The organism is Kosakonia sp. WA-90, from assembly GCF_039871955.1.
GTDB lineage: Bacteria > Pseudomonadota > Gammaproteobacteria > Enterobacterales > Enterobacteriaceae > Kosakonia > Kosakonia oryzendophytica.
In genome coordinates this window covers 403,700-519,042 of the sequence record NZ_JBDPLJ010000002.1, presented here as the reverse complement: position 1 = coordinate 519,042, position 115,343 = coordinate 403,700, and the positions used below count along the sequence as shown (strand labels likewise).

The 115,343-nt window shown below is 54.0% G+C and carries 100 protein-coding genes and 1 riboswitch (1 of these 101 cut by a window edge); of the genes, 29 read left to right on the top strand and 71 right to left on the bottom strand.

Features of this window, described 5'->3' with window-relative positions:
- From ABGA49_RS05610 to ABGA49_RS05480, 27 genes are all read right to left on the bottom strand, one after another.
- Positions 1 to 986: the 5' portion of an ABC transporter ATP-binding protein gene (locus tag ABGA49_RS05610; RefSeq protein WP_347665246.1), read on the bottom strand. Its footprint begins 229 nt before the window's first position; the window shows 986 of its 1,215 coding nt (coding positions 1–986); the start codon lies at positions 984 to 986; the stop codon falls past the left edge of the window.
- Complete coding sequence (locus ABGA49_RS05605; RefSeq protein WP_347665245.1) at positions 976 to 1,725, bottom strand: ABC transporter permease; 750 nt, start codon at positions 1,723 to 1,725, stop codon at positions 976 to 978. Before ABGA49_RS05605 ends, ABGA49_RS05610 begins: the two co-directional genes overlap by 11 nt.
- Before the next feature lie 65 nt (positions 1,726 to 1,790).
- On the bottom strand, positions 1,791 to 2,339 hold the full coding sequence (gene rfbC / locus ABGA49_RS05600) for a dTDP-4-dehydrorhamnose 3,5-epimerase (protein ID WP_347665244.1): 549 nt from the start codon (positions 2,337 to 2,339) through the stop codon (positions 1,791 to 1,793).
- Between the two features lie 3 nt (positions 2,340 to 2,342).
- Positions 2,343 to 3,215 carry a dTDP-4-dehydrorhamnose reductase gene (gene rfbD / locus ABGA49_RS05595; protein ID WP_347665243.1) on the bottom strand — a complete coding sequence of 291 codons (873 nt, stop codon included), beginning with the start codon at positions 3,213 to 3,215 and terminating at the stop codon, positions 2,343 to 2,345.
- Positions 3,216 to 3,226: 11 nt separating this feature from the next.
- A complete protein-coding gene (rfbA, locus tag ABGA49_RS05590) occupies positions 3,227 to 4,096 on the bottom strand; it encodes a glucose-1-phosphate thymidylyltransferase RfbA (RefSeq protein WP_347665327.1) in 870 nt (289 codons plus the stop codon).
- 14 nt (positions 4,097 to 4,110) lie between these two features.
- Positions 4,111 to 5,199, bottom strand: coding sequence for a dTDP-glucose 4,6-dehydratase (gene rfbB / locus ABGA49_RS05585; RefSeq protein WP_088238048.1), 1,089 nt, complete (start codon positions 5,197 to 5,199; stop codon positions 4,111 to 4,113).
- A gap of 410 nt (positions 5,200 to 5,609) precedes the next feature.
- Positions 5,610 to 6,503, bottom strand: coding sequence for a GalU regulator GalF (galF, locus tag ABGA49_RS05580; RefSeq protein ID WP_061494078.1), 894 nt, complete (start codon positions 6,501 to 6,503; stop codon positions 5,610 to 5,612).
- A gap of 181 nt (positions 6,504 to 6,684) precedes the next feature.
- Positions 6,685 to 8,100 (bottom strand): colanic acid biosynthesis protein WcaM, encoded by a 1,416-nt coding sequence (wcaM, locus tag ABGA49_RS05575; RefSeq protein ID WP_347665242.1) that lies wholly within the window; start codon positions 8,098 to 8,100, stop codon positions 6,685 to 6,687.
- A gap of 11 nt (positions 8,101 to 8,111) precedes the next feature.
- Positions 8,112 to 9,332 (bottom strand): colanic acid biosynthesis glycosyltransferase WcaL, encoded by a 1,221-nt coding sequence (wcaL, locus tag ABGA49_RS05570; protein ID WP_088238049.1) that lies wholly within the window; start codon positions 9,330 to 9,332, stop codon positions 8,112 to 8,114.
- On the bottom strand, positions 9,329 to 10,609 hold the full coding sequence (gene wcaK / locus ABGA49_RS05565) for a colanic acid biosynthesis pyruvyl transferase WcaK (protein WP_347665241.1): 1,281 nt from the start codon (positions 10,607 to 10,609) through the stop codon (positions 9,329 to 9,331). The genes wcaL and wcaK overlap by 4 nt, the downstream gene beginning before the upstream one ends.
- Before the next feature lie 32 nt (positions 10,610 to 10,641).
- Positions 10,642 to 12,120: a colanic acid undecaprenyl disphosphate flippase WzxC gene (gene wzxC, locus ABGA49_RS05560; RefSeq protein ID WP_061494074.1), complete on the bottom strand. Its 1,479-nt coding sequence runs from the start codon at positions 12,118 to 12,120 to the stop codon at positions 10,642 to 10,644.
- A gap of 9 nt (positions 12,121 to 12,129) precedes the next feature.
- Positions 12,130 to 13,524, bottom strand: a complete 1,395-nt coding sequence (gene wcaJ / locus ABGA49_RS05555) for an undecaprenyl-phosphate glucose phosphotransferase (RefSeq protein WP_061494073.1) — start codon at positions 13,522 to 13,524, stop codon at positions 12,130 to 12,132.
- 58 nt (positions 13,525 to 13,582) lie between these two features.
- Positions 13,583 to 14,953, bottom strand: a complete 1,371-nt coding sequence (cpsG, locus tag ABGA49_RS05550; RefSeq protein WP_061499857.1) for a colanic acid biosynthesis phosphomannomutase CpsG — start codon at positions 14,951 to 14,953, stop codon at positions 13,583 to 13,585.
- A gap of 110 nt (positions 14,954 to 15,063) precedes the next feature.
- On the bottom strand, positions 15,064 to 16,500 hold the full coding sequence (gene cpsB / locus ABGA49_RS05545; RefSeq protein ID WP_088238052.1) for a mannose-1-phosphate guanyltransferase: 1,437 nt from the start codon (positions 16,498 to 16,500) through the stop codon (positions 15,064 to 15,066).
- The gene (gene wcaI / locus ABGA49_RS05540) at positions 16,497 to 17,795 is read right to left on the bottom strand and encodes a colanic acid biosynthesis fucosyltransferase WcaI (RefSeq protein WP_347665240.1); all 1,299 of its coding nucleotides are present in this window, start codon (positions 17,793 to 17,795) and stop codon (positions 16,497 to 16,499) included. Before wcaI ends, cpsB begins: the two co-directional genes overlap by 4 nt.
- On the bottom strand, positions 17,792 to 18,265 hold the full coding sequence (locus ABGA49_RS05535; RefSeq protein ID WP_061494070.1) for a GDP-mannose mannosyl hydrolase: 474 nt from the start codon (positions 18,263 to 18,265) through the stop codon (positions 17,792 to 17,794). Before ABGA49_RS05535 ends, wcaI begins: the two co-directional genes overlap by 4 nt.
- Positions 18,266 to 18,267: 2 nt before the next feature.
- Positions 18,268 to 19,233: a GDP-L-fucose synthase gene (locus ABGA49_RS05530; RefSeq protein WP_088238053.1), complete on the bottom strand. Its 966-nt coding sequence runs from the start codon at positions 19,231 to 19,233 to the stop codon at positions 18,268 to 18,270.
- Between the two features lie 2 nt (positions 19,234 to 19,235).
- A complete protein-coding gene (gmd, locus tag ABGA49_RS05525) occupies positions 19,236 to 20,357 on the bottom strand; it encodes a GDP-mannose 4,6-dehydratase (protein WP_061494068.1) in 1,122 nt (373 codons plus the stop codon).
- 25 nt (positions 20,358 to 20,382) lie between these two features.
- Positions 20,383 to 20,937: a colanic acid biosynthesis acetyltransferase WcaF gene (wcaF, locus tag ABGA49_RS05520; RefSeq protein ID WP_061494067.1), complete on the bottom strand. Its 555-nt coding sequence runs from the start codon at positions 20,935 to 20,937 to the stop codon at positions 20,383 to 20,385.
- A gap of 22 nt (positions 20,938 to 20,959) precedes the next feature.
- Positions 20,960 to 21,706 carry a colanic acid biosynthesis glycosyltransferase WcaE gene (gene wcaE, locus ABGA49_RS05515; RefSeq protein WP_061494066.1) on the bottom strand — a complete coding sequence of 249 codons (747 nt, stop codon included), beginning with the start codon at positions 21,704 to 21,706 and terminating at the stop codon, positions 20,960 to 20,962.
- A 13-nt stretch (positions 21,707 to 21,719) separates the two neighbouring features.
- Positions 21,720 to 22,940 carry a colanic acid polymerase WcaD gene (gene wcaD, locus ABGA49_RS05510; RefSeq protein ID WP_061494065.1) on the bottom strand — a complete coding sequence of 407 codons (1,221 nt, stop codon included), beginning with the start codon at positions 22,938 to 22,940 and terminating at the stop codon, positions 21,720 to 21,722.
- Entirely contained in the window at positions 22,915 to 24,132 is a 1,218-nt protein-coding gene (gene wcaC, locus ABGA49_RS05505; protein ID WP_347665239.1) for a colanic acid biosynthesis glycosyltransferase WcaC, read from the bottom strand. Before wcaC ends, wcaD begins: the two co-directional genes overlap by 26 nt.
- Complete coding sequence (gene wcaB, locus ABGA49_RS05500) at positions 24,129 to 24,620, bottom strand: colanic acid biosynthesis acetyltransferase WcaB (RefSeq protein ID WP_061494063.1); 492 nt, start codon at positions 24,618 to 24,620, stop codon at positions 24,129 to 24,131. The genes wcaC and wcaB overlap by 4 nt, the downstream gene beginning before the upstream one ends.
- Positions 24,620 to 25,465 carry a colanic acid biosynthesis glycosyltransferase WcaA gene (gene wcaA, locus ABGA49_RS05495; RefSeq protein WP_088238055.1) on the bottom strand — a complete coding sequence of 282 codons (846 nt, stop codon included), beginning with the start codon at positions 25,463 to 25,465 and terminating at the stop codon, positions 24,620 to 24,622. Before wcaA ends, wcaB begins: the two co-directional genes overlap by 1 nt.
- A 108-nt stretch (positions 25,466 to 25,573) precedes the next feature.
- The gene (gene wzc / locus ABGA49_RS05490; protein ID WP_061494061.1) at positions 25,574 to 27,742 is read right to left on the bottom strand and encodes a tyrosine-protein kinase Wzc; all 2,169 of its coding nucleotides are present in this window, start codon (positions 27,740 to 27,742) and stop codon (positions 25,574 to 25,576) included.
- 2 nt (positions 27,743 to 27,744) lie between these two features.
- Complete coding sequence (gene wzb / locus ABGA49_RS05485) at positions 27,745 to 28,188, bottom strand: low molecular weight protein-tyrosine-phosphatase Wzb (RefSeq protein ID WP_061494060.1); 444 nt, start codon at positions 28,186 to 28,188, stop codon at positions 27,745 to 27,747.
- 6 nt (positions 28,189 to 28,194) lie between these two features.
- On the bottom strand, positions 28,195 to 29,334 hold the full coding sequence (locus ABGA49_RS05480) for a polysaccharide export protein (protein ID WP_061494059.1): 1,140 nt from the start codon (positions 29,332 to 29,334) through the stop codon (positions 28,195 to 28,197).
- Positions 29,335 to 30,026: 692 nt separating this feature from the next.
- Between ABGA49_RS05480 and ABGA49_RS05475 the strand changes: the two genes are divergently transcribed.
- Positions 30,027 to 31,610: a TerC family protein gene (locus ABGA49_RS05475; protein ID WP_347665238.1), complete on the top strand. Its 1,584-nt coding sequence runs from the start codon at positions 30,027 to 30,029 to the stop codon at positions 31,608 to 31,610.
- Positions 31,611 to 31,634: 24 nt separating this feature from the next.
- Here ABGA49_RS05475 and ABGA49_RS05470 read toward each other — a convergent pair whose 3' ends face one another.
- On the bottom strand, positions 31,635 to 32,390 hold the full coding sequence (locus ABGA49_RS05470; RefSeq protein ID WP_347665237.1) for a DeoR/GlpR family DNA-binding transcription regulator: 756 nt from the start codon (positions 32,388 to 32,390) through the stop codon (positions 31,635 to 31,637).
- An 83-nt stretch (positions 32,391 to 32,473) separates the two neighbouring features.
- On the opposite strand from ABGA49_RS05470, the gene ABGA49_RS05465 reads away from it, so the two are divergent.
- Positions 32,474 to 33,058 (top strand): NUDIX domain-containing protein, encoded by a 585-nt coding sequence (locus ABGA49_RS05465; protein WP_088238057.1) that lies wholly within the window; start codon positions 32,474 to 32,476, stop codon positions 33,056 to 33,058.
- A gap of 66 nt (positions 33,059 to 33,124) precedes the next feature.
- Here ABGA49_RS05465 and asmA read toward each other — a convergent pair whose 3' ends face one another.
- The 3 genes from asmA to udk all read right to left on the bottom strand — a co-directional run bounded on the left by asmA (position 33,125) and on the right by udk (position 36,312).
- The gene (gene asmA / locus ABGA49_RS05460) at positions 33,125 to 34,978 is read right to left on the bottom strand and encodes an outer membrane assembly protein AsmA (protein WP_134317911.1); all 1,854 of its coding nucleotides are present in this window, start codon (positions 34,976 to 34,978) and stop codon (positions 33,125 to 33,127) included.
- Positions 34,979 to 35,003: 25 nt separating this feature from the next.
- Complete coding sequence (dcd, locus tag ABGA49_RS05455) at positions 35,004 to 35,585, bottom strand: dCTP deaminase (RefSeq protein WP_061494054.1); 582 nt, start codon at positions 35,583 to 35,585, stop codon at positions 35,004 to 35,006.
- Between the two features lie 85 nt (positions 35,586 to 35,670).
- Positions 35,671 to 36,312 (bottom strand): uridine kinase, encoded by a 642-nt coding sequence (gene udk / locus ABGA49_RS05450; protein WP_061494053.1) that lies wholly within the window; start codon positions 36,310 to 36,312, stop codon positions 35,671 to 35,673.
- A gap of 355 nt (positions 36,313 to 36,667) precedes the next feature.
- Here udk and ABGA49_RS05445 point away from each other — a divergent pair, with 355 nt between their 5' ends.
- A complete protein-coding gene (locus ABGA49_RS05445) occupies positions 36,668 to 39,997 on the top strand; it encodes a diguanylate cyclase (RefSeq protein ID WP_061494052.1) in 3,330 nt (1,109 codons plus the stop codon).
- A gap of 76 nt (positions 39,998 to 40,073) precedes the next feature.
- On the opposite strand, the gene alkA is transcribed toward ABGA49_RS05445, so the two are convergent.
- A complete protein-coding gene (alkA, locus tag ABGA49_RS05440) occupies positions 40,074 to 40,922 on the bottom strand; it encodes a DNA-3-methyladenine glycosylase 2 (RefSeq protein ID WP_061494051.1) in 849 nt (282 codons plus the stop codon).
- Between the two features lie 134 nt (positions 40,923 to 41,056).
- On the opposite strand from alkA, the gene yegD reads away from it, so the two are divergent.
- The 10 genes from yegD (at position 41,057) to yegS (ending at position 57,360) form a co-directional block, all read left to right on the top strand.
- Positions 41,057 to 42,409 (top strand): molecular chaperone, encoded by a 1,353-nt coding sequence (gene yegD, locus ABGA49_RS05435; RefSeq protein ID WP_347665236.1) that lies wholly within the window; start codon positions 41,057 to 41,059, stop codon positions 42,407 to 42,409.
- Positions 42,410 to 42,590: 181 nt separating this feature from the next.
- Complete coding sequence (locus ABGA49_RS05430; RefSeq protein ID WP_061494049.1) at positions 42,591 to 43,838, top strand: MdtA/MuxA family multidrug efflux RND transporter periplasmic adaptor subunit; 1,248 nt, start codon at positions 42,591 to 42,593, stop codon at positions 43,836 to 43,838.
- Entirely contained in the window at positions 43,838 to 46,960 is a 3,123-nt protein-coding gene (locus ABGA49_RS05425; RefSeq protein ID WP_347665235.1) for an MdtB/MuxB family multidrug efflux RND transporter permease subunit, read from the top strand. Before ABGA49_RS05430 ends, ABGA49_RS05425 begins: the two co-directional genes overlap by 1 nt.
- The gene (mdtC, locus tag ABGA49_RS05420; protein WP_347665234.1) at positions 46,961 to 50,038 is read left to right on the top strand and encodes a multidrug efflux RND transporter permease subunit MdtC; all 3,078 of its coding nucleotides are present in this window, start codon (positions 46,961 to 46,963) and stop codon (positions 50,036 to 50,038) included. It abuts the gene before it with no gap.
- Positions 50,035 to 51,450 (top strand): MFS transporter, encoded by a 1,416-nt coding sequence (locus ABGA49_RS05415; RefSeq protein ID WP_061494046.1) that lies wholly within the window; start codon positions 50,035 to 50,037, stop codon positions 51,448 to 51,450. Before mdtC ends, ABGA49_RS05415 begins: the two co-directional genes overlap by 4 nt.
- The gene (gene baeS / locus ABGA49_RS05410; protein ID WP_347665233.1) at positions 51,447 to 52,955 is read left to right on the top strand and encodes a two-component system sensor histidine kinase BaeS; all 1,509 of its coding nucleotides are present in this window, start codon (positions 51,447 to 51,449) and stop codon (positions 52,953 to 52,955) included. The genes ABGA49_RS05415 and baeS overlap by 4 nt, the downstream gene beginning before the upstream one ends.
- The gene (gene baeR / locus ABGA49_RS05405; RefSeq protein ID WP_061494044.1) at positions 52,952 to 53,674 is read left to right on the top strand and encodes a two-component system response regulator BaeR; all 723 of its coding nucleotides are present in this window, start codon (positions 52,952 to 52,954) and stop codon (positions 53,672 to 53,674) included. Before baeS ends, baeR begins: the two co-directional genes overlap by 4 nt.
- A gap of 301 nt (positions 53,675 to 53,975) precedes the next feature.
- Positions 53,976 to 54,716, top strand: a complete 741-nt coding sequence (locus tag ABGA49_RS05400; protein ID WP_347665326.1) for a tetratricopeptide repeat protein — start codon at positions 53,976 to 53,978, stop codon at positions 54,714 to 54,716.
- 118 nt (positions 54,717 to 54,834) lie between these two features.
- Positions 54,835 to 56,193, top strand: a complete 1,359-nt coding sequence (yegQ, locus tag ABGA49_RS05395) for a tRNA 5-hydroxyuridine modification protein YegQ (RefSeq protein WP_061494042.1) — start codon at positions 54,835 to 54,837, stop codon at positions 56,191 to 56,193.
- A gap of 267 nt (positions 56,194 to 56,460) precedes the next feature.
- Complete coding sequence (yegS, locus tag ABGA49_RS05390; RefSeq protein ID WP_061494041.1) at positions 56,461 to 57,360, top strand: lipid kinase YegS; 900 nt, start codon at positions 56,461 to 56,463, stop codon at positions 57,358 to 57,360.
- A 52-nt stretch (positions 57,361 to 57,412) separates the two neighbouring features.
- Here the strand turns inward: yegS and ABGA49_RS05385 are convergent, their stop codons facing one another.
- The 4 genes from ABGA49_RS05385 to thiM all read right to left on the bottom strand — a co-directional run bounded on the left by ABGA49_RS05385 (position 57,413) and on the right by thiM (position 61,591).
- Positions 57,413 to 58,567 (bottom strand): mandelate racemase family protein, encoded by a 1,155-nt coding sequence (locus tag ABGA49_RS05385; RefSeq protein ID WP_347665232.1) that lies wholly within the window; start codon positions 58,565 to 58,567, stop codon positions 57,413 to 57,415.
- A gap of 234 nt (positions 58,568 to 58,801) precedes the next feature.
- A complete protein-coding gene (fbaB, locus tag ABGA49_RS05380) occupies positions 58,802 to 59,854 on the bottom strand; it encodes a class I fructose-bisphosphate aldolase (protein ID WP_061494039.1) in 1,053 nt (350 codons plus the stop codon).
- Positions 59,855 to 60,005: 151 nt separating this feature from the next.
- Entirely contained in the window at positions 60,006 to 60,806 is an 801-nt protein-coding gene (gene thiD / locus ABGA49_RS05375) for a bifunctional hydroxymethylpyrimidine kinase/phosphomethylpyrimidine kinase (RefSeq protein ID WP_088238065.1), read from the bottom strand.
- A complete protein-coding gene (thiM, locus tag ABGA49_RS05370; RefSeq protein ID WP_088238066.1) occupies positions 60,803 to 61,591 on the bottom strand; it encodes a hydroxyethylthiazole kinase in 789 nt (262 codons plus the stop codon). The genes thiD and thiM overlap by 4 nt, the downstream gene beginning before the upstream one ends.
- 34 nt (positions 61,592 to 61,625) lie before the next feature.
- A riboswitch (TPP riboswitch) is annotated at positions 61,626 to 61,722 on the bottom strand.
- A 338-nt stretch (positions 61,723 to 62,060) separates the two neighbouring features.
- Here thiM and ABGA49_RS05365 point away from each other — a divergent pair.
- From ABGA49_RS05365 to ABGA49_RS05355, 3 genes are all read left to right on the top strand, one after another.
- A complete protein-coding gene (locus tag ABGA49_RS05365) occupies positions 62,061 to 63,074 on the top strand; it encodes a zinc-binding alcohol dehydrogenase family protein (protein ID WP_347665231.1) in 1,014 nt (337 codons plus the stop codon).
- 199 nt (positions 63,075 to 63,273) lie between these two features.
- Positions 63,274 to 63,603: an RcnB family protein gene (locus ABGA49_RS05360; RefSeq protein ID WP_088238068.1), complete on the top strand. Its 330-nt coding sequence runs from the start codon at positions 63,274 to 63,276 to the stop codon at positions 63,601 to 63,603.
- A gap of 13 nt (positions 63,604 to 63,616) precedes the next feature.
- Positions 63,617 to 64,045, top strand: coding sequence for a GNAT family N-acetyltransferase (locus ABGA49_RS05355; protein ID WP_088238069.1), 429 nt, complete (start codon positions 63,617 to 63,619; stop codon positions 64,043 to 64,045).
- Between the two features lie 80 nt (positions 64,046 to 64,125).
- Here ABGA49_RS05355 and apbC read toward each other — a convergent pair whose 3' ends face one another.
- Entirely contained in the window at positions 64,126 to 65,235 is a 1,110-nt protein-coding gene (gene apbC / locus ABGA49_RS05350; RefSeq protein WP_061494033.1) for an iron-sulfur cluster carrier protein ApbC, read from the bottom strand.
- Between the two features lie 164 nt (positions 65,236 to 65,399).
- Between apbC and metG the strand changes: the two genes are divergently transcribed.
- Positions 65,400 to 67,430, top strand: a complete 2,031-nt coding sequence (metG, locus tag ABGA49_RS05345; protein WP_088238236.1) for a methionine--tRNA ligase — start codon at positions 65,400 to 65,402, stop codon at positions 67,428 to 67,430.
- Between the two features lie 70 nt (positions 67,431 to 67,500).
- Positions 67,501 to 67,956 (top strand): YehR family lipoprotein, encoded by a 456-nt coding sequence (locus tag ABGA49_RS05340; RefSeq protein WP_061494032.1) that lies wholly within the window; start codon positions 67,501 to 67,503, stop codon positions 67,954 to 67,956.
- A gap of 93 nt (positions 67,957 to 68,049) precedes the next feature.
- On the opposite strand, the gene ABGA49_RS05335 is transcribed toward ABGA49_RS05340, so the two are convergent.
- The 3 genes from ABGA49_RS05335 to ABGA49_RS05325 are packed head-to-tail and all read right to left on the bottom strand — an operon-like array spanning position 68,050 to position 70,975.
- The gene (locus ABGA49_RS05335) at positions 68,050 to 68,520 is read right to left on the bottom strand and encodes a DUF1456 family protein (protein ID WP_061494031.1); all 471 of its coding nucleotides are present in this window, start codon (positions 68,518 to 68,520) and stop codon (positions 68,050 to 68,052) included.
- 53 nt (positions 68,521 to 68,573) lie between these two features.
- Complete coding sequence (btsR, locus tag ABGA49_RS05330; RefSeq protein WP_061494030.1) at positions 68,574 to 69,293, bottom strand: two-component system response regulator BtsR; 720 nt, start codon at positions 69,291 to 69,293, stop codon at positions 68,574 to 68,576.
- On the bottom strand, positions 69,287 to 70,975 hold the full coding sequence (locus tag ABGA49_RS05325) for a sensor histidine kinase (RefSeq protein ID WP_061494029.1): 1,689 nt from the start codon (positions 70,973 to 70,975) through the stop codon (positions 69,287 to 69,289). The genes btsR and ABGA49_RS05325 overlap by 7 nt, the downstream gene beginning before the upstream one ends.
- Positions 70,976 to 71,185: 210 nt before the next feature.
- Between ABGA49_RS05325 and mlrA the strand changes: the two genes are divergently transcribed.
- Positions 71,186 to 71,908: an HTH-type transcriptional regulator MlrA gene (gene mlrA / locus ABGA49_RS05320; protein ID WP_061494028.1), complete on the top strand. Its 723-nt coding sequence runs from the start codon at positions 71,186 to 71,188 to the stop codon at positions 71,906 to 71,908.
- 58 nt (positions 71,909 to 71,966) lie between these two features.
- Positions 71,967 to 72,080 (top strand): protein YohO, encoded by a 114-nt coding sequence (locus tag ABGA49_RS05315; protein WP_071889924.1) that lies wholly within the window; start codon positions 71,967 to 71,969, stop codon positions 72,078 to 72,080.
- Here ABGA49_RS05315 and ABGA49_RS05310 read toward each other — a convergent pair.
- From ABGA49_RS05310 to bglX, 5 genes are all read right to left on the bottom strand, one after another.
- Positions 72,055 to 72,792 carry an ABC transporter permease gene (locus tag ABGA49_RS05310; protein WP_061494027.1) on the bottom strand — a complete coding sequence of 246 codons (738 nt, stop codon included), beginning with the start codon at positions 72,790 to 72,792 and terminating at the stop codon, positions 72,055 to 72,057. The genes ABGA49_RS05315 and ABGA49_RS05310 overlap by 26 nt on opposite strands.
- Entirely contained in the window at positions 72,776 to 73,723 is a 948-nt protein-coding gene (locus ABGA49_RS05305; protein ID WP_347665230.1) for an ABC transporter ATP-binding protein, read from the bottom strand. The genes ABGA49_RS05310 and ABGA49_RS05305 overlap by 17 nt, the downstream gene beginning before the upstream one ends.
- Positions 73,720 to 74,871 carry an ABC transporter permease gene (locus ABGA49_RS05300; RefSeq protein WP_088238071.1) on the bottom strand — a complete coding sequence of 384 codons (1,152 nt, stop codon included), beginning with the start codon at positions 74,869 to 74,871 and terminating at the stop codon, positions 73,720 to 73,722. The genes ABGA49_RS05305 and ABGA49_RS05300 overlap by 4 nt, the downstream gene beginning before the upstream one ends.
- A gap of 8 nt (positions 74,872 to 74,879) precedes the next feature.
- Positions 74,880 to 75,797 (bottom strand): ABC transporter substrate-binding protein, encoded by a 918-nt coding sequence (locus ABGA49_RS05295; protein WP_061494024.1) that lies wholly within the window; start codon positions 75,795 to 75,797, stop codon positions 74,880 to 74,882.
- A gap of 148 nt (positions 75,798 to 75,945) precedes the next feature.
- Positions 75,946 to 78,243: a beta-glucosidase BglX gene (bglX, locus tag ABGA49_RS05290; RefSeq protein ID WP_347665229.1), complete on the bottom strand. Its 2,298-nt coding sequence runs from the start codon at positions 78,241 to 78,243 to the stop codon at positions 75,946 to 75,948.
- Positions 78,244 to 78,431: 188 nt separating this feature from the next.
- Between bglX and dld the strand changes: the two genes are divergently transcribed.
- Both dld and ABGA49_RS05280 read left to right on the top strand, forming a co-directional pair.
- Complete coding sequence (gene dld / locus ABGA49_RS05285) at positions 78,432 to 80,159, top strand: D-lactate dehydrogenase (protein WP_088238072.1); 1,728 nt, start codon at positions 78,432 to 78,434, stop codon at positions 80,157 to 80,159.
- A 106-nt stretch (positions 80,160 to 80,265) separates the two neighbouring features.
- The gene (locus ABGA49_RS05280) at positions 80,266 to 80,820 is read left to right on the top strand and encodes a GNAT family N-acetyltransferase (RefSeq protein WP_061494021.1); all 555 of its coding nucleotides are present in this window, start codon (positions 80,266 to 80,268) and stop codon (positions 80,818 to 80,820) included.
- Here the strand turns inward: ABGA49_RS05280 and pbpG are convergent, their stop codons facing one another.
- Positions 80,821 to 81,768 carry a D-alanyl-D-alanine endopeptidase gene (gene pbpG / locus ABGA49_RS05275; RefSeq protein WP_061494020.1) on the bottom strand — a complete coding sequence of 316 codons (948 nt, stop codon included), beginning with the start codon at positions 81,766 to 81,768 and terminating at the stop codon, positions 80,821 to 80,823.
- 182 nt (positions 81,769 to 81,950) lie between these two features.
- Positions 81,951 to 82,538, bottom strand: a complete 588-nt coding sequence (locus tag ABGA49_RS05270) for a Yip1 family protein (RefSeq protein ID WP_061494019.1) — start codon at positions 82,536 to 82,538, stop codon at positions 81,951 to 81,953.
- Between the two features lie 172 nt (positions 82,539 to 82,710).
- On the opposite strand from ABGA49_RS05270, the gene ABGA49_RS05265 reads away from it, so the two are divergent.
- A complete protein-coding gene (locus ABGA49_RS05265) occupies positions 82,711 to 83,298 on the top strand; it encodes a DedA family protein (RefSeq protein WP_061494018.1) in 588 nt (195 codons plus the stop codon).
- On the opposite strand, the gene ABGA49_RS05260 is transcribed toward ABGA49_RS05265, so the two are convergent.
- Together ABGA49_RS05260 and ABGA49_RS05255 are read right to left on the bottom strand one after the other, a co-directional pair.
- Positions 83,295 to 84,068: an SDR family oxidoreductase gene (locus ABGA49_RS05260; protein ID WP_061494017.1), complete on the bottom strand. Its 774-nt coding sequence runs from the start codon at positions 84,066 to 84,068 to the stop codon at positions 83,295 to 83,297. The genes ABGA49_RS05265 and ABGA49_RS05260 overlap by 4 nt on opposite strands.
- 235 nt (positions 84,069 to 84,303) lie before the next feature.
- Positions 84,304 to 85,257, bottom strand: coding sequence for an MBL fold metallo-hydrolase (locus tag ABGA49_RS05255; RefSeq protein WP_061494016.1), 954 nt, complete (start codon positions 85,255 to 85,257; stop codon positions 84,304 to 84,306).
- A gap of 73 nt (positions 85,258 to 85,330) precedes the next feature.
- Between ABGA49_RS05255 and ABGA49_RS05250 the strand changes: the two genes are divergently transcribed.
- Positions 85,331 to 86,245: a LysR family transcriptional regulator gene (locus ABGA49_RS05250; RefSeq protein WP_347665228.1), complete on the top strand. Its 915-nt coding sequence runs from the start codon at positions 85,331 to 85,333 to the stop codon at positions 86,243 to 86,245.
- 38 nt (positions 86,246 to 86,283) lie between these two features.
- Here the strand turns inward: ABGA49_RS05250 and ascB are convergent, their stop codons facing one another.
- The 6 genes from ascB to dusC all read right to left on the bottom strand — a co-directional run bounded on the left by ascB (position 86,284) and on the right by dusC (position 94,114).
- Positions 86,284 to 87,675 (bottom strand): 6-phospho-beta-glucosidase, encoded by a 1,392-nt coding sequence (gene ascB, locus ABGA49_RS05245; RefSeq protein ID WP_347665227.1) that lies wholly within the window; start codon positions 87,673 to 87,675, stop codon positions 86,284 to 86,286.
- Positions 87,676 to 87,690: 15 nt separating this feature from the next.
- Positions 87,691 to 89,550 carry a PTS beta-glucoside transporter subunit IIABC gene (gene bglF, locus ABGA49_RS05240; RefSeq protein ID WP_061494013.1) on the bottom strand — a complete coding sequence of 620 codons (1,860 nt, stop codon included), beginning with the start codon at positions 89,548 to 89,550 and terminating at the stop codon, positions 87,691 to 87,693.
- A gap of 144 nt (positions 89,551 to 89,694) precedes the next feature.
- Positions 89,695 to 90,528 (bottom strand): transcriptional antiterminator BglG, encoded by an 834-nt coding sequence (gene bglG / locus ABGA49_RS05235; RefSeq protein ID WP_061494012.1) that lies wholly within the window; start codon positions 90,526 to 90,528, stop codon positions 89,695 to 89,697.
- A gap of 158 nt (positions 90,529 to 90,686) precedes the next feature.
- A complete protein-coding gene (gene surE / locus ABGA49_RS05230; protein ID WP_061494011.1) occupies positions 90,687 to 91,559 on the bottom strand; it encodes a 5'/3'-nucleotidase SurE in 873 nt (290 codons plus the stop codon).
- 16 nt (positions 91,560 to 91,575) lie between these two features.
- Positions 91,576 to 92,898, bottom strand: coding sequence for an OprD family outer membrane porin (locus ABGA49_RS05225; RefSeq protein WP_088238077.1), 1,323 nt, complete (start codon positions 92,896 to 92,898; stop codon positions 91,576 to 91,578).
- A gap of 259 nt (positions 92,899 to 93,157) precedes the next feature.
- Entirely contained in the window at positions 93,158 to 94,114 is a 957-nt protein-coding gene (dusC, locus tag ABGA49_RS05220) for a tRNA dihydrouridine(16) synthase DusC (RefSeq protein ID WP_061494009.1), read from the bottom strand.
- A 229-nt stretch (positions 94,115 to 94,343) separates the two neighbouring features.
- Here dusC and ABGA49_RS05215 point away from each other — a divergent pair, with 229 nt between their 5' ends.
- The 4 genes from ABGA49_RS05215 to sanA all read left to right on the top strand — a co-directional run bounded on the left by ABGA49_RS05215 (position 94,344) and on the right by sanA (position 97,293).
- Positions 94,344 to 94,742, top strand: a complete 399-nt coding sequence (locus tag ABGA49_RS05215; RefSeq protein ID WP_061494008.1) for a CidA/LrgA family protein — start codon at positions 94,344 to 94,346, stop codon at positions 94,740 to 94,742.
- Positions 94,739 to 95,434: a CidB/LrgB family autolysis modulator gene (locus tag ABGA49_RS05210; RefSeq protein ID WP_061494007.1), complete on the top strand. Its 696-nt coding sequence runs from the start codon at positions 94,739 to 94,741 to the stop codon at positions 95,432 to 95,434. The genes ABGA49_RS05215 and ABGA49_RS05210 overlap by 4 nt, the downstream gene beginning before the upstream one ends.
- 129 nt (positions 95,435 to 95,563) lie before the next feature.
- The gene (gene cdd / locus ABGA49_RS05205; protein WP_088238079.1) at positions 95,564 to 96,448 is read left to right on the top strand and encodes a cytidine deaminase; all 885 of its coding nucleotides are present in this window, start codon (positions 95,564 to 95,566) and stop codon (positions 96,446 to 96,448) included.
- A gap of 125 nt (positions 96,449 to 96,573) precedes the next feature.
- Positions 96,574 to 97,293: an outer membrane permeability protein SanA gene (sanA, locus tag ABGA49_RS05200; protein ID WP_061494005.1), complete on the top strand. Its 720-nt coding sequence runs from the start codon at positions 96,574 to 96,576 to the stop codon at positions 97,291 to 97,293.
- Positions 97,294 to 97,300: 7 nt separating this feature from the next.
- Here sanA and ABGA49_RS05195 read toward each other — a convergent pair whose 3' ends face one another.
- From ABGA49_RS05195 to ABGA49_RS05155, 9 genes are all read right to left on the bottom strand, one after another.
- A complete protein-coding gene (locus tag ABGA49_RS05195; protein WP_088238080.1) occupies positions 97,301 to 97,726 on the bottom strand; it encodes a hypothetical protein in 426 nt (141 codons plus the stop codon).
- Between the two features lie 210 nt (positions 97,727 to 97,936).
- Entirely contained in the window at positions 97,937 to 98,164 is a 228-nt protein-coding gene (locus tag ABGA49_RS05190; RefSeq protein WP_061494003.1) for a hypothetical protein, read from the bottom strand.
- Positions 98,165 to 98,333: 169 nt separating this feature from the next.
- The gene (mglC, locus tag ABGA49_RS05185) at positions 98,334 to 99,344 is read right to left on the bottom strand and encodes a galactose/methyl galactoside ABC transporter permease MglC (RefSeq protein ID WP_088238081.1); all 1,011 of its coding nucleotides are present in this window, start codon (positions 99,342 to 99,344) and stop codon (positions 98,334 to 98,336) included.
- Between the two features lie 15 nt (positions 99,345 to 99,359).
- Positions 99,360 to 100,880 carry a galactose/methyl galactoside ABC transporter ATP-binding protein MglA gene (gene mglA, locus ABGA49_RS05180; protein WP_061494001.1) on the bottom strand — a complete coding sequence of 507 codons (1,521 nt, stop codon included), beginning with the start codon at positions 100,878 to 100,880 and terminating at the stop codon, positions 99,360 to 99,362.
- 86 nt (positions 100,881 to 100,966) lie between these two features.
- Positions 100,967 to 101,965 (bottom strand): galactose/glucose ABC transporter substrate-binding protein MglB, encoded by a 999-nt coding sequence (gene mglB / locus ABGA49_RS05175; RefSeq protein WP_061494000.1) that lies wholly within the window; start codon positions 101,963 to 101,965, stop codon positions 100,967 to 100,969.
- Positions 101,966 to 102,258: 293 nt separating this feature from the next.
- On the bottom strand, positions 102,259 to 103,284 hold the full coding sequence (galS, locus tag ABGA49_RS05170; protein ID WP_061493999.1) for an HTH-type transcriptional regulator GalS: 1,026 nt from the start codon (positions 103,282 to 103,284) through the stop codon (positions 102,259 to 102,261).
- A gap of 155 nt (positions 103,285 to 103,439) precedes the next feature.
- A complete protein-coding gene (gene yeiB / locus ABGA49_RS05165) occupies positions 103,440 to 104,600 on the bottom strand; it encodes a DUF418 domain-containing protein YeiB (protein ID WP_061493998.1) in 1,161 nt (386 codons plus the stop codon).
- A 19-nt stretch (positions 104,601 to 104,619) separates the two neighbouring features.
- Entirely contained in the window at positions 104,620 to 105,288 is a 669-nt protein-coding gene (gene folE / locus ABGA49_RS05160) for a GTP cyclohydrolase I FolE (RefSeq protein ID WP_061493997.1), read from the bottom strand.
- Positions 105,289 to 105,392: 104 nt separating this feature from the next.
- A complete protein-coding gene (locus tag ABGA49_RS05155) occupies positions 105,393 to 106,541 on the bottom strand; it encodes a YbfB/YjiJ family MFS transporter (RefSeq protein WP_347665226.1) in 1,149 nt (382 codons plus the stop codon).
- A gap of 146 nt (positions 106,542 to 106,687) precedes the next feature.
- Between ABGA49_RS05155 and fghA the strand changes: the two genes are divergently transcribed.
- The gene (gene fghA, locus ABGA49_RS05150) at positions 106,688 to 107,524 is read left to right on the top strand and encodes an S-formylglutathione hydrolase (RefSeq protein ID WP_061493995.1); all 837 of its coding nucleotides are present in this window, start codon (positions 106,688 to 106,690) and stop codon (positions 107,522 to 107,524) included.
- A 38-nt stretch (positions 107,525 to 107,562) separates the two neighbouring features.
- Here fghA and cirA read toward each other — a convergent pair whose 3' ends face one another.
- The 7 genes from cirA to yieE form a co-directional block, all read right to left on the bottom strand.
- On the bottom strand, positions 107,563 to 109,545 hold the full coding sequence (cirA, locus tag ABGA49_RS05145; protein WP_347665225.1) for a catecholate siderophore receptor CirA: 1,983 nt from the start codon (positions 109,543 to 109,545) through the stop codon (positions 107,563 to 107,565).
- Between the two features lie 270 nt (positions 109,546 to 109,815).
- Positions 109,816 to 111,285 carry an amino acid permease gene (locus ABGA49_RS05140; RefSeq protein ID WP_347665224.1) on the bottom strand — a complete coding sequence of 490 codons (1,470 nt, stop codon included), beginning with the start codon at positions 111,283 to 111,285 and terminating at the stop codon, positions 109,816 to 109,818.
- Positions 111,286 to 111,466: 181 nt separating this feature from the next.
- On the bottom strand, positions 111,467 to 112,204 hold the full coding sequence (locus ABGA49_RS05135; protein WP_061493992.1) for an amino acid ABC transporter ATP-binding protein: 738 nt from the start codon (positions 112,202 to 112,204) through the stop codon (positions 111,467 to 111,469).
- Complete coding sequence (locus tag ABGA49_RS05130; RefSeq protein ID WP_061493991.1) at positions 112,185 to 112,841, bottom strand: amino acid ABC transporter permease; 657 nt, start codon at positions 112,839 to 112,841, stop codon at positions 112,185 to 112,187. The genes ABGA49_RS05135 and ABGA49_RS05130 overlap by 20 nt, the downstream gene beginning before the upstream one ends.
- Positions 112,841 to 113,506 (bottom strand): amino acid ABC transporter permease, encoded by a 666-nt coding sequence (locus tag ABGA49_RS05125; protein ID WP_134317885.1) that lies wholly within the window; start codon positions 113,504 to 113,506, stop codon positions 112,841 to 112,843. The genes ABGA49_RS05130 and ABGA49_RS05125 overlap by 1 nt, the downstream gene beginning before the upstream one ends.
- A 4-nt stretch (positions 113,507 to 113,510) precedes the next feature.
- Complete coding sequence (locus tag ABGA49_RS05120) at positions 113,511 to 114,296, bottom strand: transporter substrate-binding domain-containing protein (protein ID WP_061499851.1); 786 nt, start codon at positions 114,294 to 114,296, stop codon at positions 113,511 to 113,513.
- A 176-nt stretch (positions 114,297 to 114,472) separates the two neighbouring features.
- Complete coding sequence (yieE, locus tag ABGA49_RS05115) at positions 114,473 to 115,339, bottom strand: DNA-binding transcriptional regulator YeiE (protein ID WP_347665223.1); 867 nt, start codon at positions 115,337 to 115,339, stop codon at positions 114,473 to 114,475.
- Positions 115,340 to 115,343: the final 4 nt, after the last annotated feature.

Here is a 115,343-nt window from a genome sequence, read left to right as displayed (position 1 = left end):
TCCAGGCCTGTATTAATCCCATAAAGATATTTTCTTTCTGAAGAATATAAAGCTGCGCCAACCATCAATCCTTCAACTTCTTCATCATTAACCTGATACTCAATGGTGAGTGACAAGCTCTCACCGGTTTTGAGATAATTTGTGTTAAGTTTTGTTGAGATAATTCTTGCAGGCGTACCTGGATTCTGCTGACGGTTTTCATTGTTACTATTGTCAACATGCTGGATCTGATACATAAAATCATTGTATTGATCACAGACGTCGTTTGCTGAGCCTGAGGCACGAATTCTGCCGCCATCAATCCATAGGGCTTTATTACAAAACCGTTTAACTTGCTCTGGAGAATGCGAGACAAAAAGAATTGTCGTACCATTTTCCTTCAACGCATTCATATGCTTCAGACATTTCAACTGGAACCTGATATCCCCTACGGCCAGGGCTTCATCAACGATGAGAATATCCGGCTGAATATTCGCGGCAACAGCGAAAGCCAGCCTAACGTACATACCTGAGGAATACGTTTTCACTGGCTGACTAATAAAATCACCGATATCTGCAAATTTAACAATGTCATCATAACGGGAGTCGATCTCATCTTTACTTAAACCAAGAATACTGGCATTCATATAGATGTTTTCTTGACCGGTAAACTCAGGATTAAAACCAGCCCCCAGTTCCAACAGCGCCGCAATGCGCCCATTAACGTTGATACTTCCAGATGTTGGTGACAGTGTACCTGTGAGCATTTGCAGCAGCGTTGATTTACCGGCCCCGTTTTTGCCAACGATCCCAACGGAGTCACCACGTTCAATAACGAAATTCAGGTCTTTTAATGCCCAATGTTCTTTATAATATTTCTTTTCCTGCAAGCCTGTTGCTCTACGTAATTTATTGACTAAAGGCCCTATTAATCGATATTTAGGATTGTCATAAATAAAATAGCATTTACTAACGTTATTGACTTCAACGGTTACATTAGATGACATCAGCAAACCCTTTTTTTAGCTTTTCGAAGCAATAATAACCCAAGGCAAGAGCAAGCAACGAGCTGCCATAGGATATCGCAACAGCTAACAAACCAGGCGTTTTACCCCAGATAACAACATCACGGGTAACTTCAATAAAATAAGCAAGCGGATTCAGCATCAATATGGGTTGCAAGGATTCGGGAAGTGCGCTTCGAGGGAAAAAGAGTGGTGACGTAAACATCAGAATCGTTGTCAACACGCCCGTTATCTGTGCCAGATCGCGTAAATAAACACCCACCGATGAAAGAATGAGCATCATTCCGACCAATGCCATGAAATACGGAAGCCAGATGACCGGTAATAGCAGCAAGGTCAAATGTACCTGATTCATAAGCACAATACTGGCGATGATCAGAATAACCAGGCTGACTAACGCATGAAATAAACTACTCAGTAATACTGTCACGGGCAATATGGAAAGCGGAAAAACAATTTTATTCACATAGTTAGCATTGCTCGTAATCAGTGTCACAGAACGGTTAAAACATTCCGCAAAAATATTAAATACGACCATTCCGGCAAAGAGGATTACTGCGAACGAAGCTTTGTTTCCATCGCCACCGACGCCCCATTTTGCCTTAAAAACAACAGAGAACACAAAAGTATAAATTGCCAGCATCAAAAGCGGGGTGAAGAACGACCACCCCATCCCCATTACTGAGCCTTTATATCGGCTCAGAATGTCACGCTTTGTCATCTGGTATATTAATGTTCTGTTGTTAACTAACTCTAATAGATAATTTTTCATGCAGTTATTTTGGCTTACAGTAAGATGCTATCTTTAAGTTTTTTGCCAACCTGATCTTTTGCCGACAAAATAACCAGGTCATCTTTAATAGGCCAGGTAATATTCAGGTCTGTATCTTCCCACAAGATAGAGTGCTCAGCTTGCGGATTGTAATAATCAGTACATTTATATACAAACTCAGCTTCTTCGCTGGTCACGTAAAAGCCATGAGCAAAACCTTCCGGTACCCATAGCTGGCGCTTGTTTTCCGCAGAAAGTAACACCCCAACCCACTTGCCGAACGTCGAAGAACCCTTACGGATATCTACGGCAACATCATAAACTTCACCGCTGACGACACGAACCAGCTTACCTTGTGTATTTTCGGTCTGGTAATGCAAACCTCGCAAAATCCCTTTTTTGGATTTTGAATGGTTATCCTGCACGAAGTTACACTTGCGTTGAGCTACTGACTCTTCAAATTTTTGCTGATTCCATGTTTCCATGAAAAAGCCGCGTTCATCGCCAAACACGGCTGGTTCGATGATTTTTACGTCAGGAATGGCTGTATCGATGACTTTCATAACTCACTTGTACTCTTTGATATTATTAAGCGCCACGCGCCAGTCTGAAGGTTTGATGCCAAATTGGCGTTCAATCTTTTGGCAATTAAGGCGGGAATTAGAAGGACGTTTCGCGCGAGTGGGATATTCACTACCGGCAATACTATGCACCAACGGCGCACGATCCAGACAGCCGTGTTCTACGGCACGGGTAAATATCGCGCGGGCAAAATCAGCCCAATTCGTATGCGGTGCGCCAGAATAATGATAAATTCCCCATTCTGGTGACAAGCCATGATCAATTTGCTCAATCATTGAAATGATTGCACTGGCGATATCACCGGCATACGTCGGCCCTCCCCATTGATCGGCAACCACATTCAATTCGTTGCGCATTCCGGCAAGACGAAGCATTGTTTTTACAAAATTGCTGCCATGTTCACCAAACACCCACGCGGTGCGCAAGATGAGATATTTGCTGGCATTCTGCGCAACGGCGTTTTCTCCGGCAAGCTTACTTTGCCCGTACACACCTTGCGGCCCTGTCTTCATATCTTCCGTGTATTCGCCTTCGCGTTCACCATCAAAGACATAGTCAGTTGAGATATGAACCAGCACAGCACCTATTTTATCTGCCGCAATTGCCAGATATTTCGGGCCATCGGCATTGATGTGATAGGATGCCTCAACGTCATCTTCGGCCTTATCAACCGCAGTATGCGCTGCAGCATTGAGTATATAGTCAGGTTTAAATGCGGTAACCTGAGCATTCACCTGCGCGGCATCGGTAATATCAAGTTGATTACGATCCACGGCTAAAATCTCTGCTTTACCTGTTAGTTGCGCGACGAGGCAGCTACCTACCTGTCCATTACAACCAATAACCAATACGCGCATTTTTTTGCCTCTTACTTTTCACCAACAAGTGTCATCAGATATTGCCCGTAATCATTTTTCATCATTGGCTTAGCCAGTCTGATGACATCCTCGCTGGTGAGCCAATTATTGCGCCAGGCAATCTCTTCCAGACAGGCAACTTTCAGGCCTTGTACATCTTCAATGGTCTGAACAAAAGACGATGCCTGATGCAGGCTTGCGTGAGTACCGGTATCCAGCCACGCAAAACCACGGCCCAGTAGTTCAACATTGAGCAAACCTTCATCAAGGTACATCTGGTTAATGGAGGTGATCTCCAGCTCTCCACGATGCGAAGGTTTCACTTTCCGGGCAAATTCAACGACGCGCTGATCATAGAAGTACAAACCAGTCACCGCATAATTGGATTTGGGATGAGTGGGTTTTTCTTCAATCGATACCACTTTGTGGTTGCTATCAAATTCAACAACACCAAAACGTTCTGGATCTTTCACCTGGTAGCCGAAAACCGTTGCGCCACTCTGGCGTGAAACGATTTTTTTCAATGTATTACTGAATGACTGCCCATAGAAAATATTGTCGCCAAGCACCAAACAGCATGAATCATCACCGATGAATTTCTCACCGATGATAAATGCCTGCGCTAGCCCATCTGGGCTGGGCTGAATAGCATATTCAATATGAATGCCCAAATGACTACCATCACCGAGCATACGTACAAATGAAGCGTTGTCTTCAGGAGTAGTGATCACCAAAATATCGCGGATACCTGCAAGCATCAAAGTCGACAACGGGTAATAAATCATCGGCTTATCATAAATGGGTAACAGTTGCTTTGAGACACCTAAAGTGATCGGATAAAGACGGGTTCCGGAACCACCAGCAAGAACAATACCTTTCATCATCTATTCCTTAATTAATCCGCCAGTCCCAGACGTTCGCCTGCGTAGGAGCCATCCATAACACGCTGCCACCAGCCCTGGTTATGCAAGTACCACTGAACGGTTTTGCGGATGCCGGATTCGAAAGTTTCCTGCGGAACCCAACCCAACTCATCTTTGATTTTGCTGGCGTCAATAGCATAGCGCAGGTCATGTCCCGGACGATCGGCAACATAGGTGATCAAATCGGCAAAGTGACTAATCCCCTCAGGTTTATCAGTGATCACCTCATCAAGGATGGCGCAAATCGTTTTGACCACATCGATGTTTTTACGCTCATTATGACCGCCAATATTGTAGGTCTCGCCGACCACGCCTTCGGTGACGACTTTATACAACGCACGTGCGTGATCCTCTACGAACAGCCAGTCGCGGATCTGCTCACCATTGCCGTACACCGGCAGTGGTTTGCCAGCCAGCGCGCTGAGGATGATCAACGGGATCAATTTCTCAGGGAAATGATAAGGACCGTAATTATTCGAGCAGTTCGTTACCAGCGTAGGCAACCCGTAGGTGCGACGCCATGCACGCACCAGATGATCGCTGGATGCTTTAGAGGACGAATAAGGGCTGCTCGGCGAGTAAGGCGTTTTCTCTGTAAACAGGGGCAACTCAGAGCCAGCCGGAACCTCGTCAGGATGTGGCAAATCGCCATAAACTTCATCGGTAGAGATATGGTGAAAGCGGAACAGGGATTTACGTGGTTCATCCAGTTGCGACCAGTACTTGCGCGCCGTTTCCAGCAACACATAGGTGCCAATGATGTTTGTTTCGATAAAAGCGGCAGGGCCTGTGATAGAGCGATCAACATGACTTTCAGCGGCAAGGTGCATTACCGCATCCGGCTGATGCTCAGCAAAAATGCGCGCCATCGCCTCACCATCACAAATATCAGCGCGTTCGAAAGCGTAGCGCGCATTATTTTCAATTTCCGTCAGTGACTCAAGGTTGCCGGCATAGGTTAATTTATCGACATTAACCACTGCATCCTGAGTGTTATTAATAATGTGGCGAACTACCGCTGAACCAATAAAACCTGCACCACCAGTGACCAGTATTTTCACGAGAATTATCCGCTCTTGCTTTTCAATGTATTGACTTAAAAAAACCAGGAACCCAGGCCTGTTACTCGCAACCAAATTTCAGATACGCTACCGCCCCTGGCTCTACAGCTACCAGTATACTGTGTGTACGACTCGACAATTTAAAGTTGCACCAACGCCTATCGGCGACTTAATTTTGCCCACCGCCCGGCACAAAATGCTAAACGCGTATTCTCCGCTTAAACAGCGCTGGAAACAAGGAAAAATCTCATCGACATCTTAGCGTTGTATATCAATCACTACCTTTTTTAGTGATTGATTTTAATAATGAAAATAAAAGGGCAGTAAGAATATGCTGAAGACGTAATCGTCTTATCGCCACTCTTCACTGCCCTTACGTTCGCTATTCTAAATACACGTTTTACGATTGGTTACTGCACCAGCAATTTCTTAATGCTGTCGCGGAATTTCTGCCCTTCTTTCAGGTTACGCAGCCCGTAGTTAACAAACGCCTGCATATAACCCATTTTTTTACCGCAATCATAGCTCTCGCCGGTCATCAGCATCGCATCAACCGACTGTTTGTTCGCCAGTTCAGCGATAGCATCCGTCAACTGAATACGTCCCCAGGCACCCGGCTCGGTTTTTTCCAGCTCAGGCCAGATGTCTGCGGAAAGCACATAACGCCCGACCGCCATCAGGTCGGAATCCAGCGTCTGCGGCTGATCCGGTTTTTCAATAAACTGCACGATGCGACTCACTTTACCTTCGTTATCCAGCGGCTCTTTGGTCTGAATAACGGAATACTCAGAAAGATCGCCTTTCATACGCTTCGCCAGCACCTGGCTACGGCCAGTTTCAGCAAAACGCGCCACCATGGCGGCAAGGTTGTAGCGCAACGGGTCGGCCGTCGCGGTATCCAGTACGATATCCGGCAGCACAACCACGAACGGATTATCGCCCACGATCGGACGCGCGCACAGAATAGAGTGGCCGAGGCCCAGCGGCTGCGCCTGACGCACGTTCATAATGGTCACGCCCGGCGGACAGATGGACTGTACTTCTGCCAGTAATTGACGCTTAACACGCTGTTCGAGCAGCGCTTCAAGCTCATAAGAGGTGTCGAAGTGGTTCTCAACGGCATTTTTTGACGAGTGAGTCACCAGAACGATTTCTTTGATCCCTGCAGCAACAACTTCGTCGACGATGTATTGAATCATCGGCTTGTCGACGATCGGTAGCATCTCTTTAGGAATCGCTTTTGTGGCGGGAAGCATATGCATTCCCAGACCTGCTACCGGAATAACTGCTTTCAAATTAACCATTGATTTCTTCCACCTATAAATAATGGGATGAATTATAAACCTTTGCCCTGTTTTAGCCAGTGGGTTCGCAGCGTGCGACAGTGAAAGATGTTACGCCGAATGTCACGAGCAAGCAGTAGATGTAATCCTAACCCCTGGGTCAAAGCACCAGGATTTATCGTAAAAGCCTCGCTTGCGGCCATTACGACTTTTTCGCGGGTAAGCGGAAATTCAGATTGTCGGCATTCACCACATGCTGATCGACACGGTCGATGTCCACTGAACTTTGCCCGTTCTCATTAACCGCATGCACGTTCGCCAGTGACAGCAACGTGTCCTGTTTTGCCATAAAACGCCCCCGCACATCTTTGCGTAAATCAAAGTTTAGCTTCAGCGCCGGACCCACCGATGCCTGCTGCATGATATTGATATTACGTAAGAAAAGGTGCTGAGGTTTGTTGTGCAGTTCCAGCGTGGCTTGCTGCATTTTTACGTTAGTGATCGCCACAAACGAAGTGGCATTGCCGGAGGAAATCTGAATACCGCGCAGCTTGTATTTACTGCTGGTATTATCCTGGCGGATATCGTTCAGTTTGAAATTCTGCGGAATGGAAAGATAGTTCCCTTTGATCACGCCGTAGCCAATCAACATACCGGCGCTATTGTCCATGCTGATGTTATCAATCACAAAGTTGTCGCAGCCATAAATCGCCACCGTGGCATTATCAAGACCGGCTTTTTTACTGAAATCCGGCGTGATGTTGCGAGCTTTCACGTTGCGGATAATGAAGTGCTTGCCGTTCTCAACGTGCACCAGTTGGCGGCAATTGCTGCCAGTGATATTGGCGACGACAAAGTTTTTCACCGCCTGATCTTCCGGATAGGTGTTGTCGTAAGTACTTCCTGCCAGACCAATGCCAATACCCCAGTTGATCTTGCCGTTAGTACAATCGATATTGTCGATAACATGGTCGGAGATCAGAATGTTGCGATCGTTGATAGCGACATTCCACTCGATGGCGTCCCCTTGCAAGTCGCTGAAGCGGCCATTGGTGATGCGCACGCCGTCAAACTGGTTATGGTAGCCCTGACGCAGAATGCCATAATTGGCCTTTGTCACCGTAATCTGATCAATCAGCAGATTGCGCATCACCCGGTTGTCTTTGCCACCAATGTAAATCTGCATCACCGGCCCATAGCCGCTCATCGCCACCCCTTTGATTTCACAATCGGAGCCGCGCACATCCAGCGTAATATTGTAAAGGTTGCCGCCATCCTCGCCGATCACACGGCTACCATCCTGCAATACAATGCGCCCACGACCATTGCCTTTCAGCGCACCGCGCACCAGCAATGTTTTGCCTGGCGGAATGAAAATCCCGGTATTGATGTTTTCACACACCAGCCCTGCGGGGATCTCAACCGTTTGTCCGGCGGCAAACGCGTCGTTAAGCGCCGCAGGCCAATCATTATGATTGTATTGACGGATATCGACAGTGCCGTTACCGCCTATCGCGCGCGCAACCGTGGTATGCAGAAGGGGTAATGCCGCCAGTGCTGAACTGGCGGCGAGGAAAGAGCGTCGGGTAAAGGATGTTGATGATTTGCAGGCGGCCATAAAACCTCTGTTTAAAGCGTTTGCAGCAGACTTGCCAGTTGCTGGTTGATGATTTTTTGGTTGAAGTCAGCTTCGACTTTCGCGCGTGCCCGGGTCACCACCGGGGTGAGATCGCTATCCTGCATGGTCCCGAAAGCGGCTAAACGCTGCGCCAGCGCTTCAGCATCTTTTTCCGGCACCAGCCAGCCAGACTCCCCGGCGTCAATCAATTCCGGAATGCCGCTGTGCACCGTCGAAACCACCGGGATCCCCACCGCCATCGCTTCCATCAGCGCAACAGGGATCCCTTCCATATCGCCGTCTGCGCCGGTAATAGACGGCAACAGAAACACATCCGCTTCATCCAGAAGCGCTTTGACTTCATGGCTCGGTTTAAAGCCCGGCATCTCGATCACGTCTTCCAACTGGAACTGTTCAATCAGGGTACGCAAGCGCCGCTCCCAAGGCCCCATACCCAGAATGCGATATTTGAACGCCACGCCGCGCGCTTTCAGCAGACGGCAGGCTTCAATCGCCACATGCAGCCCCTTCTTCTCGGTCAGGCGGGCGACAGAGATAATTTGCAACGGGCTTCCCGGCGTTTTGACGGGCCGCAGACTAAAGCGCGTCATGTCTACGCCCATACGCGAGACGGCGATTTTTTTCTCCGGGCAGCCCATCTTTTTCAACCGCCCCGCCCATAGATCGCTGATCGGCAACATCAGGTCGCCGCGCTGGAATAATCGCTGATACTCTGGCGTGTAGTGGTTCAACACGTCGCGGTGTGAAACATCAATGCCATGGAAAACCGTGGCAATTTTGCCTTTCAGCACCCCAAGCTCGCGCAGTTTCGCCGCCGTAACGCCAGCAGGCCCAAAATGGGCGATAAACACATCCGCAATAAAGGCGCGCGGCGCAAGCGCACAGATAGCCGAGAGGATCAGGTTGCGCGCTTCATCGCCATAACGCGACATATTCAGCGCTTTCCACGTCGACGATTTCCAGCAACCCCGAGCGATTGCCTGCGCGCGGTAACTCAGTTTCGCCAGTTTCCCTTCCGGTTCAGCCAGCAGCCAATGTGTTTTTTCAGCCAGCTTATACTCCGTATATGCGGCATGGGTGTTATTCATATCGCCCTTATGCAGGGCGACAATCTCCACCTCAAAACCCATGTTAATAAAGGCGACAATCTGGTTAAGGACGAATGTTTCCGACGCTAAGGGAAACTTCAGCAAAAAGAAGCTGACTTTCATTTCGCCCCCTGCACACGATCCAGTACCGATTTCACCATCTTCATTCCCTGCTCCCGTTCCGCTGCTACGGCGACTGCCAGTCGCGCGTTAATGGCAGGCAGTTGCCCGAGGGTATCCGCTGCCATCGCCGCCAGAGAACCATCAAGCAGATGACGGATATCCACCGCCATTTCCGGCATGCCCAATTGCTGCATAATTCCGGCAGATTTGTGTTCGTAGTTGATGGCGATCGCCGGTGTACCGAAGTTCATTGAAATAATGGCGGAGTGCAGACGCGTCCCGACGGTTAAATCGCAGGCGCCGAGAATTTTGCCCATTTCCAGGTCGTTCAGTTCGTCCATCACCACGTGGTAGCGCGACGGGTCACTGACATACTGACGTAAATTGAGCGCCACCATGCGGTCATCTTTGTTGTAACTATCAATACCGGTGCAGGTCGACAGCGCAATCACCTGGTAACCTGCATCAATAATACGGTTAACGACGCCGGCAAAAGCCTGCTCATAAGCCTGTTGAGTGGTATTCAGGCGCTTGTCGAACGGTGCCAGTTCACGCAGGGTAATCGCCACCGTCTTCTCTTTCGCCGCCAGATCCAGCCAGTGCTGCACAGCATAGCTGGCCACAAAATCGGCCTGGTGATGCGCCACCAGCCAGGCGGTATCCACGCCCTGCTCCACTTTGTCGGTAGTGATATTGCTTTGCTTCATCAAATTAAGGCTGACGGTTTCGCGCAGGATCAACGCATGGCAATGGCCGAAGACATAATTGGCCAGTTGGTTGAACTGCTCGTTCTGGAACGGCCCAACGCTGTGGCCGATCATATACAGCGGCTTTTTCGCCATAAACGTGCAGAGCGCATGTTCAAACTGCGGAACGCCATACAGATCAACAAAAAAGGAGCCGCCCACCTGAATAATGGCGTCATAGCCGGAAAGCAGGCGCACAAAATCGGTAAACCCCTGTGCAATGGCAATATTGCGCAGTTTGCCGGTATCGGTCACGCGGGAAAGCAGTACCTGATGCTGGTAGCGGCGACGCAGGACTTTCTTGACCCGCCCCATCAATCCGGCAGCATTGTTCTGTTCTTTCATTTGGCTGTACAGCGGGTCGCCCATCACCGGGCGATTTAACAACCAGGATGAACTCACCGGATAGCGGCTCATCACATCCACATCTGCATCAGGTTCAATCAGGGCAATAGCATCCAGCAATCCGCGTAATATTGCGCTGTCACCACGGTTACCGCAGGTATGATTGCCAAGGATCAATAATTTCATAGCGACCTCTTAAAGGGGTTCAATAACGTTTCTTAGCCTGCGCGGAGCAGCGTTTTTAATTTCTCGTTACGGCAAAACTGGCGCTTCATCTCCACCACCAGCGCATTACGCGATACCACCAACATCAGCACGAAAGCCACAACCCCCGCCGCGACCTGAATCGCCAGCGTGGCAGCAAGGGGCAAATGCCCGTTCAGCGCCAGCCCCAACCCGTAGCTCACCACCAGCGTCGGCAATGAGAGGTAGAACGGCAGCCACAGGCTCAAAATGTACTGGCGGTAACTGGAACCGAGCACCGGTTTGATCATCACGAAATAGCTCAGAACGGTATTAATGATTTGTACCAGCAAAAAGCCGAGGGTGACGCCCAGCGCGCCCCCCATGTGCCCGCCGATAATAATGGCGGGAATAAAAAGAAACGTTTTAAAGACGTTGAATTTAAAGCTGATATCCACCCGAGCTTTCGCCATTAACAGCGAACCTATCGGGTTTCCTACTGCGCGTAACAAGCCAACGATGCACAACAGTTGCAGGATGGGAATAATGCTGCTCCATTTGTCACCGAAAACCAGCGGCACGAAGTTGTTTGACACCACCATCAGTCCGAGCAAAACAGGAAAGTTAATGATCCCCACCACCGACAGTAGCTTGTAGAAGTTCACGCGCAGCTTTTCGGTATCGTCCTGAATTTTGGCAAACGCCGGGAACAATACACGGGTAATGATCGGGTTGAGCTTCATCGGCGGGACAACCGCCACGTTGTAAGCCAGGTTGTATCCCCCGGCGACGCTGGCACCGAGGATACGCGCCAGAACCAGCGTTGAGAGGTTGGTGTTGACATAATTGATGATACTGTCTGCGGTCAACCATGCGCCAAAGCGCAGGTTGGAACTCACCGACGCCAGTGAAAAATGCAGCCCAGGACGGTAGATCTTACGACCAAAGTAGCCAAACAGCAGCGTACGCACAGCGCTGTTGACCAGATAACCAAGGATCGCCGTCATGGCGAGCGGCCAGAAAAAGGCGCTAATGACCGTAAAGCTAAAGCCCGCCAGTACGGAGAGCGTTTCGATCGCGCCGATTTTGTTGAACTCCAGCTCTTTTTGCATCAATGCACGGAACTGCTGGCCATGCGGTATCACCACAAAAGCCAGCGACAGCGTACGGATAAGCGGCGCCAGGTCAGGGTTATTCAGCACATGAGCAATCACGCCGCTCAGGGAGAAGACCGCCACACACACCACAATCCCCAACCCGACGTTCAGCCAGTAAAGCGTCGTCAGCTCAAGATGACTTATCTCTTTGCGCTGGATTATGGAGTTCGCAATGCCAAAATCAGACAGCGTATCCGCCAGCGCGATAATCACCAGCGAGATCGTCAACAAGCCAAACTGGTGGTTATCGATGATGCGCGCCAGTACCGTCATCTGCACCAGCCCCAGACCAATGATGGTCAGCGTGGCCATGGCGGACCACTTTGCGCCGCTGATGGTTTTTTCTCTCAGGCTCATGACCTTTCCTTAATACGCCGCTTTGTTGACAAAGCCTTTAAAGATGGTCAGAAAAACGATTTTGATATCGAACCACAAGCTCCATTCGCGAATGTACTCCAGGTCAAATTCGATACGTTTTTCCATTTTTTCCAGCGTGTCCGTCTCACCGCGCCAGCCATTAATCTGCGCCCAGCCGGTGATACCCGGTTTCACTTTATGACGGAGCATGTAGCCTTCGATGAGTGAACGGTATTGTTCGTTATGCGCAACCGCGTGCGGGCGTGGTCCCACAATGGACATTCCCCCCGTCAGCACATTGATAAACTGTGGCAATTCATCCAGCGAAGTACGGCGCAGAAAACTGCCAACGCGGGTCACGCGCGGATCGTTCTGTGTAGCCTGGGTCACGACTTTGTCGTTCTCCATCACCTTCATGGAGCGGAATTTCCACACTTTGATGGGTTTCCCATCCATGCCATAGCGCGTCTGACGAAAGATAATCGGCCCCGGCGAGCTGAGTTTCACCGCCACAGAAATGCCCAACAGCACCGGGGAAATCAGCAGCAGAATCAAAGAAGAGAGCACAATATCTTCGATGCGTTTCAGGATGCGGTTAATGCCGGACAACGGCGTGTCATACAGCGGCACCACCGGAACACCGTTTACCTCTTCAACACGGGAATGCAGGATATTGAAAGTAAAGACATCGGGAATCAGAATGACGGAACAGGTGGTGTCCGCCAGCTGACGCACCAGATTCTTAATGCAAGCAGCATCATTCATCGACATCGCGATGTAGACATTATGGATTTTGCCGGACTTGGCGTCATCGACCAGTTGCTCGAGGTTACCCGCCCAGTCAGTGGTAATGCAACCCGGTTGCGGATCGTGGTAAACACCGACCACATCGAAACCCAGCCACGGTTCATTGCGAAATCCTTCCAGTAACTCCTGCCCCATTGGCATATCACCCGCCACCGCGACACGACGGGTGTTATACCCCAGGTTACGCAGCCAGCCGGCGCCAAAACGGATCACCGCACGACTTATCATTAACCCCATACTGGTTAACAGATACCAGGAGAGATAAATTCTGAAGGTATTATCAAAATCATTGCTGAACGCCAGCAGCCCTGCGCTGAAAATCAGGCTCAGCGTCCAGTTCTGCAACAACAACGTCAGTTCGGTCATGATCTTAACGCCCCGCCACGAGCGATAAAAATCCGTCATTCCGCCAATCATCTGGAAGACGACCAGGGTAATCAGAGCCATCATAAGATGCATGTAGAAAAACGGCAGCGCATTAACTTTGCACACTACCCAAAGTCCGCCGAACATAATGGTGATGTCGGAGAAGCGCTGCACGATAGAGATTAACGATGCATTCGTTTTGGCCCGATCGCGCTTTTTTAGATTCGTCATCGTTGTACCTGCCTGTATGTTCACCCTCCCCGACCAAGGGGAGGGGAACGCCTGATATTTACTGATTCAACAGCGCCAGAATTTCCTGCGTTCGCGCTTCCATCAACGGCACATTCTGGCGGGATTCCACATTGAGACGCACGACCGGTTCCGTATTGGACGAACGCAGGTTGAAGCGCCAGTCCGGGAACGCGATGCTGATGCCATCCGTGCGATCGATTTCCTGTGCCCCCGGTGCGAAATGTTGTTCGACGCGGGCAATCGCCGTTGCCGGATCGGCCAGTTTGCTGTTGATTTCACCACTTGCCGGGAACGCTACCATGCGGTCACGAACCAGTTCGGCCAGCGTTTTGCCTTTCAGGCACAGCAATTCCGTTACCAGCAGCCATGGGATCATGCCGCTGTCGCAATAGGCAAAGTCGCGGAAATAGTGGTGCGCACTCATCTCGCCGCCGTAAATGGCATCTTCTTCACGCATGCGCTCTTTAATAAACGCGTGCCCGGTTTTCGACATCACCGGCGTGCCACCCGCACGGCTGACAACGTCCACGGTGTTCCAGGAGAGGCGCGGGTCATGAATGATCTTCGCCCCCGGATGTTTTTCGAGGAACGCTTCCGCCAGCAGGCCAACAATGTAGTAGCCTTCAATAAACTGGCCGTCACCGTCGAACAGGAAGCAGCGGTCGAAATCGCCATCAAACGCGATGCCCATATCCGCATGGTGTTCAATCACTGCATTGCGGGTATCCGCGCGGCATTCCGGCAGCAGAGGGTTAGGAATACCGTGCGGGAAGGTGCCATCCGGTTCGTTATGCACTTTGACAAAAGTGACCGGCACGTTAAGCGCCTTAAAACGCGCCTCAATGGCGTCGATCACCGGACCGGCCGCGCCATTACCGGAGTTGATCACCAGTTTCAGCGGTTTCAGGTTGCGGGTATCGATATACCCCAGCAGGTGGTCGATGTAGGCATCACGCAGGTTGATTTGTTTATAGCTGCCGCGTTTGCTCGGGTTTACCGGTGGAAAGTCATTGGCTTCCGCCAGGCGCTGCACATCGCGCAGCCCGGTATCGCCGCTGATCGGGCGCGCACCCTTACGCACCAGTTTCATGCCGTTGTAATCCATCGGATTATGACTGGCGGTCACTTCAATGCCGCCATCCACGCCAAGGTGGAAGGTCGCGAAATAGATCTCTTCGGTACCGGAAAGCCCGATATCGAGTACATCCACTCCGGCATCCTGCAGACCTTTTGCCAGCGCCATTTTCAGCGCCTCGCTGGTCTGGCGAACATCGCCACCCAGCACAATGGTCTGCGGCTTCAGGTATTCACCGTAGGCGCGGCCAATACGCCATGCAATCTCTTCATTCAGTTCTTCGCCCAGCTTTCCACGGATATCGTAAGCTTTAAAACAGGTTAATTTTTCCATCATTACCTCTTCTTCAGGCAACAGTCAGCCTTGACCGCAAAATGGCCATATATAATTGATTAATAAATAATTTAATGCCGGAACGCGGTTCCGTTATCCGGCATCGGGCGTTAAATACGCCCGTAGCGATCCTTGAATCGCACGATGTCATCCTCTTCAAGGTACGAACCGGAGCGCACCTCAATCAGGTCGAGCGGAATTTTGCCCGGGTTTTCCAGGCAATGGCGCGCACCGAGCGGGATGTAAATCGACTCGTTCTCGCCTAACAACTTGACATCATCATTAATGGTGACTTTCGCCGTGCCAGCCACAACCACCCAGTGCTCTGCGCGGTGATGGTGCATCTGTACGGACAGGCCTTCGCCAGGTTTGACGGTAATGCGTTTAACCTGGTAGCGATCGCCGGAATCGATAGAGTCGTATTTCCCCCACGGGCGATAGACTTCACGGTGGATATGGTGTTCGTGGCGTCCATCTGCTTTGATTTTTTCCACCACTTTTTTCACATCCTGTACATGGTTACGGTCAGCAATCAGCACCGCATCTTTGGTCTGTACCACCACCAAATCTTTTACACCGACGGTCGTCACCAGTCCGGACTCCGCGTAGACGTAGCTGTTTTCGGTGTCATGACTGATAACGTCACCGTGATGGACGTTTCCCTCCGGCGTATGCTGGCTGATTTCCCACAGTGAAGACCAGGAGCCAACATCACTCCAGCCTGCATCCATCGGCACCACAACCGCATCGGCGGTTCTCTCCATCACCGCGTAGTCAATCGACTCTTCCGGACAGGCCAGAAACGCGTCTTCGTCGACACGGATAAAGTCCATATCCGGGTCGGTGGCCTCCATCGCCTTTTCACATGCAGAAAGAATATCCGGACGGTATTTTTTCAACTCTTCCAGGAACCGACCGGCACGGAACAGAAACATGCCGCTATTCCAGTAGTATTCACCGGTGGCCACATAGCCCTGGGCGGTTTCCAGGTTCGGTTTTTCCACAAACTGCGCTACGTTAAACGCAACCGCATCCACTTTGCCTTCACACACCTCGCCACGGCGGATATAGCCGTAACCGGTTTCCGGCAGATCGGGCACAATCCCGAAGGTCACCAGTTTGCCGCTTTCCGCATAAGGAATAGCGTTACGAACGGATGTCCGGAAAGCCTCTTCGTTCTGAATAACGTGGTCGGCAGCCAGCACCAGCATTAACGGATCGGCATCCGGGTTGTGACGCTTAACCGCCAGCGCCGCGAGGGCGATAGCAGGCGCGGTGTTGCGCCCCGCCGGTTCCAGAATGATGTTTTCGGTCAGCTTATGCAGCTGGCGCAGTTGCTCGGCAACGATAAAACGGTGCTGCTCGTTACAAATCACCACCGGGCTTTCGCACTCCACCCCGTTCAAACGATTGACGGTGGTTTGCAGCATCGTGAGATCGCCCTTCAGGCACAGAAATTGTTTAGGGTAAAGCACGCGGGACAATGGCCACAGACGGCTACCGGAACCTCCGGCCATCACTACCGGATACAGTTGCGTTTGACTCATGATTTATCCCCATTGCCGTCGAAATTCAGGCTGCCGTGCTGCGCATGTGCATGCGCTGGCTGCGCGGAATTTTCCGGGCTGATATCAGCAATAAATTGGCGTAACACGTTCTCTTTTTCGAGCGTGCGTTCGGCATATTCACGTGCCACCGTGTTGTTTTTGGGCAGCGCTAACGCGCGTTCGATGCCCCAGGCCAGCGCATCAACCGATTCCGGCTCTACGCAGACCGCAATACCCGGCTGTGCAAGGCATAGCTGGCCAAGTTCGGTACTCTCTTCTGCGGTGATCACCGCATTGCCGCCGACGGCCAGAATGTTGGTTAACTTAGACGGCAGCACCGCATCCGCCGCGCCGCGTTTCTGGATAACCAGATGGCAATCGCCCAGGCTTAACAATGCGGGCAACGCGTCGTATGGCTGCAACGGGAAAAATTTCACGTTGTCCAGACCGTGTTCGCTGACCATTTTTTCCAGTCGTGCCTTACCGCCGCCCTGCCCGACAATGACAAACAACCACGGATGGTTTTGCAGGCGCGCAGCGGCTTCAACCACGTTTTCCAGCCCCTGCTTCTCACCGATGTTGCCGGAATAAAGAATGATTTTTTTGTCATCCGGCAGACCGAGGTGGCGGCGTAACTGTGCAACGCTTTCTGCATCAACATCGCGAAAGCGCGCCACTTCGGACCAGTTCGGGAAGAAAATGATCTTGTCTGCCGCCACCCCTTTCTCCCGTGCTTTATTCATCATGGAGCGGGAGATGGTAGAGACGTTATCGACGTTATGCAGGCCACTCCGTTCAAAGGCCGCTGCCAGACGCGCTACGCGACCGCTCTTGCCTTTGCCAGCCATGCCTAAGCCCAGCATCGCGTCAACTTCATAATCCTGAATGTGCAACACCGTGCGTGCGCCCGAAAGCTTCGCCAGCAGGCGCATGCCCGGTGTACAAAACAGCGTGGGCACCACGCCAATGATGCGATCCGGTTTCCAGCTACGTTGCGCCATCAGCGGGAAGAAACTGCTCAGGGCAAAGCTGCCCAGATGCAGCAACCGCTTTAACGTCGAGGGTTGACGAGGCACATACAGCGGGCAACGCCACACCGTGGCGGCCCCCTGCTCTTTTCGCCAGCGCCATGCGCTGTAATGCTCGCCTACTTTCCACTCCGGATAGTACGGCGGCGCAGTGATCACGCGCACGTCATGGCCCTGACGGGCCATCCATTCCACCATTTCGCCGGTGTACTTACCGATCCCGGTCAGCTCCGGCGAGTAGTTGATGCCATAGACCAGGATTTTCATAAGCCCGGTACTCCCTGTGCATCGAGGAAATAGGCGCGGCTGTTGTCATGTACCAGCGGATCGGCAATCAGCGACTCCGGCGTTCCCCAGCGATATTCATTGTGCTGATCCGGCGGTAGCACGAGCGTCTCCTCGTCCACACGCAAGCGGAAACCGAGCACAATGTAGTGGGTGGAAAACGCACTACCGGAGAAGTTATCGTCATAGAAGTGCTGCCAGACGCCGTAGAACTCACCTGCCGACATCGGCAGGCGCAGCCCCAGTTCCGCCTGGGTCAGGCGCTCGAAAGCCACCGCCAGCGGTTCATCCTTTTGCACGCGTCCGCCCGGCACAAACCAGTATCCCTGGGCCGGACGGTTAGTGCGTTTACCGAGTAAAAACTCGCCGCGTGAATTCTCCACGATCAAATCGATGGAGATCAGCGGGGTTGAACGCACCACCGTGGCAAAATCTTCATGACTCAAAAACATGCCTACCCCCGGAACCGGTGCTGGTTTTCAAGGAACCACTGGTAGGTGCTGGCAAGGCCGGCTTCCAGTGAAATCTCGTGATACCAGCCGAGCTGGTGCAGACGTGTCACATCCAGCAATTTACGCGGCGTACCATCCGGTTTTGTGGCATCAAACACCACGCGACCCTTGTAACCCACCACGTTGGCCATGGTTTGCGCCAGTTCGCGGATCGTGCAATCCACCCCGGTGCCGACGTTAATGTGCGACAGCATCGGTTCGGTATTTTCCAGCCACACTTCTCTCGCCAGTTCCTGGACGTGAATGCTGGCAGCAGCCATGTCATCCACATGCAGGAATTCACGCATTGGCGTACCGCTGCCCCACACCACCACATCCGGCGCATTCTCCTGCGTCGCTTCATGGAAGCGTCGGAGCAATGCAGGGATCACGTGCGAGTTGCTCGGGTGGAAGTTATCGTTTGGCCCGTACAAATTGGTCGGCATCACTGAGCGATAATCGCGACCGTATTGACGGTTGTAGGATTCACACAGCTTGATGCCGGCAATTTTGGCAATCGCATACGGTTCGTTGGTCGGCTCCAGCGTGCCTTGCAACAGCTCGCTCTCCGCCATCGGCTGATGCGCCAGTTTGGGGTAAATGCAGGACGAACCGAGGAACAACAGTTTATTCACGTCATGCACGTGCGCAGCATGAATGATGTTGCTCTCAATCATCATATTTTCGTAGATGAAGTCCGCCGGGTAGGTATTGTTCGCCACAATACCGCCCACCTTCGCTGCCGCCAGGTAGACCTGATCGATGCGTTCATTTGCGAAAAACGCATGCACGGCGGCGGAATCCAACAGGTTCAGCTCCTCACGGGAACGCAGAACCAGTTCAACATCCGCACGCTGTTCAAGCTGCCGAACGATGGCTGACCCCACCATTCCGCGATGGCCAGCCACAAAAATACGTTGTTTCGTCATGCTCAGGACTCCAGCGCGATGGCAACCTCGTAACCGTGGGCCTTAAGCAGTGAGTGTTTTTTCGCTGCTTCCAGATCTTTTGCAACCATCTCGGAGACCATTTCTTGCAGCGTCGTTTCTGGCTTCCAGCCCAGTTTTTCGTGCGCTTTGGTCGGATCGCCCAGCAGGGTTTCCACTTCAGCAGGACGGAAGTAGCGTGGGTCAACGGCAATGATCACATCGCCCGGTTTCACGCCCGGTGCGTCATGACCGGTCACCGAAACGACAATGCCTTTCTCTTCCACGCCGGTACCTTCAAAGCGCAGTTTGATACCCAGTTGCGCTGCCGCCATTTCAACGAACTGACGCACGGAATACTGCACGCCGGTGGCAATAACGAAATCTTCCGGTTTCTCCTGTTGCAGCATCATCCACTGCATTTTCACGTAGTCTTTCGCATGGCCCCAGTCACGCAGGGAGTCCATGTTGCCGAGATACAGGCAAGATTCGAGACCCTGCGCGATGTTGGCGATAGCGCGGGTGATTTTGCGGGTCACGAAGGTTTCACCACGGCGCGGAGACTCGTGGTTAAACAGAATGCCGTTACAGGCGTACATACCATAAGATTCACGGTAGTTAACGGTGATCCAGTAGGCGTACAGTTTGGCCACCGCGTACGGAGAACGCGGGTAGAATGGCGTGGTTTCTTTCTGCGGAATTTCCTGCACCAGGCCATACAGCTCAGAGGTGGAGGCCTGGTAGAAACGGGTTTTCTTCTCAAGGCCAAGGAAGCGAATGGCTTCCAGCAGACGCAGCGTACCCATCGCATCCACATCGGCGGTGTATTCCGGAGATTCGAAGGAGACCGCTACGTGGCTCATCGCCCCCAGGTTGTACACTTCATCCGGCTGAACCTCTTGCAGGATACGGGTCAGGTTTGACGTATCGGTCAGATCACCGTAATGCAGGTGGAACTTCGGATTGCAGGTGTGCGGATCCTGGTAGATGTGATCCACACGTTCGGTATTGAATGAGGAGGCGCGACGCTTAATGCCGTGGACTTCATAGCCCTTTTCCAGAAGCAGTTCCGCCAGATAAGAACCATCTTGCCCGGTTACGCCGGTGATGAGAGCGACTTTAGACATAATTTATTTTCCTCAATGTTCCCTGTTAGGGAGTTACCTTTTCAACGCGTTCGCGCGTCACCACTGCGGGATTGCCACGGCAAATCACATTTGCCGGTAGCGATTTAAAAACACTGCTGCGTGCACCGACCACCGTTCCGTCGCCGATGGTGACGCCTGGCGCGACAAACACATCCGTCGCCAGCCAGCACTTTTCACCAATCACGATAGGCGTCGCGTTAATGTCGAAATGCGCGCTCATATAATCGTGACTGCCAGTGCACAAATAACATTTCTGTGAAACAACGGAATTTGCACCGATAGAAATATCACCCAGCGTGTATAACACTGCGTCATCTCCTACCCAGCTGTAATCGCCTAACGTTAATTTCCACGGGTAGGTAATTCTGACTGAAGGGCGAATAACCACCCCTTTTCCTACCTTTGCGCCAAACAGACGTAATAAGAAAGCACGCCAGCGATACAGCACTTGCGGGGACCACGCGAATAATGTCGCCTGAACGGCCCACCACAGTTGAACCTTAATAGCATTGCCGCCCCGAAAGCCTTTTGGCACGGAGAATCCTTGTAAATCCTGCATCTGTTTTCCTTATATTTGAGCGCTATGCTTTGTTATATAAGGCCTTTGCTTTACCGGTGGTTCGCAAACGCAACATATAAGACAATTGCGCCCAAAAACCCGGCACACGCAATATTGTGCGCTGAACTTTGCGAGCATCCTGACATAATTCAAGGTTATTCGATGTGGATACGCCGCCCATTGAAAATTCAGACACAAGGCCTTTCAAACGCTTAAACGGAAAACCCGCTTTAAACATTCTGGCTGCTAATGCGTAATCGGAAGAGACTTTAAATTGCAGATCGTAGGGGTATGTTTTCAGACCATTTACTGGGAAAAATATTGCCTGATGGCTGGCCGGCAGACTGTGGTAAATATACCAGCCACGTTTTGCACTACGACGTATTTTGGTGCCATCGCCGAAGTCCAGCATCGCATCACCGATATACATCGCATTTTCTGTTTTTTCATCCAACTGACGAACAACATCCACAATTTCTTCATGGAAAATATCGCCGGAATTAAGGAATAGCGCAAAGCGGCCCGTGGCCATATCGATGCCTTTGTTCATCGCATCGTAAATGCCTTTGTCGCGTTCACTAATATAGCGTAAGTTGTACTGACCGTTGAGATTTTTCAGAAATTCCGCAGTGCCATCCTGCGAGCCGCCATCAACGACAATCCATTCGAACTCGATATCCTGCGCTTTCGCCAGATGGGCCAGAGACTGCCAGGTCTTCACCACACCTTCATGATTGCGAAATGCAACAGTAATAACAGTTAGCAGCATTTGACCCACCTCTTTATGTTTTCACTATATTCAGCGCTTTACGCAGAATAAACGGACAAACAATTAAAAACGCATATTCCGGGCTAAAAATTGACCCCGTAAAAAACAACGATATCGGTGTAAACAGGTAAAGCTGTACACGAAAATTCTGATTATTGCCGAAGGCACTGACCATCATTTTCCCAACTTTAAACAGGTACCACCCGGTTAGTATTACTGCAAACCACGAGAAATAAATGATTAACAGATACAACCCATTGTCTATTGTTTTCCCGACGTCTGCACCGTTAAAGATTCCGAATGATGCGACATATTCATAAAGTGAGCCGAATCTTACTACCCCGTCGATATTGGTCAGCGAATATCCTACCATCACAAGCGGACCGATAATGCGGTAATAAGATGAAGAGCCTTCCGTTCCTAAATCACCGACACGCGTCGCGATATATGGAAATGCAAACACAACCCCGACGATAAAGACTGCCAATGAAATAATTGCCAACGGTAACTTTTTTCGGATCGCTTCTTTGTTCAAATACTGGAAAGCCCATTCCAGCAGGTAAAACAAGATAAATGTCATTACCCCTGAGAACGATCCCGAAAGTACTATCCCTGCCAAAATCATAGCATCGGTCTTCGGAGTTTTGATACCGAACTGTTTGATGCTGAGCCAAATTGAGATTAATGCCAGAGCGAAGAACGCGGGCTCGAAATATAGCGCTGTGGTTCGCTTACCCCCAAATTTGATAAAATTCAGCACGTAACTGTTGCTGTAGATGAGGTATTTCGAAATAACCTCCATCAGGCTGCTGCCGCCAGTCAGGATAATCTGCGCCATTTCCATCGCCGCCAGCATCACCACCAGCGCCACCACGGCATAGAAAAAACGTAAAATCTTGCGATAGTTATGCGGTGAAACGGTTTTGAAGCGGATACTCCACACCATGCCGATAATGATCACGATGTAGACAAACAGCATTGTTGAGGTCACGTATTTGCTGGCATCCAGCGACTTGCCGAAGACATAGTTAAAGAGCGTTAACGCAGCACCAACGCCTAACGCGATCATCAACTTTTTCAGGTTGATGCGCTCAACGTAGAGCAACAGCAGTACCGGCAGGAATGTCACGATGGTCACCGGAAAGCTCTCCCCCAGGGAGACTATCTTGACGTTAACCAGCAGGTAAATCAGCGGGAGCAGAAGGTAACTACAGACCTTGATAGAATGAGACATACTCCTCCAGCATCTGTTGTCCACTGTATGCCTGGCGGCTACGTGCGCGGAAAGTCTCCAGGCTTTCGCCAAATACTGCCTGCGCAATCTCGGCTTTATGGCACTGCACCAACGACAGTACCTCTTCTTCACTGAATGTCTTACCGCCCGATTTCTGCAACACTTCACGCGCAGCATCGCTGTGGGTGGCAATCACCGGCACGCCGATAGAGAGCGCTTCACACAGAATAAGCGGATAGTTATCCACGCGTGATGTGAACAGCAACGCATCCATCTGGTTGAGTTCACTCATCAGTTTACGTTTATCTGTCAGAAAACCGTGGTTAACCACATTTGGCGCCTCAAACGGCGAAAACTTACCAAACGTGTGCAGTTCCACCCGGGAGTCCAGCGCCATGATGTCGCGCACCAGTTGCTGGTTGGTTTTGCCGTCATACCGCAAATCATGGGCCACAACGGCGATTTTTGGTTTCCCTTGCGTGACGGTAACCGGGGACAGTTCAGACAAAATTGCCTCAGTCGCGACATCAATCCCGTTATTGATAATGCGACAACGCCCCGCGCCGTAGAGGCTATTAAACGCATCCGCCACGTGCTGGCTGGGGGAAATAAACTGACACCCCAGTGCCAGCATGTCATTGAAGCGCTGGCGTTTGCCCGACACCAGGTGATGCGCGCGGTCCACTTTGACCGGTGGATAGTTCGACAGTGTCGGGCACTTTTTGCACTGATCTTTCCAGCCTTCGCAACCATCGGTAAAGGCACAGCGCCCGGTAACACTCCAGTGATCGTGCAACGTCCAGACAAAGGTGACGTCCGGCTTGTGCGCTTTCACTTTCTGGCAAAAGGTCACCACCTCTTCCAGATTCAGCCAGTAGCTGTGCATCACATGAAAATGGAGCACCACCGGCTCTTCACTACGGGTAACCGTGCGGTAGAGATTATTCAGGTTGCCGAAAACATCACGATTAAACAGGCGGAACAACGCCAGGTTAGCAATCGACGTCAGACGTGGCGTCTGCTTATAAACCTGCGGATAGTCGTCGTGGCTGACGCTTTTTTTGCCGCCTTTGCCATAACCATAAATAAAGCGTGACTGCATGCCTTTTCGCAGTGCGCGCTGATGCAGATCCAGTGCCACACCGGCCGCGCCGCCTTCAGCGAGACGCACATTAAACTGTAAAATATTCATTTAATTACCTTCACACGCGCCTTCTCACCCACCACCAATGCATTGTCCGGCACACTGTCGAGCACCACGCTACCCGCGCCGATGGTGACATTGTTGCCAATGGTAATGTCGCCGATGATCACCACGTTTGCGCCCAGTTCGACGCCGTTGCCAATCACCGGGCAGGCCAGACTTTCCGCGCCGCGATTACCGATAGTGACACCGTGGCGAATTGTGAAGTCATCCCCGGCGATGGTGTTTTTATTGATCACCACCGCGTAGCCGTGATGAATGGTGAAGCGGCGGCCGATGGTGGCGGCGGCCTGGATCTCGTAACCGAACAGACATTCGGTGACAAAACGGTACAGCAGCAACACCGGGGCGGCCCACAAGTTGTTAATGACATGCTTTTTGCGCCAGACGGAGCAAAAATGGGCGATGCGATAAGCCGCTACCATGCAGCAAGGACGTAAGCTCCAGTGATTAGCACGAAAGTCTTCCAGTCGCATTATTTCCCCCGCAGCCCGTCAGCCAGGCGCTTGCCATTACGCAGGGAAAACAGCGTTAACAACGTACGCCAGTTCATGCGCTTATTGCGGATCTGGTACAGGGTAAACAGCTGGTACTTTTTACTGGCGCGGTCGAATTTAGCTTTATGCTTGCGATAAAAGTGGAAATAACCGGAAAATTTCTTAGGCGATGAAGTGATCTGCATTTCACCGTGGTTAATGTGCAGGATCTGCGTGGCCTCTTCGATTTTCGCCGGTTCGCCGTACTCTTCCACCATGCGCAGAAAAATATCGTAATCCTGAGCTGCCTTCAGTTGCGTATCAAACAGGCTCTCTTTAAAGCGCCATGCCCAGGTAAACACCTGATTCCCGACAATATTGCGCTTGTAAAACAACTTGCGGGAAAACGGCGATTTCGGGTAGAGCGGCAGGCTGGTTGGCTGCGCGTACACTTCGCCCTGGCAGACATAATCATTGGCGTATAAGAAACCGCGCGTGTTGAGCAGATCTTTATGCGCCAGGAACACAGACAGGCGATTTGGCGTCCACTCGTCGTCGTCGTCAATACCGGTGATGTACTGCCCTTTCGCCTGCAAAATCGCCTGGTTACGCACCGCGCACGCGCCGGAGTTAAACGCGTTACGCGTGTAGCTCACTCGCGGGTCTCCCAGTTCTTCCACAAATTGTTGCAGTTGCTCGAAGGTAGCGGAGCAATCATCAACAATGATCATTTCCCAGTGCGGGTAATCCTGACGCAGCACCGATTTAATGGCGCGGATCGCCAGCTGCTGCCGGTTCCAGGTTGGCATATAAATGGAAATTAACGGGTTTGCTGTTGTGCTCATGATGCGATCCCTAATACGTTCAACATGCCGCTTGTGCCCCCACTCCCGCCCTCCCCTTCTTATTCAGGAGGAGGGCGGAGCGCATTGAGGGTAGAGGTGAGGGTCTTGTTATTTCGAATCGGATTTGTATTCGTACTCGTAGTAACCGTAATCCTGGTAGCCGGTAGCACGGCGGAAAATCGAGTTCAGGATCACGCCTTTCACTTCAATACCGTTCTGTTCGAAACGGCTCAAACTGGTCTGGATCTCTTTCAACGTGTTCACCGCATAGCGGGCGACCATCAGCGTGGTACCGGCATGGCGACCTACCACTGCAGCATCCGTCACCGCGAGGATGGGCGGCGTATCGATCAGCACCAGGTCATACTGGCTGCTGGCCCATTTCAGCAGTTGTGAAAAACGCTCGCTCATCAACAGTTCAGATGGGTTCGGTGGGATCTGCCCGCGCGGCACGAGGTCAAAATTGCTGATTGACGTCGGTTTCGCGCAGTTCTCTACCGGACCTTTCCCGGCCAGTACATCAGACAGACCATTAACGTTGTCGGTCCCCAGCAGCTCGTGTGTATACCCTTTACGCATATCGCAGTCGATCAGCAGTACGCGTTTATTGGTTTGGCTTATCACCGCTGCCAGGTTGGCACAGACGAACGTTTTACCGATTGACGGGCTGACCCCGGTCATCATCAGCACGTTGTTTTTCGCCTGCATCATGGCGAAGTGAAGACTGGTCCGCAGACTGCGTATCGCTTCAATGGCCAGATCCGTCGGGTTACCCACCGCCAACAACTGGCTCTGTTTGTAACGCTTACTGCCTTTGACGGTTTTGGCGCTATCACGCGCTTTTTGCCACTCCGACAGCGGAATGCTGGCATACACATTCATGCCATGCTCTTCCAGAATCTGCGGGCTTTCGATACCGCGGTTGAACAGGGAGCGCAGCAGTACCGCGACAATCGACACAATCAGGCCAAGGATGATGCTGCCAAGAATGATCAGCACTTTCTTCGGCTTCAGTACACCCGGTTGCGTAATCGCCGGGTCTACGATGCGCACATCCCCCACGGTGCTCGCCTGGGTGATCCGCAGCTCCTGCTGTTTATTCAGCAGTTGCATGTAGACTTGCTGGCCAGATTCGACATCACGGGTCAGACGCACAATTTCCTGTTGCGTTTGCGGCATTGCAGTAATGCGATCGTTCAGTTTGGCTTTTTCATCTTCCAGTGCGCGACGTTTTTCCAGCAACGTGCGGTAGGCCGGGTGCACTTTCGTGTACAACTTGGAAATCTCGGCCTCACGGAAGGTCAGTTCGTTTAACTGCGCATCAATATTGACCATCGAATCCAGTACGGATTTCGCTTCCAGTGGCAAATCCACAGAATCTTTCGTCTGACGATAGGTGTTCAGTTTGTCTTCAGCGACGTCCAGATTGTGGCGCACTTCCGGGAGTTGCTTGTCGAGGAAAATCAGACTTTTCGCGGCTTCCTCTGATTTGCGCTCAATATTCTGCTCAAGGTAATTGCGGGTAATGCTGTCCAGAATGGCGCGGATTTGATCGCGATCTTCCCCGGTAAAACTCAGGCTCAGTACGCCCGTGTCCTTACCGGTTTCCGTCACCGTCAGGCTGTTTTGCAGATTGTTGATCATCCCCAGCGTGGAGAATTTGGTCACGGTAAATTCGCTGTCGGTGGAGGCCTGGATTGCGCTCACCATCATGGTGACGCCCTCCTTACTCAATAACTGCCCCACTTCACCGCGCGCCTCAAAACCGCTGTCGCTGGTTAACAGGTACTGTTTCGGGCCGAGTACCTTCACCGTCCAGGTATCCTCATTTTTCCCTTTCGGCAAGGTAAAAGAGGTGACTTTTACCGTTTCATTCTGACGTCCCATCAGTCGGTCCCAACCGGCACCAAACAGGGGAAAGGTATTTTTGACCACGGAAATGTCGAGATCGAGATCGTCAACGGTTTTGCCCAGCACCATGCGTGACTGGATCAACTGAATTTCCGCTTCCGACGCGGGCGGTTTGTTCGACAGTGCGCTGTTCAGGTCCTGAACCAGCGAGCTGCCCGTGTTCTGCTCGATTTGCACCAGCGCATCGGCGCTGTAAATGGGCGTCGCAAACAGGCAATACACGACGGCGATAAGCGCAAACACGGCCGTGATGCCCAGTACCCACCAGCGAGCTTCAACGATGGTGCCGAACAAACGGCCAATATCGATTTCGTCATTGCCCACCGCCGGGGCGGCATGGTGCGAATGGTGTGTTTTCTCTGTCATTGTTATCCCTGCTGAGCTTGCAATGCCTGCGCCCAATGGCGGGCAGACTGATCAAGTAAGGTGTAAACGGCTTCAAAGGCCTCACGGCTTTTGCGGAACGGATCGGGAATTTCCCGTTCGTTATCCCAGTGACCGAACAGCATGACTTTTCCACGCATTTCCGGGGCAATCTCGCACAGCGAGGCAATATGGCGTTTTTCCATGACCAGAATCAGGTCGTATTGACGGCACATTTCTCCTGAAACCTGCCGTGCGCGATGCCCCTCCAGAGAAAGTTGATTATCGGCCGCCACACTGACGGCGTTGGCATCAGCGCTACGTCCTACCAGCGCCCCCAGGCCCGCCGACTCCACGGTTAATGCGGGTTGGTATTTTTTCAGCAGCCGCTCTGCCGTTGGGGAACGGCAAATGTTCCCCACGCATACCACCAGAATTTTATTAAACATTGCGCATCACCATTTATGGATGGTGCTGGCCGAATCGGTCATGTAGCGAAGGCCACTGATTGTCGGCAGCAACTGGGAGATAAGACGATTCCAGCGCGCCACCGGAGCTGTTGTGACATACACCACGTCATACGGCTGGAGTCTGAAATTCGTCGCCATCACCAGTGAGGTGGCATCCGACATATCCAGTTGGTAAATGTTGGCAATCTTGCCGCCGCGACCGTTCTCGCCGGTCAGCGGACGGATCACGAACACACCACTGGCGTTGGAGGTCGTCAGATCGATACCTTCGGCCTGGCCCAGCGCTTCGGTCAGCGTCATGCCGCTGAAGTCCATTTTGAGGGTGCTCTGTTTTTTCACTTCACCCATCACGAACACTTTCAGGTCGTCATTACGCGGCACGAAGAGAATATCGCCCGGGTAGAGCAAACGGTTCTGGCTCAAATCACCGTTTTGCATCAGCGCTTGCAGCGAAATACGCTGCTCTTTCCCCTGGTGGGTCAGGATGACGTTACGCCAGTCGGCGTTATCAGTCAGACCACCCGCCGCGTTGATTGCATCAAGCACGGTAAGGGGTACGTTGGTGATCGCCTGTTGGCCGGATTTGCCAACCTGGCCCGAGATATAGGCTTTTTGCGAGCGGAATGCGGCGATATTAACGTCCACCTGCGGGTCAGCAATGTACTGCGCTAAACGGCTGGTAATATCACTACGGATCTCGCTAAGCGTTTTGCCCACCACCTGCACGCGACCCACATAGGGGTAAAACATGGTGCCATCAGGCTGAACCCAGTTACCGGCATCGCTGGAGCTGCGGTACTGACCGGCCGGGGTTGTCAATTCCGGGTGATCCCAAACGGTGACATTCAGGACATCTCCGGGGCCCACACGATACTGGTAGGCAGCAATTTCCTGGTCCAGCGACATATTCGGCTGAGCGACATTCGGACGCGGGCGCAATTGTTCAATCAGACGCGGCGTCAATGGATAAACGTTCACCATGCGGTCTAAATCAAAGTCTGCATCCTGCTGTTTAATCACATCCTTTCCCATCGTAGACATATTGCTACCAGGAAAAATTGTGCAGCCACTCATCAAGCTTATGGACACCAATAATGGCATCAATTTCGTTTTAGATTTCATCATTGATTAATTATCACTTTGGCAGAGTAATTATCCTGTGCGATTTATATAAGCGCTCAAGCTGTACACAGATTCAGAATGCAGTTAATCGCGAAGAAATATAACTGGCATCAGTCCTAAAAAGAGCTTATTCAACCGCATGCGATTACAGAATAATCTGCAAAGGTTGACGGCTGTCGGGCACGCTACCGCCCTTGGCTTTCAGTAACCAAACCACTGATTCAACGCTAACTTATTGCCAGACATCCTTTTTTATCCTCTTCTGACGACGACATGAGACAGGTCAGATAAAATACTGCGGGTGGTGTTTTTAGCACTGATAAACAATGCTGAAAATAACAGCGCTGGTATATTTAATGATGCACGAGGAATTGTTGCAGCTAAGCGAATAGCAGGCAAGGTAGCATCCGGTGATAAACATCTTTTTAAGAATAATATTAAGGGCAAAGTTTTCAGTTTTTAGGATTTTACGTATATTGACAAGCAACCAGCTCCGAACTACCTGTGCGAAATATCTTAATTCTTTTATTTTTCTCTAATGATTAATCACAGTAACAATAAGGAAATAGAATAAAAATATATTCCAATCCGCCGCTAAAATAAGATAAATCGCAGGCTGGCATTGCATTTTGTGCCAGCTTTATCCATGATCGCGCTGTGACAATTGTCATATCACTGAAGGTGTTACGTTAACGATGGAATGGATTGCCGATCCGTCAATATGGGCCGGACTGGTTACGCTGGTCGTAATCGAACTGGTTCTGGGTATTGATAACCTGGTTTTTATTGCAATTCTTGCGGAAAAATTACCCCCGGCGCAGCGCGATCGCGCCCGCGTCACTGGCCTGATACTCGCCATGCTGATGCGCCTGCTGCTGCTGGCCTCTATTTCGTGGCTGGTCACGCTGACCAATCCGCTGTTTACCGTTCGTGGTTTAAGCTTTAGCGCCCGCGACCTGATTATGCTGCTCGGCGGCTTATTCCTGCTGTTTAAAGCTACGGTCGAATTGAACGAACGGCTGGAAGGGAAAGACAGCGACAATCCAACGCAGCGTCGCGGAGCGAAATTCTGGGCTGTCGTAACACAGATAGTGGTGCTGGACGCGGTCTTCTCGCTTGACTCAGTGATCACCGCCGTCGGTATGGTTGATCATCTGGCGGTGATGATGGCGGCGGTGGTGATTGCCATTTCGTTGATGCTGCTTGCCAGTAAATCCCTCACCCGTTTTGTCAACAGTCACCCGACCATTGTCATTCTCTGTTTAAGCTTCCTGCTGATGATTGGTTTTAGCCTGGTGGCGGACGGTTTTGGCTTTCATATTCCCAAAGGGTATCTGTACGCGGCAATTGGCTTCTCGGTAATGATTGAAGCGCTTAACCAACTGGCTATCTTTAACCGTCGTCGTTTCTTGTTTGCTAATCAGACATTGCGTCAACGCACCACCGAAACCGTAATGCGCCTGTTAAGCGGTCGCAAAGAGGATGCGGAACTTGACGCCGACACGGCTTCGATGCTGCGCGACAGCGATGACAGTCAAATTTTTAACCCGCAAGAGCGGCGGATGATTGAGCGGGTGCTGAATCTTAACCAGCGTACCGTCAGCAGCATCATGACCTCGCGCCACGATATTGAGCATATCGATCTGCGTGCGCCGGAGGCGGAGATCCGCGCCCTGCTGGATAAAAACCAGCACACTCGCGTGGTGGTAACCGACAGCGAGGATCAGGATGACCTGCTGGGTGTGGTGCATGTGATTGACCTGTTGCAGCAATCCCTGCGCGGCGAACCGCTGGATCTGAAAGCCCTGATACGCCAGCCCCTGGTGTTCCCGGAGGCGTTGCCGCTATTACAGGCGCTTGAGCAGTTCCGCAATGCGCGTACGCACTTTGCCTTCGTGGTGGATGAGTTTGGCTCAGTCGAAGGCATTGTCACCCTGAGCGATGTAATGGAAACCATCGCCGGTAATCTGCCTAACGAAGTAGAAGAGATCGATGCCCGGCATGATATTCAGAAAAACAGCGACGGAAGCTGGACCGCCAACGGTCATATGCCGCTGGAAGATCTGGTGCAGTATGTTCCCTTGCCCCTCGACGAGAAGCGTGAATATCACACAATTGCCGGCCTGCTGATGGAGTATCTGCAACGTGTGCCGAAGTCCGGTGAAGAAGTTCAGGTCGGCAACTTCCTGCTTAAAACCCTGGAAGTTGAAAGCCACCGCGTACAGAAAGTGCAGCTTATTCCGCTGCAACCCGAAGACGATCTCGACTACGAGGTCTGACGCGCCGGGTTTACCCGGCAAACGTCAGGCTTTCACAATGGCAATACCCCGCTGAGCAAATGGCGCCAGACTGCGATCGTCAGTCTGTGCGTCGACCACCAGCGTATTGACCAGCGAAATATCGCCAATCACCCACGGTGATGCGGTGTGCAGTTTTTCCGGTGAGGCCAGTACGATGGTTTCCGCCGCGCGGTCCGCCATGGCCCGCTTGATGCGTGACTCTTCAAAATCGCCGGTACTCAGACCGGCGTCTACATGCACGCCCGTGACGCCCATAAAAAAGAGATCGGCGCGCACTCTGGCAATCCCTTCAAACGCCGCAGCCCCCACATTCACGATAGAGTGCTTGTACAACTGACCGCCAATCATGATCACCGTAATCAGCGGGTGTTGCGCCAGTCCCACCGCGATACCCGGACTGTGCGTGACGACCGTCAGTTTCAGATCCGGCGGGAAAAAAGCGATCAGCTCCGCGGTTGTCGTGCCGCCGTCAATCATCACCACCTGCCCTGGTGAGACCAGTTGCGCGCCTCTTTGTGCAATCCGCCGTTTGGCGTCAGATTGCAGACACTGACGCTCCGCAAAGGTAACGACAGCGGCAGAGGCGGGCAAAGCCCCGCCGTGTACTCGCTGGAGCAGCCCCTCTGCCGCCAGTTCGCGTAAATCACGCCGGATCGTATCTTCCGACACACCAAACGCGTCGCTGAGATTTCGGGACAATACCTGCCCCTCTTCGGCGAGTCGGGTCAGGATTAATTGCTTACGTTGCGAGGTGAGCATGGTGAACTCCATTTGCACGAAATTCCTTGATGATGCACGAATATGCACGTTATGCTGACAATTCTACATCCTGAGGAGCGACCATGCCATCTGAACATGCACAAATACGCATTATCTCGTCAACGCCGCTTTCCGAAAACTGGGGGAAACTCACCCAATACACCTTCGATTACCGCCGACGCGACGGCGAATGGCAGCGCCAGTCCCGCGAAGTTTATGACCGTGGCAACGGCGCTGTGATCCTGCTGTATAACCGCGCCAAACGCAGCGTGGTGTTGACGCGGCAATTTCGTTTGCCACTGTTTGTCAGCCAGCATCACGGCTTTTTGCTCGAAGCCGCCGCCGGACTGCTGGATGCACTCGATCCTGAGGAACGGATTAAGCACGAGGCTGAAGAAGAAACCGGCTACCGCATCGAACAGGTCGAAAAAGTATTTGAAGCCTGGATGAGCCCAGGCTCGGTGACGGAGAAACTGCATTTTTTCATCGCAGAGTATGACGACAGTCGACGTATCAACGAAGGCGGCGGACTGATTGACGAAGGGGAAGATATTGAAGTGGTGGAAATGGATTTTGCCACAGCGCTGGCGGGGATCCGCAGCGGCGACATTGCCGATGGCAAAACCATTATGCTGTTGCAGCATCTGGCGCTGGAAGGGATCCTGTAAAACGGACGCGATAGCTACCGGTTGGCGCTGCGTTTATCCGGCCAGAGGCGCTGGCCGGATATGCACCTACATTTTGTCGAGCAGCTTTTTCACATCTTTGCCGTTCTGGTGATCTTTATTACGGTCAGCCCAGTCATTCAGCCGGCGTTTTGCTTCATCCTGCAAATGCTTACGCAGCAACTGATCGACCTGCAAACTGTAGTGAAGCGACTGCCACTGGCCGTAAATGGTGAGTGGGATTGGCGTATTTTTCAGGAAATCGATCAACGCCCCGTCGCCCTGCCAGCCTTGCAGAACACGAACGTTAAAGCGCGTATCCGTCTGCTCTTTAACCAGATCCATTTGCCCTTCGCCGGTTAGCGACAATACCGCCGAACTGCCCTGCATATTGCTGAAGGTCATCTGCCCTTCATCCAGGCTAATGTCGGTCGTGAAATCATCCAGCCGCGTAGCAGTGTCATCGTTTTCCTGCGTCTGCACATCGCTACTGCGCGCCACCGCCTGTTGGATTAACTGCTGGAAGTTCAGACCTTCCATGCGGCTGTTTTTCAGATCGATATGCGCCTCGCCCTGCCAGTGACGGCGGAAATTATCCGCATCAATGCGTGGACCAGAAAAATCACCCGCCAGCGTCAGGCTACCGGTCAGCGCGATAGGATAATTAAAGGCTTTGAGGATATTGCCAATTTCCACATCATCCAGCCGCGGCTGGAAAACGGCCCGTGACTGCTCACCACGCACATCCAGCGTCCCCGGCAAGGCGATACGCCCGTTGCCCATCTTCCCTTCCAGAGTCGGAATGGTGAGCAAGCCAAGCTGGTTAGCAAATTGCCCATTGACGTCATTAAACGTCATCCCACGCCAGTGCAGCGTCTTCGCCGTCACGCCGACCTGCGCCACAAAGTCGCGTAAGCCGTTGTACTCCGGCAAATCCTGATTGTTGGCAATCACCGGTCTTGGCAACCGGTTCTGCGCCTGCTGTCCCTGCTGCTGAACATCGTTACTGGTGGCAACGCGGGTTTCCGGGGCCAGTAAATTATCCAGGTTGAGGGTGTCAAAATTCAGCTCGAGCGCCCAAACAGGCTGTGCAGCAAAGGTCACGCTACCATTACCGGTAAACGCGCTGTCGTTAGCGCTCAGGCTAAGGTTGCTCAGCGTCAGGCGACGCTGTGCGCCCTGCCACTGCGCCTGTAATCGCCCCTCTCCGGCGATCCCCTGCGATGGCACATCACCGCCTTGCAGTTGCCATTTCAGGCTATCAACCACTGCATTCAGATTATGCGGGTAGTCCTGCGCATCAACTTTCGCACTTAAAGAAAGCGTCAGATCCCGCTGGTTGCGGTTAACGCGCCCGGAGAAATCAAGAGCCGCCTTATGCTGCGCATCCTGTTCCATTTGCAGGCGAATATCGCGCACCGTTATCGGATCATCATCTTCATGCTGGAACACCAGCACGCTATCTGCCACCTGTAAACCGGCAATGTCCCATGACCAGCCGCGGTCATCTGCAACATCAGGCAGGGCGTTCTCTTTCGGTGCCACCGGGGCATCTTTTTGCACCGCCGCTTTGCTTTGCGGGGTCAACTGAATGATGGCCCCTTTCAGCATCACCTGTTTGACTTGCAACTGATGCGACAATAATGGCCATAACGCCACATCAAGGCGCATATTGTCGGCTTTCACCACCGCCGTTTGCGCCCCCGGTGCGGTCAAGGTCATCCGCCCGGACAGAATGCTAAGCTGCGGCCAGACATGCCAACGCAGCGGGCCATCAAGCTGTAACTGATAACCGCTACGCGTCTCGACCTGGCGCACCATATACGCACGAAAATCGTTGGGATTTACCAGCAATACCAACGCCGACAGGCCGGCAACCAGCACGACCAGTAAAATCATCAGCGTGGTTAACACTCTTCTCATGGCATCCTCAGTGGGCTTACGTCGCTCAGTCTTTGTCAATGCGGCTGGCAACCGCGCCTTGTTGATCGCGATACTTCGCGTCTTCACGGCGGTTATAGGGGCGATCGGCCGGACCCGACAGCGGCTCAAAGCTCAATGCACCGATCAGCATGCCAGGACGCAGCGCCAGCGGTAATTTACCGGAGTTGTAAAACTCCAGCACAATGCAACCCGACCAGCCGGGATCGATGCGGTGCGCGGTAACGTGCACCATCAGCCCCAAACGCGCCAGCGACGAGCGGCCATCCAGCCAGCCCACCAAATCCGCAGGCAACGTAACGGACTCATAGGTTACTGCCAGCGCCAGTTCACCGGGATGAAGGTAAAACGCCTCACCATCGGCGAGCACGATCTCGTCGCTCATCACGCGATCAAGCGCGGCGCTGACTTCGTGCTTCGGGCCACTTAAATCAATAAATGCCGCCGTATGCCCACTGAATGTGCGGAATTTGTTGCCGAGGCGGACATCCACCGTAGCGCCATTAATACGCTCTACCGGGGGACGCGGGGTAATAGCGAGGCGGCCTTGATCCAACCAGGCTTCAATATCGCGGTCACAAAGACGCATGGCACATTCTCCTTTTGGTGCGATATACCCCTGAAGATTCCTCAGGGGCCAGCGGTTAATACTGAGTGTTACAGCCTAACATGTATTATTCAAAAAATTGGCTGATTTTGGCTTTCAGGATATCAATGGCGATGCGGTTTTTGCCCCCGCGCGGCACGATGATATCGGCGTACTGCTTGGAGGGTTCAATGAACTGCAGGAACATCGGACGTACGGTTTTTTGATACTGCGCCATCACCGAGTCCATCGAACGCCCACGCTCATTCACGTCGCGCTTAATACGGCGCATCAGGCAGATATCCAGCGGGGTATCAACAAAAATAGAGAAGTTCATTTCGCCACGCAGGCGCGAGTCGGTCAGCAGCAGGATCCCTTCCAGGATGATGACTTTTTTCGGTTCGATAAGGATCGTTTCCGCCGTGCGGGTATGTTCTACATAGCTGTAAACGGGCAACTCAATGGCTTCGCCACGCTTAATAGATTGTAAATGCTGGAATAGCAGACTGTGATCCATCGCGCTGGGATGGTCATAGTTGGTTTTTACGCGCTCTTCCATCGACAAATGGCTTTGATCTTTGTAGTAACTGTCTTCCGGAATAACGCCAATGTGTTCATCACCAACCTGTTCGCGCAGTTCGCGGTATAGCGTACTGGCAATGAGACTTTTACCTGAAGCGGATGCGCCGGCGATGCCGATAATGACGCACTGATGGGACTTATCAGTCATAAATTTAGCGACCTGATTAACCTGGATGTAAAGGAAGGACGACGCCAAAGCGTCAAACGCGGCAATTATAGGGATTTCGTGGTCGCGATACCAGTCGAATACGCGCCGGAGGGATGGTGCTCGCAAAGTGGTTTATTTTTGCTTTACCCGCTGACTATTCGCAAATTTAAACGCTCACAAATGAAGCGCGATGCGCCTTTTTTCTACGGACTAAGTAATTAATAACCCTATGATGTCAAATTATGAGCGCCCGCCATAGGAATTGTAAATTGTTTGTACTAGCATAATCCGAAATTCAAATTTATACGTCCGGACTCCGTTCCCGACGGCACAGGGTTTGCGGACTAAGCGGTAAATGAAGAAACACTACCAGCGCGTTTTGGTTACCACTCCATATCCTGGACTGCGACTCATCAGTTTAGGGCTGCTCTCTTTTATCTTTACCCTTTTCTCGCTGGAGCTGATTCGTTTTGGCACCGCCATCGCGCCACTGTGGTTACCCACCGCTATTATGACCGTGGCGTTTTATCGTCATGCCGGGCGGATGTGGCCTGGTATCGCCCTCGCCTGTACGCTGGGCAATGTCGCTGCGACGCTTTTTCTTTTCTCCACTGATTTTGTCGATCTCCGCTATACCGCCATCAATATTGTGGAAGCGGTGATCGGCGCGATACTGCTGCGTAAACTGCTGCCCTGGTATAACCCATTACAGAATCTCAACGACTGGGTGCGTCTGGCTATTGGCAGCGCGCTGATTCCCCCGCTGATAGGGGGTCTGCTGGCCTGCATCGTGGTGCCGGGCGACAATCTTCTACGTACTTTTCTGGTATGGGTGTTGTCTGAGTCGATTGGCGCGCTGGCGCTGGTGCCGCTGGGCCTGCTGTTTAAAGCGCACTATTTATTGCGCCACCGTAAACCACAACTGCTGTTGGAAACCCTCGGCACCCTGGTGGTGACGCTGGCACTGAGCTGGCTGGCCCTGCATTATCTGCCGTGGCCTTTCACCGCAGTGATCGTCCTGCTGATGTGGAGTGCGGTGCGTCTGCCGCGTGTAGAAGCGTTTACGGTCTTCCTCAGCACCGTAATGATGGTTTCGCTGATCATCGCGCTGAACCCCGTTCTCATTAGGGGCGCAGGTAATGGAGTAGTGATTAACGCGCCCTGGTTGCCGTTCCTGATGATCTTACTGCCCGTGAACGTTATGACCATGGTGATGTATGCGTTCCGTGCTGAACGTAAGCATATTACCGAGAGCGAAGAGCGTTTTCGCAACGCCATGGAGTACGCCACCATCGGTATGGCACTGGTGGGGACTGAAGGACAATGGCTGCAGGCGAACAAAGCGCTGTGCCAATTCCTCGGCTACAGCCAGGATGAATTGCGCTTAATGAACTTTCAGCAGCTCACCTGGCCGGAAGATTTAAATGCCGACCTTGAACAGCTTGGACAACTGGCGCGCGGTGAAATCTCCAGCTACTCCATGGAGAAGCGCTATTACACACGCAATGGCGATTTAGTCTGGGCGCTGCTTGCCGTTTCTGTGGTTCGGCACGCTGACGGTACGCCGCTCTACTATATCGTCCAGATTGAAGACATTAACGATCTCAAACAGACCGAATGGGTCAACAAACGCCTGATGGAGCGTATCACCCTGGCGAATGAGGCGGGGGGAATCGGCATCTGGGAGTGGGAACTGGAGCCGGACATCATCAGTTGGGATAAGCGGATGTTTGAGTTGTATGAAGTCCCTTCGCATATCAAACCCACCTGGCAACTCTGGTACGAACGCATCCTGCCGGAAGATCGTGCAGAAACCGAGCGCGTCATCCGTGATTCCCTGGTCGCACGAATCGCCTTCAAGCTGGAGTTTCGTATCAGCGTAAAAGGCGGCATACGCCATATTCGCACCCTGGCGAACCGCGTTCTGGGTAAAAGCGGTGATGTTGAACGCCTGCTTGGCGTCAATATGGATATGACCGAGGTTAAGCAGCTTAACGACGCGCTGTTTCAGGAGAAAGAGCGCCTGCATATCACGCTCGACTCTATCGGTGAGGCGGTGCTCTGTACCGATGTGGAAATGAACGTCACCTTTATGAACCCGGTGGCAGAGAAAATGAGCGGCTGGTCGCAGGAACAGGCTATGGGGCAGCCGCTGCTGACCGTTCTGCGCATTACCTTTGGCAGCAACGGCCCGGTAATGGAGAATATCCACAGTGGCGATATGTCACGCTCAGATATTGAGCAGGATGTGGTACTGCATTGTCGCACAGGCGGTAACTTCGATATTCATTACAGCATTACGCCGCTCAGCACGCTGGACGGGCAAAATATCGGCTCGGTGCTGGTTATTCAGGACGTGACTGAATCACGTAAGATGCTGCGTCAGCTCAGCTACAGCGCATCACACGACGCCCTCACCCATCTGGCGAACCGGGTCAGTTTCGAAAACCACCTGAAACGTCTGCTGGTGACTGTGCAGGAGTTTCGCCAGCGTCACGCGCTGGTCTTTATCGATCTCGACCGTTTTAAAGCAGTCAACGACAGTGCCGGGCACGCCGCCGGAGACGCGCTGCTGCGTGAGATTTCCTCGCTGATGCTTAGCATGTTGCGTTCCACCGACATTCTTGCCCGCCTTGGCGGTGATGAGTTTGGTTTACTGCTTCCGGACGCGAACATTGAGAGCGCACGGTATATTGCCGGGCGCATTGTGGAGTCCATCAACGAGTATCGCTTTGTATGGGAAGGCCGTGAGCACCGTATCGGTGCCAGTTCCGGTATCACCATGATTGACGACACCAATCATCAACTGACCGATGTGATGTCGCAGGCGGATATAGCCCTTTATGCGTCGAAGAATAACGGGCGCGGCATGGTGACGGTATACGAGCCGCAACAAGGGATGCAGCCCCACGAACGCAGCATGATGTCGCTGGATGAACAATGGCGCATGATCAAAGAGAACCATCTGCTGCTGATTGCCCGCGGTGTGGCGTCTCCGCGGGTGCCGGAAGCCTGTAACTTCTGGCTTCTCTCCCTGCGTTTGTGGACCAGCGAGGGCGAAGTCATGGAAGAAAATCCCTTCCGCGCCGGCTTAAATGAGCCTGAGTTGATTCGCGCGCTCGACCGCCGGGTCTTTCACGAATTTTTCCGCAATCATGCGACCGCCGTTGCCGGTAAAGGCCTCGGTATCGCCCTGCCTCTTTCCGTTGCCGGGTTAGGCAGCACCCCGCTGGTGGACGAATTACTCGATCTGCTCGCGCGTGGGCCGATGCCAGGACGCCTGCTGCATCTGGTGATCCATGCCGATGCATTAATGCGTGAAGGCGCAACCATTAGTGATAACCTGAAACGCCTGCGCCATGCAGGCTGCCGGATTATCCTCAGCCATGTGGGTCACGACCTGGACATCTTTAACCACCTTACACCGCATATGGCCGATTACCTGCTGCTGGAGCCGGAACTGGTGACCAATGTCCACGGCAATCTGATGGATGAGATGATGGTGACCATAATCCAGGGGCATGCCCAGCGCCTTGGCCTGAAGAGCATTGCCGGCCCAACCAGCCAGCCACTGATGATGGACACCTTGTCCGGCATCGGTATTGATTTGATGTATGGCGATATTATCTCGCAGGCGCAGCCATTAGATTTGATGCTCAACACCAGTTATTTCGCGATAAATTAATGCACTCGCCGGGGACATCAGGTCATTGCCACAGGCAGTCAGCGCACGCCTGAGGCAAAACGGCAAGAAAACAGCCTTACTTTTTCAACGGTTCCCACCCCTCGGTATACCAGATATGCAGCAACGCATATGATCGCCAAGGCTGCCAGCGCTCGGCATAACGGCGGGTTTGTGCAGGCGTCATCCCGGCAAAACGTTGCTTGATCAGGTAATCGTCCGGCAGAAAAATGTCCGTTGCCTGCCAGCCGCGCAGGGCAAAATAGCTGGCAGTCCAGCGCCCGATGCCGGGAAACGTTTGCAGCAACTTCACCCCTTGCTCCACATCCTCAGGCGGGGTCAGCGGCAGGAGACCATTGCAGGCAGATTGAGCGAGAAAAATTAACGCCTGCGCGCGTTTCAGCGGCATGCCAAGTGCTTTCAGCGCATGCGGATCGGCGTTTGCCAGTTGCTGCGCCGTCGGGAAACAGATGAAACCCGGCGCATCCGCCAGCGGTTCACCGTAACGTTGTGCGACGTTTGCCGTCAGTTTCGCCGCCATTGCGACGCTCACCAATTGCCCCAGAATCGCGCGTACGCCTTGTTCAAAGGGGTCCATACATCCCGGTAAGCGCAAGCCGGGACGCGCCTCGCCCAGTTCTCCCAGCGCAGCGCCAACGGTCTGTGGATCGCACTGCAAATCGAACAAGCAGGCCAGCCGTTGCAAACAGTGTTCCGCAACCGGCTGCAATCCGTCGCTGAGCGTGACCATTAAGGTCGCTGTCGCGTCATCCGGTTCGGCGGTGATCACGCCGCGATGCCCGGCGCAGGCATAGGAGCGCACATAGCGCCCATCGCGAACCTCTTCGACGCCCGCCACCGCACGCGCCCCTAAAAATCCTAACATCCACGCCCAGTCATAAGGCGGCTGCCAGCGCAATTTATACATAGTGACTCCTGACGGTTGACGCTAACAGCATAAACAACTTAGGCAATCTCCGCCTTGCTTTCATATTCCGGTTGTCGCCCGCCGCGCATTCGGCTAAAGTCGCCCCCCTTCTTCACTGGCATGGGGATAAAAACGTGTTTGTAGGTTTTGACTACGGTACCGCGAACTGCTCGGTAGCCGTGATGCGCGATGGCGCACCACAATTATTGACCATGGAAAATAACAGCACGCTGTTGCCGTCCATGTTGTGCGCACCCACGCGCGAAGCCGTCAGCGAATGGCTGTACCGTCATCATCAGGTTCCGGCAACGGGAAGCGAAACCCAGGCGCTGCTGCGCCGGTCAGTCAGCTTTAACCGCGAGGAAGATATTGAGGTTGCCGCCAACAGCGTACAGTTCGGTCTGGCGTCACTACACCAGTACGTGAGCGATCCGGAAGAGGTGTACTTTGTTAAATCACCGAAATCGTTCCTCGGTGCCAGCGGTCTGAAGCCGCAGCAGATTGCCCTGTTCGAAGACCTGGTCTGCGCCATGATGCTGCATATTCGCCAGCAGGCGGAGTCACAGCTACCGCAGGCGATTGATCAGGCGGTGATAGGCCGCCCGATTAACTTCCAGGGCTTGGGGGGAGATGAAGCAAACGCGCAAGCGCAGGGGATCCTCGAACGCGCGGCAAAGCGTGCGGGTTTCCGGGATGTGGTATTTCAGTACGAGCCGGTTGCCGCAGGGCTGGATTTTGAAGCAACGCTGAATACGGAAAAACGCGTGCTGGTGGTGGATATTGGCGGCGGTACCACCGACTGCTCGCTGCTGTTGATGGGACCGCAATGGCGCGAAAAGCAAGAGCGCGCCGCCAGCCTGCTCGGTCACAGTGGTTGCCGCGTCGGCGGTAACGATCTCGACATCGCCCTGGCGTTTAAAAACCTGATGCCATTACTTGGCATGGGCGGGCAAACAGAGAAAGGCATCGCGCTACCGATTCTCCCCTGGTGGAACGCCGTTGCCATCAACGATGTTCCGGCGCAAACCGAGTTCTACAGCGCAGCCAATGGCCGTTTACTTAACGATCTGCTGCGGGATGCCCTCGATACCGACAAAGTCGCCTTATTGCTGAAAGTCTGGCGTCAACGTCTGAGCTATCGTCTGGTACGCAGCGCTGAGGAGAGCAAAATCGCCCTCTCCGAACAGCCGCAAACCCTCGCGCAATTGTCATTTATCCGCGACAACCTGGCAGCGGCAATCAGCCAACAGGGGCTGGAAGCGGCACTCAGCCAACCGTTACAGCGCATTCTGGAGCAGGTGCAGCTGGCGCTGGAGAGCAGTCAGGAGACACCGGAGGTGATTTATCTCACCGGCGGTAGCGCCCGTTCGCCCATTATCAAAAAAGCGCTGGCGGACACCCTGCCGGGTATCCCGATCGCCGGGGGCGACGACTTTGGCTCTGTTACCGCCGGTCTCGCACGCTGGGCGCAAGTCTTGTTCCGTTAATCTTCTGCCGGGTGGCCCGCACCCGGCATTATTTTCTCCGCCATAATCGCCCTATCGCAAATTACCATTCCTGACAAACGTTTCCAGACAGTGTTTCATTTTTCCTCCATTTTTCTGCGGCATACCGTCACTAAACTAGTATTATTCCGGCAACGGCTTTCAGGATGAGATACGCATTACGATGAATGGCAGTGTTACGTTTCGCCGCGCAATTGTCGCGGCCGTGGTCATCGCGGCAATCGGCGCCGCCTGGTATCACTTCAGTCATAAAGACACCTCTTCCACTGCAACCGGGCAAACCGCTTCACGGGGATCGACTACCGGCGGCCCGAGCGGCGGGCGTCACGGTATGCGTGGTGGGGCATTGCCGCCCGTTCAGGCCGCCGTCGCGACGACACAATCCGTGCCGCGTTATCTTACAGGTCTTGGCACCATCACCGCAGTGAACACCGTAACGGTGCGCAGCCGCGTCAGTGGTCAGTTGCTGGCCCTTCACTTTCAGGAAGGTCAGCAGGTGAAAGCGGGCGATCTGCTGGCGGAAATCGACCCGAGTGAATTCAAGGTCGCGCTGGCGCAGGCGCAGGGCCAACTGGCGAAAGATAAAGCCACGCTGGCGAATGCCCGTCGCGATCTCGCCCGTTACCAACAACTGGTGAAAACCAGCCTCGTCTCCCGCCAGGATCTGGATGCGCAGCAAGCGCTGGTTAGCGAGTCCGAAGGAACGGTAAAAGCCGATGAAGCGTCTGTTGCCAGTGCGCAACTTCAGCTCGACTGGAGCCGCATTACCGCGCCCATCTCCGGTCGCGTTGGTTTAAAACAGGTGGATATCGGCAACCAGATCACCAGTAGCGACACCACCGGTATTGTTGTGTTGACGCAAACGCACCCGATAGATCTCGTCTTCACGCTGCCGGAAAGCGATATCGCCACCGTGGTACAGGCGCAAAAAGCCGGACAATCGCTGGCTGTCGAAGCCTGGGATCGCACCAACAAGCAGAAGCTGAGCACCGGCGCGCTACTCAGTCTGGATAACCAGATTGATACCACTACCGGCACCATCAAGCTTAAAGCGCGTTTTAACAATCAGGATGACGCGCTGTTCCCGAATCAATTCGTCAACGCCCGGATGCTGGTCGCCACCGAGCAGAATGCTGTGGTGATCCCTACCGCCGCCCTGCAAATGGGTAATGAAGGTAACTTCGTCTGGGTGCTGAATGACAAAAATCAGGTCAGCAAACACATTGTCACACCGGGTATTCAGGACAGCCAGAAGGTGGTCATTGCCGCCGGGTTATCCGCCGGGGATCGCGTGGTCACTGACGGTATCGACCGCCTGACCGAAGGGGCCAAAGTCGAAGTGGTAGAGGCAAAAAGCGCCCAGGAGATGCCGGCAAAACGTGAACATCCGGCAAAAGGAGCGCAGTCCTGATGCAACTGCTCCCGCCAGGCAGAACAGGCGGCCCTTCCCGCCTGTTTATTATGCGTCCCGTCGCCACCACGCTGCTGATGGTAGCGATCCTGCTTGCCGGTATCATCGGCTATCGCTTTCTGCCGGTTTCCGCCTTACCGGAGGTGGATTACCCCACCATTCAGGTTGTCACCCTCTATCCGGGTGCCAGCCCGGATGTGATGACGTCGGCGGTCACCGCCCCGCTTGAGCGCCAGTTCGGCCAGATGTCCGGCCTGAAACAGATGGCCTCGCAGAGCTCAGGCGGTGCGTCAGTAGTGACGTTGCAATTCCAGTTAACCCTACCGCTGGATGTGGCCGAGCAGGAAGTGCAGGCGGCGATCAATGCCGCCAACAGTCTGCTGCCATCGGACTTACCTAACCCACCGGTGTACAGCAAAGTGAACCCGGCGGATCCGCCAATTATGACGCTGGCGGTCACCTCTTCCGCGATGCCGATGACCCAGGTGGAAGACATGGTGGAAACCCGGGTGGCTCAAAAAATTTCTCAGGTGTCTGGCGTCGGTCTGGTGACGCTGTCAGGCGGTCAGCGTCCGGCTGTACGCGTTAAACTCAATGCACAAGCGGTTGCGGCACTTGGGTTGACCAGCGAAACCATCCGTACCGCTATCAGCAATGCGAACGTCAACTCGGCGAAAGGCAGCCTGGACGGCCCGGCCCGGGCAGTCACGCTTTCCGCCAACGATCAGATGCAGTCGGCGCAAGAGTATCGCCAGTTGATCATTGCCTACCAGAACGGTGCGCCAATCCGCCTGGGTGACATCGCGACCGTTGAACAAGGCGCAGAAAATAGCTGGCTCGGCGCATGGTCCAATAAACAACAGGCGATTGTGATGAACGTCCAGCGTCAGCCGGGTGCCAACATCATTAATACCGCAGATAGCATCCGCACACTGTTGCCACAACTGACCGAAAGCCTGCCGAAATCGGTGACCGTCAAGGTGCTCTCTGACCGCACGACCAACATCCGCGCGTCGGTGAGCGATACGCAGTTTGAACTGATGCTGGCAATTGCGTTGGTGGTGATGATCATCTATCTGTTCCTGCGAAATATTCCCGCCACCATTATTCCCGGTGTCGCCGTTCCGCTGTCGCTGGTCGGCACGTTTGCCGCGATGGTGTTTCTCGATTTCTCCATCAATAACCTGACGCTGATGGCGCTGACCATCGCCACGGGGTTTGTGGTGGACGATGCCATCGTGGTGATTGAGAACATCTCTCGCTATATCGAAAAAGGTGAAAAACCGCTGGCCGCCGCGCTGAAAGGGGCGGGTGAAATCGGCTTTACTATTATCTCCCTCACTTTTTCACTGATTGCGGTGCTGATCCCGTTGCTGTTTATGGGCGATATCGTTGGTCGCCTGTTCCGGGAGTTCGCCGTTACGCTGGCGATAGCAATCCTGATCTCCGCCATCGTCTCTTTGACGCTGACGCCCATGATGTGCGCCCGCATGCTGAGCGCCGAGTCACTGCGTAAACAGAACCGCTTTTCGCGTGCATCCGAACGTTTTTTTGAGCGCGTGATCGCTGGTTACGGGCGTTTGTTGAACAACGTGCTTAACCACCCGTGGCTGACACTGAGTGTGGCAATCGGTACGTTGCTGCTGTCCGTTATGCTGTGGATAGTAATCCCGAAAGGTTTCTTCCCGGTGCAGGATAACGGCATCATCCAGGGAACCTTACAAGCACCGCAGTCGACCTCCTTTGCCAGCATGGCGGAACGCCAGCGCCAGGTGGCAGATGTTATTTTGCGCGATCCGGCGGTGGAAAGCCTGACCTCGTTTGTTGGCGTCGATGGGACTAACCCTTCATTGAACAGCGCGCGTCTGCAAATCAACCTCAAGCCGCTGGATGAGCGTGACGACCGCGTCCAGCCTGTGATTGAACGGTTGCAACAGGCCGTCGCCCGAGTACCCGGCGTGTCGCTTTACCTGCAACCGATCCAGGATTTGACCATCGACACGCAGGTTAGCCGCACGCAATATCAGTTCACGCTACAGGCAAACTCGCTGGATGCTCTCAGCACCTGGGTACCGCAACTGGTCAGCAAACTGGAGGCGTTGCCGCAGCTATCTGATGTCAGCAGCGACTGGCAGGACAAAGGGTTAGTGGCATATGTGAATGTTGACCGCGACAGCGCCAGCCGCCTGGGCATCACCATGTCGGATGTGGACAATGCGCTGTATAACGCGTTTGGTCAGCGTCTTATTTCGACCATTTACACCCAGGCGAATCAGTATCGCGTGGTGCTGGAACACGATACCGCGCAAACCCCTGGTCTGTCGGCACTGGATAACATACGCCTCACCAGTACCGATGGCGGTGTAGTCCCCCTCTTGTCGATTGCAAAAGTCGAGCAGCGCTATGCCCCGCTGAGTATCAACCACCTGGATCAATTCCCCTCCACGACCATCTCCTTTAACGTCGCGGGCGGTTATTCGCTGGGAGATGCGGTGCAAGCGGTGATGGAGAGTGAAAAAACGCTCAACTTCCCTACGTCTATCACCACGCAGTTCCAGGGAAGTACGCTGGCGTTCCAGGCTGCACTCGGCAGTACTGTCTGGCTGATTATTGCCGCAGTGGTGGCGATGTATATCGTGCTCGGCGTGCTGTATGAAAGCTTTATTCATCCCATCACCATTCTGTCGACGCTGCCCACGGCAGGCGTGGGCGCATTGCTGGCGCTGCTGATTTCCGGGAGCGAGCTGGATGTGATTGCCATTATCGGCATCATCCTGTTGATCGGTATTGTGAAGAAAAACGCCATCATGATGATCGATTTTGCCCTCGCCGCCGAACGCGAAGAGGGGATGTCGCCGCGTGATGCCATTTTCCAGGCCTGTCTGCTGCGTTTTCGCCCGATTCTGATGACCACACTCGCCGCACTGCTGGGTGCGCTGCCCTTGATGCTGAGCGCGGGTGTGGGCGCAGAGTTGCGCCGCCCGTTAGGCATTGGCATGGTCGGTGGATTGATGGTCAGCCAGGTGCTGACATTGTTCACCACGCCGGTTATCTACCTGCTGTTTGACCGACTGGCATTGTGGACAAAACAGCGTTTCCCCCGGCGTGAGGAGGAAGCGTAAGTGAAGTTCTTCGCCCTCTTCATTTACCGTCCGGTGGCAACGATCCTTATCTCGCTGGCCATCACCCTGTGCGGCATACTTGGCTTCCGGTTGTTGCCGGTCGCCCCGCTGCCGCAGGTGGATTTTCCGGTCATTATGGTCAGCGCATCGCTGCCCGGCGCATCGCCGGAAACCATGGCCTCATCGGTCGCTACCCCGCTGGAACGCTCACTCGGGCGCATTGCCGGGGTGAGCGAAATGACCTCTACCAGTTCGCTGGGCAGTACGCGCATTATTCTGGAGTTTAACTTCGACCGCGATATCAACGGTGCCGCACGCGATGTACAAGCGGCGATAAATGCAGCGCAAAGTTTGCTGCCAAGCGGTATGCCAAGCCGACCGACCTATCGCAAGGCCAACCCCTCTGCTGCGCCGATTATGATCCTGACGCTGACGTCGGACACCTATTCGCAGGGCGAACTGTACGATTTTGCCTCCACACAGCTGGCGCAAACCATCGCGCAGATTCAGGGGGTCGGTGATGTCGACGTTGGCGGGAGTTCCTTGCCTGCGGTGCGCATCGGGTTGAACCCGCAGGCGCTGTTTAACCAGGGCGTATCGCTGGATTCCGTTCGCACCGCCATCAGCAACGCCAACGTGCGACGACCGCAAGGTGCGGTGGAAGATTCCGCGCAGCGCTGGCAGGTGCAAACCAATGATGCGTTGAAAACCGCCGCCGAATACCGACCATTGATCATTCATTATAAAAACGGCTCAGCCGTGCGTTTAAGCGATGTCGCAACAGTCAAAGACTCGGTGCAGGATGTTCGCAACGCCGGGATGACCAATGCCAAACCGGCAATATTGCTGATGATCCGCAAACTACCGGAAGCCAATATCATCGACACCGTCGACAGCATTCGCGCCCGTTTACCCGATTTGCAAAAGACCATTCCGGCGGCCATTGATTTACAAATCGCCCAGGATCGATCCCCCACTATCCGCGCTTCGCTGGCGGAAGTAGAGCAGACCTTAGTGATCTCTGTAGCACTGGTGATCCTGGTGGTGTTCCTGTTCCTACGCTCCGGCAGAGCGACGCTGATCCCGGCGGTGGCCGTGCCGGTTTCGCTGATCGGCACATTTGCTGCCATGTATCTGTGCGGATTTAGCCTCAATAACCTGTCGCTGATGGCGCTGACTATTGCCACCGGTTTTGTGGTGGATGATGCGATTGTGGTGCTGGAGAATATCTCGCGGCACCTTGAAGCGGGAACAAAACCGCTCCAGGCTGCGCTTCAGGGCACCCGGGAGGTGGGCTTTACTGTTCTCTCCATGAGTGTCTCGCTGGTGGCCGTATTCATGCCATTGTTGCTGATGGCCGGTTTACCCGGTCGTCTGTTGCGGGAGTTCGCCGTCACGCTCTCCGTGGCGATCGGCATTTCGCTGGCCATCTCCCTGACATTAACGCCGATGATGTGCGGCTGGCTGCTGAAGAGCCATAAACCCCGCGAGCGTACCCGCGAACGGGGTGTGGGCCGCCTGTTAATTGCGCTGCAACAGCAGTATGCGCGCTCGCTAAAATGGGTGCTTAACCATGCCCGCCTCGTCGGCGTAGTGCTGCTGGCCACCATCGCGCTAAATATCTGGATGTACATCACCATACCCAAAACCTTTTTCCCGGAGCAGGACACCGGCGTGCTGATGGGGGGTATCCAGGCGGACCAGAGCATCTCCTTCCAGGCAATGCGTATTAAGTTGCAGGATTTTATGAAAATCATCCGCGACGACCCGGCCGTGGATAATGTCACCGGCTTTACCGGCGGCTCGCGGGTGAACAGCGGCATGATGTTTATTACGCTGAAACCCCGTGGAGTACGTCATGAAACCGCCCAGCAGGTGATTGACCGCCTGCGCGGCAAACTGGCAAAAGAACCCGGTGCCAGTCTGTTTCTCGTGGCTGTGCAAGACATTCGCGTTGGCGGTCGGCAGGCGAACGCCAGTTACCAGTACTCGCTGCTGTCAGATGATCTCAGTGCCCTGCGTGAGTGGGAGCCGAAGATCCGTAAAGCCCTTGCCGCCCTGCCGCAACTGGCAGACGTCAACTCCGATCAACAGGATAACGGTGCAGAGATGAACCTGGTTTACGATCGCGCCACCATGTCGCGTCTCGGGATCAGCGTCCAGGAAACCAATAGCCTGCTGAATGACGCATTCGGCCAGCGGCAGATTTCGACTATCTACCAGCCGTTAAACCAGTACAAAGTAGTGATGGAAGTCGATCCACGTTATACCCAGGACATCAGCGCACTGGATAAAATGTATGTGATTAACAGCGAGGGCAAATCGATCCCCCTCTCCTACTTTGCCCACTGGCTTCCGGCCAACGCGCCGCTGTCGGTGAATCATCAGGGGTTGTCAGCCGCGTCGACCATCTCTTTTAACCTGCCGACCGGGTCGTCGTTATCGGAAGCCAGCGATGCGATCAATCGCGCAATGACCCAACTGGGCGTGCCTTCAAGCGTGCGCGGTAGTTTTGCCGGTACCGCGCAAATCTTCCAGCAAACCATGAACTCGCAGGTGATCCTGATTCTGGCAGCGATTGCGACGGTCTATATCGTGCTGGGGATCCTCTACGAAAGCTACGTGCATCCGCTGACCATTCTCTCAACGCTGCCTTCGGCGGGCGTGGGCGCATTGCTGGCGCTGGAGTTGTTTAACGCGCCCTTTAGCCTGATTGCGCTTATCGGCATTATGTTGCTGATCGGGATTGTGAAGAAAAATGCCATTATGATGGTCGACTTCGCCCTTGAAGCGCAGCGTCAGGGTAACCTTAGCGCAGAAGACGCTATCTTCCAGGCCTGTTTGTTGCGTTTTCGCCCCATCATGATGACGACACTGGCGGCGCTGTTTGGCGCGCTGCCGCTGGTTATCTCCGGCGGCGACGGTTCTGAATTGCGTCAGCCTCTTGGTATCACTATCGTGGGCGGTCTGGTGATGAGCCAGTTGCTGACCCTGTACACAACGCCAGTGGTCTACCTGTTCTTCGACCGTCTGCGCAGGCGTTTTAGCCGTAAAGAGAGAGAGCCAGTTAGTGAATGAATGAACTACCCAAAAACATCCGCTGGCAACTATGGATCGTCGCCTTTGGCTTTTTTATGCAGTCGCTGGATACCACCATTGTGAACACCGCCCTCCCCTCGATGGCAAAAAGTCTGGGGGAGAGTCCGCTGCATATGCATATGGTGGTGGTGTCCTATGTGCTGACGGTAGCCGTCATGTTGCCGGCCAGTGGCTGGCTGGCGGATCGGGTGGGCGTGCGCAATATCTTTTTTATCGCCATTGTACTGTTTACGACCGGCTCACTGTTTTGCGCGCAAGCCTCTACGCTGGACCAACTGGTGATGGCCCGCGTGCTGCAAGGGGTTGGCGGCGCGATGATGGTGCCGGTTGGCAGACTAACGGTGATGAAAATCGTCCCGCGCGATCACTATATGGCGGCGATGACCTTTGTCACGTTGCCGGGGCAGATTGGCCCGCTGGTTGGCCCGGCGCTGGGCGGCATTCTGGTGGAGTATGCCTCCTGGCACTGGATCTTCCTGATTAATCTGCCGGTGGGGATCGTCGGGGCTATCGCCACTCTGAGCCTGATGCCGAACTACACCCTGCAAACCCGCCGCTTTGATATGGTGGGATTTGTGCTGTTAGCCTGCGGCATGGCGACGCTGACGCTGGCGCTCGACGGGCATAAAGGTCTGGGGTTGTCACCGTGGATGTTGGGCCTGCTGGTGGGAGGTGGCGCGGTAGCGCTGATTACCTATCTGCTGCATGCGAAAGGCAACGATGGTGCACTGTTTAACCTGCGGTTGTTCCGCACGCCTTCGTTTTCGCTCGGGTTGTCGGGCAGTTTCGCCGGGCGTGTCGGTAGCGGCATGCTGCCCTTTATGACGCCGGTATTTTTGCAAATCGGCCTCGGTTTTTCGCCTTTTCACGCCGGGTTAATGATGATCCCGATGGTACTGGGCAGCATGGGCATGAAACGCATTGTTGTACAGGTAGTGAACCGGTTCGGTTACCGCCGGGTGCTGGTCTGCTCCACGCTGGGGCTGGCATTGATAAGCTTACTGTTTATGACCACCGCTCTGCTGGGCTGGTACTACATGCTACCGGTGGTGCTGTTCTGCCAGGGGATGATCAACTCCATGCGTTTCTCCTCCATGAATACTCTGACGCTGAAAGATCTGCCGGATGAACTGGCCAGCAGTGGCAACAGCCTGCTGTCGATGGTAATGCAATTGTCGATGAGTATCGGCGTGACCATTGCCGGGTTGCTGTTGGGCTTATTTGGTTCGCAGCACTTGTCTGCGGACAGTGGCGTGGCACACCACGTTTTCCTTTACACTTACCTCAGTATGGCGGTGGTCATTGCCCTTCCGGCGTTACTCTTTGCCCACGTTCCGGATGATGCCAGCAAGAATGTCGTCATTGCCCGTCGCAAAAGGAGAGAATCATGACAGTCTGGCGGCCGGGTATCACAGCCAAGCTGTTTCTGGCCATTTTAACCACCTGTATTGTGTTGCTCATCACCATGCACTCGGCGGTGCGCATCAGCTTCGAACGCGGCTTTATCGACTATATCAAACGCGGTAATGAGCAGCGTTTGCAGATGCTCAGTGACTCGCTGGCCGAACAATATGCTCAGAATGGCAGTTGGCAGTTTTTGCGTAATAACGATCGGGTCATTTTTCAGATCCTGCGATCGTTCGAAAGAGATAATGAACACGAAGAAGACCGCCCTGGCGGTCCGGGTCGTAACGCTGACAGGCCAGACATGGATCGCGAAATGCCGCCCCACCCGGACGGTGAGTCGGGACATGAACCGGGCCCCCCGGGTGGACCGCCAGGCATGCCGCCGCACGGCTGGCGCACCAAGTTCTGGGTGGTTGATCAACAATCTCAGGTGCTGGTGGGGCCACGTTCACCGGTGCCGGAGGATGGCACTCGTCGGGCCATTGTGGTGAATAACCAACAGGTCGGTTGGGTCATCGCCTCCCCGATTGAACGCCTGACGCGCAATACCGATATTAATTTTGAACGCCAACAACGGCGCACCAGTTGGCTGATTGTCGGGCTTGCCACCTTGCTGGCCGCTATCGCGACTTTCCCGCTGGCCAGAGGCTTGCTGGCGCCGGTCAAACGGCTGGTTGAGGGGACGCATAAGCTGGCTTCCGGGGATTTCACCACCCGGGTCACGCCCGGTAGCCATGACGAATTAGGCCGGCTGGCGCGGGACTTTAACCAGCTCGCCAGTACCCTGGAAAAAAACCAGCAGATGCGTCGCGATTTTATGGCTGACATCTCCCATGAACTGCGGACACCGTTGGCAGTGTTGCGCGGCGAACTGGAAGCGATACAAGACGGCGTGCGCCAATTCACCCCGGAGTCGGTAGCCTCCCTGCAAGCGGAAGTCGGCACGCTCACTAAACTGGTGGACGACCTGCACCAACTTTCCATGTCCGATGAAGGCGCACTGGCGTACCAACGCACGCCGGTGGATGTGATTACGCTGCTGGAGATTGCAGCAGGCGCATTCCGCGAGCGTTTCGCCAACCGCAACCTGACCCTGTCGCTTGAAGCACCGGGGCGTGCCACAGTCTTTGGCGATCCCGATCGCCTGATGCAACTCTTCAATAACCTGCTGGAAAACAGCCTGCGCTATACCGACGGCGGCGGTCGTACACACATTCAGGCTACCATCGACGAGGGCAAGCTGGTGATGCGTTTTGCCGACAGCGCCCCTGGGGTGAACGATGAGCAACTTAAGCGCCTGTTTGAGCGCTTCTATCGTACCGAGGGTTCACGCAACCGCGCCAGTGGCGGCTCTGGTCTGGGGCTGGCTATCTGTTTGAATATTGTGGAAGCGCACGGTGGCGCTATCCATGCCGCGCACTCGCCTTTCGGCGGGGTTAGCATTACAGTTGAATTACCGCTTGAACGCGAAAAATCGAGAGACGTATGACTGAGTTACCCATTGACGAAAACACGCCACGCATTCTGATCGTGGAAGATGAACCCAAGCTTGGGCAGTTGTTGATCGATTACCTGCGGGCCGCAAGTTACGCGCCAGCGCTGGTCAATCACGGCGACCAGGTGCTCCCTTATGTTCGCCAGACGCCACCGGATTTGATCCTGCTCGATTTGATGCTGCCCGGCACAGACGGTCTGACGCTGTGTCGCGAAATTCGCCGTTTCTCCAATGTGCCCATCATTATGGTGACAGCGAAAATCGAAGAGATTGACCGCCTGCTGGGGCTGGAAATTGGCGCGGATGACTATATCTGCAAACCGTACAGCCCGCGTGAAGTGGTGGCCCGGGTGAAGACCATTCTGCGCCGCTGCAAGCCGCAGCGTGAACTGCAAGCAATGGACGACGAAAGCCCGCTGATTGTGGATGAGGGGCGTTTCCAGGCAAGCTGGCACAACAAACTGCTGGATCTGACGCCTGCCGAATTCCGCCTGCTGAAAACCCTCTCCAGCGAACCGGGTAAAGTCTTCTCCCGAGAACAACTGCTTAATCATCTGTATGATGACTACCGCGTGGTGACTGACCGTACTATCGATAGCCATATCAAAAACCTGCGCCGCAAACTGGAAGCGCTGGATGAAGAGCAGTCTTTCATCCGCGCGGTCTATGGTGTGGGGTATCGCTGGGAAGCGGACGCCTGCAAACTGGCGTAACCGCGATTGCGTCGGGCGGCGGAAACCGCCCGGCGTTCGCTTATTTGCGCGCCAGCGCGGTAAGCGCCTCTTTTGCTACGGTTCCCCTTGCGCCCGATTGCCGTTCATCCGTTCTCACGCCACCGCAAACCGGCTGGCCGTGTCGCTTCCCCCGACTTCCCCATCTTTACTGGTAGGGTATTTGACCGCGAACAAACCCCACATCCTCTGTATGATGACAGCCGCGAAAATAGCTGTTTTATCAAGCGTGATAACAACAGGTCAGGCTGCTCATAACGTCGTCAACAAAAGGTAAGGGATGATGAGAAAATATGGTTACGGCGCGCTGGCGCTACTGTTTGCCGCGTTTGGTTGCCAGGCGGAGATCACCGAAGCACAAATGGACGCCGACTGCGCCAAAATTAATGATTACGCCAAACAGGGCAATCAATTCTACCAGGCTAAAAACTACGCCAAAGCGAGAGAGGCGTTCATTCAGCAAACCGCGTGGCTTGAGCAGTGTGAATACGGCGGAAATCAGCCCAATGAAGCACTGATAGCCACTGCTTACAATAACGTGGCGCTGACGTTTATTCGCGAGGGTGAATACCGCAAAGCGCAAGCCTGGCTGCAAATCATGCCGGACGATCAGAAGTCGCAATATAACCTTTCGCGTATTCAGGACAAGCTACTCGCGCTGCCAAAACCGACTTCCGCCGCTGGCGAATATTGGCAATATGCCGGGCGTGGAGAATGGGAAGTACTGACCCTTAAAGCAGAAGGTAATGACCGCTATCAGGCCGACTGGGCGGGTTACTCGTTCGGTCTCATGGGGCTCTATTACGGGCCAAATATCGGTGAATTCTCGGAGAAAGTGACCTTCAAAGAGAATAAAGGCGACATCAACCTGCACGACGATGAAGATATTGCGCACTGCACCATTTCGCTGACGCTGTCGGCAGATAAGCAAACAGTGAATGCAAAAACCGATGCCGATGACTCGATGAATTGTGGTTTTGGTCATAACGTCAGCGCCGACGGTAAATACCTGCGCGTGGATTGACGCGCAGGTTTACTCCCCTCGTCCCCGGCGCTACAATTCCCGCCCTGAAATCAGGGGAACGCCCCCTGCAGCCTCACCCCGGTGAGGCTATCTGACCTGTCATCAGAATGAGACCATCATGTTTAAACCGGAACTCCTTTCCCCGGCGGGAACGCTGAAAAATATGCGTTACGCTTTCGCTTACGGCGCGGATGCCGTTTATGCTGGCCAGCCGCGTTATTCGTTGCGGGTACGCAATAACGAATTCAACCACGAAAACCTGCAAACAGGCATTAACGAAGCCCATGCACTGGGCAAGCAGTTTTACGTGGTGGTGAATATCGCCCCGCACAACGCCAAGCTGAAAACATTCATCCGCGACTTAAAACCGGTGGTGGATATGGGGCCGGATGCGCTGATTATGTCCGATCCGGGGCTTATCATGCTGGTACGAGAACATTTCCCGCAGATGCCGATCCACCTCTCCGTTCAGGCGAACGCCGTGAACTGGGCGACGGTAAAATTCTGGCAGCAGATGGGGCTGACGCGCGTGATCCTCTCCCGCGAACTGTCGCTGGAAGAAATTGAAGAGATCCGCACGCAGGTGCCGGAAATGGAAATCGAAATTTTCGTCCACGGTGCGCTGTGCATGGCCTACTCCGGCCGCTGTCTGCTCTCAGGTTATATCAACAAGCGCGACCCGAACCAGGGCACCTGCACCAATGCCTGCCGTTGGGAATACAACGTGCAGGAAGGCAAAGAAGACGCCATCGGTAATATCGTGCATGTTCACGAGCCGATCCCGGTGCAGAACATTGAACCGACGCTGGGCGTTGGCGCGCCAACTGACAAAGTGTTTATGATTGAGGAAGCGCAACGTCCGGGCGAGTATATGACCGCCTTTGAAGACGAACATGGCACCTACATCATGAACTCCAAAGATCTGCGCGCCATTGCCCATGTGGAGCGCCTGACCAAAATGGGTGTGCACTCGCTGAAAATCGAAGGGCGTACCAAGTCGTTCTACTACTGCGCCCGTACTGCACAGGTCTATCGCAAAGCCATTGACGATGCCGCCGCAGGGAAACCGTTCGACACCTCACTGCTGGAAACGCTGGAAGGCCTGGCGCACCGTGGCTATACCGAAGGTTTTTTGCGTCGCCATACCCATGATGACTACCAGAACTACGAATATGGGTACTCCGTCTCCGAGCGCCAGCAGTTTGTCGGCGAATTCACCGGCGAGCGCAAAGGCCATCTCGCCGCAGTTGCGGTGAAAAATAAGTTCTCTGTCGGCGATAGCCTGGAGCTGATGACCCCGCAAGGTAACGTTAACTTCACGCTGGAACAGATGGAAAATGCCAAAGGCGAAGCAATGCCCGTTGCACCTGGCGACGGTTATACCGTCTGGCTACCCGTGCCAGAAGATATGGCGCTGGAATACGCCCTGTTGATGCGCAATTTCGATGGTCAGTCGACGCGAAATCCGCACGCCTGAGCGGTGTCCTGAATAGTTAAGTACGGTTATTTATTGCAGGAGAAGATTCTTAGAATCGGATCACATACCGTTGCGGTTAATATGGGTATCATCCACCTCGCTGAAAAACATAACCCATAAATGCTAGCTGTACCAGGAACCACCTCCTTAGCCTGTGTAATCTCCCTTACGCAGGCTGATTTTTTTTCTCCATTCTTCCGCTTTTTCTCCGCATCGCCGTTTCCTGACATACACTTTGCTGATGTTGTTCAGCCAGGGTGAAAAAGGATGCATGAAATTCCCACAAGCTTATTGATCCTCAACGGTAAAAGCGCCGGTGACGAAACGCTGCGCGAAGCGATAACGCTGCTGCGCAATGAAGGTATGGATATTCAGGTGCGGGTGACCTGGGAAAAAGGTGATGCCGGACGCTACGTGAAAGAGGCGCAGCAGCTCGGCGTCTCAACGGTGATCGCGGGTGGTGGTGACGGGACCATTAACGAAGTGGCAACCGCACTGGTGGACTGCGCGGGAGAACATGTTCCGGCGTTGGGCATTTTACCGCTCGGCACCGCCAATGATTTTGCCACCAGCGCCGCCATTCCGGATGCGCTGGACAAAGCGTTACAGTTGGCGATTATCGGCAAAGCCGTGCCGGTGGATATCGCCAGGGTTAACGATAAAACCTGCTTTATCAATATGGCGACTGGTGGCTTTGGCACCCGCATTACCAGCGAAACGCCGGAAAAACTCAAAGCCGCCCTCGGGAGCGTCTCCTATCTGATCCACGGTCTGATGCGTATGGATATGCTGAAAGCGGATCGTTGCGAAATTCGTGGCGACAATTTTCACTGGCAGGGAGATGCGCTGGTCATTGGCATTGGTAATGGCCGTCAGGCGGGGGGCGGGCAGCAGCTTTGCCCGCAGGCGCTGATTAACGATGGGTTATTACAGCTGCGTATTTTTACCGGCGATGAACTCCTGCCCGCGCTGTTCACGACATTAACGCAACCGGATGATAATCCGCATATTATTGACGGAAAATCGGCCTGGTTTGAGGTGAATGCCCCCCATGAACTGACTTTTAATCTGGACGGTGAACCGCTGCGCGGGGAGCATTTCCGCATTGAAGTGCTCCCCGGCGCCTTGCAGTGCCGGTTGCCGCCGGATTGCCCGTTATTGCGCTAGCAGGCATTTTCAGGCCGCAGGGTCAGTACCCTCGGGCATTTATTATTTTTTATCAGTCATGACTGAGGGTATTGGCTTCGATATACGCAAAATTAATGTCTTCGCCGAGCCCCGGACGCTGCGGCAAATGGACAAAACCCTCTTCATCCATCGGGTCGATAAGAGAATTGAGATACGCCGCCGGTTGATCGTAATCCAGGAACGGGTGCAGCAAACCGCGTTCATACCAACGGCAATTACGGATCGCGCCTATCACCGCGAGGCTTGCCGCACCATTGCCGTGAACTTCGCAGTCCATGCCGAACGATTCCGCCAGATTTGCCACTTTCAGCGTGGGCGAGATCCCACCGACACCATTGGCCCCGGCGCGCAGGATGTCGCATGCGCCCGCTTTGATCCAATCAGCGCGGCTGTGATGCTTACCGCCCAGGCTTTCCGGTCCGATAATCGGAATCGACAGATTTTCCGCCAGCCAGACATACGACGACATGCTCTCTTCTGCCATCGGCTCTTCGAACCAGGCAAAGTTGAGTTTTTCCAGTTCTTTGCCGATGTACAGCGCGTCGGTACGGCTGTACCAGTGATAACCATCAATCATTAAATCGATATCCGGCCCGACCGCTTCGCGCACCGCGGCGCAGGCTTTCACGTCCATTTTCGGATCAGGCGCGAATTTAACGGGCGGCATCCAGGTGTGCAGTTTGATGGCTTTGTAGCCGCGCGCTACCAGCTTTTCAGCAAATGCCGCGTACGCTTCCGGGGTGGAGAGACCGCCTTCAAGCTCGTCACCGCACATGGTGCTGCCATAGGCCAGCACTTTATCGCGGTAGCCGCCGAGCAGTTTATACACCGGCATATTGAGTTTGCGGCCCATCAAATCCCACAGCGCCTGTTCAACGAACGACAGCGCACGTTCGGTCAATTGATGGGCACTACCGCGCTGCCAGTGCACCAAATCCTGCCAGATGCGTTCGCGGTGAAACGGATCCTGACCCACCATCACTTTGCGGAAAAAGGCATTAAGCACAAAGGGACGCACCACTTCCGGCGGCGCAAACGCATACCCTTTGCTGCCATCGTCTGCGGCAATCGTCAGCATCGCCATTTTCGCCTGGCTTTCCGGCCCCGGATGCGAGTGTCCGGCGCTGTCGGAAACCCGTCGTGTGGGATGCTGAAAAACGGTGACGTTTACAGATTCTATTTTCATTGCATGTCCTTTTTTTGAAAAGCCGTTTCATAACAGAATATATGCACAAAAATATGTCACATCCTCGGACAATTTCCGCTATGCATTGGCCTTTTTTTGGGCATGCGCATGACACTGCGTGACAGTTTTCACAAAAAGTTTCGCAAACGCGATGAAGAGCGGGAAAGGTGTTTGAATGAATGGAAAGTGAGTTTTACGTTTTTATCCCCTCTCATTGAGAGGGGATAACCGTCATCAGGCAATGGTTACTTTGTCATCCAGGTAGACATCCTGCACGGCGTTAATCAACTTCACGCCGTCCGTCATGCTTTTCTTGAAGGCTTTGCGCCCAAGGATCAGTCCCATACCACCGGCGCGTTTATTAATAACCGCAGTGCGCACGGCATCGCTGAGATCGGTATCGCCTCCCGCTGCGCCACCGGAGTTAATCAGCCCGGCGCGGCCCATATAGCAGTTCGCCAGTTGGTAACGCACCAGGTCAATGGGGTTATCACTGGTCAGCTTGCTGTAGACACGCTCATCGGTGTAACCGAAGTTCACCGCTTTATAGCCGCCATTGTTTTCCGCCATTTTCTGCTTCACGATATCCGCGCCGATGGTCGCGGCAATATGGTTCGCCTGACCGGTTAAGTCCGCGGACACATGGTAATCCACGCCCTCTTTTTTGAACGCGGAGTTGCGCAGGTAAGCCCACAATACGGTGACCATTCCCAACTCATGGGCGCGCTCAAACGCCGCCGAGATCTCTTCAATCTGCCGGCGAGACTCCTGCGAACCAAAATAGATGGTCGCCCCAACCGCCACGGCACCCATGTTGAACGCCTGTTCCACACTGGCGTACAGCGTCTGGTCATATTCCGTGGGATAGCTCAGGGTTTCGTTGTGGTTAAGTTTCACCAGGAAAGGGATACGGTGTGCATAACGACGGGAGACAGAAGCCAGCACGCCGTAGGTGGAGGCGACGCAGTTACAGCCCGCTTCGATCGCCAGCTCAACGATGTTTTTCGGATCGAAATAGAGCGGGTTCGCCGCGAACGAGGCGCCTGCTGAGTGTTCGATCCCCTGGTCTACCGGCAAAATCGACAGATACCCGGTTCCGGCCAGACGCCCATGATTATAAAGCGTCTGCATATTACGCAACACCGCAGGCGGACGGTTGTTGTCCACCATCACGCGATCAACATAATCGTTTCCTGGCAGATAGAGCTGGTCGGCGGGGATGGTCATACAACGGTGTTGCAGAAGGCTGTCGGCGTCTTTGCCAAGTAGCTGCACGATATCAGTCATAGCTATGCTCCCGTAAACTTCGCGCAAGGCGAAATGGATTGTCCTTACCCGACTTTCGCCGGGCAGAGATAATCCTGGCCCTCATACGCGCAATTTTCCACCGACGACGCTTTTTTTCAGCATAATCTGCTGGCACGTTTCGTATGTGCGTTTACCACCACTGATGGAAATGGTGCACCGGCCCGATGCCGTGCCCCACCTCCAGCGAGTCCGCCTGCGCCAGCGCCGCTGTGAGCCAGTTTTTCGCGTCCGCCACGGTCGCGGCCCAGTCGTTATGACGTGGGCGCAGCGCCGCCAGCGCAGCAGAGAGCGTACATCCCGTACCGTGGGTATTCTTCGTTGCCACGCGTGGCGTCGTAAAGCGCTGTGCGCCATCGCGGGTGAAGAGCCAGTCCGGGCTTTCGGCATCATCCAGATGCCCGCCTTTCATCAATACCGCTTCGCAGCCTAAGGCCAGCAACGCTTCCCCCTGTGCATGCATCTCTTTTTCTGTCCGGGCATGCGGGGCATCCAGCAGCGCGGCGGCTTCCGGTAAATTGGGTGTAATAAGTGAAACCTGCGGCAGTAAATGCTGACGCAGCGCCGACACCGCCGATGGCGATAACAACGGGTCACCGCTCTTGGCGAGCATAACGGTGTCCAGCACCACATTGCGCACCCGGTAGCGTTGCAGGCGTTCCGCCACCGCTTCAACGATGTCGGTCTCCGCCAGCATGCCGATTTTGGTGGTATCAATGCGAACATCACTCAACACGGAATCGAGCTGCGCGGCGACAAAATCCGGTTCAATGCGATAGACCGACTGAACCCCGCAGGTGTTTTGCGCCACCAGCGCAGTGATCACCGAGCAGCCATAAGCCCCTAACGCGGAAAAAGTCTTCAGGTCAGCCTGGATCCCGGCACCACCGCTGGGGTCGGTACCGGCGATGGTTAAAGCGTTGATCCGTTTCATTGCAGCCCCTCCCCGTTCAGCGCATACAGCGCATCGAGAAATTCAGCCACAAAACTACCCGGTCCTGTGCTCTTCGTTACGGCCAGACTGCCCGCTCGCGCCATAAAAGCACAAGCTGTCGCCACATTGACCAGCCGATTGCCTTCCAGTGCACAACTGGCGGCCACCACCGCCGACAAGGCACAACCGGTGCCGACAACGCGCGTCATCAGCGCATCACCGCCGGTGACCATCAGGGTGCGCTCACCGTCCGTGATGTAATCCACCTCCCCGGTCACGGCCACTATCGCACCGGTTTGCCGTGCAAGCGTTTGTGCCGCGGGCAGCGCCGTGCTGGCGGTATCGGTCGTGTCCACGCCGCGCCCACCTGCACTCATTCCGGCCAGTGCAAGGATCTCCGAGGCATTACCGCGAATGGCGGCGGGTTGCAAAGTGAGAAGCTGTTGGCAGAACTGTGTGCGGAATGTCAGCGCGCCAACAGCAACGGGGTCCAGTGTCCAGGGCGTGTCCGCCGCTCGCGCGCTGTCAATCGCCGCACGCATCGCATCGGCGCGTTCACGGGTTAACGTCCCGACGTTAATCAATAACGCATCGGCAATGGCGCTGAATTGCTGCGCTTCTTCGGGTTCAATCACCATCGCAGGCGACGCGCCCAGCGCTAACAATACGTTGGCAGTGAAGGTTTGCACAACGTCATTGGTCATGCAGTGTACAAGCGGAGAACGGCGGCGGAATTGCTGTAACGCGTGCGCGGTTTGCGCACGATCAAGCAGGTCAGGTTGCATAAATTCGCTCCTGCCCGGCGTGAAGAAGGGATGCCGGGCAGGCATCTGACTTCCCTACGCTGGCATTATCCAGATCAGGTGGTACGGGTATTTCTCAGCCTTCACAAAGAAGGGCACCCCGAGTCAAAGGGACAGTGCGTCCCGGTCAGCAGATTAAGGGAATGGACAGGTGAACACAAGCGGGTTAAATAACCTGCCGCGGGTGAAGCGGCAGCGAAGAGGCCCCGCCAGCGACAACGATACGTGCATCGCCCGCGGCAGGTTGCAGCAGAGAAATCAGTGACGTGGGTCAGGCCAGCAGCGCATCTCCCGGTGCCCTATCCTCATTAGCAGATCGAACACGCTAAGACCGACACCCTGATTTTCTCTTTTGCCGTATAAGTGCTGCTCCGTTTTACGGGTTTTTCATCACTAAGGGGTTGTCTACCCTTATTGGTATCAACAGAAACCCTGTGTTAACGGAGTATGTATGAAAGCTATCGCCATTACCCACGCTGCCCGGCACGGCAGCAACCTGGATTTCCTCACCGACATCGACCTGCCACAACCTGAGGCCCACGGCCACGACCTGCTGATTGAAGTCAAGGCCGTGTCTGTTAACCCGGTAGATACCAAAGTTCGCGCCGGTTTCAACGCCGATACGCCACGTGTACTGGGCTGGGACGCCGTGGGCGTCGTGAAAGCGGTGGGCGAAGCCGTGACCCTTTTTCAGCCAGGAGATGAAGTCTGGTACGCCGGGGCGCTGACCCGTCCGGGCAGTAATAGCGAATATCAATTAGTGGATGAACGTATTGCAGCGCTGAAACCGAAAACACTGGATAACGCATCCGCCGCCGCCCTGCCCTTAACGGCCATTACGGCCTGGGAATTGCTGTTCGATCGTCTGGGCGTGCAGGAAAAGGGTAACGAAGGCGACGTGCTGTTGATTGTTGGCGCGGCAGGCGGTGTCGGATCTATCCTCACACAACTGGCACGTAAGCTGACACGTCTGACGGTGATTGGCACCGCGTCGCGACCTGCCAGCCAGCAGTGGGTGAAGGAGCGCGGCACGCATTATGTGATTGACCATAGCAAGCCACTGACGGAAGAGCTGGCGCGTATTGGCATCAAACAGGTTAGCCATGTCGCCAGCCTGACAAACACCGAGGATCACTACCAGCAATTGATCAATGCGCTACAACCCCAAGGCAAGCTGGCGCTGATTGACGACCCGCAAAGCCTTGACGCGCTGCCGCTGAAAGTTAAAAGCATTTCACTGCACTGGGAGTTTATGTTTACCCGCTCCATGTTCACCACAGCGGACATCATTGCCCAGCATCAGTTGCTAACCCGCGTGGCAACATTGATTGATGAGGGCGTGTTAAAAACCACCCTTGGCGAACACTTTGGCGCGATTAACGCCGCAAACCTGCGTAAAGCTCATGCGCTGCTCGAAAGCCAGCGCGCGGTAGGTAAAATCGTGCTGGAAGGCTTTGACAACTGATCTCTTGCCAGGATTATTCTCAAACGTTACAAGCGGATAGCCAAAACCGGTGTCCGCTTTTCCTGCTTTCTCCTGGGTTTGCTTACACTTTTTACCAAAGCGTTATTTTTTCGTTGTTGCTCAGCCGTAAGTTAACAGCAATGATGACCTGCGAATTTATGCAACTACGTGAAATGGATAAGAACAACCTGGAGAGAGTATGCGTAAAACAAAAATGATGCTTCTGGGCGCACTGTTGGCAACCGCCAGTTCCGCGTTTGCCGCACCGCAAACCGCCGCTGCTACAGGGCCGCAATCGTACGAGATTAACGAATTCGTCGCTGACTTCACGAAATTCCACATTGGCGATGTGGTACCGGAAATGTACCGCAGCCAGGAGTACAACATCAAACAGTGGCAGTTGCGTAACCTGCCCGCACCCGATGCCGGCAGCCACTGGACCTATATGGGCGGTAACTATGTGCTCATTACCGACGCTGACGGTAAAATTCTCAAAGCCTATAATGGCGACATCTTCTACCACCGCTAAGTAAGGAACACCTGTGATTATCCGCCGCTGGCAGGAAAGCGATCGGCCATTTTTACGCACCCTCTATTTGCGCGCCCGAAAAAGCAGTTGGACGTGGCTCGACAGCAGTGCGTGGCAGCTGGAAGATTTCGACGCTGTCACCCTCGGTGAAGCCATCTGGGTAGCGGAAGAGGATGGGCACCGGATGGGGTTCGCCTCAGTCTATGAGAACGATAATTTCCTGCACAACCTTTTTGTGGATCCGGACTTTCAGGGGAGAGGCGTGGGTAGCGCATTGCTCAAGCATGCGCAGTCAACGTTTACCCACACCGGGGCGCTGAAGTGTTTGTCGCTTAACGAAGGGGCGCTGAAATTCTATCAGCGCCACGGCTGGCATGTCGAAGCACAGGGCGTCTCGCCGCAAGGGGACTATTTGTTGATGCACTATGTGCTGAAACCGTGATCGTCGGCGGCCAGATTTACCCCCTGACGCCAATCTGTTTCTCCAGGCCTGATGCGCTCAACGCCATCAGGCCTCTATTTTTACACGGCGCGGAAAGCAATATCGCCTGGGATCACTTCACCCTGCCAGTAAAGCTGCGCGGCAACGCGCCCGGCAAGCTGGCGGTACAGCGCGGTAAACTCGCTGTCCGGGCGACTGACCACGGTGGGCGTGCCTTTATCGAGATCTTCACGTAACGTGATGTGCAGCGGCAACTGACCTAACAGCTGCGTATGGTATTGCTGCGCCAGTTTCTCTGCGCCGCCGGTGCCAAAAATCGGCTCATGGTGACCGCAATGGCTGCAAATATGCACGCTCATGTTTTCCACGATGCCCAGCACTGGCACCTCAACTTTCTCAAACATGACGATGCCTTTTTTGGCATCAATCAGCGCGATATCCTGCGGCGTGGTCACCACCAGCGCGCCCGTCACCGGGATGTTTTGCGCCAGCGTCAGTTGGATGTCACCGGTGCCTGGCGGCATATCCAGCACCAGATAATCCAGATCCGGCCACATCGACTCCTGCAACAGTTGCAGCAGCGCCTTGCTGGCCATCGGGCCACGCCAGACCATGGCGTTATCGTCGGTCACCAGATAACCGATAGAGTTGGTTGCCAACCCGTGCGCCATGATCGGCGCCATATGCGTACCGTCTGGCGAAGTGGGGCGCTGATCTTCCGCTCCCAGCATTACCGGAATAGATGGCCCGTAAATATCGGCATCGAGAATACCGACTTTCGCCCCTTCCGCCGACAGCGCCAGCGCCAGGTTAACCGCCGTCGACGACTTCCCTACCCCGCCTTTGCCAGAGCTGACGGCAATGATGTTCTTCACACCGTTAACGCCCGGCTGATTTTTCACGCGTTTTAACGTGGCGATGTTGTAAGAGAGTTTCCAGTCAATGGCTTGCGCACCTGTTATGCGCAGCAGCTCCGCGCTACATTGCGTCTGCAATTCGCCAAATGCACTGCGCCAGACAAACGGCATAACCAGTTCGATATGCAGGGTCTCGTCCAGCCAGGCGACATGGTGCAGCGCTTTCAGCGCGGTGAGATTGTGCTTCAGGGTTGGGTGCTGAAAATTTGCCAGCGTCCCGGCGACCATCGCACGTAAGGCTTCCGGGGATTTGGCCTGGGATTGCGAACTCATCCCGACTCCTTTGTAGTTGTTCTGAAAACGACATTGTAGCCACTCAGTTTACCCTGGGGGTAATAATTATCCATTTATGGATTAATGCCCTTATCGCTTGGCGCGATTGTTCCCCTTTTGGTACTATCGATACCCCTTTTTCTCAAGAAGATGTAATGCCCACTATGACTCAAGTCGCGAAGAAAATTCTGGTAACGTGCGCTTTGCCGTACGCCAACGGCTCCATCCACCTCGGCCATATGCTGGAGCACATCCAGGCTGATGTCTGGGTCCGTTACCAGCGAATGCGCGGCCATCAGGTCAATTTCATCTGCGCCGACGATGCGCACGGTACGCCGATCATGCTGAAAGCACAGCAGCTTGGCATCACGCCGGAGCAGATGATTGCCGAAATGAGTCAGGAGCATCAGACCGATTTCGCTGGCTTCAATATCAGCTACGACAACTATCACTCCACGCACAGCGACGAGAACCGCGAGCTGTCGGAGCTGATTTACACGCGCCTGAAAGAGAACGGCTTTATTAAAAACCGCACCATCTCTCAGCTTTACGATCCGGAAAAAGGCATGTTCCTGCCGGACCGTTTTGTAAAAGGTACCTGCCCGAAATGTAAATCACCGGATCAGTACGGCGATAACTGCGAAGTGTGTGGCGCGACCTACAGCCCGACCGAGCTTATCGAACCGAAATCCGTGGTTTCCGGCGCGACCCCGGTGATGCGTGACTCTGAACACTTCTTCTTTGATCTGCCCTCTTTCAGCGAAATGCTGCAAGCATGGACCCGTAGCGGCGCGCTGCAGGAGCAAGTGGCTAACAAAATGCAGGAGTGGTTCGAATCTGGCCTGCAACAGTGGGATATCTCCCGCGATGCGCCCTACTTCGGTTTCGAAATCCCGAATGCGCCGGGCAAATATTTCTACGTCTGGCTGGACGCGCCGATCGGCTACATGGGGTCGTTCAAAAACCTGTGTGACAAACGCAGCGATCTGAACTTTGATGACTGGTGGAAGAAAGAGTCCGACGCCGAGCTGTATCACTTTATCGGTAAAGACATCGTTTATTTCCACAGCTTGTTCTGGCCTGCGATGCTGGAAGGCAGTGGTTTCCGTAAACCGACCAACCTGTTCGTCCACGGTTATGTGACGGTGAATGGCGCGAAGATGTCCAAATCCCGCGGCACCTTTATCAAAGCCAGCACCTGGCTGAACCACTTCGATGCCGACAGCCTTCGCTACTACTACGCCGCGAAACTCTCTTCGCGCATTGATGATATTGACCTGAACCTGGAAGATTTTATCCAGCGCGTGAATGCCGATATCGTCAACAAAGTGGTGAACCTCGCCTCCCGTAACGCTGGCTTTATCGCCAAGCGTTTTGACGGCGTGCTGGCGGCAGAACTGGCGGATCCACAGTTGTACAAAACCTTTACCGATGCCGCAGCCACCATTGGCGAAGCATGGGAAAGCCGCGAGTTTGGTAAAGCAGTGCGTGAAATTATGGCGCTGGCGGATGTGGCAAACCGTTATGTCGATGAGCAGGCTCCGTGGGTGGTGGCAAAACAGGAAGGTCGCGATGCCGACCTACAGGCGATCTGCTCAATGGGCATCAACCTGTTCCGCGTGTTGCTGACTTATCTGAAGCCAGTACTGCCGTCGCTGGCGGAGCGTGCAGAAGCGTTCCTGAACACCACGCTTGCATGGGATGCTATTGACCAGCCGTTGCTGAGTCACAAAGTCAACGCCTTCAAAGCGCTGTATAACCGCATTGAGATGAAACAGGTGGAAGCACTGGTGGAAGCGTCCAAAGAAGAAGTGAAAGCGGCCGCCGCACCGGCGACTGGCGAACTGGCGGACAACCCGATTCAGGAGACCATCAGTTTTGATGATTTCGCCAAAGTCGATCTGCGCGTGGCGCTGATTGAGAACGCCGAATTCGTTGAAGGTTCCGATAAGCTGTTGCGCCTGACGCTGGATCTGGACGGTGAAAAACGCAACGTCTTCTCCGGTATTCGCTCTGCGTACCCGGATCCGTCGGCGCTGATTGGTCGCCTGACAGTGATGGTCGCCAACCTCGCACCGCGTAAAATGCGCTTCGGCATCTCTGAAGGGATGGTGATGGCGGCAGGCCCTGGCGGGAAAGATATCTTCCTGTTAAGCCCTGACAGCGGCGCAAAAGCAGGCCAGCAGGTCAAATAAATCAAAAAGGCGCTGATATCAGCGCCTTTTTTCTATACTGAACAGACTCAACGAGACACAGGGGAATATCGTGAAATTCAGTCAACTTATTGCCGCACTCTTTTCTGTCGCGTTACTGCTCGGCCTGAGCGGCTGCGAGGAAAAAGAGCAGAGTAAATCCTTTCAGTGGTCCGGGCAGGGTACAGAAATGACGCTGACCTATTACTATAAAGATGACAAAGTGCTGCGCCAGACGGCAAACAATAAATTTGACTACGCCGCCGTCGGTGTGAAAAGCAAAGAAGAGGCAAAAAGCATCCTCGGTCCTGTCAGCCAGAAATACCAGAACATAAAAGGCATCACGGAAAAGGTGGATTATCAGGACACCTACGCGCTGGAAACACTGAATGTGGATTACAGCACGGTGAATTTTGCCGATTTGAGCGCCCTGCAGGGTGCGGAATTCACCGGCGAGGTGAAAGACGGCATCAGCATGAAAAAATCAGAAGCGTTGTTGAAAGCGCGCGGCTTTAAAGAAGTGAAATAAGCGGCATTGCCCGAAAGCGTCAACGCTTATCGGGGCTGCAACGGGCTCCTGCACAGGCCGGATAAGGCACAGCCGCTATCCGGCCTGTTTGCGTTATTTCTGTGGTTTTTGCCCTTTCACCGCTAAGCCGCGCAGGAAGTAACGCAAAAACTGGTCGCCGCATTCACGGAAATTCTTATGCTCCGGCGAACGCATCATGGCGGTGATTTCTGGCATCGAAACGCGGAATTGCTGGGCGGTGAGGATCGCCAGAATATCGTCCGTCTTTAACGAAAAGGCGATGCGCAGCTTCTTCAGCACAATATTGTTATTCAGCTTACGCTCGGCAACCAGTGGCGGCGCACTCTCATCCTTGCCGCGTTTTTCGTAGATCAGGCCGTTCAGAAAAGCGGACAACACAATATCCGGACACGGCTGATAACCGGCCTCATCCTCTTTGCGCAGCCAGGGGGCTAACTGTTCGACGGTGACGGGCGTGTCCGCCAGCGCCAGGATCCGCACCAGTGCAGCATTGTCCACTTGCAGGGTGTAACGCAGGCTGCGCAGGATATCGTTATTAAGCATCTTGTTTCCCGGAAATGATGAACCAGCGCGCAGTTTAGGCATCGTGCAGGAATTTACAACCCCAGCGCCTCTTTTAAATTTTTCAGATAGCGGCGACTTACCGGCACCGTCAGGCCATCGCGCAGCAATAACTCCGCCTGCCCGTTATCTTCAAGACGAATTTCTTTCAGGTGCGCCAGATTCACCAGATACTGACGATGACAGCGGATCAGCGGCGTACGGCTCTCCAGCGTTCGCAAGGTCAGCTCGGTAAACCCCTCTTTGCCTTCATGACTGGTCACATACACCCCGCTCATCCGGCTACTGACAAACGCCACCTCTTCCATCTGCAACAGCCAGATTCGGCTATGCCCGGTGCAGGGAATAAACTTCAGCGCGTCCTGATTTTCCGGCAATACGGAAACATCCTGCTCATTACGCTCCTGGCGCAGACGGGTGAGCGTTTTCTCCAGCCGGCGTGCTTCAATGGGTTTAAGCAGATAATCAAACGCGTGCTCTTCAAAGGCCTGCACTGCGTATTCATCAAAGGCGGTCAGAAACACCACATAAGGCCGGTTTTCCGGATCCAGCATACCGACCATTTCCAGCCCACTGATGCGCGGCATTTGAATATCCAGAAACAGGACATCCGGGCGCAGCTTGTGCACCGCGCCAATGGCTTCAACCGCATTGCTGCACTCACCCACAATCTCAATATCGCTCTCTTCCTGAAGCAGAATACGCAGGTTTTCCCGGGCCAGCGGTTCATCATCAACAATCAGCACTTTTAACATGCGTGTTCCTCCAGCGGGAGTCGTAAGGTAATGCGGGTAAAGATGTCCGGCTCACAGGCGATAGTTATCCCGCACTCGTTACCGTAACGGGCGCGTAAGCGCTTATCCACCAGGCTCATACCCAACCCACTGGCGTCACCTTTCGGCTGATACAACCCCGCGTTATCTTCAATCGCCAGCAGCAGATGTTGCCCGTCAAGACTGGCGTTGATGGAAATTTCGCCGACGCCAAGCAGTTGTGAGGTGCCGTGTTTAATGGCGTTTTCCACGATCGGCTGTAGGGTAAAGGCGGGCAGATGCAGATGTGCAAGCGTTTCGGGCACATGTAACTGCACCTGTAAACGCGACTGAAAACGCGCTTTTTCAATTTGCAGATACGCATTCACGTGCTCGATTTCGTCCGCCAGCGTGACAATCTCCGATGGCCGTTTCAGATTTTTACGAAAGAAAGTCGACAGATACTGCACCAACAACCCGGCCTGATCGCTATCCCGGCGGATCACCGCTTTCAGCGTATTCAGCGCGTTAAACAAGAAATGCGGGTTAACCTGCGCGTGCAACAGTTTGATTTCTGACTGGGTAAGCAGCGCTTTCTGACGTTCATACTGCCCGGCCAGGATCTGCGCCGACAACAACTGGGCAATCCCTTCCCCCAGGGTGCGGTTGATAGAGCTGAAGAGGCGATTCTTCGCCTCATACAATTTAATGGTACCCACCACGCGCTGGTTCTCACCGCGTAAGGGGATCACCAGCGTAGAGCCTAATTTGCAATGGGGATGCAGCGAGCAGCGGTACGGCACTTCGTTGCCGTCGGCATAAACCACCTCCCCGGTCTCAATAGCGCGTTGCGTCCACACCGAGGAGATTGGCCGCCCGGGCAGATGGTGATCGTCACCGATGCCGGTAAACGCCAACAATTTTTCGCGATCGGTGATCGCCACTGCACCGATTTCCAGCTCTTTATACAGCACCTGCGCCACTTTCATGCTGTTCACTTCATTAAAGCCCTGGCGCAAAAAACCTTCTGTTGAGGCGGCGACTTTCAACGCAGTGGCGGAAAATGCCGAGGTGTATTTTTCAAACATGGCGCGCTTATCCAACAGGATGCGCATAAACAGCGCGGCGCCCACGGTATTGGTCACCATCATCGGTGCGGCGATGCTCTGCACCAGGTGCAGCGCGCTGTCGAACGGCCGGGCTATCAACAGAATAATCAGCATCTGTATCAGCTCCGCCACGCAGGTCACCGCGCCTGCGGTAAACGGGCTAAACACCAGATCGGTGCGCCCGCGCTTGATCAGAATGCTGTGCATCAGGCCACCGAGCAGCCCTTCGACAAAGGTGGAGATCATACAGCTGAGCGCCGTCATGCCGCCCATCGAGTAGCGATGCAAACCGCCGGTTAACCCCACCAACCCACCAACCAGCGGGCCGCCAAGCAGCCCGCCCATTACTGCGCCAATTGCGCGGGTATTGGCAATAGAGTCTTCAATGTGCAGACCAAAATAGGTGCCGAGAATGCAAAAAATGGAGAAGGTGACATAGCACAACAGCTTGTGCGGCAGACGTACCGTGACCTGCATCAGCGGAATAAACAGACGCGTTTTGCTCATCAGCCAGGCGATGACTAAAAACACGCACATTTGCTGGAGCAGTAACAACACCAGATTAAACTCGTACATACCCGCCAAACCACATCAACTGAAAGCGCGTAACATACAGGGAGTCGCTTCGCGTTTCTTTGAAGCTTTCCAAAAAAATGCCAAATCGTGCTCGCTATCACAAAGTTATCTTAGGAATTGAATACATAACGCAAATTTTCACCCCCAAGCCCGTCCACGAGAAACAACAGCTACAGTTAGCATGGGGAGAGTGCAGGCAAAGGTGAAACCATGGCGCTTTACACGATCGGCGAAGTGGCAGTGTTGTGTGATATTAACCCCGTGACGCTGCGCGCCTGGCAGCGACGATACGGATTATTAAAGCCCCAGCGCACGGATGGCGGGCACCGCCTGTTTACCGATGCGGATATTGACCGCATCCGGGAAATCCAGCGCTGGATAGACAGCGGTGTGCAGGTCAGTAAAGTACGCGCGCTGCTCTACAACGAAACGGAAGAGGCACATAACGGCTGGCGCGCCCAGCAGGAAACCGTGCTGCACTATTTGCAGGAGGGCAACCTCAACAGGCTGCATGTGTGGATCAAAGAGTGCACCCGCGACTACCCCGCCCGAACGCTGAACACCTCGCTCTTCGCTCCGTTACGCCGCCGTTTGCAAAGCGCCCAACCGGCATTGCTGGGTCTGCTGGATGGCGTCCTCATCAACCATATCTCTGTTTGTCTGGCATCGGCGCGGAAAAAGAATGAGAAAGGCGCGCTGGTGATCGGCTGGAATGTGCAGGACACCACACAGCTGTGGCTGGAGGGCTGGATGGCAAGCCAGCAGGGCTGGCGGGTGGATGTGTTGCCCCATTCACTGCCGCAGGTACGCCCGGAGATGTTCGAGGGTCAGACCTTGTTAGTCTGGTGCGGCGAGACGCCGACAGCTACGCAGCAACAACAACTACGGGCATGGCGCGACGACGGCCATCCGGTCCACCTTCTCGGTATTTAATGTTTTATCAACAACCCGGCTCCCTTTATACTACGCGTCTTAACAAAAGGAGCGAAAAATGAAGCCTGGTAAAATTATCGTCATCACCCTTTTTCTGCTGATGGCGATCGGTGGAATCAGCGGCGTGATGCTGGCGGGTTATTCGTTTATTGTACGTGGCGGTGCCGGTTAAGCAGGCGCGCCAGCCGCTCAAACCCTCTGTCGACAATGATCGCCGCCAGCGCGACCAGCACCGCTCCTTGCACAACATACGCCGTATTAAACCCGCTTAAGCCAATGATGATCGGCGTACCGAGGGTGCTGGCCCCCACCGTTGAGGCAATGGTCGCGGTGCCGATATTAATGATGACCGATGTTCTTACCCCGGCGATGATCACCGGCGCCGCCAGCGGCAACTCCACCTTCAACAAACGCTGCGTGCCGCTCATTCCCATGCCCTGCGCCACGCTTTGCACACCGTCGGGAACAGCCGCAATGCCTGCCAGCGTGCCCTGCAAAATCGGCAGCACGCCATACAGCACCAAGGCAATGATCGCCGGTTCTTTGCCAAATCCCATGACCGGCACGGCAATGGCCAGCACTGCCACGGGTGGAAAGGTTTGCCCCACCGCCGCGATGGTCTCCGCCAGTGGGCGAAACTCACGCCCGGCCGGACGTGTCACCGCAACAGCCACCCCGACGCCAATCACGATGGCAATCGCGCTCGAAACGGCCACCAGCGAGAAATGTGCGGCGGTAAGTGCCAGGAAACTCTCCTGTAAATAGACCGGGCGCGGCAACTGCGGGAACAACGCGCCAAATACCCCGGCGCTTTGCGGCAACCAGAGCAGCAGCGCAACAAACAACGCCACCAACCATAACAACGGATCACGCAGGTATGTCACCGGAGGCCTCCACACGCAGCAGATCGCGAAAATGCAGTGTACCGCAGGGTTGCCCCTGCGCATCGCAGACAGGTAACACCTCGCACTGGCGGGCAACAAAGGCCGACAACGCTTCGCGCAGTGACATATCATCACGCAGCGGCTCGCCGTCTACTGGCTGCTCGTGTCGCAGATAGCCACGCACCTGGCGAAGTGACAACAGGCGAACGCCCAGTTCGCTGCGGCCAAAAAACTCACGCACAAAATCGTTACGCGGCGCGGTCAGCATGTCCAGCGGCGTCCCCTGCTGCACCACTTCGCCGCTATCCATTAACACCAGATGATCGGCCAGTTGCAGCGCCTCATCAATGTCATGCGTCACCAACACAATGGTGCGCCCAAGCAGACGGTGAATGCGCACCATCTCCTGTTGTAAGGCCGCGCGCGTCACCGGATCTAACGCACCAAACGGCTCGTCCATTAATAATACTTCCGGATCCGCCGCCAGCGCTCTGGCCACACCGACCCGCTGCTGTTGCCCGCCGGAAAGCTGATGCGGGAAACGTTCGCGCAGCGACGACTCCAGCCCCAGCAGTGCCATCAACTCATCCACACGGGCATTGCTTTTGCTCCGCGACCACTTTTGCAAATGCAGCACGGTGGCAATGTTTTGCGCTACGGTCCAGTGCGGAAACAGGCCAATCGATTGAATGGCGTACCCCATACGGCGGCGAAGCGCAAGAACCGGCTGTTGGCGGATATCCTCCCCGGCAAACAGAATGGTTCCTTCGTCGTGCTCCACCAGCCGGTTAATCATCTTCAGCGTGGTGGACTTGCCGGAACCCGAGGTGCCAATCAGCACGGAAAACGCACCGGTTTTAAAGTGTAAATTAAGGTTGTTCACCGCCCGCTGCCCGGAGAAAATTTTACTGACGTTGTTAAACTCAATCATGGCTGTTTCACCTTCAGCAGCGCTAACCCTAATCCGAACAACGCATCCACGACAACCGCCAGCGCAATCACCGGAATAACCCCCAATAGCACCAGATCCAGCGCACTGCTTAGCAGCCCCTGGAAAACCAGCGCGCCAAACCCACCTGCACCAATCAATGCGGCGATCACTGCCATTCCCACGGTCTGCACCGAGACCACACGCATACTACGCAGCAACAAGGGCAACGCCAGCGGCACACGCACATGCCAGAAGCGCTGGCGGGCGCTCATGCCCATCGCACTGGCGCTTTCCAGCACCTCCTGCGGCACCTGGTTCAGCCCCGCCACTACACCGCGCACCATCGGCAACAATGCATAGAGAATAAGTGCAATCAGCGCAGGGGTCAGGCCCGTTCCGGCAATACCGAAACGCGACAACCACGGGAAATGCAGTACCAGCCCGGCGAGCGGCGCAATCAACAGACCAAACAGCGCGACCGAGGGAACCGTCTGGATCACATTGAGGATGGCGAACACCGGCCCCTGGCGCAGCGGATGGCGGTAGCACCACAAACCGATGGCAAAGCCGATCGCCAGCGCAGGCAACAGCGTACCCAGCAACAACGTCAGGTGTTGTGCCAGTGCATCGTTGAACACATCCTGGCGGTTTGCGTATTCGCGCAGCAGTGAGAGATTATCCAGCTCGCCGCTGAGCAGCAGAAAAAGCGGTAGCGCCCAAATCTGGGCGTGCAGCAGCCAGCGCCAGACCGGATGCGCGGCAAAACGTCGAATGGCGTCGCTACAGATCAGCAACGCCAGCGCCAGCCACAGCCACCACCCGCTGCCGGGCGAGGTACGGGCCAGCGCACTGCCGCTTTGCGCAAGATCCGTCGCCGCACGGCCTGCGCTCCAGACCAGCAGCCAGACCAACGCTTCCGCCAGCAGCAACGTCGCCAGCTGCGCGCCACGCCCCGGCACAAAACTGAGTACCAGCAGCAGACACGGCAGCAGCAACCACAGCGCCGAAAAAAGCTGCCACAGCGCCCGACTCTCACCGGAGACCAGACGGTTGGGCGCATAGTTAATAAATGGCAACCCTGTCGCCGCCAGCGCCAGTATCACCAACAGCAACAGCACGCGGTTATGGCAGCGTAATGATCCCTCCATCACGCGGCTTATTTCACCAGGCCTTTTTCTTTCAGATAATCCGCTGCCACTTTCTTCGCATCCAGCCCTTCAACGGCAATGCTGGCGTTCAGTTTTTGCAGGGTTTTCTCATCCAGGCTGGCAAAAACAGGCTTCAACCACGCATCCAGTTGCGGATAAGCTTTCAGTACGGCTTCGCGCACGACCGGGGTGGGCGCATAGATGGGCTGCACGCCTTTCGGGTCGCTCAGCGTTTGCAGCCCCAGCGCAGCAACCGGGCCGTCGGTGCCGTAAGCCATTGCCGCATTCACCCCGGATGTTTGCTGCGCTGCCGCTTTAATCGTCACCGCCGTATCGCCGCCCGCCAGCGACAACAATTGATCCTGCTTGAGGGTGAAGTTGTAGGCTTTTTCAAACGCCGGCAGCGCATCGGTACGTTCAATAAATTCCGCCGATGCCGCCAGTTTGAATACGCCGCCCGCTTTCAGATAGCGGCTGAGATCCTCAAGAGACTTAAGTTGATTTTTCTGCGCCACATCCTGGCGCACCGCAATGGTCCAGGTGTTATTGGCAGGCGCTGGCGTCAGCCATACCAGCTTGTTCTGCTCAGCATCGAGCTTTTTCACTTTCTCGTAGCCCTGCTGCGCATTTTTCCAGGCGGCATCATTCTCATCTTTAAAGAAAAACGCGCCATTACCGGTGTACTCCGGGTAGATATCCAGCTCACCCGAGGTGATCGCCCCGCGGACTACGGGTGTAGTACCAAGCTGGACTTTATTGACTGTTTTTACGCCATGACTTTCCAGTACCTGCAAAATAATATTGCCCAGCAGCGCGCCTTCGGTATCGATTTTAGAACCGACTTTAATGGGTTCCGCCGCCTGCAAAGGTAAGCTCACACTGGCTATCAGCGCCAGTGAGCAGGCAATCTTCTTCGTGATTGTCATTGTCTTTTCCTCAGTTTTACTGCCTTTTTCAGCAGGTTGAGAAAAAAGCGTAGCTGAAAAATGGCGGCTTTGTCGCGTTAACCATTTAAACGATAAAGGAATAAGGTATAGCGAAGAAAATCGGGCCGGTTTCCCGGCCCGAAAAGGATTAGCGGAGTTCGAATTCGCCCTGTTTAACGCGGGCGGAGTCAACGCCGATAAAGACATTGAATTTGCCAGGTTCCGCGTCATATTTCATGTGCTGATTCCAGAACTTCAGCGCATCAACATCAATCGGGAAGCTGACGGTTTTGGTTTCACCCGGCTTCAGGTTCACCTTGTCAAAACCACGCAGTTGTTTCACCGGGCGGCTCATGGAGGCCGTCACATCCTGCACATACATCTGCAGCACGGTTTGACCTTCACGCTTACCGGTGTTCGTCACCTGCACACTGGCCGTTACTTTGCCTGTGCGTGTCAGGATCGGTGCGGACATTTTCACATCGGAAACGCTAAACGTGGTGTAACTCAGACCATAACCAAACGGATACAGTGGGCCGTTGGCTTCGTCGAAGTAACGGGAGGTGTATTTGTTCGGCTTATCGGCATCGTACGGACGACCAGTGTTAAGGTGGCTGTAATAGACCGGGATCTGCCCGACCGAGCGCGGGAAGGACATGGGCAACTTACCGGACGGGTTGTAATCGCCAAACAGCACATCGGCAATCGCGTTACCGCCTTCCGTACCGGCAAACCAGGTTTCGAGGATTGCATCCGCTTGCTGATCTTCTTTGACCAGTGCCAGCGGGCGACCATTCATCAGCACCAGCACCAGCGGTTTACCGGTGGCTTTCAGCGCGGCGATCAAATCTTTCTGGCTCTGTGGAATGGTGATATTGGTGCGACTTGAGGCTTCATGCGCCATCCCCTGCGCTTCACCCACAACAGCCACCACGACATCCGATTTCTGCGCCGCAGCCACGGCTTCATCGATCATCGCTTTCGGCGAACGGGGGTCAACCACCACCGCCGGCTCATACAGGTTAAGGAAGTTAACGATGTCTTTGTCGTTGGTAACGTTCGCGCCTTTAGCGTAAATCACGTTGCCTTTACCAGCCAGCGCATTACGGATGCCGGTAAGCACGGTAACGGACTGATCGGCCACGCCTGCTGCAGACCAGCTTCCCATCGAGTCACGCTTGCTGTCCGCCAGCGGCCCAATCACCGCCACGGTACCGGATTTTTTCAGCGGCAGCGTGTCGAGGCGGTTTTTCAACAGCACCAGACTTTCCCGCGTCACTTCACGCGCTTCTTTGCGATGTAAACGGCTCTCGGCATTGGTGTCTTGCGGATCGCTCTCTTTCGGTCCCAGGTGGCTGTAGGGATCGTTAAACAACCCCATATCGTATTTCACATTCAGTACATGGCGAGTCGCATCATCCAGTTCCGCCATGGTCACTTTGCCGGATTTCACCAGTCCGGGCAGATACTTGCTGTAGTACTCATCGCTCATGCTCATATTGATGCCGGACTTCAGCGCCACGCGCACGGCGTCTTCCGGATCGGCAGCAGTGCCGTGTTTAATCAGCTCTTTGATTGCGCCATGGTCGGAAATGGTGATGCCCTTAAAGCCCCACTCGTCACGCAGCAGATCTTTCAGCAACCAGGCATCCGAAGAAGCAGGCGTGCCGTTGAGCGAGTTGAGCGCCACCATTACCCCACCACTCCCGGCATCCAGCGCCGCTTTATAGGGAGGCATATAGTCGTTGAACAGACGCTGTGGGCTCATGTCCACCGTGTTGTACTCTTTGCCGCCTTCCACCGCGCCATACGCCGCGAAGTGCTTCACGCTGGTCATCACCGAGTAGCGGTCTGCCGGGCTTTTGCCCTGCATCGCTTCGACCATCGTGCGCCCCATGGTTTCCGTCAGATACGTATCTTCACCGAACCCTTCGGAGACACGTCCCCAGCGCGGATCGCGGGAAACATCCACCATCGGTGCCCAGGTCATGTTCAGGCCGTCATCAGCGGCTTCATAGGCCGACACCCGGCCAACGGTTTTTACCGCCTCAAGGTTAAAACTGGAGGCCAGTCCGAGGCTAATCGGGAACACGGTACGTTGACCATGAACCACATCGTAGGCGAAAAAGAGCGGAATTTTCAGACGGCTAAGCTGCATCGCCTGATCCTGCATGGCACGGATATCCTGGCGGGTAACGGTGTTAAAAATGGCCCCCACCTGACTCACTTTGATCATGTCGCGAATCGCCTCTTTTGGGTTATCCGGACCGACACTGATCAGGCGTAGCTGGCCAATTTTTTCATCAACAGTCATTTTTTTGAGCAAGTCGGTGACAAATGCATCCCTTGCTTCCGGCGTCAGCGGATGGTTGCCGAACATCTCATCCGCCAGTGCGGGTTGCAGCGCAAGGCTCACGGCGACACCTACAGAACATAGCCATTTCATGTCGTTTTACTCTCTAGTATTTTCACCCAAAACCGCGGAGCGGGCCGCGAAAGCACGCAGTGTGACATAATCCTGGCGCATCTTGCAGAGTTGGATGCTGATTTTTATGCAAATTCATTCCCCCCTTCGCTTTCCAGGACTACTATCAATGGGTCTGAAAAGTCATGTTTAGCCACAAGGAGGGGAACATGTCACACGAAAATAATGCCTTTATACACGAACTTAAACGGCTGGTTGGCGCATCTCACCTGCTTACCGAACCGGCAAAAACCGCCCGTTACCGCAAAGGTTTCCGTTCGGGTCAGGGCGACGCACTGGCGGTGGTTTTTCCCGGCACGCTGGTAGAACTGTGGCGAGTGCTACAAGCCTGCGTTCGCGCCGATAAAATTATCCTGATGCAAGCGGCGAACACCGGTCTTACCGAAGGGTCAACCCCTAACGGCAACGACTATGACCGCGATATTGTCATTATCAGCACCCTGCGTCTGGATAAGTTACATCTGCTGGACGGCGGTCAGCAGGTGCTGGCGTACCCCGGCACTACCCTTTATTCGCTGGAAAAAGCGCTGAAACCACTGGGCCGTGAACCGCACTCGGTGATTGGTTCATCCTGTATCGGCGCGTCGGTGATCGGTGGGATCTGTAATAACTCCGGCGGTTCCCTGGTGCAGCGTGGACCGGCCTATACCGAAATGTCGCTCTTCGCGCGTATTGATGAGCAGGGCAAATTACAACTGGTGAACCATTTGGGGATTGAGTTGGGTCAGTCACCTGAAGCGATCCTCAGCAAACTCGATGACGATCGTATTACCGATGCCGATGTGCACCACGACCAGCGCCACGGACACGATCATGATTACGTCACCCGCGTGCGCGATATCGAAGCGGCTTCCCCGGCGCGTTATAACGCCGACCCCGACCGGCTGTTTGAATCCTCAGGTTGCGCAGGGAAACTGGCGGTGTTCGCCGTTCGCCTGGACACCTTCCCGGCGGAAGCCAACCAGCAGGTGTTCTATATCGGCACCAACCAGACCGCAGTACTCACGGAGATCCGCCGCCATATCCTGGCGAACTTTACTCACCTGCCCATCGCCGGGGAGTATATGCATCGGGATATCTACGACATTGCCGAACAGTACGGCAAAGACACCTTCCTGATGATCGACAAGCTCGGCACCGATAAAATGCCGTTCTTCTTCACCATGAAGGGGCGTACGGATGCGTTACTGGAAAAATCTCCGCTCTTTAAGCCGCATTTTGTCGACCGTTCACTGCAAAAGATCACTCGCTTATTCCCTTCACACCTGCCGCCGCGTATGAAAGAGTGGCGTAATAAATATGAACACCACCTGCTGTTAAAGATGTCCGGTGACGGTATTGCCGAAGCGCAAAGCTGGTTAAACGACTACTTCGCGACCGCCGAGGGGGCATTCTTTGTCTGTACGCCAGAGGAAGGCAGCAAAGCGTTTTTACACCGTTTTGCCGCTGCGGGTGCCGCGATCCGTTATCAGGCGGTGCATGCCGATGAGGTAGAGGATATTCTGCCGCTGGATATCGCCCTCCGACGTAATGATACCGAATGGTTTGAGCATCTTCCGCCCGAAATCGACAGCCAACTGGTGCATAAGCTCTACTACGGACACTTTTTGTGCCACGTTTTCCACCAGGATTACATCGTCAAAAAAGGGGTGGATGCACACGCGCTTAAAGAAAAAATGCTGGCACTGCTGCGCGAACGCGGAGCGCAATATCCTGCTGAACATAACGTCGGCCATTTGTATGAAGCCACAGAAACACTAAAACGCTTCTATCAAGATAACGACCCGACAAACAGCATGAACCCCGGCATCGGGAAAACCAGCAAGCGTAAATTCTGGCAGGAAAGCGAAGCGGCTGACACTGTACAGAAACACTGATGAAATAACCGTACCGCGCACTGTATTGTGTGCTCCGTTCGTACTAGAGTAGCGAAAGCCATAGAAACGTTTCTATGGCTCTCTGCTTTGAAGGAGCACACCTGTCATGTCTGCTGTTGATGTCTTATCCGGTCCTGCAATAGAGATACGCGACGCCTGTCCTGACGACGTACACGCTATTGCGTCCCTCTATGCCTGGCACGTTCTGCATGGCCGCGCCTCCTTCGAAGAAGTCCCGCCGACCATTGACGATATGCGTAACCGCATGAACAACGTCGCCAGCGATGGCCTGCCGTGGCTGGTCGCCCTCTACCATGGCATTGTGGTCGGCTACAGTTACGCCCATTTTTACCGTCCGCGCGAGGCGTATCGCTACACGCTGGAAGAGTCCATTTATGTCGATGCCAGTATGATTGGTCGCGGCATTGGTAGTACGCTGATGGGCGCGCTCATCGACCGTTGCGAAGCCGGGCCGTGGCGGCAGATGATTGCTGTAATCGGTGATGGCAACAACAATACGGGTTCGTTGCGCCTGCATAAAAAGTACGGGTTTGAACTGGCCGGGCAACTGCGCAGCGTCGGCTATAAAAAAGGGGACTGGCGGGATACGTTGATTATGCAGCGCCCACTCAACGACGGTGACTGGACGCTGCCGGAATAATTAATCGTTTTGCGCGGTCTGCGCGTCATCGTCGGCCGGGTTTTGCGCCATTTGCGCCGCTTTCTGACGCTTATAGCTTAATGCAGAAGCCGGTACCGGCTGGGCTTTCCCGGTTTCAATCCAGGTCCGCAGACGGCTGGCATCAGCAAAGTGCGTGAACTTACCAAACGCATCCATCACCACCAGCGCCACCGATTTGTTATTGATGACGGTACGCATCACCAGACAATGTCCTGCCGCATTGGTAAAGCCGGTTTTTGTCAGTTGAATATTCCAGTTATCGCGGTAGACCAGATGGTTGGTGTTGCGGAACGGTAACGTGTACGCCGGGTTCGCAAAGGTCGCCATCTCTTCACGCGTGGTGCTCAGTTGCCCCAGCAGCGGATATTGTTTGGTCGCGATCAGCAGTTTGGTCAAATCCCTCGCGGTAGAGACGTTGTGGATTGACAACCCGGTCGGCTCAACAAAATGCGTATTGCTCATGCCGAGCGCTTTCGCTTTGGCGTTCATCGCGGCAATAAAGGCGTTATAGCCACCCGGATAGTGGTGCGCCAGGCTTGCTGCTGCACGGTTTTCCGATGACATCAGCGCCAGTAGCAGCATATTTTTACGGCTGATTTCGCTGTTCAGACGCACGCGGGAGTAAATCCCTTTCATTTCCGGCGTCTGACTGATGTCCACCGTGAGTTTCTCATCAAGCGGCAGTCGCGCATCCAGCACCACCATCGCCGTCATCAGTTTGGTGATAGAGGCAATAGGACGCACCAGATCGGGATGACTGGAATAGATAACTTGATTGGTTTGCAGATCGACAATCATCGCGCTACCTGAAGCAATCTCAGGTTGTGCGGCAACCGTCGGGGTAGTCGTTTTCGCAACAGCAAATGGCGCCACAGGCGCAGCCAATAATAAGGCCAGGCTTAATAAGGAGACTCGAAATTTCTGCATGATGAGACTTCTGAAGATTATTCACGCACGTTATTACGCACACCGCGTCTGTTAGCAGGAGCAATAGCAGAGCTGGCTTTGGCATAATAGCCGCCATGCAGGGTTGTCGCCAGAGGATAATCATTGCGAGAGATTGCGTTGCCGGCTTTTACACCAGCAACGCAAGATTCGGAGAACAGGTATCAGAACAATCGGTAGCCATAACCCCAAAGGATCACGGTTAACGCCAGCAAAACTTCCAGCACCAGTACGCCGATTGCCAACGTTGAACTGGAAAAACTCAGCCCCTCTTCCTTGTTAATACTCAGGAATGTTGGGATACCGATATAGAGCAGATAACCGGTGTAGAACAGCGCCACCGTGCCCACCAACACACACAGCCATACCAGCGGGTAAAGCGCCACAATTCCGCTCAGAAACAGCGGCGTCGCGACATAACCGGCAAAGACCATACAGCGCCCCAGTGATGGCCGTTGCGGGTAGCCGCGCGCCATCCACCAGATCACGCGCCCCATCACCGCTACGCCCGCCAACATCAGGGCATAGAACAGCACCGCCAGAGAGAAACCGGTCACCCATGACAACGTCACGACACTGTTCTCGCCGAAATTCCAGCCTATTTGCGTGGTGCCAATAAAGGCGCAAATCACCGGAATAGCGGCCATGATTAATACATGGTGAGTGTAGTGATGCGAAATGGTTTCGTTTTCACCTCTGATAACCTGCATTTCACGATCGGGATGGGAAAGAAGTCCCCAGACATGGTTCATAACGCCCCCTTGCTGAATGCCCGGACATCGACACTTCCAGTATAATTCACTATTTCGCTTATTTTATGTACAACTCAAAAAATGCTGCCGCGGCAAAGTACGCTCTTCTTCCGGCGCGAGTGCGATATCAGGTGTATGCTTACAGGCGTTTTACCGGGAGGACGTAAACACAATGGATATCAATAATCTGATTAGCCAGTATGGCTACGCCGCGCTGGTGATTGGCAGCATTGCCGAAGGCGAAACCATTACCCTGCTGGGCGGGGTAGCCGCACATCAAGGGTTACTGCGTTTCCCACTGGTGGTGCTGTCTGTTGCGCTGGGGGGGATGATTGGCGACCAGTTGCTCTATTTGCTGGGCAGGCGTTATGGCATGAAGATCCTGCGGCGTTTTTCCCGCCACCGCGCGAAGATCCATCAGGCGCAAACACTCATTCGCCGCCACCCTTACCTGTTTGTGATTGGCTCGCGATTTATGTACGGCTTTCGCATTATCGGCCCGTTATTGATTGGCACCAGCCATCTGCGGCCGAAAATTTTCCTGCCGCTGAACATCATTGGCGCTATCGTCTGGGCGCTCATCTTCACTACGCTGGGATATATTGGCGGCGAAGTGATTGGTCCGTGGCTGCACCAGTTCGACCAGCATGTGAAACGCTGGATTTGGCTGGTTATCGCGGTGGTGCTGGTTGTGTGCCTGCGTGGCTGGCTCCGGCATCGTCGGAAAAAACGCCAGAGCCGCTCCGCAGAGAAGGACTAGCCGGTTTTCGGTTTAAACTGCGGGTTCGCCAGCATAAAGCCACCATCAATAATCATCGATTGACCGGTGGTGTAGCTGGCATCATCAGAACAGAGCCAGGCAACCATGCTGGCAATCTCCCGGGTTCTTCCCGGTCGCGCCAGCGGAATGTCGGGCATTGAACCCGGTGTGGCATCTTCATCGCGCATGTTGTTCATCGGCGTGGCTATCGCGCCGGGTGCAACGGCATTGACCAGGATGTTATGCTCAATCAACTCCAGCGCCATGGATTTGGTTAACCCTCCCAGCGCATGTTTGGCCGCAGTATAGGCGCTGGCTTCCGGTAATGGCGTGTGCTCGTGTACCGAGGTAATGTTCACAATGCGCCCGCCCTGCCCCTGTTTAACCATCTGCCGGGCGGCGATTTGTGAGCAAAGAAACGCGCCATCGACATCCACGGTAAAAATGGTGCGCCACTCTTCAAATTTCACGTCAAGAAATGGCGCTTTGCTCATGGCTCCGGCGTTATTCACCAGCGCGTCGATACGCCCGAAGCGGGCAATCAGCGAATCAATCGCCTGCGCTCCTTGCGGTAACTGACTGAGATCCAGCTGAATGGTCTCCGCACGTCGCCCCCGTTTTTCAACGTGCCGGGCCGTCTCTTTTGCGCCTTGTTCATCGGAATGCCAGGTGATACCGATATCAAACCCCTGCTCCGCCAGCATCAGCGCACATTGCTTGCCGATACCGGAATCTGCTGCAGTAACAATTGCGACTTTCGTTGCTGTCATGTTTCACCCTCCGGTTAACGTATGAACAGCTAAGTATAGAAAAAAGGCAGGATGCTGAGAGATTGCCTAAGCTTTGCACTACCTGAACAGCCGGAAGGACGAGGAAAATGTTAAAGATTTTACTTTGGGTGATCCTGATTATCTTCTTGATTGGTTTGTTGGTAGTGACGGGCGTGTTTAAGATGATTTTTTGAGTGCGAACCGGGTGCGCTCATGCACACCCGGTCATTGCAGGTTATTTGCCCTGCGCACTGTAATTGATCGGCACCCAGCGGTATCCCTCTTCGGCTTTCATCACCTTACCAAGGCCGGGGAAGGCAATGTGCGCTGCAGCTATCCAGTCACCTTCGCGGGCGGCCTGAGCCAGCACGTTCTCCCGCGTCGCCACCGCCTGCTGACGATTGACGTCAAAATGGATCGCCACCTCAGGCTGAGGTAACTGCACCGGGTGTGCGTGAATAATATCGCCCCACAGCAGCAGTGTCTTACCCGCGTGGCTGACACGGTAGATCACGCTGCCGGGCGTATGACCCGCGGCGGGAATAGCATCAATGCCAGGCATAATCTGTACCGGGGCGTGGAAGGGACTGAGCTTACCGGCATCAATCACCGGACGCAGCGAACGCTCAGACTCGGCAAAAGTGTGGCGCTGCCCCTCTTCCACATCGCGTTGATGTGCGGGGTTGAGCCAGAAATCCACATCGCGCTGATCCACACGCACGGTGGCATTCGGGAAGACGGGTTTGCCCTCACGCTGTACACCCCCGGAGTGATCTGCATGGATATGGGTCAGCAGCACCGTATCGATAGCCTGTGGATCGATACCTGCTGCCCGCAGGTTCTCCGGCAGGTGACCGCCCGCGTCGCCAAATAATGGCCCGGCGCCAGCATCCACCAGGATCAGTTGCTTACCGGTGTTGATCACAAATGCGTTGATGGAGGTTTCTGCGTTTACCGGCAGGTTTGCCTGCGCCATCCGCGCTTTCAGTTTTTCCGGCGTAATAGGGGTGAGCAATTTATCAAACGGCACAGCTACGGTGCCGTCAGAAACGGCGGTGATTTGCCAGTCGCCCAACGCCATGCGGTAATAGCCCGGTGCCTGCGCCTGCTGCGTCGACAGCGGTGTCGCGAGCGCGTTGAGACTTGCCCCAGAGACCAGCAGCGCCAGTAATAATGGATAATATTTCATTGTCTGCTCCGATAGTTTCAGTTGCGCCAGTATCCCGCCGCCGCTACTATCATTCCAATTGATTGGAGCAATAATGACTATCAAAGAGAATGATTTTCGCAAGATCGATCTTAACCTGTTGATCGCCTTTGCGGTGCTGTTTCGCGAACAGAGTGTCTCTGCGGCGGCGGATAAACTGCACCTCGGTCAGCCCGCGGTCAGCGGTGTACTTTCACGCCTGCGCACCCTGTTCGACGATCCTTTGTTTATCCGCAGTGGCCATCGCATGCAGCCCACCGCCCGCGCGGAAGAGTTGCATACCGGGTTGTTGCCCCTGCTGGAGCAATTACAGAGCACGCTGTTTCAGCAAGCAGCGTTCGATCCCCGTACTGTCACTGTGTCGCTGACGCTGGGTATGGCTGATTGGGTTGAGATGTGGCTTATGCCGAAGCTGATACCGGCGTTACAGCAGGCCGCACCAGGTATGCGCCTGAGTGTAATTGCCAGCGATCCGTTTAGCGATGCTACGCGGCTGGAAGGCGGGGAAATGGATATGGCAATAAGCGTCGCCACGGACGGACCACGCTGGCTGGAACGGGAAGTTCTGACAACCATGTCGTTTGTCACACTCTGGCATCCCCAGCAGTTAACGTTAACCACGCCGCTGGATATCGACAGCTTTGCTGCACAGCCCCATCTGATGGTCAGCTACCGGGAAGCCACCGGCAGCCATTTTGATGCGCTGCTGGCTAAAACCGGCCACCAGCGTCGTATCCATTACACGACGCCACATTTCGCTGCACTGCCGGGATTGCTGGCGACGATGCCTGCGCTGGCTACGGTGCCCTCGGGCCTTGCCGCAGAATGGCAACGTACGCACGGTCTGATGGCGAGTCCGGTACCGCTGGAAGCGGAACCGATAGACGTGGCGCTGCTGTGGCACCAGCGCCACAGCAGCGATCCGGCAGTGATGTGGCTGAAAACCTTTATCACTGACTTGTTGATGTAACAACCGTGCCCGGCGTATCAACACCGGGCATGTTCCGCTTACTTCAGGCTTTCCCCATTGCTGGCGATCACATCGCGGTACCAGTAAAAGCTTTTCTTGCGACTGCGTGCCAGCGTACCGTTACCGCTATCATCACGATCGACATAGATAAAACCGTAGCGTTTGGAGATTTCAGCTTTCGACGCGCTCACCAGGTCGATCGGCCCCCAACTGGTGTAACCCATTACCTCAACGCCGTCTTCAATCGCCTCGCGTACTTGTACGAGGTGATCGTTCAGATAATCGATACGATAGTCGTCGTTAATACTGCCATCTGCTTCAACCTTATCTTTCGCGCCAAGCCCGTTTTCTACAATAAACAAGGGCTTCTGCCAACGATCCCACAGCATATTCAGCAGCGTGCGCAAACCGAGGGGATCGATCTGCCAGCCCCATTCAGAACTTGCCAGATGCGGGTTCTGCACCATGCTGAGAATGTTGCCGCGCGCTTTCTGATTCAGCTCTTCATCCGTCGTGACACATCCGGTCATGTAGTAGCTGAAGGAGATAAAATCGACGGTCGATTTTAGCGCGTCGCGATCGGCATCCGTGATCTCAATGCTGATGCCATTGTCGCGGAAGTAGCGCAGCATATAGCCCGGGTACGCGCCACGGCACTGAACATCGCCAAAGAACTCCCAACTACGGTTCTGCTGCAGCGTTTCGAAGATGTCTTCCGGCTTGCAGGTCAGCGGATACATCAGCCCCCCCAACAGCATATTGCCGATTTTCCCGTCAGGGATTATGTCGTGGCAGGCTTTTACCGCCAGCGCACTGGCGACCAGTTGATGATGAATTGCCTGGAAGACGTCTGCTTTGCTGCTGTTTTCGGGTAACCCCACACCGGTCATCGGTGCATGCAACGACATATTGATCTCGTTAAAGGTCAGCCATAGCTTGACCTTGTGCTGATAACGGGTGAACACTGTACGCGCATAGTGTTCAAAGAAGGCAATGGTTCTACGATTGCCCCAGCCGCCATACTGTTTCACCAGTCCCCACGGCATTTCGTAATGTGAGAGTGTGACCAGCGGTGTAATGCCATGTTTCGCTAATTCATCAAACAGCTTGTCATAAAAGGCCAACCCGGCTTCGTTAGGTGTGCTTTCATCGCCGTTGGGAAAAATACGCGTCCAGGCAATCGACACTCGCAGGCAGCTAAACCCCATCTCTGCAAAAAGCGCGATATCTTCTGGATAGCGATGATAGAAGTCGATAGCGACATCTTTCAGGGCGCTGTCGCCCGGCACACGTTCAACCACATCGCCGAATACCCCTTTCGGCTGCACGTCGGAGGTGGAAAGCCCCTTCCCGTCTTCCAGATACGCGCCTTCGACCTGATTTGCGGCAATCGCGCCGCCCCATAAAAATGTTTTCGGAAACGATTTCATTGCTGGCTCCTTTGATTAACGGGCGACCGCCAGCAGCGGCATCCCGGCTTGAACTGAGGTTGACGCGACGGTGCTGATGCTCCCGAAGCTGTCGCTGTTACTGATAATAATCGGCGTGGCAAGATCGAACCCGGCGGCAATTATCGCAGCGCGGTCGAACTCCAGCAGCAGGTCGCCCGGCTGCACGTTGTCCCCCACCCGGACATGGGCAGTGAAGAGTTTTCCATCCAGCTTGACCGTGTCGATGCCGACATGAATCAATATTTCAATGCCGCTGTCGCTGAGCAGACCAATGGCATGTTTAGTTTCAAACAGTGAGGCGACTTGTCCGGCAAACGGTGCAATCACTCGCCCCTCCTGCGGAATGATGGCCACGCCCTGGCCTAACAGACCGCTGGCGAAGGTGCTGTCTGGCACCTGGTCCAACGCCAGCACGGTGCCGCTCATCGGCGCAAGCAGTGCGTTATCATCAGTGGCGGCGACCATTTGCGGCTGATCACGTTCGGTGGACACCTTCGGTAACCCGGCAATAAATGTCAGAACGCAGGACAACACCAGTGCGATAACGCTGCCGAGGATTCCGCCCCACAACGTCGCATCTACGCCGCCTGGCGGAATCATCTGCGCAAAGGTGAAGATATTCCCGAAACCGAAGGAGTAGACATGCGTGCCGCTAAAGCCGACGATCGCGCCGCCCAATGCCCCGGCCACACAGCCGAAAATAAAGGGTCGGCGCAGCGGTAATGTCAGACCGTAAACGGCCGGTTCAGTGATGCCGAAGATACCTGCCGCAATTGAGGAGCCCGCCAGCGCTTTTTGCCGACCGTCGCGGGTGCGCAGGAAGATACCCATCGTTGCGCCCACCTGCCCAAATACCGCAGGTAACAGGATGGGCAACATCGTATCCTGCCCCAGGACCGCAATGTTATTGATCATCAGCGGCACCAGCCCCCAGTGCAGACCGAAAATCACGCAAACCTGCCACAACGCACCCAGTGCTGCGCCAGCCGCCCACGGTGCCCATGTGTAGATGGTTTGATAACCGAAAGCCAGCATCTGGCTCAGCCAGGTCGCCACCGGGCCGATGATCAGAAACGTCAGCGGTACGGTGATGGCAATACACAGCAGCGGTGCAATAAAGTTTTTGACGGCGGAGTGTAAAAAGCGATTCCCCTGTTTCTCCAGCCAGCAACTTACCCAGGCAGCAAGAATAATCGGGATCACGGAGCCGCTGTAATTCAGAAACGTCACGGGGATACCGAGAAAGCTTTCACTGACCGCATCAGCCCCCTGACTGGCGTTAAAGGCGCTGAGCATCAGCGGATGCGTTAATGCGCCACCAATCACCAGAGTGGTAAAAGGATTACCGCCGAATTTTTTACCCGCGGTGTAGCCCAACACTAATGGCAGGAAGAAAAAGAGTGCATCACTGGCGGCGAACCAGATTTTGTACGTTCCGCTTTCGGCGGTGAGCCAACCGCATACTATCGCCAGCGACAATAATCCCTTGAGGATCCCCGACGCAGCCAGAATGCCAATAAACGGCGTAAAAATGCCGGAGACGATGTCGATCAATCGCCCGAACAGGTTGTCTTTCTCGTCAGAGGTCGCAGCGGGCGTGTCGTCTGTTATCCCGGCTTCGTTGCGCACCGCCTGCCAGACATCGTGGACATGGTTGCCGATGACCACCTGAAACTGCCCACCGCTTTCGACGACCATGATCACGCCAGGGTTGGCTTTCAATCCTTCGGCATCGGCTTTTTTCATCTCTTTTAATTTAAAGCGCAACCGCGTAGCGCAGTGCACCAGACTGTTGATGTTTTCCTTGCCACCAACGTGGCTCAGAATCTCTTTCGCCAGCGCTTGATATTCCATGCTGTGTTCCTTGCTTCATGCCCGAGGGCGGTGACTGAGTAAAAAAAAACCTGAGACCGGCACCTCACGGTACCGAACTCAGGTTTTGCCTGCGTTGTATCACGCAGTAACAATCCAGGTAATGCCAGAACGCGAGGCGTAGCCCTAGCGCCGATCTTTTCTCACTCGCTCAATATGGATGGCGAGAAACATAATTTCCTCTGTGGTCAACTCACGCTGATAGGTGCTGACCAGATGACGAGCCACCTTTTCCGCACACTGCCATGCCAGGTTGTAGTTCTCTTTGACCGCCTGGTGCAGGGAGAGATCGTCATCTTCCACAACCGTGCGGCTCAGCATACGCTGAGAGAAAAACTTCAGATGTGTCACAAATCGGTGATAGCTAAGGGATTCCTCATCGTATTCCTGCTTTAACTGATACTTCACGATATGCAGAATCTCCTGCATCACTTTGGTGATATGCATCACTTCAGGCATTTCGCTGTTCAGTTGCGCGGTCACCAGATGCAGGGCAATAAAACCCGCCTCATCTTCGTCTAACTCCACCCCAAGGCGTTTGGCGAGGATTGCCCGTGCTTCCTGGCCCAACTGAAACTCTTTTGGGTAAAGACGCTTAATCTCCCACAGCAGCACATTGCGGATCACCGCCCCTTTTTTCTGCCGCTCAATGGCAAAGAAACAGTGATCGGTCAGGGTGATGTAAAGGCTCTCCTGCAACTTGCCAAGCCGCTCGCGCGCCAGTTCAATAATGCGATCGCAAGCGGTCATCACCTCCAGCGGGATCTGACTCAGCAGTTCACCAAGGCGACGCACCAACTCATCGCTTTGCAGTGCAAACACCTTTTCGATACAGCGTTCGTCCAGAGGATCGCCGGGACGTTTCTGAAAGGCGATTCCTCTGCCCATCACCACCTGCTCGCGTTGGTGCTCGTCCAGCACTACCACGACGTTGTTGTTTAATACTTTGGCGATCTTCATCACGACCCCAGAAACAAAAAAACCTGATCTCCGACAGAAGCCAGATAATCAGGTTTAGCCTGCTTTCGCAGTAACAATCCACCTGAGCACTCTACCAGCTTCCCCACGGCGAACAACGAGACAGAAAACAAACTGTGATCGTCGTCTCAGCCAGGCGCTTAACGAAAAAGCGCTTTGTATTGTGATTCATACTGAGGTGCATCCCACTCACCATCCAATAGTGTCCAGGTGATATAACCCTTATTCAACCAGCCGGTATCGGTGTCTGCTTCTGTCGGCATCAGCACTTTCTCGCTCATAACCTGCTGTGCGCGGCCATCATCGAGTAACTTGTAATAGTGCTGTGGCGCAGGGAAACGTTCGTTGCCAATGTACTTCTCTCCCTTGATGGCGCTTTTCACCAGTGGCGGGTAGTTAATACTGAGTCCTGACCCTACAGGCAGTACAGGCTGCCCCGGTTGCCACTTGCTGTGCAGCCTGTCCACCAGTGAAACCAGATAGTCAACAGATTCTGGCCAATATTGATGTGTGCTGGGCCAGCCTGCTTTCATCTCTTCAGCTGTGAACAGATAGCCGATGCTGGCGGCAATGGCCGGAAAGCCATAACGTACCGCACGGGCCGCTGCGCCGACGGTACCGGAATTGAGTTGCGCCACCCCGGTGTTCGGACCGTCGTTAACGCCGGAAATTACCAGGTCTGGCGGTGTATCCCGGAGTACGCCAAGCAGGCCGAAATCCAGTGAATCTGCGGGTGTGCCAGGGAAGCAATAGCGTTTTTCCGCCACCTTCTTCACGTCAAAAATTTTGTTGGGCTTAAAGGTAATTGCCGAACCAATTCCGCTCTGATTAGTAGTGGGCGCCACCATCCATACGTCGTACCCTTTGGCGGCGAGCTTCTCCTGCAAAGAAGTGGTGCCTGGCGATTCGCATCCGTCGTCGTTAACCAACAGAATGCGCATCGCCTGTTCGGCAGCCTGCGTATGCGCCGCAGTGAGCGAAGTGAGTAGTAATGCCAGCACTGGTTTATTCATTTTAATTTTCCTTTTATTAATGCAGACCAAATTTGTATTCCATTGTCACGCCGCCACCGATCCCTTTCGAACGGTGAAATGTCCGCTTGTCGTCCGTCAGCCATGGTTTGCCATTCACCAACTTCCAGCTATAACTCGGGCCAAATCCGGCAAACAATGAGAAACCCTCGATACTTTTTGGCGTCCATGAAACATATCCGCCGTATTCCCACTGCGTTAATGACGTTGCTTGATATCGTGCTCCATAGCCATAATTGCCATAGACCCCAAAGGTAAATTCTGGCGACAGACGATATTTCCCGTATAAATACAACATCTGTTCGCCATCGTTGACATAATCATTCCCTTCCCCATCTGCCGGACTATTAAATGCCCCGCGAGTATTTTTCCCCATATGCCAGTAAAAATTCCCCAGACCATTTTCAAGATGGGCGTTTGTTTTTGACCAGGCTATTCCGGATTCAATCTGCTGATATTGATAACCCAGTAGCGCGAAAAAATGTTGAGCGTCATGTGTAAAACCGCGAGCGCCCTCCCATTCATCCAGCCCGCGATTGTAATACCAGGCACTGCGTAATAAGATATTTTCCTTTTTACCGAGCGGCACGGTAAATTGCGTCTCCAGCCCCTGACGCAACAGATAATGATGGCTTTCACCGGCAACCCAGGTCACCCGGGAATATTTCGTTGGGCTCCAGCTCATTTCTCCGGTGACGATATAATCGATAGGTTTATTACTCTTCAGCGTATAAAAGCCTCGCTTTTCCGGTTCATCGCGTTCGGAAAAACGCGTGACCCAGGCACCGCGAGCCGACAGCGTCCCCCAGCCTGTTTCCGCGCGGATACCCTGCCAGGTACTCGGGGCTGCGCGACTACGAGTGACGTTGAGCACGCCGAACTTATACAACTGTTGCCAACCGGCGAACAGCCTGGCGTAGGCATCGCCCTCTTCCCATTTCACCTTTGCATAGAGTTGGCCTATCTTGTTGAACCCTTCCGCATGGCCGTTTTTATCGCGCAGCAGGTCTCTGCCGGCGAAGTCATCGTTAGCGTACAGCTTCGCCACGCTGTACCAGGATGCATCAACGCCGACGGTTTCCTGGTACCAGCCACTTTGGTAATCCAGCAACGCACCTTGCGCCCAGGCATTTTGTTCGCCGATACCGGCCTGCTCTTGCTGGTCGTTGGTGCTTAACATCCAGACATTTTTCAACGTCACCGTAAACTGACTATCTTCAAGAAATCCCTGGGTGGCGACAGGAAAGGCATTAGCGGAAATTGCTGCACAACTCCAGCCGGAAATAAAAACCAGAGGTAATGTTAATTTAAATAGCGTCATACTGTTCATTCCATTTTATATTCAGACCACAGGAACGCCGTCGAATTACTTTCAACACCCGCGACTGATCAGTATTTATTTAAACAGTTCACATAAACGTTTCTATTAATCAGGCCATTAAAAAGACAAAAACCCAAACCCATAATTCGCCAGACTATGAATTATGATGGTTTAGGTTTTGCCTGTATAACAGTAACAATCCTGATGTGCTGCGCGGATATAAATAACACGCTGCACACCAATCTACCAGAGGCTTATTTTACAAATCAGCAGAAACGTGATTTAGCTCGCGAGAAATTTCTTCTGCAATTTCAGCAGATGTTTTACAGGTTCGAATAATAGAAAATAGATGTCCTGCTTCTATATATTCTTTACGCAAATAACCCAGCCACTGTTTAATACGTGCGACATGATATAAGCCCGTATCGCCCTGTTTTTCCAGCTGGACATATTTCGCCAATAAAGCAACGACCTGCGGCCATGGCATGCGAGGTTCGTTGTACTTAATCACCCGGCTGAGGTTCGGTACATTCAGTGCACCGCGCCCAATCATCACCGCATCGCACCCGGTGACTGCCATGCAATCCTGCGCGCTTTGCCAGTCCCAGATTTCACCATTGGCCACCACGGGAATAGACAATCGCTGGCGGATGTCACTGATTGCCTGCCAGTTAATGCGCTCTGCTTTATAACCATCTTCTTTGGTGCGGCCATGCACCACCAGTTCTGTCGCACCGGCCTGTTGCACCGCATCGGCAATCTCAAACTGGCGCGCGGGGCTGTCCCACCCCAGACGCACTTTTACCGTGACCGGCAGATGAGCAGGAACGGCCTCGCGCATTGCTTTCGCGCCGCGATAGATCAGCTCGGGATCTTTCAACAGCGTCGCGCCACCACCGCTGCCATTAACCAGCTTCGACGGACAGCCGCAGTTCAGATCCACGCCCCATGACCCGAGTTCAACCGCCCGAGCGGCGTTCTCCGCCAGCCACTGCGGGTATTGCCCCAGTAGCTGTACACGCACCAACGTACCGGAAGGCGTGCGGCTTTGTCGGTGCAGTTCAGGGCAGATTTTATAAAATGATTTTACCGGCAGCAGTTGATCCACCACCCGCAAAAACTCGGTGATGCAATGATCGTAATCGTTAACCCCGGTAAGCAGCTCGCGCACCAGCGAATCGAGCACACCTTCCATTGGCGCCAGTAATACACGCATAAATCACCCCAAAAAAATGAGGCGCCATAGTAGCGCCTCTGTCACGGCGTGGAAAGTGCCTTTATCGGGCGGAAAAACTACACTTGCCGGTAGCCCGCGGGGAAAATCTTGTGGGAATGCATAACGTTCCAGAATGGAATGTTTGGTATGCTCACAATTCATGATGTGATCAGTAGCACGTTTTTAGCTTTAATTGTATGATGAATGCGTTTCAGCAAGGGCTTTCACCATGAGTAAATCATTGAATATTATCTGGCAATATCTGCGTGCTTTTGTACTTATCTACGCCTGCCTGTACGCAGGGATCTATATCGCGTCACTTCTGCCCATCACGATTCCCGGCAGCATTATCGGTATGTTGATCATGTTCGTACTGCTGGCGCTACAAATCCTGCCCGCGAAGTGGGTCAATCCGGGCTGCTATCTCTTGATCCGTTATATGGCGCTGCTGTTTGTGCCTATCGGGGTTGGCGTGATGCAGTATTACGACCTGCTACGCGCGCAATTTGGTCCCATTATTGTTTCCTGCGCAGTCAGTACGGTGATTGTATTTCTGGTGGTGAGCTGGAGCACTCATCTGGCGCATGGTGAACGTAAAATCGCCGGGCAAGAAGGTGATAAAGAATGATGACGTATATTTGGTGGTCGTTGCCACTGACGCTGGCGGTCTTTTTTGCCGCCCGAAAACTTGCCGCGCGTTTCAAAATGCCGCTGCTGAACCCGCTGCTTGTCGCCATGGTGGTGATCATTCCCATCCTGCTGCTAACCGGTATCCCTTACGATCACTACTTTCAGGGCAGCAAAATCCTCAACGATCTGCTGCAACCTGCGGTGGTCGCACTGGCCTTCCCGCTTTATGAGCAGTTGCACCAGATCCGTGCGCGCTGGAAATCGATTATCACCATCTGCTTTTGCGGTAGCCTGGTGGCAATGATTTCCGGTACCGCCATCGCCCTGCTGATGGGGGCAACGCCGGAAATCGCCGCATCGGTGTTGCCAAAATCCGTCACGACACCGATTGCGATGGCCGTGGGGGGCAGCATCGGTGGCATTCCCGCCATCAGCGCCGTCTGCGTGATTTTCGTTGGCGTGCTGGGAGCGGTCTTCGGTCATACTTTTCTCAATCTTATGCGCATACATACCAAATCCGCCCGCGGGCTGGCGATGGGTACGGCTTCGCATGCGCTGGGCACCGCGCGCTGCGCCGAAGTGGATTATCAGGAAGGGGCATTCAGTTCACTGGCATTAGTGATCTGTGGGATTATTACTTCGCTGGTGGCTCCGTTTCTGTTTCCATTGATCATGGCTGTATTGCGATAAACTTTGCGATTGGTCGCGCAATTTTAATTTCAGTTTCATAAGTTGCACATGCAATGTGATAAAAATCACACATAATCACCCTGTTGCCCCGTAAACTACGGTTCCAATACACGATTATGAGGCAACGCCATGCATTCACGTTTTCACACTGCGTTTTCCGGGCTTGCGGGAGATTTGCAAACCGCGCTGGCGCCTCTGCTGGCGGATGAGCACTTCCCCGCTATGCTGAGCGCGGCGCAGGTGGCGACTTTGCGTAGCGCCACCGGCATGGATGAAGATACACTGGCCTTTGCGCTGTTACCGCTTGCAGCGGCCTGCGCCCGCACCGATTTGTCGCATTTCAATGTTGGCGCTATTGCCCGTGGCGTCAGTGGCATCTGGTACTTTGGCGCCAATATGGAGTTCCGCGGTGCAACGATGCAACAAACCGTACACGCCGAGCAGAGCGCCATCAGCCATGCCTGGCTTCGCGGCGAAAAAGCCCTCTCTTCCGTCACCGTGAACTACACTCCTTGCGGGCATTGCCGCCAGTTTATGAATGAACTGAACAGCGGGCTGACCCTGCGCATTAACCTGCCGGGACGCGCCCCCCATACGCTGGGCGATTACCTGCCGGACGCTTTTGGCCCAAAAGACTTGGAGATCAAAACGTTATTGATGGACGAGCAGAACCATGGTTTTGCTGTGAGCGGAGAACCGTTAGCACAAGCAGCGATCAGCGCAGCGAACCGCAGCCACTCCCCTTACACGCATTCTCCTTCCGGGGTTGCGCTCGAATGTCGTGATGGGCGTATTTTCTGCGGCAGTTATGCGGAAAATGCCGCTTTCAACCCGACACTGCCACCGTTGCAGGGCGCACTAAACTTGCTCAATCTGAGTGGTTTTGATTACGCAGATATTCAACGCGCGCTGCTCGCTGAACGCGCTGATGCGCCACTCACACAGTGGGATGCAACCGTCGCCACGCTGCGTGCATTGGGCTGCCAGCACACCGACCGCGTACTGCTTGCATAATGTCTGTCACTGCGGGTTCACGCCCGCAGTGATGAAAAAGCCCGCAATTGAACCTCTGTTTCTTGCGCTTGCCGGACGGGTAAAGTAGCCTGAGTTAAATTTCAAACCTGTACCGAGTCTCCTGCATGTTAAAGCGTTTGCTATACAGCCTGTTAGTCCTGATCGGCTTACTGCTGTTAACGGCGCTGGGTCTTGATCGCTGGATGAGCTGGAAAACCTCGCCCTATATCTATGACGATTTGCAGGATCTGCCCTGGCGGCAGGTGGGCGTTGTGCTTGGCACCGCGAAGTACTACCGCACGGGTGTTATCAATCAATATTACCGTTACCGTATTCAGGGCGCGCTGAACGCCTATAACAGCGGTAAGGTCAACTACCTGTTGCTCAGCGGCGATAACGCGATGCAAAGCTATAATGAGCCGATGACCATGCGTAAGGATTTGATTGCCGCAGGTGTCGATCCCTCCGACATCGTGCTCGACTATGCTGGTTTTCGCACCCTCGATTCGATTGTCCGTACGCGTAAGGTCTTTGATACCAACGATTTCATCATTATCACCCAGCGTTTCCACTGTGAGCGTGCGCTGTTTATCGCCCAGCATATGGGGATCCAGGCGCAGTGTTACGCCGTGCCATCGCCAAAAGATATGTGGAGCGTTCGGGTGCGGGAATTCGGTGCGCGGCTCGGCACCATCGCGGATCTCTATATGTTCAAGCGCGAGCCACGATTTTTAGGCCCGCTGGTCCCCATTCCATCCTTGCAGGAAGTGCCTGATAATGCGCAAGGTTACCCGGCCGTCACCGCCGGGCAACTATTTGAGATGCAAAAGAAAGGGAAAAACTGATCCGGCGTCAGTACGCCGACACATTGCGGTTGGCGCTCTTCACGGGTCTGATAAGGGTAAAATCCCGCGCCCTAAACGCACGGTGATCGATAACCTCCTCCTCGTTCCTGTCAAGCGTCCATAAACCGCTCAGCGCATTAAAGGAGAATATCGTCTCCCCCTCCGGCGTATCGACAAGGTACTCGCCGGTTTTTAAATACCCCGCCGAGCAGTGAATACGGGCTGGCGCTGCGTTCTTCATTTTGAATTCGATTTTGCGAAAACCGGTAGGCACCGTGCAAAAACAGTAAAACGGCAGGGAGGTGACCTTGATATCGCCGGGAGTGGCAACCACTTCGCCATCGCGCAGTAATTCAATGCCCTTAAGGCAGAAATTCACATGGTTGGTTTTTTCGTGCGGAAGGTGATCAACTTTAAAATACACAACATTCATAGGCGCCCCTCTGAGCTGCAGATACTAATTTCAGAGATTTACCTTTCAAGCGTAAGTACCGACGGAGCGGAAGGCATTCAGAATTGACTTAATTGTTAAATCTGCCGGCTAATTGCGCACGCTCCGGGACGAAATTTGCAAGCGTATAAAAACTATCGCGCAGAGCACAAAAGCGTTTAAAAGCGGCTGCGCGAAGTCTCTTAAAGGGTGTCAGGCGACTTTGTCTTCACAGCGGTGCAAACTGCGCTCCAGGTCATAGATCAGGCTCTTGACCATTTCCGGTGTCAGGCTAAAAAATTGCGAATCAAAAGTTGTCGCGCCAGGTCCATAAGGCGACGTACTGTAGCCAAATTTGACTACCACACCATTTAAATCTTCCACCGGCCCAACCTGCCAGCCGATCACGGGAAATGCAGGAAACGCGAATTCTTTGTCCATCAGAATTACCTCATTAATGCTGTGCCTTATTTGAGCGTAGCATCGAAGCGGAAAATTTAACAAATTTGTTTGGACAAAGTTTTTTTTCGCCTCCTCCCCGTTCATACCGTATAAATGACAGGCATAAAAAAAGCCCGCTGAAACAGCGGGCTTGTTGAATATGACACGCTTATTTCTTACGCGCGTATTTCAGTGAGTCCAGCGCCACCGCAAAGATGATGATGCCGCCTTTGATGATGTACTGCCAGTACGGGTTAATACCAATATAGGTCAGACCGTAGTTGATAACGGTGAAGATAATAACACCGGTCACCACGCCCAGTACGGTACCCACACCGCCGCTGAAGGAAACGCCGCCCACCACACAGGCTGCGATAGCATCCAGCTCATACATAAAGCCGAGGTTGTTGGTCGCAGAACCGATACGGCCCGCTTCCAGCATACCGCCAAAGGCATAGAACACCCCGGACAGCGCATAAATCATCAGCAGGTTCAGCGCCACGTTCACGCCGGACACTTTCGCTGCTTCCGGGTTACCACCGATAGCGAAAATGTTTTTGCCAAAGCGGGTTTTATTCCACAGGATCCAGACAAAGACGACGGCAATTAACGCATAGAAGGTGATATACGACAGTCGGAAACCACCCAGCGCAATGAAACCCTGTGTAAAGGAGGAGAAACCACTGTCGAAGCCAGAAATCGGCGATGCACCTACAAAGTCGTAGTACAGGGAGTTGATACCGTAAACGATGATCATCGTACCCAGCGTGGTGATAAACGGTGTTACGTTCAGGTAAGCAATAACGATACCGTTCACCAGCCCGATAATCGCGCCAATGGCGCAAACAATCAGGATCACCACCGGAATCGGCATGGTGGCCATGTCCGGGAAGACTTTATTGGCGTTTTCCATGGATTGCAGCAGCGTTGCGGCAACCACCGCTGCCAGGCCCACCTGGCGCCCGGCGGAAAGGTCAGTGCCCTGTGTAACAATCAGCCCCGCCACGCCCAGCGCGATAATAATACGCACAGAAGATTGGGTCAGAATGTTACTTAAGTTCAGCAGACTTAAGAATGTGGGATCCTGGAAAATAATAATGGCCAGTAACACTAAAAGAACAACATAAATGCCGCCGTCTTTCAGATAAGTGAGAAAAGTTTTTTTATTTAACGCACTCATGAGGAGCCCCTGATCTTAAAGGTGCAAAGACGCAAGACGGAGAATTTCGTTTTGCGTTGTGGTTTTAGTGTCAACAATTCCGGAAACGAGGCCATTGCTCATTACCAGAATACGGTCAGTGATGCCTAACAGCTCAGGCATTTCAGAGGAAATAATAATGATCCCCTTATTCTTTTTCGCCAGTTCGGCAATCAACTGATAAATTTCAAATTTCGCACCAACGTCAATACCACGCGTTGGTTCATCGAGCATTAAGATTTCTGGCTGAGTTAATAACCAGCGACCGATAATGACTTTTTGCTGGTTACCACCAGACAGTGAACCAATTTGCGTACGGTGTCCTGGCGTTTTCACGCGCATTGAATCGATAACCCATTGGGTATCACTCTTCATGCGGCTATTATCCAGCAAACCGACTTTGTTCTTGTAATTCTGAATATTGGAAATCAGCGAGTTAAAACCGATATCGAGATAAGCATAAATACCGGTAGAACGACGCTCTTCGGTTACCAGAGCAAAGCCATTATTAATCGCTTCATTCGCATTATGATTATTAATTAGCTTGCCATGCAGTTTAATGGTACCGGCGGATTTCTCACGGATACCAAACAGCGTCTCGACGATATCAGTACGTTTTGCGCCAACCAGACCGGCGATACCGAGAATTTCGCCTTTGCGCAGATCAAAGGAGACATCGCGAATAGACGGCTGACGCAACGAGGTCAGGTTACGCACTTCAAGGATCGTTTCGCCTGGCTCGTTATGCTTGTCCGGGAAGCGCTGGTTCAGCGAACGTCCCACCATCATGGCGATGATCTTATCCATATCCAGCCCTTCCAGCGGCTGAGTGGCAATCCACTGGCCGTCGCGCAGGATGGTTATTTCATCGCACAGTTGGAAGATCTCTTCCATTTTATGAGAGATATAAACAATACCGCAGCCGCGATCTTTCAGCTTACGGATAATTTTAAACAGATGATTGACTTCTTTTTCCGTCAATGACGACGTTGGTTCATCCATAATAACGATTTTGGCGTCATAGGAGAACGCTTTCGCAATTTCAATCATCTGCATTTGCGAAACAGATAATGTGCCCACGCGTGCCCGCGGGTCGATATCGATATCCAGCTCATCAAAGATAGCTTTCGTATCGCGGTACATTTTATCCTGATCGACAAACACGCCTTTAGTGGGATAACGCCCCAACCACATGTTATCCATCACGGAACGTTGCAGCACCAGGTTAAGTTCCTGGTGAACCATTGAGATACCATTTTCCAGTGCTTCTTTAGCCGAATGGAAATCGATCTCTTTCCCCTGAAAAAGGATGCTGCCGGAATCTTTTTGATAGATCCCAAAAAGACATTTTAATAACGTTGATTTACCCGCGCCGTTCTCACCCATTAATGCATGAATAGAATGAGGACGAACTTTTAAATTGACATTATCGAGTGCCTTTACGCCTGGAAAAGACTTGTTGATATTGCTCATTTCCAACAAGAATTCACCTGACGACTGAGTATTATTGCTGACCATAATTGTACCTTGTTGGCCTGGCATATCATGTTGTTATAAAAGGGCGTATTGATTAATACGCCCTGTGAAAAAAGACTAGCTAAATATTATTTACCAGTAATCTGATCAAGGTTGTCTTTATCTACACCCACGTAAGGAATACGAACAACTTTGTTGTCGATCTTCCAGTTGGTGCCATCTGCGGCGCCTTTACCTTCGGCGAGGTTTTTCGCCAGGTCGAAGCTGGCTTTCGCCTGGTTATTGGCATCGTTCAGTACGGTACCCGCCATTGCGCCGGATTTAACCAGTGCCAGGGCTTCAGGCAGCGCATCCACGCCAAATACCGGAATTGAGCTCTTGTTGTGCGCTTTCAGCGCTTCAACAGCACCCATCGCCATGGCATCGTTGTTGGCAATGACCACTTCAATTTTGTTTGCGTTCGGGCCGGAGAGCCAGGCATCCATTTTGTCTTTCGCCTGTGCGGTATCCCACATTGCGGTATCCAACGCCAGTTGCTGCGTTTTGATGCCTTTATCGTTCAGCTCTTTGATAACGTAAGTGGTACGTGCTTCAGCATCCGGATGGCCCGGTTCGCCTTTCAGCAGTACGAACTGGATCTGACCGTCTTTGTTCAGGTCCCAGCCCGGATTTGCCGCCCAGTGTTTGGCGATCAGGTCGCCCTGGATAACACCGGATTCTTTAGAGTCGGTACCGACGTAGTACGCTTTGTCATAGCTATCCAGCGCTTTACGGGAAGGTTCTTTGTTGAAGAATACCACCGGCACGTTCTGGCCGCGGGCTTTCTCAATAACGGTGCCTGCAGCAGCCGGGTCAACCAGGTTGATGGCCAGCGCTTTCACGCCTTTCGCCAGCAGAACGTCAATCTGATCATTCTGTTTGGATTGGTCATTCTGGGAGTCGTTCATCAGCAGCTGAACATTTGGCGCTTCTTTGGCATCTTTCTCAATCGCCTTACGCACAACGGACATAAAGTTGTCGTCATACTTATAGATGGTCACACCAATGCGGGTATCCGCTGCGTGTGCGGCTGCGCCGAAAAGCATGCTTGCCATTACAGCAGACAGAGTCAACACCTTCTTATTCATGGTATCTCCGGTTTTTTATATGCAGGGTAGTTCTTGTGAAAAATGCTCGGTGGGAAGTATGTTATTGAAACGTTACTTTCGACCGAAGTTCACTCTAAAAAATCCATTCGTCCGTGTACGGTAACGCTCCACAAATTCGCTTTCTTCGATGTGTCATGGCGGCTATGCACTGCTAAAGTGATTAATCACCGTTACATCGTGTTTCAGCTTCTAAGACGCTGACATCATAGTCAGCGCCTTGTTAAGATACTGTGAATTTACTCACAGATTGAAAACGGTTACATCACCGAACATTATAAGTTAGTGATCGAAGCCACAGTTTGTCGACCAGTCACCGAATGGCGGCGCACCAGCGTGGGCATAAAACAATGAGATTCCTGCGGATCCAGCTTTCCTGCGGCACCCAGCAGCGCCAGCTCGGTCGCCAGACGCGCCATCGACGCCACCGGATAGCGCACGGTGGTAAGCTGCGGATCGGTGTAGCGCGCAATCGGGATATCATCGAAACCAATCAACGACAAATGCTGTGGCACAGCAATGCCGTTATCTTTTAGCGCAGTAAGCGCACCAGCGGCCATGCTGTCGTTGTAGGCAAACACCGCCGTGAGCTGCAAATTGCGCCCCAGCAGCTCAACCATGGCCGCTTCCCCGCCCTGCATGTCCGGTGAGCCTGTGCCAACCCAGCTATCCGGTGCAGCTATTCCCTGCTCTTCCAGGGCGCGGAACCAGCCTTCGCGGCGCAAATCGTTATCTTCAATATGGTGGCTGGACGCCAGATAGCCGATGCGCTGATGACCATGGTTAAGCAACATACGCGTTGCCATCATCGCGCCGCTGATGTTATCCAGACAGACGCAGCGATGGGCGTAACCCGGCACCAAACGGTTAATCAACACCATGCCCGGCACCTGCTCCATAAAGCCAGTCAGCTCTTCGTCACTTAACGCTTTCGAGTGAACAATCAATGCATTACAACGCTGGCGGATCAGAACCTCAATGGAGTGGCGTTCTTTTTCCGCCTCGTGATAACTGTTACCAATCAGCACATACTTTTGATGTTGCTGGGCAACGGTATCCACCGCCTTCACCAGTGCGCCGAAGAAGGCATCGGACACATCCATCACCACCACACCAATGGTATCGCTGACCTGCGTGGCCAGCGCCTGAGCGTTGGCATTCGGGCGATAGCCAAGCTGAGCGACCGCCTTCATCACCGTTTCACGCGTATCCTGACTTACCAGCGCACTGTTATTCAGCACGCGGGAGACCGTCGCGACAGAGACGCCCGCCTGACGGGCAACGTCACGAATGGTGATCATTTTTACTCACCTTTGCTGGATTGCGGCAGTTCACAGTCACCCCCTGGGTTTAGTAAGGAGGCTATTCTGTCAGTCGGCGGGAGATTGCTGCGTGAGTGACATCACATGAATGGAAACGGTTACATCCGTTTTGTTAACGATTGTGATCCAGATCGTTATCTGGATGTTCGCGCCAATGCTGTTCCCGCAGCACGTGCGGTACATTGCCGCCACAACCACTCCATCGGGCCCTGACGAAAACGCTTAAGCCACAAGAGAGAAAACAGGATATTGGCAGCCCATACCGGCGGAACAAAGGCCAGCAACTGGAGACGGTCGAACTTCATAAATAAACCGAAGTGATTAAACAAGGTAATACAGATCAACGTTTGCAAGAGGTAGTTGCTTAACGCCATGCGGCCAACGCAGGCGATCGCATTGGCCCATTTGCTGGCGCCAATCTGCGGCCAGAAGCCATACGCCAGAGCGGCATAGCCTATAGCCTGAAACGGTGCGCTCAGTTCGCGCGGTGCCTGCAAAAAAAAGGCACACCAGCGATACGACCAGCCAAGCTGCCACTGCGCGACAATCGCAGGCAGGTTGATCAGCATACCCAGCGTAATCAGCAGCGCGCCAACGCGCCGGTAATGCCGCAGGCTGAATTGCCCTTTCAACCAACCGCTGCGCATCAGCGCTGCTCCCAGCAGCATCAATCCCGCCAGTTGCCAGCCATACTGCGCGCCGAGTGCCAGCAACGCATTCGATAACATATCCGCCCGGTTGCTGATCGCTTCTATCATGCTACCGCTGGTTTTCCACCAGGCTTCATATTGCAGGTTCGCCGCATCCGGTAACCAGGAACGGTTTGGCTGACTGCCGGAAATCCCCCCCAGCAACAGCAGCACCACAATGCCCATCAGATAGAGCACAACGCCGGTATTGAACATCGTCTTCACGCTTTGCGCATCACGCACCATGCGCCAGGCTATCAACCCCACCAGCCCGTAAGCCAGAAGAATATCGCCATCCCAGAAAAAGAGGCCGTGAATAAAGCCCAGCAATACCAGCAAAGTCAGTCGTGACTGGATCCAGCGTTTACCGCGCGGCAACAACATTTGCAAACCCGCGCCAAATAAGAGGGCAAACAGCGACAGGAATTTTACTTGTGCAAAGAGATCGAGAAAGGCCCAGGTCCAGGCGTCACGTTGCGTGATCTCGCCATACCAGGCAGGGTTGGTATAGGCCGCCTTTGGTAACCCGAAGGCGGTGATATTCAGAAGCAGGATCCCAAGAATGGCGATGCCACGAACAAAATCCAGCGTGACATTGCGTTCCATGTCTCCGGCTCCCCGATAATCAGTTATGGTGGCGTACAGCGCGCAGGAACTCCTGGCGGGTATTCTGGCTCGATTTGAACAAACCGCCCAGAGAGGTAGTGGTGGTGGCGCTGGTGGCATCACGAATGCCGCGCGCTTTCACACAATAATGCACTGCATCAATGGATACCGCCACATTATTGGTGCCCAGCAGCGTTTGCAGTGCCGTGAGGATCTGTTGCGTTAAGCGTTCCTGCACCTGAGGACGCTGAGCGAAGAACTGCACAATGCGGTTAATTTTTGATAGACCAATCACCGACTCCTTCGGGATATATGCAACGGTCGCTTTCCCGTCGATGGTGACGAAGTGGTGCTCACAGGTGCTGGTCAGCGTAATATCGCGTACCGTGACCATCTCATCCACTTTCATTTTGTTTTCAATCACGGTGATCTTCGGGAAGTTGGCATAATCGAGGCCGGAGAAGATCTCATCAACATACATTTTGGCAATGCGATGCGGCGTTTCCATCAGGCTGTCATCATTCAGATCGAGGTTAAGCAGTTGCATAATCTCGGTCATGTGCCCGGCAATCAGGCGCTTGCGGGTTTCGTTGTCCGTTTCACGGACCGGCGGACGCAGCGGTGTTTCCAGGCCGCGGGCGACTAAAGCCTCATGGACGAGAGCCGCTTCTTTACTGAGTGATGACATTTTTTATTCTCCTGCAGGTGTGGCGTGCTTCGCCTTTAGCGCAGGCGAAGTGAACAATCATTGTGCGTGAGGTCGCGCACATAATCCAGTCCTGACGCCGATAATTATTGAAATTCCGCCGGCTTTCTGGGTGTCGGTTTCCACACCAGAATCCCCCCTATCAGCAAGGCGAATGCCGCCACCCCAAGTGCCGGTTCAAGACGTTGCGTCAGCCAGGTCGAGAGCGCCGACGTCATCGGCCCCACCAGTTGTCCCAGCGCATAGCCGGTGGTCAGCAACCCGGCCATATAACGGGTGTGATCGGGGGCAAGCTCCCGACCGTACAACAGCGACAACTGTACTGCACAGAGAAAACCACCGCCCACCAGCAGCGCGCCAGTGACCAGACCGCTCATCCCTGGTAGCAGCCATGCCGCCAGCACACCCACGCCCTGTAACCACAGCACTATCGCCAGACGTTGATAGCTTTGGCCCACATGGCGCAGCAAGATGCTTAACACAATCCCCACCACCGACGCCGCGCCAAATACCGGCCAGACAAACTGGGCGAATAAACTGCCAGGGAAACGCAGCGCCGCCATTTGCGAAAGAAATGTCGCGGGCAGGATATAACCAAATCCGGCGAGGCTATAGCTCCATACCAGCCGTATAAGATCCGGCGTCAGGTGCAACGGTTGCGCTTTTACGCCAGGCCGATGCCACTCTCCCGGTCGCGGCAGATAACGCGCGATAAATGCCACCAGTAACAGCGCGAGTACGCCATAGACCTGCCATGCGGATGCCGCGGTCAGTCCTTTGGCCTGGATCGCCACCGCCAACAGACCGCTCAAAGCGATACCCGCGCCCGGCCCGGCAAACACTGCGGCACTCAAGCCCGGCCGCCCGGCATGTGCCAGACGTTCGTTGCTCCAGGCGGCGATCAGCACCATCGCCCAGCCGCTCATTGCGCCGATCACCAGCCGTAATGCGCCGTGCAGCAGTGCGTTATCGGCAATGGATGACAAGAATGTCAGCGCCACCGCACCGCCAATGCCAGCATACAGGCGCAACTCAATATGCTGCCTGGCACGCATCGCATCCCATGCACCCAACAGATAACCGAGATAGTTGATAGCAGCGACCAGTCCGGCACTGGTCAATGTGAGCTGACCATCGCGGATCATTAACGGTACCTGCGGCGTAAAGGCAAAACGCCCGATTCCCATTGCCACCACCAGCACAATAAACCCGCAAAGCGCAACTTTGCGTGCCATGAGCACCCCATTTGTTAAAGTAAAGTTATGTTTATGATGCAATATGTGGCATTTATGCGGAAGTGAAAGTTACTCACAGGGCAATGAATAATCTGTATTATTAAGAATGTCACCCATCTCCCCCCGAAATGACTGAGGAGCCCTGCATGGAATTGCTCGAAGAGCACCGCTGTTTTGAAGGCTGGCAACAGCGCTGGCGCCACGACTCCGCCGTACTCAACTGTACGATGACCTTTAGCATTTTTTTACCGCCACAGCGTACAGCAACGGCGCCACCCGTCCTGTATTGGCTCTCCGGCCTGACCTGCAATGATGAGAATTTCACCACCAAAGCAGGGGCACAACGCGTAGCGGCCGAGCTGGGCATTGTGCTGGTGATGCCGGATACCAGTCCGCGCGGCGACGCGGTGGCCGATGCCGACAGCTACGATTTAGGCAAAGGCGCCGGGTTCTACCTCAACGCCACGCAGCAGCCCTGGGCTGCCCATTACCGGATGTATGACTATCTGCGAGATGAGCTGCCGGCGCTGATCGCTGCGGAATTTAAGGTCAGTTCACGTTGTGCGATCAGCGGTCACTCTATGGGCGGCCACGGCGCGCTGATCATGGCGTTGAAAAACCCGGGTCGTTACACCAGTGTCTCTGCTTTTGCGCCTATCGTTAACCCGTTGCAGGTTCCTTGGGGGCAAAAAGCATTTACGGCTTATCTTGGGGAAGATAGCGAACAGTGGCGAGCCTGGGACAGTTGCGTCCTGATGCTGGAAAGTGGCGAAGCGGATGCTATCCCAACGCTGATTGATCAGGGCGATAACGATCAATTCCTCGCCGATCAACTGCAACCGGCGCGGCTGGCGGAAGCGGCACGGCAAAAATCCTGGCCGCTGACGTTACGTATTCAGTCCGGCTACGATCATAGCTATTACTTTATTGCGTCGTTTATTGAAGATCATCTGCGCTTCCATGCGCAGTATCTGCTGAAGTGATCTCAGCCCCGGCGGTTTCCCACCGCCGGGTTTGCCCGTCAGAAGCGGTAATCCACGGCCATAAAGTAGCGGCGACCTTCTTCGTTGAAGCTGTAGTCGTCGCGATTCAGGTCTTTATCCCCCAGGTTCAGCACACCGGCGCGCAGTTTCACGTTCTTGCTCGCCTGCCAGGCGCCGCCCGCGTTCCAGATAACATAACCGCCAGGCGTCATGCCCTGCGATACGGTACGTTTTTCACCGCTATAGTTTGCGGAGAGATAGAACGACCAGTCCTGCGTCGCTTGCCAGTCCAGCGTACCATTGGCGGTGTGGTACGGCAGATCCTGCAACGGCTTGTTGCCGCCGCCGCTGAGATCGCGACCATCGTTATAGGTGTAGTTCAGCGTCACTTTCCATGCATCGCTCAACGGCACTTTCAGTTCGGTTTCCAGCCCCTGGATCCGCGCTTTATTGACGTTGTAGTAACGGAACACCGGCACCCGTTTGCCGTTAGCATTACGCTCAAAGCCAACGAAGTTGGCGTAACCCGGCGCTTCAGTCAGGCTGGCGGTGCGACTGATATTGATCATATCCTCAATGTTATTCTGGAAGGCGGTCACGCTGCCCTGAACGCCTTCCAGCCATCCCTCTTCGCCGCTGTAGTAAAGACCCAGTTCAAAACTTTCGCTGGTTTCCGGTTTCAGTTCCGGGCTACCCACCACGCGACAACTGCCGCGACAAGAGTTGGTCGCCCAGTCCGGGCTGAGCTGCAACAGTGATGGCGCTTTAAACGCCGTCGCCCAGCCGCCTTTGACCGTGACAGTATCGGTGGCGTTGTACACCAGGTAGGCGCGCGGGCTCCAGTGATCGCCATAGGTGTCATGATCGTCCATGCGCACGCCGGTGGTGAGCGCCAGCGGTTCGACAATACGCCACTCATCTTCCACAAACAGCGCGTACTGGTTGGCTGAGGTTTTGCTACTGCTTCCCCCCGTCAGGTTGACTGGATCCTGTAATTTGTCGTGTCGCCATTCGCCGCCGACAGTGACCAGCTGATTGATGGCACCAAGCGGCAGCACATACTTGCCATCGAGGGTGGTGTTTTGTGAACGAATCTGGCCGCTGTTACCGGGGTTTTTATTGTCGATCGTCTCACCGTAGAATTTCAGCTCACTGTTGCCGACGCCCCAGCGGCCGTTATGCGCCAATGAGTAGTTCTGCCTGTCGAGGCGATTTTTATTCAGCGAGTCGGAATTCCGGTCCTGGCGATCGTAGCCATAACCGGCGGTAACATCCTGATCCGCCGTCGGCGTCCAGGCGAACTCAACGTTGCTGTCACGGCTGGTAAATCCCTCCATCCGCGGCGTAAGGCCACTGGCATCGGTCTGCGAAGGTTGCTGCTGATCTTTCTCGCGCTTCGCTACGCTACCGTATGCTTTCACGCCCAGGACACCCTCAATCAGCGGGCCGCTGGTGTAGAACTGACCATTCCAGCTATCGCCACGATTCCGGTGCTCCTGGACGGTGCTGTCAGCGGTCACACTGCCGGTCCAGCTCTGGCCGATTTTTTTAGTGATGATATTCACCACGCCGCCAAGAGCATCAGAACCATACAGAGAAGACATCGGCCCGCGTACCACTTCAATACGCTCGATGGCTTCCACCGGGATCCAGTTGAGGTCGAAATCGTTGTGGCGGAATACCGCATTGCGGGAGTTGACACGTTTGCCATCAATCAGGATCAAGGTGTAGCTGCTGTCGAGACCGCGCAAACTGACGCCTTTACGGTTATCCCCTTCGTTAGTGAGCTGTACGCCGGGCACCTCTTTCAGTACATCTTTCAGGTTTTGCACCGGCTTACGCTGGAGGTCTTGTTGCGTAATAACGCTGATACTGGCGGGGGCATCTTTCAGGTTCTGTTCGCTGGCTGACGCGGTCACTACCAGCGTTTCATCACGCTCTACGGCAGCCATCGTTGGCAGCGCCAGGGAGAGTGCGGACGCACAGAGGCCTCCCCGGACGATGGGATTCAAGGTAAACATTCCGTAACTCCATGAGGTAACTACAAAAAATTGCGAAAATACTGCTCACATGCAATAAACCACGCCCCATTACATTGATGGGGCGGCGGTGTGTCAGGGGGTATTCTGGCGCTGCAAAAACAGACTGATACCTTGTTATTCAGTGGGTTACACTAATGTAAACGATAACTATTATCAATTTCAGAAGTTCAAAGTTATGTAAATTGTTACAACTCAGGCGGGTCAGGCAGGCAAAAAAAAGCCCTCCGAACAGAGGGCTAAAGAGTGAATTTACTTGGTAAAGCGTTCCGGGAACTCCATTTCGCTGTAACGCACGAAACGGGTGCCTTTAGAGAATTTGTAACCGAACCAGATAACCAGGAACAGCGGAATGCCGATATAGGTCGCAGTGACCGCTCCCCAGTCAATGGTATCAGCAAGAAACGCCTGATAATTCTGCCCCAGGGTAATGATCAGACACAACACGAAGGCGAAGATCGGCCCGATAGGGAAGAAACCAGAGCGGTATGGCAGATTATTCAGTGAATGGCCCTGCGCAACGTAACCACGGCGGAAACGGTAGTGGCTGATGGCTATCCCCAGCCAGGCGATAAAGCCGGTCATCCCGGAGGTATTGAGCAACCACAGGTACACCGTCTGGTTTCCAAACATGGAGGTCAGGAAGCACAACGCAGCAATCACCGTGGTGGCATACAGCGCATTACGCGGCACACCGCCTTTCGATAATTTGGCGAAGATGCGCGGCGCTTTGCCGTCACAGGCCAGGGTGTAAAGCATACGCGTGGAAGCATACATGCCGGAGTTGCCCGCCGACAGCACCGCCGTCAGGATCACCGCATTCATCACCGCCGCCGCTGAGAGCAGGCCCGCATGCTCGAACACCAGGGTGAACGGGCTTACGCTGATATCTTTCACATCATTGCGCAGCAGACTCGGGTCGGTATAAGGAATAATCAGACTGATAATCAGGATCGCAAAGACATAAAACAGCAGGATACGCCAGAACACCTGCCGCACCGCGCGCGGAATGTTCTTTTCCGGATCTTCCGATTCACCCGCCGCGATGCCAATCAGTTCCGTCCCCTGGAAGGAGAAGCCGACAATCATCGCCACGCCAATCATCGCCGATAAACCGCCAGCAAACGGCGCATCGCCGATGGCCCAGTTACTCCAGCCTGCCGGTTTTTCCCCCTGGAAAATACCGACAATCATCATCACACCAACAATGATAAAGATAATCACCGTCGCCACTTTAATCAGCGAGAACCAGTACTCCGCTTCGCCAAACCCTTTTACGGAGATGTAGTTCAGCAGGAAAATCACGGCCAGGAACAACGCGCTCCAGATCCAGCCCGGTGTATCCGGGAACCACCAGGTCATCACCAATTGCGATGCAACCAGGTCAACGGCGATGGTTACCGCCCAGTTGTACCAGTAGTTCCAGCCCAGTGCGAAGCCAAAGCCCTCTTCCACATACTTCTGACCATAGGTCGAGAATGAGCCGGACACCGGCATAAACGCGGCAAGTTCGCCAAGGCTGGTCATCAGGAAGTAGACCATCAGACCAATAAGAATATAAGAGAACAGCGCGCCACCCGGGCCCGCTGAAGAAATGGTCGCTCCTGATGCGACAAACAACCCGGTACCGATTGAACCGCCAATCGCGATCATCGTCAGGTGACGCGCCTTCAGTTCACGACGCAGCGTGGGCGCTTGTGTGGTTTTTGTTTCGGAAACCATAAGAAAAAGCTATCCATCCAAAAAATGAGGCGCGATTGTAGCAAACGAAACGCAGCCCTTCTGGCATAAAACGTCTGTTATTAGAGACCTTCATGATAGGCAGCGAATTATAAGTAAAGCAGTGAATGGGCAATGTTGCGAGGATGTAAATAAGCTCCCGCAGGGCTGCGGGAGCGGCGGATCAATTCAGACCACGAACCGAGGCGATAAACTGTTGCAGTTCTGGCGTGCGTGGCTGCGTGAAGAAGGACTTACTCTCCCCCTGCTCCCAGACTTTACCCTGATGCATAAACACCACACGGTCGCCCACTTCACGGGCGAAATTCATTTCATGCGTGACGAGGATCAGCGTCATCCCTTCAGCGGCAAGCTGCTCAAGCACACGCAGCACCTCGCCGACCAGTTCCGGATCCAGCGCAGAGGTAATTTCATCACACAGCAAGACTTTCGGTTTCATCGCCAATGCACGGGCAATCGCCACACGTTGCTGTTGCCCACCGGAGAGGTTCGCCGGGTAGTAATCAATACGTTCGCCCAGCCCCACTTTTTCCAGCATTTCAGTGGCCAGCTTACGGCACGCATCGGCAGGCAATTTCAATACCCGGCGGGGTGCCAGCATCACATTCTCCAGCGCGGTCATATGCGGAAACAAGTTGAAGTTTTGAAAAACCATGCCCACAGAACGGCTGATTTCCCGCGCCTGAGACTCCCTATCGGTGACAGTCATACCGCCGAGCTTAATGCTGCCATCCTGGTAACCTTCCAGCCCATTCATACAGCGTAATAATGTACTTTTGCCAGAGCCGCTACGGCCAATAATCGACACCACTTCGCCCATTTCGATATCCAGGCTTACGCCTTTTAATACGTGGTTGTCGCCATAATATTTCTGAACATCATTAATGGTGATGAGCGGCATGGAACTTTTTCTCCAGATAACGGCTGTAACGCGACAGCGGATAACACAGCAGGAAGTAGCCCAGTGCGACCAGGCCAAAGACTTTAAACGGGGCAAAGGTCACGTTATTCAGCATCGTCCCGGCTTTGGTTAACTCAACAAAACCGATGATCGATGCCAGCGCCGTGCCCTTGATCACCTGCACAGAAAAGCCCACCGTGGGCGCAATAGCAATGCGTATCGCCTGCGGTGCGACCACGCGAAATAACGTCTGCCCGAAGCTTAATCCCAGGCAGCGACAGGCTTCCCACTGCCCTTTCGGTAGGGCGTTGATACTGCCGTACCAGATATCAAGCAGAAACGCGCTGGTAAATAACGTGAGCGCCAGCGTAGCGGCGGTCCATGCGCTTACATCGATACCGAACAGCGCCAGGCCGAAAAAAGCGAGGAACAGTTGCATCAGCAACGGCGTGCCCTGAAACAGCGCGGCATAACCGCTGATCAGGCGTTTTGGCCAGCGCCAGCGGCTAATGCGCAGTACCAGCAGTGGCAGCGTGACCAGCGTGCCGCACAGAAAAGCAATCAGCGACAGCAGCACCGTCCAGCGCGCCGCCAGCAGCAGATTGCGCAGAATATCCCAGTCGGTAAAGGTACTCATCAGCCCTCGCTCCCTAACCATTTACGGCCAATCGCCAGCAACACCTGGCGCATCAGCAGCGAAAGCGCCAGATACAGCAATGTGGTGACGAAATAGACTTCAAAACTTAAAAACGTGCGCGACTGGATCAGGTTGGCCATAAAGGTCAGCTCTTCATAAGAGACTTGTGAGACCACCGACGAACCGAGCATCACGATAATGCACTGACTGACCAGTGCAGGATAAATGCGCTTCAGGGAGGGCGGCAGGATCACCCGCAAAAAGGTCTGGGATTTGGTCAGCCCCAACACACGCGCCGCTTCCCACTGCCCTTTCGGCGTGACCTGGATCCCGGCGCGAATAATCTCCGTGCTATACGCGCCGAGGTTGACCAGCATGGCGATCAGTGCCGCTTCTCCGGCGGTCAGTTTCATTCCAAGACTGGGCAAGCCAAACACAATAAAAAACAGTTGCACCACAAACGGCGTATTGCGGATCAACTCCACATATACCCCCCATAATGCGCTTAGCAGACCGGGTTTTCCGCTGCGCAGGGCGGCACCGACAATCCCCAGCGACACACCGCCGACCGTCGCCAGTGCGGTGAGCGTCAGGGTAGTCCACAATCCGGCCAGCAGCTCTGGCCAGAAGGGCCAGAGCGCAGCGAAATCAAGCGAAGTCGTCATGCGTTTATGCGCCGAAGTTGGCCGGTAACGGTGCCTGCATCCATTTCTGCGACAGGGTGTTCAGTGAGCCATCTTTTAGCGCCTGATCCACCAGCTTATCGACTTCAGCTTTCAGTGCCGGTTCGTTTTTCATCAGCCCGATATAGCACGGTGAGTCTTTCAGCATAAACTGGCTGACCGGGGCTTTTTGCGGGTTTTGACGCGCAATAGCGGCAACGACCACGTTCCCGGTGGCAAGATACTGGACCTGCCCGGACATGTACGCCGACAGCGTGGTGTTATTGTCTTCGTAACGTTTCACGTCCGCGTCTTTCGGCGCGATATCGGTCAACACCATATCTTCAACCGCGCCGCGGGTAACGCCGATGGATTTGCCGCTCAATGCTTTCGCATCAGGTAATGTTGCCTCCTTTGGACCAAATACCCCAAGGAAGAACGGCGCGTACGCCCGGCTGAAGTCGATCACTTTTTCACGTTCGGCATTTTTCCCAAGGCTTGAGATAACCAGATCAACTTTGTTCGTTTGCAGGTAGGGAACACGGTTGGCGCTGGTGACCGGCACCAGTTGCAACTTCACTTTCATGCCTTTCGCCAGGTACTCCGCCATATCAATGTCGTAACCCTGTGGTTTCAGATCCGTACCCACCGAGCCAAAGGGAGGAAAATCCTGGGGTACGGCAACGCGCAACACACCGCGCTTCTGAATATCCTGTAACTGATCCGCCAGTGCCTGCCCGGCGCATGTCATCATTAATGCCGCACCGGCTGCCGCCATCATCCACTTCTTCATCATCAACACCTCATCGCCCATGAAACAAAAGATTCTTTGATTCACTTTTTGCAACTAATGTGCCAATGCGATATATCGCGCTCAGTGCACGTAATCCGTAGGATTCCAGGATGAATCGATAGTTTCATTGCTGCGTCCGCTCCCTAAAAAAGTGCAGACGCATGATGATGGTGCAATCAGAGGGCGCAGTAGCGAATAAAACGGTTCAGCGCACTGGAAAGGTGTTTTTGCCGGTGATGAATGCGCCACAAGGTGCGCACCAGGCGAGGTAGCGGGATCGGGACTTCAACCAGCGTGCCACTCTCAAGCTGTTCAGCAATAACCCGGCGGGAGAGACAACTGATACCCAGACCGTGGCGAACCGCGTGCTTAATGGCTTCGGAATTGCCCAGTTCCATGCCGAGATGAAACTGCGGCAAATGCGACAGCAGCAAATAGTCGACAATTTCGCGGGTGCCGGAGCCGCGTTCACGCAGGATCCACGGCGCTGCGGCCAGTCGCTCCAGCGTGACTTCCCTCTGCAACAGCGGCGCAGAAGGGGCGGCGAACACCACCAGTTCATCCTCAAGCCAGGGCTCAGCAATGATTTCTGCAGTGTGGCTCGGCCCTTCAATCAGGCCAATGTCCACACGAAAATCCGCCACGGCATTGATCACATCCTGACTGTTGCCCACGCTCAGCTCCAGCGGTAACTCCGGAAAATCGCGGCGGTAGCGGGCAATCACTTCCGGCAGAATGTAATTGCCTATGGTGCTACTGGCAAACACCCGCAGCGCACCATTGTCTTCACGAAAGAGTTGCTCTATTTCCGTTGCCTGCTCCAGCGCCGCCAGTGCTTTGGGATAGAGCAGCCGACCATGCTCATTGACCACCAGCCGTTTACCGACGCGATCGAATAACTGCACACCCAGTTGGCCTTCCAGGTCGGTGAGAGCTGCGCTTACCGCCGACTGAGAGAGCGCCAGCCGCTGTGAAGCCTGGGTGGTGGAGCCGCTTTTCAGCACTTCAGCAAAGACTTCAAGCTGACGCAAAGTAATATGCATAGAG

Coding starts and splice junctions, on each gene's coding strand:
- ABGA49_RS05605 (WP_347665245.1), bottom strand. CDS start 1,725: ATGACAAAGCGTGACATTCTGAGCCGATATAAAGGCTCAGTAATGGGG.
- rfbC (WP_347665244.1), bottom strand. CDS start 2,339: ATGAAAGTCATCGATACAGCCATTCCTGACGTAAAAATCATCGAACCA.
- rfbD (WP_347665243.1), bottom strand. CDS start 3,215: ATGCGCGTATTGGTTATTGGTTGTAATGGACAGGTAGGTAGCTGCCTC.
- rfbA (WP_347665327.1), bottom strand. CDS start 4,096: ATGAAAGGTATTGTTCTTGCTGGTGGTTCCGGAACCCGTCTTTATCCG.
- galF (WP_061494078.1), bottom strand. CDS start 6,503: ATGGTTAATTTGAAAGCAGTTATTCCGGTAGCAGGTCTGGGAATGCAT.
- wcaM (WP_347665242.1), bottom strand. CDS start 8,100: ATGGCCGCCTGCAAATCATCAACATCCTTTACCCGACGCTCTTTCCTC.
- wcaL (WP_088238049.1), bottom strand. CDS start 9,332: ATGAAAGTCAGCTTCTTTTTGCTGAAGTTTCCCTTAGCGTCGGAAACA.
- wcaK (WP_347665241.1), bottom strand. CDS start 10,609: ATGAAATTATTGATCCTTGGCAATCATACCTGCGGTAACCGTGGTGAC.
- wzxC (WP_061494074.1), bottom strand. CDS start 12,120: ATGAGCCTGAGAGAAAAAACCATCAGCGGCGCAAAGTGGTCCGCCATG.
- wcaJ (WP_061494073.1), bottom strand. CDS start 13,524: ATGACGAATCTAAAAAAGCGCGATCGGGCCAAAACGAATGCATCGTTA.
- cpsG (WP_061499857.1), bottom strand. CDS start 14,953: ATGGAAAAATTAACCTGTTTTAAAGCTTACGATATCCGTGGAAAGCTG.
- cpsB (WP_088238052.1), bottom strand. CDS start 16,500: ATGAGTCAAACGCAACTGTATCCGGTAGTGATGGCCGGAGGTTCCGGT.
- wcaI (WP_347665240.1), bottom strand. CDS start 17,795: ATGAAAATCCTGGTCTATGGCATCAACTACTCGCCGGAGCTGACCGGG.
- ABGA49_RS05535 (WP_061494070.1), bottom strand. CDS start 18,265: ATGTTTTTGAGTCATGAAGATTTTGCCACGGTGGTGCGTTCAACCCCG.
- ABGA49_RS05530 (WP_088238053.1), bottom strand. CDS start 19,233: ATGACGAAACAACGTATTTTTGTGGCTGGCCATCGCGGAATGGTGGGG.
- gmd (WP_061494068.1), bottom strand. CDS start 20,357: ATGTCTAAAGTCGCTCTCATCACCGGCGTAACCGGGCAAGATGGTTCT.
- wcaF (WP_061494067.1), bottom strand. CDS start 20,937: ATGCAGGATTTACAAGGATTCTCCGTGCCAAAAGGCTTTCGGGGCGGC.
- wcaE (WP_061494066.1), bottom strand. CDS start 21,706: ATGCTGCTAACTGTTATTACTGTTGCATTTCGCAATCATGAAGGTGTG.
- wcaD (WP_061494065.1), bottom strand. CDS start 22,940: ATGTCTCATTCTATCAAGGTCTGTAGTTACCTTCTGCTCCCGCTGATT.
- wcaC (WP_347665239.1), bottom strand. CDS start 24,132: ATGAATATTTTACAGTTTAATGTGCGTCTCGCTGAAGGCGGCGCGGCC.
- wcaB (WP_061494063.1), bottom strand. CDS start 24,620: ATGCGACTGGAAGACTTTCGTGCTAATCACTGGAGCTTACGTCCTTGC.
- wcaA (WP_088238055.1), bottom strand. CDS start 25,465: ATGAGCACAACAGCAAACCCGTTAATTTCCATTTATATGCCAACCTGG.
- wzc (WP_061494061.1), bottom strand. CDS start 27,742: ATGACAGAGAAAACACACCATTCGCACCATGCCGCCCCGGCGGTGGGC.
- wzb (WP_061494060.1), bottom strand. CDS start 28,188: ATGTTTAATAAAATTCTGGTGGTATGCGTGGGGAACATTTGCCGTTCC.
- ABGA49_RS05480 (WP_061494059.1), bottom strand. CDS start 29,334: ATGATGAAATCTAAAACGAAATTGATGCCATTATTGGTGTCCATAAGC.
- ABGA49_RS05475 (WP_347665238.1), top strand. CDS start 30,027: ATGGAATGGATTGCCGATCCGTCAATATGGGCCGGACTGGTTACGCTG.
- ABGA49_RS05470 (WP_347665237.1), bottom strand. CDS start 32,390: ATGCTCACCTCGCAACGTAAGCAATTAATCCTGACCCGACTCGCCGAA.
- ABGA49_RS05465 (WP_088238057.1), top strand. CDS start 32,474: ATGCCATCTGAACATGCACAAATACGCATTATCTCGTCAACGCCGCTT.
- asmA (WP_134317911.1), bottom strand. CDS start 34,978: ATGAGAAGAGTGTTAACCACGCTGATGATTTTACTGGTCGTGCTGGTT.
- dcd (WP_061494054.1), bottom strand. CDS start 35,585: ATGCGTCTTTGTGACCGCGATATTGAAGCCTGGTTGGATCAAGGCCGC.
- udk (WP_061494053.1), bottom strand. CDS start 36,312: ATGACTGATAAGTCCCATCAGTGCGTCATTATCGGCATCGCCGGCGCA.
- ABGA49_RS05445 (WP_061494052.1), top strand. CDS start 36,668: ATGAAGAAACACTACCAGCGCGTTTTGGTTACCACTCCATATCCTGGA.
- alkA (WP_061494051.1), bottom strand. CDS start 40,922: ATGTATAAATTGCGCTGGCAGCCGCCTTATGACTGGGCGTGGATGTTA.
- ABGA49_RS05430 (WP_061494049.1), top strand. CDS start 42,591: ATGAATGGCAGTGTTACGTTTCGCCGCGCAATTGTCGCGGCCGTGGTC.
- ABGA49_RS05425 (WP_347665235.1), top strand. CDS start 43,838: ATGCAACTGCTCCCGCCAGGCAGAACAGGCGGCCCTTCCCGCCTGTTT.
- ABGA49_RS05415 (WP_061494046.1), top strand. CDS start 50,035: ATGAATGAACTACCCAAAAACATCCGCTGGCAACTATGGATCGTCGCC.
- baeS (WP_347665233.1), top strand. CDS start 51,447: ATGACAGTCTGGCGGCCGGGTATCACAGCCAAGCTGTTTCTGGCCATT.
- baeR (WP_061494044.1), top strand. CDS start 52,952: ATGACTGAGTTACCCATTGACGAAAACACGCCACGCATTCTGATCGTG.
- ABGA49_RS05400 (WP_347665326.1), top strand. CDS start 53,976: ATGAGAAAATATGGTTACGGCGCGCTGGCGCTACTGTTTGCCGCGTTT.
- yegQ (WP_061494042.1), top strand. CDS start 54,835: ATGTTTAAACCGGAACTCCTTTCCCCGGCGGGAACGCTGAAAAATATG.
- yegS (WP_061494041.1), top strand. CDS start 56,461: ATGCATGAAATTCCCACAAGCTTATTGATCCTCAACGGTAAAAGCGCC.
- ABGA49_RS05385 (WP_347665232.1), bottom strand. CDS start 58,567: ATGAAAATAGAATCTGTAAACGTCACCGTTTTTCAGCATCCCACACGA.
- fbaB (WP_061494039.1), bottom strand. CDS start 59,854: ATGACTGATATCGTGCAGCTACTTGGCAAAGACGCCGACAGCCTTCTG.
- thiD (WP_088238065.1), bottom strand. CDS start 60,806: ATGAAACGGATCAACGCTTTAACCATCGCCGGTACCGACCCCAGCGGT.
- thiM (WP_088238066.1), bottom strand. CDS start 61,591: ATGCAACCTGACCTGCTTGATCGTGCGCAAACCGCGCACGCGTTACAG.
- ABGA49_RS05365 (WP_347665231.1), top strand. CDS start 62,061: ATGAAAGCTATCGCCATTACCCACGCTGCCCGGCACGGCAGCAACCTG.
- ABGA49_RS05360 (WP_088238068.1), top strand. CDS start 63,274: ATGCGTAAAACAAAAATGATGCTTCTGGGCGCACTGTTGGCAACCGCC.
- apbC (WP_061494033.1), bottom strand. CDS start 65,235: ATGAGTTCGCAATCCCAGGCCAAATCCCCGGAAGCCTTACGTGCGATG.
- metG (WP_088238236.1), top strand. CDS start 65,400: ATGACTCAAGTCGCGAAGAAAATTCTGGTAACGTGCGCTTTGCCGTAC.
- ABGA49_RS05335 (WP_061494031.1), bottom strand. CDS start 68,520: ATGCTTAATAACGATATCCTGCGCAGCCTGCGTTACACCCTGCAAGTG.
- btsR (WP_061494030.1), bottom strand. CDS start 69,293: ATGTTAAAAGTGCTGATTGTTGATGATGAACCGCTGGCCCGGGAAAAC.
- ABGA49_RS05325 (WP_061494029.1), bottom strand. CDS start 70,975: ATGTACGAGTTTAATCTGGTGTTGTTACTGCTCCAGCAAATGTGCGTG.
- mlrA (WP_061494028.1), top strand. CDS start 71,186: ATGGCGCTTTACACGATCGGCGAAGTGGCAGTGTTGTGTGATATTAAC.
- ABGA49_RS05315 (WP_071889924.1), top strand. CDS start 71,967: ATGAAGCCTGGTAAAATTATCGTCATCACCCTTTTTCTGCTGATGGCG.
- ABGA49_RS05305 (WP_347665230.1), bottom strand. CDS start 73,723: ATGATTGAGTTTAACAACGTCAGTAAAATTTTCTCCGGGCAGCGGGCG.
- ABGA49_RS05300 (WP_088238071.1), bottom strand. CDS start 74,871: ATGGAGGGATCATTACGCTGCCATAACCGCGTGCTGTTGCTGTTGGTG.
- ABGA49_RS05295 (WP_061494024.1), bottom strand. CDS start 75,797: ATGACAATCACGAAGAAGATTGCCTGCTCACTGGCGCTGATAGCCAGT.
- bglX (WP_347665229.1), bottom strand. CDS start 78,243: ATGAAATGGCTATGTTCTGTAGGTGTCGCCGTGAGCCTTGCGCTGCAA.
- dld (WP_088238072.1), top strand. CDS start 78,432: ATGTCACACGAAAATAATGCCTTTATACACGAACTTAAACGGCTGGTT.
- ABGA49_RS05280 (WP_061494021.1), top strand. CDS start 80,266: ATGTCTGCTGTTGATGTCTTATCCGGTCCTGCAATAGAGATACGCGAC.
- pbpG (WP_061494020.1), bottom strand. CDS start 81,768: ATGCAGAAATTTCGAGTCTCCTTATTAAGCCTGGCCTTATTATTGGCT.
- ABGA49_RS05270 (WP_061494019.1), bottom strand. CDS start 82,538: ATGAACCATGTCTGGGGACTTCTTTCCCATCCCGATCGTGAAATGCAG.
- ABGA49_RS05265 (WP_061494018.1), top strand. CDS start 82,711: ATGGATATCAATAATCTGATTAGCCAGTATGGCTACGCCGCGCTGGTG.
- ABGA49_RS05260 (WP_061494017.1), bottom strand. CDS start 84,068: ATGACAGCAACGAAAGTCGCAATTGTTACTGCAGCAGATTCCGGTATC.
- ABGA49_RS05255 (WP_061494016.1), bottom strand. CDS start 85,257: ATGAAATATTATCCATTATTACTGGCGCTGCTGGTCTCTGGGGCAAGT.
- ABGA49_RS05250 (WP_347665228.1), top strand. CDS start 85,331: ATGACTATCAAAGAGAATGATTTTCGCAAGATCGATCTTAACCTGTTG.
- ascB (WP_347665227.1), bottom strand. CDS start 87,675: ATGAAATCGTTTCCGAAAACATTTTTATGGGGCGGCGCGATTGCCGCA.
- bglF (WP_061494013.1), bottom strand. CDS start 89,550: ATGGAATATCAAGCGCTGGCGAAAGAGATTCTGAGCCACGTTGGTGGC.
- bglG (WP_061494012.1), bottom strand. CDS start 90,528: ATGAAGATCGCCAAAGTATTAAACAACAACGTCGTGGTAGTGCTGGAC.
- surE (WP_061494011.1), bottom strand. CDS start 91,559: ATGAATAAACCAGTGCTGGCATTACTACTCACTTCGCTCACTGCGGCG.
- ABGA49_RS05225 (WP_088238077.1), bottom strand. CDS start 92,898: ATGACGCTATTTAAATTAACATTACCTCTGGTTTTTATTTCCGGCTGG.
- dusC (WP_061494009.1), bottom strand. CDS start 94,114: ATGCGTGTATTACTGGCGCCAATGGAAGGTGTGCTCGATTCGCTGGTG.
- ABGA49_RS05215 (WP_061494008.1), top strand. CDS start 94,344: ATGAGTAAATCATTGAATATTATCTGGCAATATCTGCGTGCTTTTGTA.
- ABGA49_RS05210 (WP_061494007.1), top strand. CDS start 94,739: ATGATGACGTATATTTGGTGGTCGTTGCCACTGACGCTGGCGGTCTTT.
- cdd (WP_088238079.1), top strand. CDS start 95,564: ATGCATTCACGTTTTCACACTGCGTTTTCCGGGCTTGCGGGAGATTTG.
- sanA (WP_061494005.1), top strand. CDS start 96,574: ATGTTAAAGCGTTTGCTATACAGCCTGTTAGTCCTGATCGGCTTACTG.
- ABGA49_RS05195 (WP_088238080.1), bottom strand. CDS start 97,726: ATGAATGTTGTGTATTTTAAAGTTGATCACCTTCCGCACGAAAAAACC.
- ABGA49_RS05190 (WP_061494003.1), bottom strand. CDS start 98,164: ATGGACAAAGAATTCGCGTTTCCTGCATTTCCCGTGATCGGCTGGCAG.
- mglC (WP_088238081.1), bottom strand. CDS start 99,344: ATGAGTGCGTTAAATAAAAAAACTTTTCTCACTTATCTGAAAGACGGC.
- mglA (WP_061494001.1), bottom strand. CDS start 100,880: ATGGTCAGCAATAATACTCAGTCGTCAGGTGAATTCTTGTTGGAAATG.
- mglB (WP_061494000.1), bottom strand. CDS start 101,965: ATGAATAAGAAGGTGTTGACTCTGTCTGCTGTAATGGCAAGCATGCTT.
- galS (WP_061493999.1), bottom strand. CDS start 103,284: ATGATCACCATTCGTGACGTTGCCCGTCAGGCGGGCGTCTCTGTCGCG.
- yeiB (WP_061493998.1), bottom strand. CDS start 104,600: ATGGAACGCAATGTCACGCTGGATTTTGTTCGTGGCATCGCCATTCTT.
- folE (WP_061493997.1), bottom strand. CDS start 105,288: ATGTCATCACTCAGTAAAGAAGCGGCTCTCGTCCATGAGGCTTTAGTC.
- ABGA49_RS05155 (WP_347665226.1), bottom strand. CDS start 106,541: ATGGCACGCAAAGTTGCGCTTTGCGGGTTTATTGTGCTGGTGGTGGCA.
- fghA (WP_061493995.1), top strand. CDS start 106,688: ATGGAATTGCTCGAAGAGCACCGCTGTTTTGAAGGCTGGCAACAGCGC.
- cirA (WP_347665225.1), bottom strand. CDS start 109,545: ATGTTTACCTTGAATCCCATCGTCCGGGGAGGCCTCTGTGCGTCCGCA.
- ABGA49_RS05140 (WP_347665224.1), bottom strand. CDS start 111,285: ATGGTTTCCGAAACAAAAACCACACAAGCGCCCACGCTGCGTCGTGAA.
- ABGA49_RS05135 (WP_061493992.1), bottom strand. CDS start 112,204: ATGCCGCTCATCACCATTAATGATGTTCAGAAATATTATGGCGACAAC.
- ABGA49_RS05130 (WP_061493991.1), bottom strand. CDS start 112,841: ATGAGTACCTTTACCGACTGGGATATTCTGCGCAATCTGCTGCTGGCG.
- ABGA49_RS05125 (WP_134317885.1), bottom strand. CDS start 113,506: ATGACGACTTCGCTTGATTTCGCTGCGCTCTGGCCCTTCTGGCCAGAG.
- ABGA49_RS05120 (WP_061499851.1), bottom strand. CDS start 114,296: ATGAAGAAGTGGATGATGGCGGCAGCCGGTGCGGCATTAATGATGACA.
- yieE (WP_347665223.1), bottom strand. CDS start 115,339: ATGCATATTACTTTGCGTCAGCTTGAAGTCTTTGCTGAAGTGCTGAAA.